Annotated in this window: 104 protein-coding genes and 2 pseudogenes (2 of these 106 running past the window's edge); 61 read left to right on the top strand and 45 right to left on the bottom strand. The window is 65.2% G+C overall.

The genetic code is table 11. From position 1 onward, the window contains the following. Nucleotides 1-218: the end of an RluA family pseudouridine synthase gene (locus LLJ08_RS16900; RefSeq protein WP_228207530.1), read on the top strand. Its footprint begins 667 nt before the window's first position; the window shows 218 of its 885 coding nt (coding positions 668-885); the start codon falls outside the window, past its left edge; its stop codon occupies nt 216-218. A 66-nt stretch (nt 219-284) separates the two neighbouring features. Further along, a complete protein-coding gene (locus LLJ08_RS16895) occupies nt 285-1058 on the top strand; it encodes a DNA-formamidopyrimidine glycosylase family protein (RefSeq protein ID WP_228207529.1) in 774 nt (257 codons plus the stop codon). A gap of 124 nt (nt 1059-1182) precedes the next feature. On the opposite strand, the pseudogene LLJ08_RS16890 reads toward LLJ08_RS16895, so the two are convergent. The 4 genes and pseudogenes from LLJ08_RS16890 to LLJ08_RS16875 form a co-directional block, all read right to left on the bottom strand. Continuing rightward, nucleotides 1183-2078 (bottom strand): annotated as a pseudogene (locus tag LLJ08_RS16890) (ribose-phosphate diphosphokinase). Nucleotides 2079-2213: 135 nt separating this feature from the next. After that, complete coding sequence (locus LLJ08_RS16885) at nt 2214-2984, bottom strand: 3-hydroxybutyrate dehydrogenase (protein ID WP_228207527.1); 771 nt, start codon at nt 2982-2984, stop codon at nt 2214-2216. A gap of 109 nt (nt 2985-3093) precedes the next feature. Further along, on the bottom strand, nt 3094-4485 hold the full coding sequence (locus LLJ08_RS16880; RefSeq protein ID WP_228207526.1) for a GntP family permease: 1392 nt from the start codon (nt 4483-4485) through the stop codon (nt 3094-3096). 271 nt (nt 4486-4756) lie between these two features. Then, entirely contained in the window at nt 4757-6097 is a 1341-nt protein-coding gene (locus LLJ08_RS16875) for a short-chain fatty acid transporter (RefSeq protein ID WP_228207525.1), read from the bottom strand. Between the two features lie 106 nt (nt 6098-6203). On the opposite strand from LLJ08_RS16875, the gene LLJ08_RS16870 reads away from it, so the two are divergent. After that, entirely contained in the window at nt 6204-6620 is a 417-nt protein-coding gene (locus LLJ08_RS16870) for a DUF192 domain-containing protein (protein WP_228207524.1), read from the top strand. A gap of 81 nt (nt 6621-6701) precedes the next feature. Here the strand turns inward: LLJ08_RS16870 and LLJ08_RS16865 are convergent, their stop codons facing one another. Next, on the bottom strand, nt 6702-7172 hold the full coding sequence (locus tag LLJ08_RS16865; RefSeq protein ID WP_003281718.1) for an Lrp/AsnC family transcriptional regulator: 471 nt from the start codon (nt 7170-7172) through the stop codon (nt 6702-6704). A 241-nt stretch (nt 7173-7413) separates the two neighbouring features. Between LLJ08_RS16865 and LLJ08_RS16860 the strand changes: the two genes are divergently transcribed. From LLJ08_RS16860 to LLJ08_RS16815, 10 genes are all read left to right on the top strand, one after another. Then, nucleotides 7414-10884, top strand: coding sequence for an indolepyruvate ferredoxin oxidoreductase family protein (locus LLJ08_RS16860; protein WP_228207523.1), 3471 nt, complete (start codon nt 7414-7416; stop codon nt 10882-10884). Between the two features lie 149 nt (nt 10885-11033). Continuing rightward, a complete protein-coding gene (locus tag LLJ08_RS16855) occupies nt 11034-12128 on the top strand; it encodes a Glu/Leu/Phe/Val dehydrogenase dimerization domain-containing protein (RefSeq protein ID WP_228207522.1) in 1095 nt (364 codons plus the stop codon). A 128-nt stretch (nt 12129-12256) separates the two neighbouring features. Next, a complete protein-coding gene (locus LLJ08_RS16850) occupies nt 12257-13666 on the top strand; it encodes a sodium-dependent transporter (protein ID WP_013981771.1) in 1410 nt (469 codons plus the stop codon). A 409-nt stretch (nt 13667-14075) separates the two neighbouring features. Further along, complete coding sequence (gene hppD, locus LLJ08_RS16845; RefSeq protein ID WP_228207521.1) at nt 14076-15161, top strand: 4-hydroxyphenylpyruvate dioxygenase; 1086 nt, start codon at nt 14076-14078, stop codon at nt 15159-15161. Nucleotides 15162-15326: 165 nt separating this feature from the next. Next, complete coding sequence (locus tag LLJ08_RS16840) at nt 15327-16466, top strand: homogentisate 1,2-dioxygenase (RefSeq protein WP_200629277.1); 1140 nt, start codon at nt 15327-15329, stop codon at nt 16464-16466. Further along, complete coding sequence (locus LLJ08_RS16835; RefSeq protein WP_228207520.1) at nt 16466-17449, top strand: fumarylacetoacetate hydrolase family protein; 984 nt, start codon at nt 16466-16468, stop codon at nt 17447-17449. Before LLJ08_RS16840 ends, LLJ08_RS16835 begins: the two co-directional genes overlap by 1 nt. After that, nucleotides 17439-18098 carry a maleylacetoacetate isomerase gene (maiA, locus tag LLJ08_RS16830; RefSeq protein ID WP_042924629.1) on the top strand — a complete coding sequence of 220 codons (660 nt, stop codon included), beginning with the start codon at nt 17439-17441 and terminating at the stop codon, nt 18096-18098. The genes LLJ08_RS16835 and maiA overlap by 11 nt, the downstream gene beginning before the upstream one ends. Before the next feature lie 81 nt (nt 18099-18179). Further along, nucleotides 18180-19640, top strand: coding sequence for a sodium-dependent transporter (locus tag LLJ08_RS16825; RefSeq protein ID WP_228207519.1), 1461 nt, complete (start codon nt 18180-18182; stop codon nt 19638-19640). A 194-nt stretch (nt 19641-19834) separates the two neighbouring features. Then, nucleotides 19835-21724 carry a methyl-accepting chemotaxis protein gene (locus tag LLJ08_RS16820; RefSeq protein WP_228207518.1) on the top strand — a complete coding sequence of 630 codons (1890 nt, stop codon included), beginning with the start codon at nt 19835-19837 and terminating at the stop codon, nt 21722-21724. A 122-nt stretch (nt 21725-21846) separates the two neighbouring features. After that, nucleotides 21847-22527: a type 1 glutamine amidotransferase domain-containing protein gene (locus LLJ08_RS16815; RefSeq protein WP_044314891.1), complete on the top strand. Its 681-nt coding sequence runs from the start codon at nt 21847-21849 to the stop codon at nt 22525-22527. A 3-nt stretch (nt 22528-22530) separates the two neighbouring features. Here LLJ08_RS16815 and rimA read toward each other — a convergent pair whose 3' ends face one another. Both rimA and LLJ08_RS16805 read right to left on the bottom strand, forming a co-directional pair. Then, a complete protein-coding gene (gene rimA / locus LLJ08_RS16810) occupies nt 22531-23343 on the bottom strand; it encodes a S6 modification regulatory phosphodiesterase RimA (RefSeq protein WP_228207517.1) in 813 nt (270 codons plus the stop codon). Nucleotides 23344-23464: 121 nt separating this feature from the next. Beyond that, on the bottom strand, nt 23465-25138 hold the full coding sequence (locus LLJ08_RS16805; protein WP_228207516.1) for a cation:proton antiporter: 1674 nt from the start codon (nt 25136-25138) through the stop codon (nt 23465-23467). 209 nt (nt 25139-25347) lie between these two features. Between LLJ08_RS16805 and LLJ08_RS16800 the strand changes: the two genes are divergently transcribed. Further along, on the top strand, nt 25348-26673 hold the full coding sequence (locus LLJ08_RS16800; protein ID WP_228207515.1) for an RNA helicase RhlE1: 1326 nt from the start codon (nt 25348-25350) through the stop codon (nt 26671-26673). A gap of 50 nt (nt 26674-26723) precedes the next feature. Here LLJ08_RS16800 and LLJ08_RS16795 read toward each other — a convergent pair. Together LLJ08_RS16795 and LLJ08_RS16790 are read right to left on the bottom strand one after the other, a co-directional pair. Then, nucleotides 26724-27316: pseudogene (locus LLJ08_RS16795) on the bottom strand (LysE family translocator). A gap of 109 nt (nt 27317-27425) precedes the next feature. Then, complete coding sequence (locus LLJ08_RS16790; protein ID WP_042924611.1) at nt 27426-28265, bottom strand: AraC family transcriptional regulator; 840 nt, start codon at nt 28263-28265, stop codon at nt 27426-27428. 205 nt (nt 28266-28470) lie between these two features. Between LLJ08_RS16790 and adhP the strand changes: the two genes are divergently transcribed. Next, nucleotides 28471-29493 (top strand): alcohol dehydrogenase AdhP, encoded by a 1023-nt coding sequence (gene adhP / locus LLJ08_RS16785; protein WP_228207514.1) that lies wholly within the window; start codon nt 28471-28473, stop codon nt 29491-29493. Between the two features lie 45 nt (nt 29494-29538). Here the strand turns inward: adhP and LLJ08_RS16780 are convergent, their stop codons facing one another. Both LLJ08_RS16780 and LLJ08_RS16775 read right to left on the bottom strand, forming a co-directional pair. Further along, a complete protein-coding gene (locus LLJ08_RS16780; RefSeq protein ID WP_228207513.1) occupies nt 29539-30792 on the bottom strand; it encodes a TIGR03862 family flavoprotein in 1254 nt (417 codons plus the stop codon). Between the two features lie 53 nt (nt 30793-30845). Continuing rightward, nucleotides 30846-31766 carry a histone deacetylase family protein gene (locus LLJ08_RS16775; RefSeq protein ID WP_228207512.1) on the bottom strand — a complete coding sequence of 307 codons (921 nt, stop codon included), beginning with the start codon at nt 31764-31766 and terminating at the stop codon, nt 30846-30848. Between the two features lie 70 nt (nt 31767-31836). Here LLJ08_RS16775 and LLJ08_RS16770 point away from each other — a divergent pair, with 70 nt between their 5' ends. From LLJ08_RS16770 to LLJ08_RS16760, 3 genes are all read left to right on the top strand, one after another. Next, nucleotides 31837-32391, top strand: coding sequence for a GNAT family N-acetyltransferase (locus LLJ08_RS16770; protein ID WP_041014941.1), 555 nt, complete (start codon nt 31837-31839; stop codon nt 32389-32391). Between the two features lie 76 nt (nt 32392-32467). After that, nucleotides 32468-33337, top strand: a complete 870-nt coding sequence (gene tesB, locus LLJ08_RS16765) for an acyl-CoA thioesterase II (protein WP_041014940.1) — start codon at nt 32468-32470, stop codon at nt 33335-33337. Continuing rightward, the gene (locus LLJ08_RS16760; protein ID WP_221102768.1) at nt 33334-33936 is read left to right on the top strand and encodes an HAD family hydrolase; all 603 of its coding nucleotides are present in this window, start codon (nt 33334-33336) and stop codon (nt 33934-33936) included. Before tesB ends, LLJ08_RS16760 begins: the two co-directional genes overlap by 4 nt. Nucleotides 33937-34146: 210 nt before the next feature. Here LLJ08_RS16760 and ypfJ read toward each other — a convergent pair whose 3' ends face one another. Both ypfJ and LLJ08_RS16750 read right to left on the bottom strand, forming a co-directional pair. Continuing rightward, entirely contained in the window at nt 34147-35004 is an 858-nt protein-coding gene (gene ypfJ / locus LLJ08_RS16755; RefSeq protein ID WP_221102769.1) for a KPN_02809 family neutral zinc metallopeptidase, read from the bottom strand. A 130-nt stretch (nt 35005-35134) separates the two neighbouring features. Further along, complete coding sequence (locus LLJ08_RS16750) at nt 35135-35572, bottom strand: DUF411 domain-containing protein (RefSeq protein ID WP_041014937.1); 438 nt, start codon at nt 35570-35572, stop codon at nt 35135-35137. A 191-nt stretch (nt 35573-35763) separates the two neighbouring features. Here LLJ08_RS16750 and LLJ08_RS16745 point away from each other — a divergent pair, with 191 nt between their 5' ends. Further along, on the top strand, nt 35764-36339 hold the full coding sequence (locus LLJ08_RS16745) for a DUF4345 domain-containing protein (protein ID WP_228207511.1): 576 nt from the start codon (nt 35764-35766) through the stop codon (nt 36337-36339). Here the strand turns inward: LLJ08_RS16745 and LLJ08_RS16740 are convergent, their stop codons facing one another. The 4 genes from LLJ08_RS16740 to LLJ08_RS16725 all read right to left on the bottom strand — a co-directional run bounded on the left by LLJ08_RS16740 (nt 36340) and on the right by LLJ08_RS16725 (nt 40580). Continuing rightward, nucleotides 36340-37035 carry a Crp/Fnr family transcriptional regulator gene (locus LLJ08_RS16740; RefSeq protein ID WP_014821519.1) on the bottom strand — a complete coding sequence of 232 codons (696 nt, stop codon included), beginning with the start codon at nt 37033-37035 and terminating at the stop codon, nt 36340-36342. It abuts the gene before it with no gap. Nucleotides 37036-37117: 82 nt separating this feature from the next. Beyond that, the gene (locus tag LLJ08_RS16735) at nt 37118-37903 is read right to left on the bottom strand and encodes a type IV pili methyl-accepting chemotaxis transducer N-terminal domain-containing protein (RefSeq protein ID WP_221102772.1); all 786 of its coding nucleotides are present in this window, start codon (nt 37901-37903) and stop codon (nt 37118-37120) included. Between the two features lie 171 nt (nt 37904-38074). Then, complete coding sequence (gene narL, locus LLJ08_RS16730; RefSeq protein WP_230697639.1) at nt 38075-38683, bottom strand: two-component system response regulator NarL; 609 nt, start codon at nt 38681-38683, stop codon at nt 38075-38077. Then, complete coding sequence (locus tag LLJ08_RS16725) at nt 38661-40580, bottom strand: ATP-binding protein (protein ID WP_238537134.1); 1920 nt, start codon at nt 40578-40580, stop codon at nt 38661-38663. The genes narL and LLJ08_RS16725 overlap by 23 nt, the downstream gene beginning before the upstream one ends. Before the next feature lie 324 nt (nt 40581-40904). Between LLJ08_RS16725 and LLJ08_RS16720 the strand changes: the two genes are divergently transcribed. The 11 genes from LLJ08_RS16720 to LLJ08_RS16670 all read left to right on the top strand — a co-directional run bounded on the left by LLJ08_RS16720 (nt 40905) and on the right by LLJ08_RS16670 (nt 55593). After that, nucleotides 40905-42506 (top strand): MFS transporter, encoded by a 1602-nt coding sequence (locus tag LLJ08_RS16720; protein ID WP_041014933.1) that lies wholly within the window; start codon nt 40905-40907, stop codon nt 42504-42506. Between the two features lie 15 nt (nt 42507-42521). Then, nucleotides 42522-42980: a universal stress protein gene (locus LLJ08_RS16715; protein WP_011912084.1), complete on the top strand. Its 459-nt coding sequence runs from the start codon at nt 42522-42524 to the stop codon at nt 42978-42980. 14 nt (nt 42981-42994) lie between these two features. After that, nucleotides 42995-44482, top strand: coding sequence for an MFS transporter (locus LLJ08_RS16710; RefSeq protein ID WP_102832080.1), 1488 nt, complete (start codon nt 42995-42997; stop codon nt 44480-44482). A gap of 105 nt (nt 44483-44587) precedes the next feature. Continuing rightward, entirely contained in the window at nt 44588-48343 is a 3756-nt protein-coding gene (locus LLJ08_RS16705) for a nitrate reductase subunit alpha (RefSeq protein ID WP_228207509.1), read from the top strand. Nucleotides 48344-48353: 10 nt separating this feature from the next. After that, nucleotides 48354-49892 carry a nitrate reductase subunit beta gene (narH, locus tag LLJ08_RS16700; protein WP_015278195.1) on the top strand — a complete coding sequence of 513 codons (1539 nt, stop codon included), beginning with the start codon at nt 48354-48356 and terminating at the stop codon, nt 49890-49892. Nucleotides 49893-49895: 3 nt separating this feature from the next. Next, nucleotides 49896-50651, top strand: coding sequence for a nitrate reductase molybdenum cofactor assembly chaperone (gene narJ, locus LLJ08_RS16695; RefSeq protein ID WP_041014930.1), 756 nt, complete (start codon nt 49896-49898; stop codon nt 50649-50651). Further along, nucleotides 50644-51435: a respiratory nitrate reductase subunit gamma gene (narI, locus tag LLJ08_RS16690; RefSeq protein ID WP_003281657.1), complete on the top strand. Its 792-nt coding sequence runs from the start codon at nt 50644-50646 to the stop codon at nt 51433-51435. The genes narJ and narI overlap by 8 nt, the downstream gene beginning before the upstream one ends. A gap of 81 nt (nt 51436-51516) precedes the next feature. After that, nucleotides 51517-52476 carry a peptidylprolyl isomerase gene (locus LLJ08_RS16685; protein WP_228207508.1) on the top strand — a complete coding sequence of 320 codons (960 nt, stop codon included), beginning with the start codon at nt 51517-51519 and terminating at the stop codon, nt 52474-52476. Between the two features lie 108 nt (nt 52477-52584). After that, nucleotides 52585-53574 (top strand): GTP 3',8-cyclase MoaA, encoded by a 990-nt coding sequence (moaA, locus tag LLJ08_RS16680; protein WP_041015009.1) that lies wholly within the window; start codon nt 52585-52587, stop codon nt 53572-53574. A gap of 244 nt (nt 53575-53818) precedes the next feature. Further along, nucleotides 53819-54364 (top strand): molybdenum cofactor biosynthesis protein B, encoded by a 546-nt coding sequence (gene moaB, locus LLJ08_RS16675; RefSeq protein ID WP_003281653.1) that lies wholly within the window; start codon nt 53819-53821, stop codon nt 54362-54364. Next, complete coding sequence (locus LLJ08_RS16670; RefSeq protein ID WP_228207507.1) at nt 54361-55593, top strand: molybdopterin molybdotransferase MoeA; 1233 nt, start codon at nt 54361-54363, stop codon at nt 55591-55593. The genes moaB and LLJ08_RS16670 overlap by 4 nt, the downstream gene beginning before the upstream one ends. A gap of 55 nt (nt 55594-55648) precedes the next feature. Here the strand turns inward: LLJ08_RS16670 and LLJ08_RS16665 are convergent, their stop codons facing one another. The 8 genes from LLJ08_RS16665 to LLJ08_RS16630 all read right to left on the bottom strand — a co-directional run bounded on the left by LLJ08_RS16665 (nt 55649) and on the right by LLJ08_RS16630 (nt 62734). Continuing rightward, nucleotides 55649-56200: a cytochrome b gene (locus LLJ08_RS16665; protein ID WP_125898057.1), complete on the bottom strand. Its 552-nt coding sequence runs from the start codon at nt 56198-56200 to the stop codon at nt 55649-55651. 121 nt (nt 56201-56321) lie between these two features. After that, nucleotides 56322-57743, bottom strand: a complete 1422-nt coding sequence (locus tag LLJ08_RS16660) for an ATP-binding protein (protein ID WP_014821504.1) — start codon at nt 57741-57743, stop codon at nt 56322-56324. Beyond that, nucleotides 57737-58396 carry a response regulator gene (locus tag LLJ08_RS16655; protein WP_014821503.1) on the bottom strand — a complete coding sequence of 220 codons (660 nt, stop codon included), beginning with the start codon at nt 58394-58396 and terminating at the stop codon, nt 57737-57739. The genes LLJ08_RS16660 and LLJ08_RS16655 overlap by 7 nt, the downstream gene beginning before the upstream one ends. Nucleotides 58397-58458: 62 nt before the next feature. Next, entirely contained in the window at nt 58459-59109 is a 651-nt protein-coding gene (locus LLJ08_RS16650; RefSeq protein WP_228207506.1) for a tetratricopeptide repeat protein, read from the bottom strand. Next, on the bottom strand, nt 59106-59942 hold the full coding sequence (locus LLJ08_RS16645; RefSeq protein ID WP_228207505.1) for an SDR family oxidoreductase: 837 nt from the start codon (nt 59940-59942) through the stop codon (nt 59106-59108). The genes LLJ08_RS16650 and LLJ08_RS16645 overlap by 4 nt, the downstream gene beginning before the upstream one ends. Beyond that, complete coding sequence (locus LLJ08_RS16640; RefSeq protein ID WP_228207504.1) at nt 59929-60600, bottom strand: iron-containing redox enzyme family protein; 672 nt, start codon at nt 60598-60600, stop codon at nt 59929-59931. Before LLJ08_RS16640 ends, LLJ08_RS16645 begins: the two co-directional genes overlap by 14 nt. A 15-nt stretch (nt 60601-60615) precedes the next feature. Beyond that, nucleotides 60616-62061, bottom strand: a complete 1446-nt coding sequence (locus tag LLJ08_RS16635) for an AMP-binding protein (RefSeq protein ID WP_228207503.1) — start codon at nt 62059-62061, stop codon at nt 60616-60618. After that, entirely contained in the window at nt 62045-62734 is a 690-nt protein-coding gene (locus LLJ08_RS16630; RefSeq protein ID WP_044314928.1) for a thermostable hemolysin, read from the bottom strand. The genes LLJ08_RS16635 and LLJ08_RS16630 overlap by 17 nt, the downstream gene beginning before the upstream one ends. 192 nt (nt 62735-62926) lie before the next feature. On the opposite strand from LLJ08_RS16630, the gene LLJ08_RS16625 reads away from it, so the two are divergent. From LLJ08_RS16625 to LLJ08_RS16600, 6 genes are all read left to right on the top strand, one after another. Then, on the top strand, nt 62927-63610 hold the full coding sequence (locus tag LLJ08_RS16625) for a response regulator transcription factor (protein WP_003302056.1): 684 nt from the start codon (nt 62927-62929) through the stop codon (nt 63608-63610). Continuing rightward, nucleotides 63600-64877, top strand: coding sequence for a sensor histidine kinase (locus LLJ08_RS16620; protein WP_042927757.1), 1278 nt, complete (start codon nt 63600-63602; stop codon nt 64875-64877). The genes LLJ08_RS16625 and LLJ08_RS16620 overlap by 11 nt, the downstream gene beginning before the upstream one ends. A gap of 81 nt (nt 64878-64958) precedes the next feature. Then, nucleotides 64959-65636, top strand: a complete 678-nt coding sequence (locus tag LLJ08_RS16615; protein WP_104097943.1) for a class I SAM-dependent methyltransferase — start codon at nt 64959-64961, stop codon at nt 65634-65636. Nucleotides 65637-65638: 2 nt separating this feature from the next. Next, nucleotides 65639-66358 (top strand): lipopolysaccharide kinase InaA family protein, encoded by a 720-nt coding sequence (locus tag LLJ08_RS16610; protein WP_228207502.1) that lies wholly within the window; start codon nt 65639-65641, stop codon nt 66356-66358. A gap of 13 nt (nt 66359-66371) precedes the next feature. Further along, on the top strand, nt 66372-66776 hold the full coding sequence (locus LLJ08_RS16605; RefSeq protein ID WP_228208954.1) for a diacylglycerol kinase: 405 nt from the start codon (nt 66372-66374) through the stop codon (nt 66774-66776). 11 nt (nt 66777-66787) lie between these two features. Next, nucleotides 66788-68953, top strand: a complete 2166-nt coding sequence (locus tag LLJ08_RS16600; RefSeq protein ID WP_228207501.1) for an LTA synthase family protein — start codon at nt 66788-66790, stop codon at nt 68951-68953. Between the two features lie 63 nt (nt 68954-69016). Here LLJ08_RS16600 and LLJ08_RS16595 read toward each other — a convergent pair whose 3' ends face one another. Genes LLJ08_RS16595 through LLJ08_RS16585 form a run of 3 tightly spaced genes read right to left on the bottom strand, consistent with a single transcriptional unit; the run spans nt 69017 to nt 70444 of the window. Next, on the bottom strand, nt 69017-69478 hold the full coding sequence (locus LLJ08_RS16595; protein ID WP_031298365.1) for a periplasmic heavy metal sensor: 462 nt from the start codon (nt 69476-69478) through the stop codon (nt 69017-69019). 30 nt (nt 69479-69508) lie between these two features. Next, a complete protein-coding gene (locus LLJ08_RS16590) occupies nt 69509-70030 on the bottom strand; it encodes a diheme cytochrome c (protein WP_228207500.1) in 522 nt (173 codons plus the stop codon). A 9-nt stretch (nt 70031-70039) separates the two neighbouring features. Continuing rightward, nucleotides 70040-70444, bottom strand: a complete 405-nt coding sequence (locus LLJ08_RS16585; protein ID WP_228207499.1) for a DUF1924 domain-containing protein — start codon at nt 70442-70444, stop codon at nt 70040-70042. 140 nt (nt 70445-70584) lie between these two features. On the opposite strand from LLJ08_RS16585, the gene LLJ08_RS16580 reads away from it, so the two are divergent. Beyond that, nucleotides 70585-72162, top strand: a complete 1578-nt coding sequence (locus LLJ08_RS16580; protein WP_228207498.1) for a 2Fe-2S iron-sulfur cluster-binding protein — start codon at nt 70585-70587, stop codon at nt 72160-72162. A 170-nt stretch (nt 72163-72332) separates the two neighbouring features. Here LLJ08_RS16580 and LLJ08_RS16575 read toward each other — a convergent pair whose 3' ends face one another. The 3 genes from LLJ08_RS16575 to LLJ08_RS16565 form a co-directional block, all read right to left on the bottom strand. Continuing rightward, complete coding sequence (locus LLJ08_RS16575; protein ID WP_228207497.1) at nt 72333-73727, bottom strand: MBL fold metallo-hydrolase; 1395 nt, start codon at nt 73725-73727, stop codon at nt 72333-72335. Between the two features lie 72 nt (nt 73728-73799). Further along, complete coding sequence (trmA, locus tag LLJ08_RS16570; RefSeq protein WP_228207496.1) at nt 73800-74888, bottom strand: tRNA (uridine(54)-C5)-methyltransferase TrmA; 1089 nt, start codon at nt 74886-74888, stop codon at nt 73800-73802. Nucleotides 74889-75010: 122 nt separating this feature from the next. Beyond that, nucleotides 75011-76306, bottom strand: a complete 1296-nt coding sequence (locus tag LLJ08_RS16565; protein WP_104097936.1) for an NCS2 family permease — start codon at nt 76304-76306, stop codon at nt 75011-75013. A 131-nt stretch (nt 76307-76437) separates the two neighbouring features. Here LLJ08_RS16565 and LLJ08_RS16560 point away from each other — a divergent pair, with 131 nt between their 5' ends. The 6 genes from LLJ08_RS16560 (at nt 76438) to LLJ08_RS16535 (ending at nt 82530) form a co-directional block, all read left to right on the top strand. Continuing rightward, nucleotides 76438-77004 carry a DJ-1 family glyoxalase III gene (locus LLJ08_RS16560; RefSeq protein WP_228207495.1) on the top strand — a complete coding sequence of 189 codons (567 nt, stop codon included), beginning with the start codon at nt 76438-76440 and terminating at the stop codon, nt 77002-77004. A gap of 72 nt (nt 77005-77076) precedes the next feature. Then, entirely contained in the window at nt 77077-78054 is a 978-nt protein-coding gene (locus LLJ08_RS16555) for an XdhC family protein (RefSeq protein ID WP_228207494.1), read from the top strand. After that, entirely contained in the window at nt 78047-78637 is a 591-nt protein-coding gene (locus LLJ08_RS16550) for a nucleotidyltransferase family protein (protein WP_090519357.1), read from the top strand. Before LLJ08_RS16555 ends, LLJ08_RS16550 begins: the two co-directional genes overlap by 8 nt. Nucleotides 78638-78836: 199 nt before the next feature. Further along, nucleotides 78837-79349, top strand: a complete 513-nt coding sequence (locus LLJ08_RS16545) for a (2Fe-2S)-binding protein (protein ID WP_090519354.1) — start codon at nt 78837-78839, stop codon at nt 79347-79349. Next, nucleotides 79346-80332, top strand: a complete 987-nt coding sequence (locus LLJ08_RS16540; protein WP_125898069.1) for an FAD binding domain-containing protein — start codon at nt 79346-79348, stop codon at nt 80330-80332. The genes LLJ08_RS16545 and LLJ08_RS16540 overlap by 4 nt, the downstream gene beginning before the upstream one ends. Next, complete coding sequence (locus tag LLJ08_RS16535) at nt 80329-82530, top strand: xanthine dehydrogenase family protein molybdopterin-binding subunit (protein WP_228207493.1); 2202 nt, start codon at nt 80329-80331, stop codon at nt 82528-82530. Before LLJ08_RS16540 ends, LLJ08_RS16535 begins: the two co-directional genes overlap by 4 nt. 122 nt (nt 82531-82652) lie before the next feature. Here LLJ08_RS16535 and LLJ08_RS16530 read toward each other — a convergent pair whose 3' ends face one another. Genes LLJ08_RS16530 through LLJ08_RS16520 form a run of 3 tightly spaced genes read right to left on the bottom strand, consistent with a single transcriptional unit; the run spans nt 82653 to nt 84603 of the window. Continuing rightward, nucleotides 82653-83045, bottom strand: coding sequence for a carboxymuconolactone decarboxylase family protein (locus tag LLJ08_RS16530; RefSeq protein ID WP_042927734.1), 393 nt, complete (start codon nt 83043-83045; stop codon nt 82653-82655). Nucleotides 83046-83101: 56 nt separating this feature from the next. Beyond that, on the bottom strand, nt 83102-83479 hold the full coding sequence (locus tag LLJ08_RS16525) for a MerR family transcriptional regulator (protein WP_101274473.1): 378 nt from the start codon (nt 83477-83479) through the stop codon (nt 83102-83104). Then, on the bottom strand, nt 83476-84603 hold the full coding sequence (locus tag LLJ08_RS16520) for a methyltransferase (RefSeq protein ID WP_228207492.1): 1128 nt from the start codon (nt 84601-84603) through the stop codon (nt 83476-83478). The genes LLJ08_RS16525 and LLJ08_RS16520 overlap by 4 nt, the downstream gene beginning before the upstream one ends. 97 nt (nt 84604-84700) lie before the next feature. Here LLJ08_RS16520 and LLJ08_RS16515 point away from each other — a divergent pair, with 97 nt between their 5' ends. Beyond that, complete coding sequence (locus LLJ08_RS16515; RefSeq protein WP_228207491.1) at nt 84701-85477, top strand: ferredoxin--NADP reductase; 777 nt, start codon at nt 84701-84703, stop codon at nt 85475-85477. Between the two features lie 103 nt (nt 85478-85580). Here LLJ08_RS16515 and gdhA read toward each other — a convergent pair whose 3' ends face one another. The 6 genes from gdhA to ettA form a co-directional block, all read right to left on the bottom strand. Continuing rightward, the gene (gene gdhA, locus LLJ08_RS16510) at nt 85581-86918 is read right to left on the bottom strand and encodes an NADP-specific glutamate dehydrogenase (RefSeq protein WP_104097929.1); all 1338 of its coding nucleotides are present in this window, start codon (nt 86916-86918) and stop codon (nt 85581-85583) included. A gap of 275 nt (nt 86919-87193) precedes the next feature. Continuing rightward, the gene (siaD, locus tag LLJ08_RS16505; protein WP_014821466.1) at nt 87194-87979 is read right to left on the bottom strand and encodes a biofilm regulation diguanylate cyclase SiaD; all 786 of its coding nucleotides are present in this window, start codon (nt 87977-87979) and stop codon (nt 87194-87196) included. Nucleotides 87980-87991: 12 nt separating this feature from the next. Beyond that, nucleotides 87992-88369 (bottom strand): biofilm regulation phosphoprotein SiaC, encoded by a 378-nt coding sequence (gene siaC / locus LLJ08_RS16500; protein WP_090519344.1) that lies wholly within the window; start codon nt 88367-88369, stop codon nt 87992-87994. A 17-nt stretch (nt 88370-88386) separates the two neighbouring features. Then, nucleotides 88387-88929, bottom strand: a complete 543-nt coding sequence (gene siaB / locus LLJ08_RS16495; RefSeq protein WP_041014898.1) for a biofilm regulation protein kinase SiaB — start codon at nt 88927-88929, stop codon at nt 88387-88389. Between the two features lie 15 nt (nt 88930-88944). After that, entirely contained in the window at nt 88945-90936 is a 1992-nt protein-coding gene (gene siaA, locus LLJ08_RS16490; RefSeq protein WP_228207490.1) for a biofilm regulation protein phosphatase SiaA, read from the bottom strand. A gap of 161 nt (nt 90937-91097) precedes the next feature. Then, nucleotides 91098-92765, bottom strand: coding sequence for an energy-dependent translational throttle protein EttA (gene ettA / locus LLJ08_RS16485; protein WP_228207489.1), 1668 nt, complete (start codon nt 92763-92765; stop codon nt 91098-91100). A gap of 253 nt (nt 92766-93018) precedes the next feature. Between ettA and glyA the strand changes: the two genes are divergently transcribed. From glyA to LLJ08_RS16470, 3 genes are all read left to right on the top strand, one after another. Continuing rightward, a complete protein-coding gene (gene glyA, locus LLJ08_RS16480) occupies nt 93019-94272 on the top strand; it encodes a serine hydroxymethyltransferase (RefSeq protein ID WP_228207488.1) in 1254 nt (417 codons plus the stop codon). 134 nt (nt 94273-94406) lie between these two features. Next, the gene (locus LLJ08_RS16475) at nt 94407-94868 is read left to right on the top strand and encodes a methyltransferase family protein (RefSeq protein ID WP_042927725.1); all 462 of its coding nucleotides are present in this window, start codon (nt 94407-94409) and stop codon (nt 94866-94868) included. 57 nt (nt 94869-94925) lie between these two features. Further along, on the top strand, nt 94926-95294 hold the full coding sequence (locus LLJ08_RS16470; RefSeq protein ID WP_041014893.1) for a PilZ domain-containing protein: 369 nt from the start codon (nt 94926-94928) through the stop codon (nt 95292-95294). A 3-nt stretch (nt 95295-95297) separates the two neighbouring features. Here LLJ08_RS16470 and radA read toward each other — a convergent pair whose 3' ends face one another. Beyond that, nucleotides 95298-96659 (bottom strand): DNA repair protein RadA, encoded by a 1362-nt coding sequence (gene radA, locus LLJ08_RS16465; protein WP_041014892.1) that lies wholly within the window; start codon nt 96657-96659, stop codon nt 95298-95300. Nucleotides 96660-96775: 116 nt separating this feature from the next. Here radA and LLJ08_RS16460 point away from each other — a divergent pair, with 116 nt between their 5' ends. Further along, on the top strand, nt 96776-97210 hold the full coding sequence (locus tag LLJ08_RS16460; protein ID WP_125898648.1) for a CopD family protein: 435 nt from the start codon (nt 96776-96778) through the stop codon (nt 97208-97210). A gap of 57 nt (nt 97211-97267) precedes the next feature. Here LLJ08_RS16460 and LLJ08_RS16455 read toward each other — a convergent pair whose 3' ends face one another. Further along, a complete protein-coding gene (locus LLJ08_RS16455) occupies nt 97268-97537 on the bottom strand; it encodes an HP1242/YdcH family protein (RefSeq protein ID WP_003281602.1) in 270 nt (89 codons plus the stop codon). Nucleotides 97538-97760: 223 nt separating this feature from the next. Here LLJ08_RS16455 and mscL point away from each other — a divergent pair, with 223 nt between their 5' ends. Continuing rightward, on the top strand, nt 97761-98171 hold the full coding sequence (mscL, locus tag LLJ08_RS16450) for a large-conductance mechanosensitive channel protein MscL (RefSeq protein ID WP_038657142.1): 411 nt from the start codon (nt 97761-97763) through the stop codon (nt 98169-98171). A 45-nt stretch (nt 98172-98216) separates the two neighbouring features. Here mscL and LLJ08_RS16445 read toward each other — a convergent pair whose 3' ends face one another. Continuing rightward, on the bottom strand, nt 98217-99245 hold the full coding sequence (locus LLJ08_RS16445; RefSeq protein WP_038657144.1) for a cytochrome-c peroxidase: 1029 nt from the start codon (nt 99243-99245) through the stop codon (nt 98217-98219). 276 nt (nt 99246-99521) lie between these two features. On the opposite strand from LLJ08_RS16445, the gene LLJ08_RS16440 reads away from it, so the two are divergent. The 7 genes from LLJ08_RS16440 (at nt 99522) to LLJ08_RS16410 (ending at nt 105968) form a co-directional block, all read left to right on the top strand. After that, nucleotides 99522-101960, top strand: coding sequence for a Lon protease family protein (locus LLJ08_RS16440; protein ID WP_101274467.1), 2439 nt, complete (start codon nt 99522-99524; stop codon nt 101958-101960). Between the two features lie 176 nt (nt 101961-102136). After that, entirely contained in the window at nt 102137-102472 is a 336-nt protein-coding gene (locus LLJ08_RS16435) for a PA4575 family protein (RefSeq protein WP_014821453.1), read from the top strand. A gap of 165 nt (nt 102473-102637) precedes the next feature. Continuing rightward, nucleotides 102638-103126, top strand: a complete 489-nt coding sequence (locus tag LLJ08_RS16430) for a TIGR00645 family protein (RefSeq protein ID WP_003302125.1) — start codon at nt 102638-102640, stop codon at nt 103124-103126. 90 nt (nt 103127-103216) lie between these two features. Next, nucleotides 103217-103522, top strand: a complete 306-nt coding sequence (locus LLJ08_RS16425; protein WP_042927717.1) for a DUF6482 family protein — start codon at nt 103217-103219, stop codon at nt 103520-103522. Nucleotides 103523-103580: 58 nt separating this feature from the next. Continuing rightward, complete coding sequence (locus LLJ08_RS16420) at nt 103581-105116, top strand: cryptochrome/photolyase family protein (RefSeq protein WP_228207487.1); 1536 nt, start codon at nt 103581-103583, stop codon at nt 105114-105116. Continuing rightward, nucleotides 105113-105253, top strand: a complete 141-nt coding sequence (locus tag LLJ08_RS16415; protein WP_228207486.1) for a DUF2256 domain-containing protein — start codon at nt 105113-105115, stop codon at nt 105251-105253. Before LLJ08_RS16420 ends, LLJ08_RS16415 begins: the two co-directional genes overlap by 4 nt. Before the next feature lie 97 nt (nt 105254-105350). After that, nucleotides 105351-105968 (top strand): BamJ family beta-barrel-assembly machinery protein, encoded by a 618-nt coding sequence (locus tag LLJ08_RS16410; RefSeq protein WP_014821449.1) that lies wholly within the window; start codon nt 105351-105353, stop codon nt 105966-105968. Nucleotides 105969-106086: 118 nt separating this feature from the next. Here LLJ08_RS16410 and LLJ08_RS16405 read toward each other — a convergent pair whose 3' ends face one another. Both LLJ08_RS16405 and LLJ08_RS16400 read right to left on the bottom strand, forming a co-directional pair. Continuing rightward, entirely contained in the window at nt 106087-106314 is a 228-nt protein-coding gene (locus LLJ08_RS16405; RefSeq protein ID WP_003302130.1) for a PA4570 family protein, read from the bottom strand. A gap of 149 nt (nt 106315-106463) precedes the next feature. Beyond that, nucleotides 106464-107432 (bottom strand): polyprenyl synthetase family protein, encoded by a 969-nt coding sequence (locus tag LLJ08_RS16400; protein WP_041014886.1) that lies wholly within the window; start codon nt 107430-107432, stop codon nt 106464-106466. 242 nt (nt 107433-107674) lie between these two features. Between LLJ08_RS16400 and rplU the strand changes: the two genes are divergently transcribed. The 5 genes from rplU to LLJ08_RS16375 form a co-directional block, all read left to right on the top strand. After that, nucleotides 107675-107986, top strand: coding sequence for a 50S ribosomal protein L21 (rplU, locus tag LLJ08_RS16395; RefSeq protein WP_003302133.1), 312 nt, complete (start codon nt 107675-107677; stop codon nt 107984-107986). A gap of 35 nt (nt 107987-108021) precedes the next feature. Next, nucleotides 108022-108279, top strand: a complete 258-nt coding sequence (rpmA, locus tag LLJ08_RS16390) for a 50S ribosomal protein L27 (protein ID WP_003281574.1) — start codon at nt 108022-108024, stop codon at nt 108277-108279. Nucleotides 108280-108448: 169 nt separating this feature from the next. Beyond that, the gene (gene cgtA, locus LLJ08_RS16385) at nt 108449-109666 is read left to right on the top strand and encodes an Obg family GTPase CgtA (RefSeq protein WP_228207485.1); all 1218 of its coding nucleotides are present in this window, start codon (nt 108449-108451) and stop codon (nt 109664-109666) included. 105 nt (nt 109667-109771) lie between these two features. Next, nucleotides 109772-110890 (top strand): glutamate 5-kinase, encoded by a 1119-nt coding sequence (proB, locus tag LLJ08_RS16380; RefSeq protein WP_228207484.1) that lies wholly within the window; start codon nt 109772-109774, stop codon nt 110888-110890. A 7-nt stretch (nt 110891-110897) separates the two neighbouring features. Further along, on the top strand, nt 110898-111106 hold the 5' end (the start) of the coding sequence (locus LLJ08_RS16375) for a CreA family protein (protein ID WP_003302151.1). Its footprint extends 256 nt past the window's final position; only the first 209 of its 465 coding nucleotides appear in the window; its start codon is at nt 110898-110900; its stop codon lies beyond the right edge, outside the window.

Here is a 111106-nt window from a genome sequence, read left to right as displayed (position 1 = left end):
CCATCAGCGGCAAAAAGCACCAGCTGCGCCTGCACATGGCCACGCTCGGCGCCGGTATCTGCAATGACCCGTTCTATCCCGAGTTGCTCGAGCGCAGCGAGCGTGAGGCCGACGACTACGCGCGGCCACTGAAGTTGCTGGCGCGTGGATTGCGCTTTAGCGATCCGCTGAGCGGAGCGCTGCGCGAATTCGAGAGTACGCTGCAACTGGACTGGTAACGGCGGGCGCACCTTCGCGGCATTGGCGAGTCTCAAATCCAAGACAGCCCAGCCCCTGGTGCAGCCATGCCCGAAGGTCCTTCCATCGTCATCCTGCGTGAAGAAGTCGCGGCATTCGCCGGGCGCACCATCGAACGTGCCGAGGGCAGCGCCAAGATCGACATGTCCCGGCTGGCCGGTCAGGGGGTGCGTGGCTTCCATAGCTGGGGCAAGCATTTCCTGATCGAGCTGGAGGACGTCTCCGTCCGCATCCACCTGCTGCTGTTCGGTAGCTATCGCATCAATGAGCGCAAGGACGCCGTAGCACGGTTGAGCCTGGGCTTTGCCAACGGTGAGCTGAACTTCTATGCCTGCTCGGTGCAGTTGATCGAAGGGCCGCTGGATGCGACGTACGACTGGAGCATGGACCTGATGAGCGACGCCTGGAGCCCGCGCACGACGCTCAAACGTCTGCGTGAACGTCCGCGGCTACTGGCCTGTGATGCGCTGCTCGACCAGACGCTGTTCGCCGGCTCCGGCAACATCATCAAGAACGAGGTCCTTTACCGCATTCGCGTGCATCCGCTGTCGCTGATCGGCGAGCTGCCGGCGACCAAGCTGCGTGAGCTGGTGCGTGAGGCGCGTACCTACAGCTTCGAGTTTCTCGAGTGGAAGCGGGCCGGTGTGCTCAAGGCGCACTGGCTGGCCCACGGCAAGACGACCTGCGAACGCTGCCATATTCCGCTGGTGAAGGTGAAAGAGCTGGGGCGCAGCCAGCGCCGGGCATTCTTCTGCGAGCGTTGTCAGAAGCGCTATGGCGACTCAGCGCAGGTTGCGGCCGACGAGCCGAGCGGTGGATGAGGGGTAGGGTGGACAGCGGTAACGCCTTGTCCACGCGCCTGATCCACCGCCGCCGAGGTGGTTCGCCGGGTCCCGGTGGAAAAGCTGCGCGTTTTTCACCCTACGGCGGCCGTTGATTATCGTCTCAATGCAGCAGCGGCCTGAGCGCCTCAGCCAATTGCGGCGCCATGCTTACCGCATTGCTTTCATGGGCGATGCAGTCGGTGCTCCAGACCTGACCGACCCCGGCGGCGCGGATCACCGCCAGGCATCGTCGGCGAACAGCGCGTGGGTCACGGCGACATCTACCGAGGCGGCGCCAGCGGCCAGCAGTTTCTCCGCGGCGTTGGCGAGGGTGCGACCGGAACTGGCGACGTCATCGAGCAGCACCACATGGCGCCTGGAAAACTCCAGCGCCGGCAGTGCGATGTCGACCTGGCGATCGCCGTGGCGCACCTTGTTGCACACGCCGTGTTCGAAGCCATGTTCGACGGCGGCGGCTTCGATCCACTGCAGCGCCTCGGCATCCGGGCCGATCAGCAGGGCATCGGGATGCCGCTCGGCGATCAGCCGTGCCAGCGCCGGTGCCGCGCACAGTGTCACGGCATCTTCCAGCGGCACGGCTTCCTGCAGGGTAGCGACGCGGTGCAGGTGCGGATCGACGGTGATCAGCCCGTCGAACTGGCTGGCCAGCAGCTGGCCGAGCACCCGCTGGCTGACCACTTCACCGGGATTGAAGGCGATGTCCTGACGCATGTAGGCCAGATAAGGCGTGACCAGGATCAGTCGCCTGGCGCCCAGTCGGCGCGCCTCGCCGGCGATCAGCAGCAGCTCGACCAGCTTCTCGTTGGGATGGTCGAGGCCGCGGTAGATCACCAGCTGCTCGGCGATGGCCTCGCCTTCGCCCAGAGGCAGACGCAGGCGCAGTTCGTCATCGGGAAAACGGTGGCGCTCGACTGCCGCAGCGGCCAGCCCAGAGGCTTCGGCCAGTCGCAGGGCGGCGGCGCGCTCGTCATCGAAATACAGCAGCTGGCTTTGCATCGGCACTCCCGAAACGGTTTTTGGCTGTCCGGCGCTGCCGACCTGATCCTCCGGCGATGTCGGCGCGGCAGTCTGCCTGAATGGGATACAGACAGCCTGCGATGCGCAGCCGTTCGCCGGGGTGGCCAGTCGTCGTCAGCGCGCTGCCCAGCCGCCGTCCATGTTCCACGCGGCGCCGCGTACCTGATCGCCGGCCTCACTGCAGAGGAACAGCGCCATCGCACCCAGTTGCGCGGGGGTGACGAAGTCCAGCGAGGGCTGCTTTTCGGCGAGGAGGTCGTGGCGGGCTTGCTGTTCATCGCCGCTCTCCCGCGCGCGCTCGTCGATCTGCTGCTGTACCAGTGGGGTCAGCACCCAGCCGGGGCAGATGGCGTTGCAGGTGATCGGCGTGGTGGCGGTTTCCAGCGCAACGACCTTGGTCAGCCCGACCAACCCGTGCTTGGCGGCGACGTAGGCCGCCTTCTGCTCCGAACCAACCAGCCCGTGCACCGAGGCGATATTGATGATCCGCCCCCAGCCGCGCTGGCGCATGCCGGGCAGCGCCAGGCGTGTGGTGTGGAATGCCGAGGACAGGTTGATGGCGATGATGGCGTCCCAGCGTTCCACCGGGAACTCCTCCACCGGCGCCACGTGCTGGATGCCGGCATTGTTGACCAGGATGTCGACGCCGCCGAAGTCGCGCTCGGCGTAGGCGAACAGCTCGACGATCTGTGCCGGATCAGCCACGTCCGCACCGTGGTGGCCGACCTTGTGGCCATGGCGGCCGACTTCGGCCAGCGCCGCCGAGGCATCGCCGAAGCCGTTGAGAATCAGGTTGGCGCCAGCTTCGGCCAGCTTCAGCGCGATGCCGAGGCCGATGCCGCTGGTGGAGCCGGTGACCAGTGCGGTCTTGCCTGTGAGGTTCATGGTTTCTCCCGCTTGGCGGCGACCGCGCTGGGCGGCGCCTCGTTTTTCTTGTTGTCGGAAGGCAATCGCAGATGTCGTGATGCTCGCCGAAATCGGCGAAACGCCGCGATCAGACGATGCCGGTAGCGTAGTACACGCCGATCACGAAGAAGGCTGCGGCCGTGGCGATCAGGGTGATGGCAAAGATGTCCTTGTAGGATTCGCGATGGGTCAGCCCGGTGACCGCCAGCAGGGTGATCACCGCGCCGTTGTGCGGCAGGGTGTCGAGCCCGCCGGAGGCCATCGAGGCGACCCGGTGCAGCACTTCCAGCGGAATCTGCGCGGCGTTGGCGGCGGCGACGAAGCTGTCGGCCATCGCGGCCAGGGCGATGCTCATGCCGCCGGAGGCCGAGCCGGTGATGCCGGCCAGCAGGTTGACGGTGATCGCTTCGTTGATCAGCGGATTGGGGATCGCCGAGAGCGCATCGGCCACCACGATGAAGCCCGGCAGTGAGGCGATCACCGCGCCGAAGCCGAATTCCGACGCGGTGTTCATCGCCGCCAGCAGCGAGCCGCCAACCGCCGTGCGGCTGCCCTCGGCGAGCTTGCCGCGCAGGGTGCCGTAGCTGGTCGCCAGTACCAGGGCGATGCCCAGCAGCAGCGCGGCTTCCACCGCCCAGATCGCCGTGAGCTTGCCGACCTCGGTGACCAGCGGTGCGCTCATGCCGGGCAGCTGCAGGCTGTGGCTGGTGCCGTAGAACTCGGGAATCCAGCGGGTGAACAGGAGGTTGGCGACCAGCACCAGAATCAGCGGCGACAGCGCCAGCCAGGGGTTGGGCAGGGCGATGTTGGCGGGCGTTTCCGGCTCGTTGCGCAGGTTGGTGCCGTAGCCTTCGCCGGCGGCAATGGCCTTGCCGAGCTGCCACTTGAGATAGAGCATGCCCAGGCCGAACACGAATATCGTGCCGATCAGGCCTAGCCAGGGCGCGGCCCAGGTGGTGGTGTTGAAGAAGGTGGTGGGGATGATGTTCTGGATCTGCGGCGTGCCGGGAATGGCAGTCATTGTGAAGGTGAATGCGCCGAGGGCGATGGTCGCCGGGATCAGGCGCTTGGGCATGTTGCTCTGGCGGAACATCTCTGCGGCGAACGGGTACACCGCGAACACCACGACGAACAGCGACACGCCGCCGTAGGTCAGCAGTGCGCAGACCAGCACGATCACCAGCATCGCCTGGCTGGTGCCCAACAGGCGGATCGCTGCGGCGACGATGGAGCGCGAGAAGCCGGACATCTCGATCAGCTTGCCGAACACCGCACCGAGCAGGAACACCGGGAAGTACAGCTTGATAAAGCCGACCATCTTCTCCATGAAGATGCCGGTGAAGGCCGGCGCCACGGCGGATGGGTCGGTGAGCAGCACCGCACCCATGGCGGCGATGGGAGCAAACAGAATGACGCTGTAGCCGCGGTAGGCGGCGAGCATCAGCAGAGCCAATGCAGCAAGGGCGATGACGACGCTCATCGGGGACGATCTCCTGGCCCCGTGCGGCACGACCGAACGCTGCCGAGGGCATTCGGGGACTCGCTGCTGCACGGCAGGCGCATTGTTTTTCTTGTTTCGGCTGCGGACAGGCCGCACGGTGATTTAGCGAGTTCCGTGCCAGATACGCAACTCGCTGATTTGCATGGTCTTTATCTTGAGTGTCCAGATCATTGGACGGCGCTTGTGTCTTGCATGCTGGACAGTGCGGTCCAGTATTCCGGACAGCGTCGCCGTCCGGAATGCTCCGGCCTCAGGTCAGGAAATAGAGCCCGCCAGCGATCACCACGCCGGAGAACACCAGGCAGAGCAGGCAGTAGCCCATGATGTCGCGGGCACCGAGCCCGGCGATGCCCAGTAGCGGCAGGGCCCAGAACGGCTGGATCATGTTGGTCCAGGCATCGCCCCAGGCAATGGCCATGGCCGTGACTTCCGGTGCCACGCCGAGCGCGGCGCCGGCCGGCAGCATGATCGGCCCCTGCACTGCCCACTGGCCGCCACCGGAGGGCACGAAGACGTTGACCAGCCCGGCACTGAGAAAGGCCAGCACCGGGAAGCTCTCGGTAGTCGACCAGGTTACGAAGGTGTCGGTGACCTGCCGGCCGAGCGATACGCCGGTCGCATTGGCGCCGACCATCATCCCCATGATCCCGGCGTAGAAAGGGAACTGCACGACGATGCCGGCGATGCCGCGAATGCTCTCCTCGATGGCGCGCATGTAGCGCTCCGGCGTGCCATGCATCAGCAGGCCGGTGAAGAGAAAAATCGAGATCACGATGTTCAGGCTCAACGCCAGGCCGTTCTCGCTGAAGTGCCGGTAGAAGAACAGCACCGCCAGCGCGACCATGATCAGGCCGAGGGTGCGGCTGTCGTCCAGGCGCTGGGTAGCGGTCTCCCGCGGGATGTCGCTTGGCTGGGGTTCCTCCAGCAGCGCCGGGTCGACCACTTTCGGCGTCTTCGGCTGCATGGCCCAGTTCAGCAGCGGCAGGCCGACCACCAGCACGGCGATGATGATCAGGTTGTAGGAGGCGAACAGCGTCTGGCCGACGCCGATGGCCTCGGTCAGTGCGCCACCGGTCATCTTTTCCAGATCGGCGCCGCCGCTGGCCAGCGACAGCGGAATCGAGCCGGAAAAGCCGCCGTGCCAGATCAGGAAGCCGGAGTAGGCCGAAGCCACCAGCAGCGGGTAGTCGACGCCGCGCACCTGACGCGCCAGCGCGCGGGCGAAGACCGCGCCGATGACCAGGCCGAAACCCCAGTTGATCCAGGAACCGGCCAACGCGACGAGCGTGACCAGCACGATGGCCTGGCCCGGGGACTGCGGGATGCGGGCCATGCGGTCGAGCAGTCGGTTGATCGCCGGCGCCCGTGCCAAGGCATGGCCGGTGACCAGGATCAGCGACATCTGCATGGTGAAGGCCAGCAGGTTCCAGAAGCCGTTGCCCCAGTGCTGGGCCATGGCCGTCAGGCCCTGACCGGTGCTGAGCATGGCGGCGATCAGCACGATCAGCGTGAGCAGGATGGCGAAGACGAAGGGCGAGGGGAGGAAGCGTTGCACCAGGTAGACGCTGGCGGCGGTTATTCTGTTGAGCACGGTGGGGTTCTCCCTTGTTGTCGTTATGTCGCCGCGCAGGTGCGGCGCTTCGCTTATGAGTGCGGCGGCGGCCGGCTGTTCCCGCTGCGCTAGAGGAGGTTGGTCGATGCCTGTTGCGCTTTTGCTGTCACTGCTGGTGCTTGCAGGCACCGTCCAGGCGGATGAGCCGCTGCGGCTGCGCCTGGATGGACATGAACTGCACGCCGAATACGCGCAAACCGTCGCCCAGCGCGAGCGCGGGCTGATGGGGCGCAGTGAACTCGCCGCCGACAGCGGCATGCTGTTTCGTTTCGACGAAGTGCGCCGCCACTGCCTGTGGATGAAGGACACACCGCTGCCCTTGTCGGCGGCGTTCTTCGATGAGGACGGGCTTCTGGTCGATGTGATCGATCTGGAGCCGTTCAATACCCAGATTCGTTGTTCGCAGCGCCCGGCACGTTTTGCCCTGGAGATGAATCAGGGCTGGTTCGCCGAGCGGGAGATCGGACGGGACGCGCGGCTGGAAGGGATACCGGAGGAGTAGGAGTGCAAGCGGTGCGTCGGTGCGTAGGGTGGATAACGGCTTCGCCTTGTCCACCGCCCGCCGCGAACCCGGTCTGAAGGCTCAATCCAGCGGCAACTCCGTGGTCCGCTTCACCTCGCTCATGGCGATATGCGAGTGCGCCTCCTGCACGTGGGGGCGCTGCAGGAGTTGGTCACGCAGGAAGCGTTCGTAACTGTCGATATCGCGCGCCACCACCTTGAGCAGGTAATCCGACTCGCCGGCCATGGTGTGGCACTCCAATACCTCGGGGTAACCCACCACCGCCCGCTCGAACTCGTCGAGGTTGCTGCGCCCGTGGGCCGAGAGCTTGATGTTGACGAACACCGTCATGTTCAGCCCGAGTTTCTTCGGGTTGAGCAGGGCGACCTTGCGCTCTATCAGCCCCTCTTCCTGCATGCGGTGGATGCGTCGCCAGCAGGGCGATTGCGACAGTTCGACCTTCTCGGCGATTTCCGCTGCGGAGAGGTCGGCGTTGTGTTGCAGAAGCAGGAGGATCTTGCGATCGATGCTGCTTAGGGGCGAAGTCTGCATGGTCGTGCCTGTTTTCTTGTTGTTAGCGAATGGGTCATGCACAGAAGCGCTGTTCTACCGCAAAAGTAGAAAGAAAATCTCTCTTCGTCACGGCCAGACTGTTAATCGACACGCGACGGTGGGGTGATCCCCTGCCGATTGCCGGCGTGGAGAAACAACCGTGCGGTTTCTCCATGACTGCGTCAGGCGGGTAGCGAACAACGCCACCCTGACTCCGATAACAACAAATTAGGAGCGCCCCATGTCTCTGGCCGAGATCCGTCTGGACGACAAGTACCGGCTTGCAACCGGTCATCTTTACCTCACCGGCACCCAGGCGCTGACCCGCTTGCCGATGCTGCAGCATCAGCGTGATCAGGCCCGTGGTTTGAATACCGGTGGCTTCATCTCCGGCTATCGCGGCTCGCCATTGGGCGGACTGGACAAGAGCCTCTGGGAAGCCCGCGACTACCTCAAGCAACACGCCATCCACTTCCAGCCGGGCGTCAACGAAGAGCTAGCCGCCACCGCGGTGTGGGGCAGCCAGCAGACCAACCTGTTCCCCGGCGCCAAGTACGACGGCGTGTTCGCCATGTGGTACGGCAAGGGCCCGGGCGTCGACCGCGCCGGCGACGTGTTCAAGCACGGCAATGCGGCAGGTGTTGCACCCAACGGCGGCGTGCTGCTGCTGGCGGGTGACGACCATGGCTGCAAGTCCTCGACGCTGCCGCACCAGAGCGAGCATGCCTTCATCGCCGCCTCGATTCCGGTGCTGAATCCGGCCAACGTTCAGGAAATCCTCGACTACGGCATCATTGGCTGGGAACTGTCGCGCTACTCCGGCTGCTGGGTGGCGCTGAAGACCATCGCCGAGAACGTCGACTCCTCCGCCGTGGTGGAAGTCGATCCGCTACGCATGCAGACGCGCATACCGGAAGACTTCGAGCTGCCCGAGGACGGCGTGCACATTCGCTGGCCGGACCCGCCGCTGGCTCAGGAAAAGCGCCTCAATCTGTACAAGATCTACGCCGCACGCGCCTTCGCCCGGGCCAACAACCTGAACCGGGTGATGCTCGATTCGCCGAATCCGCGCATGGGCATCATCACCACCGGCAAGTCCTATCTCGACGTGCGCCAGGCGCTGGACGACCTTGGCCTGGACGAAGCGCTGTGCGCCTCGGTCGGCCTGCGCGTGCTCAAGGTCGGCATGAGCTGGCCGCTGGAGCCGGTCTCGGTGCACGAGTTCGCCCAGGGGCTGGACGAGATTCTGGTGGTCGAGGAAAAGCGCAGCATCATCGAGGACCAGCTCACCGGGCAACTCTACAACTGGCCGGTCAGCAAGCGTCCGCGGGTGGTCGGCGAATTCGACGAGCACGGCAATTCGCTGCTGCCGAATCTCTCCGAGCTGACCCCGGCGATGATCGCGCGGGTGATCGCCAAGCGCCTCGCGCCGATCTACACCAGCGACAGCATCCAGGCCCGGCTGGCCTTCCTTGCCGCCAAGGAGAAGGCCCTGGCCGCGCGCAGCTACGACACCGTGCGCACCCCGCACTACTGCTCCGGTTGCCCGCACAACAGTTCGACCAAGGTGCCGGAGGGCAGTCGCGCCTCGGCCGGTATCGGCTGTCACTACATGGTGCAGTGGATGGACCGGCGCACCGAGACCTTTACCCAGATGGGCGGCGAGGGCGTCAACTGGATCGGCCAGGCGCCGTTCACCGACACCCCGCACATGTTCCAGAACCTCGGCGACGGCACCTATTTCCACTCCGGCAGCCTGGCCGTGCGTGCGGCCGTCGCGGCCGGTGTGAACGTGACCTACAAGATTCTCTACAACGATGCCGTGGCCATGACCGGCGGCCAGCCCATCGACGGCGAGCTGCGCGTCGACCAGCTCAGCCGGCAGATCTTCCACGAGGGCGTCAAGCGCATCGCCCTGGTCAGCGACGAGCCGGACAAGTACCCGACCCGCGATAGCTTCGCGCCGATCACCAGCTTCCACCACCGCCGCGAACTGGATGCGGTGCAGCGCGAGCTGCGCGAATTCAAGGGTGTCTCGGTAATCATCTACGACCAGACCTGCGCCACTGAGAAGCGTCGTCGGCGCAAGCGCGGCAAGCTGGAAGACCCGGCCAAGCGCGCCTTCATCAACCCGGCGGTGTGCGAGGGTTGCGGCGACTGCGGTGAGAAGTCCAACTGCCTGGCGGTGCTGCCACTGGAAACCGAACTGGGGCGCAAGCGCGAGATCGATCAGAACGCCTGCAACAAGGACTTTTCCTGCGTCGAGGGCTTCTGCCCGAGCTTCGTCACCGTGCATGGCGGCGGGTTGCGTAAGCCCGAAGCCGTAGCTGGCGGTATCGAGGCGGCGACATTGCCCGAGCCTCAGCACCCAACGCTGGATCGCCCATGGAACGTGCTGATTCCGGGTGTCGGCGGCAGCGGTGTGACTACCCTTGGCGCGCTGCTCGGCATGGCCGCGCATCTGGAAGGCAAGGGCTGCACGGTGCTCGACCAGGCCGGCCTGGCGCAGAAGTTCGGCCCGGTGACCACCCACGTGCGCATCGCCGCGAAGCAGAGCGACATCTACGCGGTGCGCATCGCCGCTGGTGAGGCCGATCTGCTGCTCGGCTGCGACCTGATTGTCGCGGCGGGCGACGAGTCACTGACCCGCCTCAACGAGCAGATCAGCAACGCCGTGGTGAACAGCCACGAATCGGCCACCGCCGAGTTCACCCGCAACCCCGATGCCCAGGTGCCCGGCGCGGCCATGCGGCAGGCCATCAGCGCGGCGGTCGGTGCCGACAAGACCCACTTCGTCGACGCCACCCGCCTGGCCACGCGACTGCTCGGCGATAGCATCGCCACCAACCTGTTCCTGCTCGGCTTCGCCTATCAGCAGGGGCTGCTGCCGATCAGCGCCGAGGCCATCGAGAAGGCCATCGAACTCAATGGCGTTGCCGCCAAGCTGAATCTGCAGGCCTTCCGCTGGGGCCGTCGTGCCGTGCTCGAACGCGAAACGGTGGAGCAGCTGGCACGTCCGGCTGAAATAGCGGAGCCGATCTGTAAAACCCTGGAAGAGATCGTCGAGTGGCGCGTGGATTTCCTTACCCGCTACCAGAACGCCGGGCTGGCGCGCCGCTATCGCCAGCTGGTCGAGCGTGTGCGCGAGGCCGATAGCGCGGACGATCTGGCGCTGTCCAAGGCCGTCGCCCGCTACTACTTCAAGCTCCTCGCCTACAAGGACGAGTACGAGGTAGCGCGGCTGTACAGCGAGCCGGAATTCCGCCAGCAGCTCGAAGCGCAGTTCGAGGGCGACTACAAGCTGCAGTTTCACCTCGCCCCAGCCTGGCTGGCCAAGCGTGACCCCGTCACCGGTGAACCGCGCAAGCGCGAGCTGGGGCCGTGGGTGCTGAACCTGTTTGGCGTGCTGGCCAAGTTCCGCTTCCTGCGCGGTACGCCGCTCGATCCGTTCGGCTATGGCCACGACCGCCGCGTCGAGCGCCAGCTGATCAGCGAGTACGAGAAAACCGTGGACGAGCTGCTGGCCCAGCTCAAGCCGACCAACTACCGCACCGCCGTGGCCATCGCCGCGCTACCGGAACAGATCCGCGGCTACGGCCCGGTGAAGGAGCGCTCCATTGCCAAGGCCCGCCAGCAAGAGAAGTTGCTCCGCGAGCAGCTGGCCAAGGGCGACGAGGTGCAGAGCGTGCGGCTGTTCCAGCCTGCGGCCTAGCGCGATGGCCGCGAAGTTACTGGCGCAGGAGTAACGCCTGACAGCCAGTTTTTCGCGGCCCGGATCGCCCGAATAGCGGTGGCCCCGGTACCAGACAAGTAGCCCTGCCCGCGGCAGGGAACCAGACCAACAAGAACGAGGTAACCCAAATGTCCGTCTTCGCTCACCCCGACTTCGATCGCCACGAACAGGTGGTCTTCTGCCATGACCAGGCGTCGGGTCTGAAAGCCATTATCGCCATCCACGACACGCGCCTCGGTCCGGCGCTGGGTGGCTGCCGGATGTTCCCCTATGCCAATGACGACGACGCCCTGCGCGATGTGCTGCGGCTGTCGCGCGGGATGACCCTGAAATCTTCGCTGGCCGGGCTCAAGCTCGGCGGCGGCAAGGCGGTGATCATCGGCGACCCGCACACCGGCAAGAGCCAGGCGCTGCTGCATGCGATGGGCGACTTCGTCGACAGCCTCGGTGGGCGCTATATCACCGCTGCGGACTCGGGCACCGGCGATGCCGAGATGCAGGCCTTTGCCCAGCGCACCCGCCATGTGGTGGGCGCCACGCCGCGCACCACGCTGAATGGCAGCATCGCCAGCGGCGACCCCTCGCCATCCACCGCTTACGGGGTGTTCGTCGGCCTCAAGGAAGCCGTGCGTCAGCGCCTTGGTCGCGATGACCTGGCCGGGCTGAAGGTGGCGATCCAGGGCGTCGGCCATGTCGGTCTGGGCCTGGCGCGGCACCTCAAAGCTGCCGGCGCCGAGCTGTGGGTGGCAGACATCTTCGATGCCAACGTCAAGCAGGCAATGGAGGAAGTGGGCGCCAACGTGGTGCGCCCGCAGGACATCTGCGGTCTCGATGTAGATGTCTTCGCGCCCTGCGCCATGGGCGGCATCCTCAACGAGCAGACCCTGGAAGTGCTGCGCGCCCCGGTGATCGCCGGCGCGGCGAACAACCAGCTGGCAACCGCCGAGATCGGCATCGAACTGCAGCGGCGCAACCAGCTCTACGCGCCGGACTACGCGATCAACGCCGGGGGCATCATCGACGTCTACTACCAGCGCACCGGCGGCAGCGCCGCGCAGATCGACGCCCATGTGAAAGCCATCGGCGACACGCTGGGCGAGATCTTCACCCGCTCCGCTGCCAGCGGTGAACCGACTTCGGTGATCGCCGATCGCCTGGCGTTGGAGCGGCTGCACGCCGGTGGCGTGCCGCAAACCGAAGCGTTCAAGCGCCAGGCTTCATGAGTGATCCCGGCCGGGCGCCTGAGTGCGCCGGCCTTCGCTGAGCGGGGCGGCGGGCGCTGATCGCCAGCGCCGTACCCGCTCCGTTCGTTCGCACCATCCCTGACAAAAACAACAAGCAGGAATCCGCAATGACCGATAAAACCAGCCTCGCGGCCGGCACTTTCGCCGGCGCGCGCGCACGCATCCAGGACAACGCCAGCCGAGGCCTGTGGTCCTCCCGCTGGGTGTTCTTCCTCGCCGCCACCGGCTCCGCTGTGGGCCTGGGCAATATCTGGAAATTCCCCTACGTGACCGGGCAGAACGGCGGCGGCGCCTTCGTGCTGGTCTATCTCGCCTGCATCCTGTTGATCGGCATTCCGCTGCTGATGGCCGAGGTGATGATCGGCCGCCGTGGTCGGGCGAACCCTGATGGCGCCGTGGCGCGGCTGGCGCGCGAGGCCGGGGCCAGTTCGCGCTGGCGGGTGGTGGGCTGGCTCGGAGGGCTGACCGGCTTTCTCATCCTGAGTTTCTATCTGGTGGTGGCCGGCTGGGCGCTGGCCTATGTGCCGGCGACCTTCAGCGGCGGCTTCACCGGGGTCAGCGGGGAGGCCAGTGGTGCGCTGTTCGGCGCGCTGCTGGCGGACCCGCTGCGCCTGGTGGTCTGTGCCACGCTGGTGCTGGCGGCGACCATGCTGATCGTCGGCTTCGGCGTGCGCGGCGGGCTGGAGCGATCGCTGCGCTTTCTGATGCCCGGGCTGTTCGTGCTGATGCTGGTGCTGGTGGTCTACGCCGCCATCGAAGGCGAGTTCGCCCAGGCGCTGCAGTTTCTTTTCGTGCCGGACTTTTCCGCGCTGACCGCGCAGAGCGTGCTGGTCGCCCTCGGCCATGCCTTCTTCACCCTGAGCCTGGGCTGCGGCGCGATGATGGTTTACGGCTCCTATCTGCCGGAAGGCACCTCGATCGCCAAGACCTCGATTCTGGTGGCGCTGGCCGATACCGCGGTGGCGCTGCTGGCCGGCCTGGCGATCTTCCCGCTGGTGTTTGGCAACGCGCTGGAACCGGGGGCCGGACCGGGGCTGATCTTCGTCACCCTGCCGATCGCCTTCGGCCAGATGCCGCTGGGGCAGGTCGTGGGCGGGCTGTTCTTCGTGATGCTGGTGATTGCCGCGCTGACGTCGGCCATTTCGCTCTCCGAGCCGAGCATCGCCTGGCTCACCGAGCGCTTCCGTATCAGCCGGACCAAGGCCGTGCTGGGCAGCGGCCTGGTGCTCTGGCTGCTGAGCCTGGGCAGCGTGTTCTCGTTCAACCACTGGGCGGACTACCAGCTGTTCGGCAAGACCTTCTTCGACACCCTGGACTACCTGACCACCAATTGGCTGATGCCGCTGGGCGGGCTGGGCACGGTGCTGTTCACCGGCTGGGTGCTGCAGCGCCACGTGGTCAGCGAGGCCATCGGCATTCGCAACGCCGGGCTGTTCCAGGCCTGGTGGAAGCTGCTGCGCTACGGCACGCCGGTGGCTATCGTGCTGGTATTCCTCAACCTGCTCGGGCTGATCTAGCGCGACCGCGGTCGTCCGTGCAGAACGCGCCGGTGGGCTGAAGCCCATCCCGCAAGCATGCTGCGGGCTTCTCAGGAAGCCCTTTTGGTGGGCTCAGGTCCATCCATCGAGGCCGACGCCGGCCTTGGTGGGTGGGCTTCAGCCCACCTTTTTTATGCGCGACGCCATTGCGCCAGACGACATGTGCGGCAGCTTGTCGCACCAGGCTGTCAGCTTTTCGTTACGCCTGGCAAGCCGCCGGGCCAGGCTTTTCAGCGAAAAACGCACTGTAAGGAAAACCTGACAGCGGGGATGGCGCCAGCCGCTTTCCGTGCCCGTAAACAGCATTGTTCGCCGCCCTGGCCTGGGGTGTGATGGGGCCAGCCAAGCCGTGCAACGGCAGTCCTCACAACAATAATCAGGAGGCGATATGAACGCCGTGAACAAGATCGAACAGCACAACCCCATCGGCACCGACGGCTTCGAGTTCGTCGAATTCACCGCGCCGAATGCCGAGGGCATCGAGCAGCTGCGCACGCTGTTCACCCAGATGGGCTTTACCGAAACCGCCAAGCACCGCTCCAAGGAGGTCTGGCTGTTCCAGCAGCACGACATCAACATCGTGCTCAACGGCAACCCCACCGGGCATGTGCGCGAGTTCGGCGAGAAGCACGGCCCGAGCGCCTGCGCCATGGCCTTCCGGGTGAAGAATGCCGCGCAGGCCGCTGCCTACGTCGAATCCCAGGGCGCCAAGCTGGTCGGCAGCCACGCCAACTTCGGCGAGCTGAACATCCCCTGCGTCGAAGGCATCGGCGGCTCGCTGCTGTATCTCGTCGACCGCTACGGCGACAAGAGCATCTACGACGTCGACTTCGAGTACATCGAAGGGCGCACGCCGAACGACAATGCCGTCGGCCTGATGTGTATCGATCACCTGACCCACAACGTGCGTCGCGGGCAGATGGACGTCTGGTCCGGTTTCTACGAGCGCATCGCCAATTTCCGCGAGATTCGCTACTTCGACATCGAAGGCAAGCTGACCGGTCTGTTCTCCCGCGCCATGACCGCGCCCTGCGGCAAGATCCGCATCCCGATCAACGAGTCGGCCGACGACAAGTCGCAGATCGAGGAATTCATCCGCGAATACCACGGCGAGGGCATCCAGCACATCGCACTGTCCACCGACGACATCTACGAGACCGTGCGCCGCCTGCGGGCCAATGGTGTGGACTTCATGACCACGCCGGACACCTACTACGAGAAGGTCGATACCCGCGTCGCCGGCCACGGCGAGCCGCTCGACCAGCTGCGCGAGCTGAACCTGCTGATCGACGGCGCGCCGGGCGATGACGGCATCCTTCTGCAGATCTTCACCAACACGGTGATCGGCCCGATCTTCTTCGAGATCATCCAGCGCAAGGGCAACCAGGGCTTCGGCGAAGGCAACTTCAAGGCGCTGTTCGAATCCATCGAGGAAGACCAGGTGCGCCGCGGCGTGATCAAGGCGGACGAGTAAGTTCGGGGCCGAGGTGGTTTGCGTAGGGTGGATGTCGCGCAGCACATCCACGCGTTTCGGTCGGCCTGACACGGACGCGTGGAAGATGCTTCGCAGTCTTCCACCCTACGCACCGGCATCCACTGCGCCGCCATTCAGATCACGCGGTATCACGAGGAGAGGCACATGAGCCGCAAATGGATCAGTTTCCCCATCCGCGAGGGTGAGAGTTCGCGTCAGGCGCACTGCGATTTTCCGCAGGGCACCTACGAGCGCGAAATGGGCCGGGAAGGCTTCTTCGGCCCGGCTTCGCACCTGCATCACAAGCATCCGCCGACCGGCTGGATCGACTGGGAAGGCCCGCTGCGCCCGCACGCCTTCAACTTCAATCACATCCCCAGCGAAGGCGACTGCCCGCTGCAGGCGCCGCTGGCGCTGCACAACGCCGACGTCAAGTTGCGCCTGTGGAAGACCAACGGCGCCATGCGCCATCTGGTGCGCAACGGTGATGGTGACGAACTGCTGTTCATCCACGAGGGCGCCGGGCATCTGTACTGCGATTTCGGCCACCTGGAATTCCGCGACGGCGACTACCTGATGATCCCGCGCGGCACCGCCTGGCGCATCGAGGCGACGCAGCCGGTGTTCATGCTGTTGATCGAGAACACCGACGGCGCCTACCAGCTGCCGGAAAAAGGCCTGGTCGGCCCGCACGCGATCTTCGACGCCGCGGTGCTCGACCATCCGCGCCTGGACGACGCCTTCCGCGCGCAGCAAGACGAGAACCCCTGGCAGATCCGCATCAAGCGGCGAGAGCAGATCACCACCGTGACCTACCCGTACAACCCGCTGGACGTGGTCGGCTGGCACGGCGACAACACCGTGGTACGGCTCAACTGGCGCGACATCCGCCCGCTGATGAGCCATCGCTACCACCTGCCGCCGTCGGCGCACACCACCTTCGTCGCCAACGGTTTCGTGGTCTGCACCTTCACGCCGCGGCCGGTGGAATCCGATCCGGGCGCGCTGAAGGTGCCGTTCTTCCATAACAACGATGACTATGACGAAGTGCTGTTCTACCACCGCGGCAACTTCTTCAGCCGCGACAACATCGAGCAGGGCATGGTGACCTTCCACCCCTGCGGCTTCCCCCACGGGCCGCACCCGAAGGCGCTGAAGAAGGCCAGCACCGACCCGGCGACCTTTGCCGACGAGGTGGCGGTGATGATCGACACCCGCCGCGCGCTGGAAGTCGGCGAGGCCGCCGCAGCCGTCGATGTCCCCGAATACGTCAACTCCTGGCGTGCGCCGGGCAAGGAATCCTGATGAAACTCGCAACCCTCAACCAGGGCCGCGACGGCGTGCTCGTCGTCGTCTCCCGTGATCTCGCCCAGGCGGTGAAAGTGCCGCAGATCGCCGCCACGCTGCAGGCCGCGCTGGATGACTGGCACTACTGCAAGCCGAAGCTGGAAGCGGTCTACCAGCGCCTCAACGACGGGCTGGAGGAAGGCGCATTCGCCTTCGACCAGACCGCCTGCCACAGCCCGCTGCCGCGCGCCTATCACTGGGCCGACGGCAGCGCCTACGTCAATCACGTCGAGCTGGTGCGCAAGGCGCGTGGCGCCGAGATGCCGGAATCCTTCTGGCATGATCCGCTGATGTACCAGGGCGGCGCCGATGCCTTCATTCCGCCGCACAGCCCGATCCGGCTAGCCGACGAGGCCTGGGGCATCGATCTGGAAGGCGAGCTGGCGGTGATCACCAGCGACGTGCCGATGGGTGCGACGCCGGCCGAGGCGGCGTCGCACATCCAGCTGCTGATGCTGGTCAACGACGTCTCGCTGCGCAACCTGATTCCCGGCGAGCTGGCCAAGGGCTTCGGCTTCTACCAGAGCAAGCCGTCGTCGAGCTTCTCGCCGGTGGCGGTGACCCCGGACGAGCTGGGCGAAACCTGGCGCGACGGCAAGGTGCATCGGCCTTTGGTTTCGCACATCAACGGCGAGCTGTTCGGCCAGCCGGATGCCGGCACCGACATGACCTTCAACTTCCCGACCCTGGTCGCCCACGCCGCGCGCACCCGCCCACTGGGCGCCGGCACCATCATCGGCTCGGGCACCGTGTCGAACTACGACCGCAGCGCCGGCTCGTCCTGCCTGGCCGAGAAGCGCATGCTCGAGGTGGTCGAGCACGGCGAGGCGAAGACGCCATTCCTCAAGTTCGGCGATCGGGTGCGCATCGAGATGTTCGACGCCGCCGGGCAGAGCATCTTTGGTGCTATCGATCAGCAGGTCGAGCGCTATGAGCACTGAGCTGACGCTCTACGGTTACTGGCGCTCCAGTGCCGCCTACCGGGTGCGCATCGCGCTGAACCTCAAGGGGCTGGCCTACCGGCAGGTGCCGGTGCATCTGGTCAAGGATGGCGGCCAGCAGCGTGCGGCCGATTACCGCGCCCTCAACCCGCAGCAGCTGGTGCCGTTGCTGGTTGACGAAGCCAACGGTGGGGCGCGCATCAGCCAGTCGCTGGCGATTCTGGAATACCTCGAAGAAGTGTTCCCGGTGCCGGCGCTGCTGCCGGACGATCCGGTTCGCCGCGCCCAGGTGCGCGCACTGGCCATGCACATCGCCTGCGAGATCCATCCGCTGAACAACCTGCGTGTGTTGCAGTACCTCTCCGCCGAACTGGGTGTCGACGACGAGGCCAAGAACGCGTGGTATCAGCACTGGGTCGGTCAGGGGCTCGCCGCCGTGGAAGCGGGCCTGGAATGTTTCGATGGCAGGCTTTCCCTGAACGATCGGCCAGGTTATCTGGAGGCATGCCTGGTGCCGCAGGTATACAATGCGCGCCGTTTTGCCTGTGACCTCGCGGCGTATCCACGCATTCTCGAGATCGTTGCACGCTGCGAGACGCTTCCGGCCTTCCAGCAGGCCGCGCCGGAGGTGCAGCCCGACGCTCAATGAACGACTGAATCCGCCTTGCACGCCGCCGCGCCCTGCGCGACGGTCCCGATCCCGTCACAGATAACAACAAACAGGTGACGTATGACTCGTGAAAAACCGAAGAACCTCTGGCTGTCGCGCTGGGGTTTCATCCTCGCGGCAACCGGCTCCGCCGTGGGCCTGGGCAACATCTGGAAATTTCCCTACATCACCGGCGAGTTCGGCGGTGGTGCCTTCGTACTGATGTACCTGCTGTGCATCCTCGCCATCGGCGTACCGGTGATGATGTGCGAGATCGCCATCGGTCGCCGCGGCCGTGGCAGCCCGATCGACGCCATCGGCCGGGTGGTCCGCGAGAACAACGGCAATCCGCTGTGGAAGGCGGTGGGCGGCATGGCCATGACCGCCGGCTTCCTGATCCTCTGCTTCTATGTGGTGGTCGCCGGCTGGGCCTTCGCCTACACGGTGAAGATGCTCGACGGCTCGCTGGCGGCGACCAGCGTCGAGGCATTGGGTGGCGTGTTCGAGGCGCACAACTCCAACCCTTGGCAGCTCGGCGGCTGGAGCCTGCTGGTGGCATTGCTGACGCTGTGGATCGTCGCCAAGGGCGTGCAGAAGGGCATCGAGAACGCCGTGCGCTGGATGATGCCGGGGCTGGCCGTGCTGCTGCTGATCCTCGTGGGTTACGCGGTCACCAGCGGCGGCTTCGATCAGGGCTTCGCCTTCCTGTTCAGCTTCGACACCTCGAAGATCACCGGCGAAGCGCTGCTGGCGGCGCTTGGCCACGCGTTCTTCACCCTCAGCCTGGCTTCCGGTGCGATCCTCACCTACGGCTCGTACATTCCGGATGACCAGTCCATCGCCCGCACCACCTTCATGGTCGCCATCGCCGACACCTGCGTCGCGCTGCTGGCGGGCCTGGCGATCTTCCCGATCATCTTCGCCAACGGCATGGACCCGACTGCCGGCCCGGGCCTGATCTTCATGAGCCTGCCACTGGCCTTCCAGCAGATGCCGTTCGGCACCGCCTTCGGCGTGCTGTTCTTCGCCATGGTGTCGATCGCCGCGCTGACCTCGGCGATCTCCATGATCGAGGCCTCCGTCGCCTACCTCAACGAGAAGCACGGCATCTCGCGGATCAAGGCGGCAATGGGTTCCGGCGTGGTGCTGCTGGTGATCAGCCTGCTGGCGATGCTCTCGTTCAACCTGATGTCGGGCTGGACGCCGATGGGCAAGAACTTCTTCGACTGGCTGGATTACCTGACCTCGCGCTGGATGATGCCGCTGGGCGGGATCTTCACCGTGCTGCTGGCCGGCTACGCGCTGCGCAGCGAGATCATGCGCGACGAGCTGAACCTGCCGCCGCTGGGCTACGCGCTGTGGCTGTTCATGGTGCGCTATGTCTGTCCGGTGCTGATCCTCATGGTCTTCCTGCATGCCCTTGGCTGGCTGGGCTTCGACCCGTTGCAGCGCTGGTACTGGATCGCCGGAGCGATCGGTGCGCTGGCGGTGCTTGGCGAGATGTTGCGTCCGCGGGTGATGCCGGCGCTGGCCGGTCGCTGATACCGCGTCAAGGCCGCGCGTGGCGCTCTGCTGGAGCGCCACGCAGGCCACTGGTCGGAAAGACGATCCCCCGCTTGATCGTCGTCATCTGACCGTAAAGTTCCGCTGGACGAGGCCGACAATTCAGGGTGACAGCCAGGGAGGCGCACGGGACAAGGATGCTCGCCTGCCCGAACCGTTCCGGACTCGCTGCCATGACCAACAGCCTCAAATTCAGCCACAAGATCCTGCTGGCCGCCTCCCTGGTGGTGATCGCGACCTTCGCGCTTTTCACCCTCTACAACGACTACCTGCAGCGCAACGCCATTCGCGCCAATCTCGAGAGCTACCTCGACGAGATGGGTGAGGTGACCGCGCACAACATCCAGAACTGGCTATCCGGCCGGCTGGTCCTGCTGGAAAGTCTGGCGCAGACGGTCGCCCGTGACAGCGCCAGCGAGCAGGTGGAGGCGCTGGTCAAGCAGCCCGCGCTGAGCTCGACTTTCGCTTTCAGCTACCTGGGCCGCGCCGATGGCGAGTTCATCGTGCATCCGCGCTTCGAACTGCCCGCCGGCTACGACCCGCGCCAGCGTCCCTGGTACAAGGATGCCGTGGCCGCCGGCCGCACCACGCTGACCGAGCCCTACCAGGACGCCGCCACCAACGAGCTGATCATCACCGCGGCAACCCCGGCGCAGGGCGGCGGTCAGGCGCTCGGCGTGGTCGGTGGTGACCTCAGCCTCAAGGTGCTGGTGCAGATCATCAACGCGCTGGACTTCAACGGCATGGGCTATGCCTTCCTGGCCAGTGGTGACGGCAAGATCCTGGTGCATCCGGACAGCTCCAAGGTGATGAAGTCGCTGGGTGAACTCTTCCCCGGTCATGCGCCGTCGCTCGACGCCAACTATGCCGAAGTCGATCTCGACGGCCAGACCCGCATCCTCAGCTTCAGCCGGGTCCAGGGCCTGCCTTCGGTGACCTGGTACGTCGGCATCTCGCTGGACAAGGACGCGGCCTACGCCAGCCTCGCCAGTTTCCGCACCACCGCGCTGGTCGCCACGGTTGCCGCCGTGGCGTTCATCCTGCTGCTGCTGGGCATGCTGATCCGTGTACTGATGCGTCCGCTCACCGACATGGGCCGCGCCATGGCCAACATCGCCGAGGGCGAGGGCGACCTGACCCGGCGCCTCGCCGTGCAGTCCAGGGATGAGTTCGGTCAGCTGGCGACCGCCTTCAACCGCTTCGTCGAGCGTATCCATGAATCGATCCGCGAGGTGTCCTCGGCCACGCTACAGGTCAACGAAGTGGCGCAACGCGTGCTCGGCGCTTCGAACGCATCGATGGCCAACTCCGACGAGCAGGCCAGTCGCACCAACAGCGTGGCGGCGGCGATCAACGAACTTGGCGCCGCCGCCCAGGAGATCGCCCGCAACGCGGCAGATGCCTCGCAGCACGCCAGTGGCGCGCGGCATCAGGCCGAAGACGGTCGCCAGGTGGTGGAGCAGAACATCGCCGCGATGCGCGAGCTGTCGGCGAAGATCAGCGCGTCCTGCGGGCAGATCGAGGCCCTCAATGCCAAGACCGTGGACATCGGCCAGATTCTCGAGGTGATCAAGGGCATTTCCGAGCAGACCAACCTGCTCGCGCTGAACGCCGCCATCGAGGCGGCGCGGGCCGGCGAGGCGGGGCGCGGCTTTGCCGTGGTCGCCGACGAGGTGCGCAACCTGGCGCATCGCACCCAGAGCTCGGCGCAGGAAATCCAGCAGATGATCGAGCAGCTGCAGGTCGGTGCCGGCGCTTCGGTGCAGACCATGACCGAAAGCCAGCGGCAGAGTGAATCCAGCGTCTCCATCGCCGACCGCGCCGGCGAGCGCCTCGGCGAGGTGACCCAGCGCATCGGGGAGATCGACGGCATGAACCAGTCGGTGGCCACCGCCACCGAGGAGCAGACCGCGGTGATCGAGTCGCTGAACATGGACATCACCGAGATCAACACGCTGAACCAGCAAGGCGTGCAGAACCTGCAGTCGACCCTGCGCGCCTGCGGCGATCTGGATCAGCAGGCGCGCCGCCTGAAGCAGCTGGTGGATAGCTTTCGGATCTGACCGGAACGGTGATTCTTGAGGGCGCTTCGGCGCCCTTTTTCATGGATGTGATTTGGCCGCGGAGCAATGTGCCCGCGGCGGCAGTCTCAACTGTTCACGTCGCGCTTCAACAAGGAGGCTCCATGAAAATTCTTATCGTGCTCACGTCCCACGACCAGCTGGGTGACACCGGCAAAAAGACCGGCTTCTGGCTGGAGGAATTCGCCGCGCCGTACTACGTCTTCATGGATGCCGGGGCGCAGGTGGTGCTCGCGTCGCCCGAGGGTGGCGAACCGCCGCTCGACCCGAAGAGCGACGAGCCTGACGCCCAGACCGAAGCTACCGAGCGCTTCAACGGCGATGGCGAGGCGCAGACGTTGCTGGCCAACACCTATCGTCTGGATCAGGTTTCCGCCGAGGACTTCGATGCGGTGTTCTACCCGGGCGGCCACGGCCCGTTGTGGGATCTGGTGGATAACCCGTCTTCCATCGCCCTGATCGAATCCTTCGTCAAGGCCGACAAGCCGGTGGCCGCGGTCTGCCATGCACCGGCGGCACTGACCGAGGTGCGCGGCAAGGATGGCGAGTATCTGGTCAAGGGCAAGCGCGTCACCGGCTTCACCAATGGCGAGGAAGCGGGTGTGGAGCTGACCGATGTAGTGCCGTTCCTGCTCGAGGACCGCCTGCGCGAGCGTGGCGGCCAGTACAGCAAGGGCGCGGACTGGGCGCCTTACGTGCAGGTCGACGGGCTGCTGGTGACCGGGCAGAACCCGGCCTCATCGGAAGCGGCGGCAGAGGAACTGCTCAAGCTGTTGCGCGGCTGATACTCACTGCGGCCAGGCGAGCTGTTCCGCCTGGCCACAGGCCTCGAACAGCGGCCGGCTGAACAGGTAGCCCTGCATCAGATGAATGCCCAGATCGAACAGGGCGCTGCATTCGTCGGCGGTTTCCACGCCTTCGCCGATCACCTTGATACCCAACTCCTCACACATCCCCACCGTCGCCCGGACGATGGCCTGACGCGTGCGGCTCTGGTCGATGCTGCGGATCAGGTCCATGTCCAGCTTGATGATGTCCGGCTGGAAATCGGCCAGCAGATTGAGTCCGGCAAAGCCCGCACCGAAGTCATCGATGGCGGTGAGAAAACCGATGCGCTGGTATTCGCGGAACACTTCGGTCAGCCACTTGCCGTCGTTGATGCGCTCGCCTTCGACGGTCTCGAAGATGATTTGCTCGATGGGAAAATCGTGGGCGCGGGCGGCTTCCAGCGTCGAGCGGATGCACAGCTCGGGACGATAGATCGCGTTGGGCATGAAATTGATCGACAGCTTGCTTTGCATGCCCAGCCTGGACGCGGTCTTAATCGCCTTGACCCGGCCGGCTTGATCGAAACGGAAGCGATTCTGCTCGGTGACTTGCGACAGCACAGTGGGTGCCGGCTCGCCGCCGATGCCGCGCACCAGCGCCTCATGGGCGAAGATCTGCCGGCTGCGCAGATCGACGATCGGCTGAAAGGCGTAACTGAAGCTGAAGCCCAGACGCTCGCCACTGGCGCAGCTGGGGCAGGCGCCGTGCTCGGCGGCGCCGTGGCACGGATAGGCATCTGGGGCAGGGATGCTGCTGGTGTTGCTCGAACTCATGGGCGCACTCGATTGGGGCCGGTGGATAGCAGGTTAACGGCTGCGCCGGCGGTGGCTGAAGTCCGCCGGTCAGACAGAGCCCGGATGGCGCCGCGTGTGGGGTTCTTCAACGCCTTGCCGCTTAGTCGGTCGGCGGCCTGGGCGTTGATCCCAGCTCGTCGATCAGGCTGCGCGCGGCGAAGTCCGCCGCATCGGTGAAGGGGTTCAGTACGCGGGCGACGCCGGCTGCGTCCAGCGCCTTGCCATGCTGGTCGTCGCGCACCACGCCGGCGATCTTGCCCTGAAACCCTGCATGTTTGAGCGCATGCAGAAAGGCGCGATTGGCCTCCCACTGCGGAAAGCTGGTGACCACCCATTCGGCATGCTGCAGCGGCAGCGATTCGAGAAAGCTCGGGTCCTCGCCATCGCCGAAGCGCACCGGCAGCTTGCTGCGGCGCAGCGTGCGCACTGCCTCGGGGTCGAAGTCCACACCGAGCACCGGCAGTCGTGCGGCGGCCAGCTGCTGCAGCAGGCGTGAGCCATAGCGGCCCAGGCCGAAGATGATGATGCGCGGATGGCCCTGCGGCCTGCCCTGGGCTTCCACTTCCAGTTCGCGGTAGGGACGCTTGCGTTCGAACAGGCCGAGCCAGGGCGCCAGCCGCTCGTAGAGCGGTTGCGAGAACAGGATCATGTAGGTCGAGAGCATGATCGTCACCAAACCGACCAGCGTGGTGAGACCCAGCGCCTCCGGCCCGATATGGCCGAGGGTGATGCCCATGGCGACGAAGACGATGGAGAACTCGCTGATCTGCGCCACGGTCAGCCCGGCGAGAAAGCCGGTGCGCTTGCGATAACCCATGTAGCCCATGATCGCCATGACGATCAGCGGATTGCCGATCAGCACGAACAACGCCAGCACGATGGCCGGCAGGATCTCGTTGCCGAGCGTGGAGAAATCCAGCCGGCCACCGAGGTCGATGAAGAAGAACAGCAGCATGAAGTCGCGGATGCCGGTCAGGCGCGCGTTCATCGCTTCACGATAGGCCGTCGAGGCCAGCGAAAAGCCGGCGACGAAGGCTCCGGCCTCCTTGCTGAAACCGATGTAGTCGCCCAGCGCGGCGAGCCCGGTGCCCCAGGCAATGGCGAAGATCAGCAGCAGTTCCTGCGAGCGCGCCATGCGGCTGACCAGCGGCGGCAGCACGTAGCGCATCAGCACGTACATCAGGATGGCCGCGCCTGCCAGACGCAGCAGCAGCGAGCCCGAGACCTCGGCCCAGCCGGCATCGCCCGCGCCGCGCAGGGCGCTCATGGTCATCATCGCCAGCACCACGGCGAGGTCCTGGACGATCAGGAAGCCGACGGCGATGCGTCCGTGCAGCGAGTCCAGCTCGTGTTTGTCCGAGAGCAGCTTGACGATGATGATGGTGCTGGAAAAGGTCAGCGCCACGGCGATGTAGATCGCCTCCATGGTGCTCTTGCCCATCAGCAGCGTGAGCGCGAAGCCGAAGACGATGGTGAAGGTCAGCTGCCCGAGCCCCGTGGCCAGCGCCACCGGCCCGATATTGCGGATATGCGCGAGGTCCAGCTTGAGCCCGACCACGAACAGCAGCACGGCGACGCCGATCTCGGCCAGCAGATGGATCTGTTCGGCGGCGTTGACCGGGCCGAACACCGCCGGGCCAAGCAGAATGCCGACCACGATGTAGGAAATCAGCAGCGGCTGGCGCAGGCTCACGGCAATCGCCCCGACCACCGCGGAAACGATCAGCAGCAGGGCGAATTCGGCGAAGGGGCCGTGGGCGAGTAGCGCTTCCATCAGGGTCTCCGTGCGGTTGATGTGACGGCGCCGCGGCGCTGTGCCTATCCTGCGGCAGGCGTTGGCCAGCTACCAGCGCGGCAGCGTATGAAACTGTGACAGCAAGGCATCGCCTGGCCCGCCTGCAATCGGCTGGTGAGCCGATGTGCCCGGCCTGCTGCTAGAATCCGCCCTTTTTCATCCCGCCGAAACGGCGCTGCGAGCCTGCCATGACCTTCGCCTCCCTGGGCCTGATCGATCCGCTGCTGCGGACCCTGGAAACCCTCGACTACCGCAAGCCGACGCCGGTGCAGATCGAAGCCATTCCCGCCGTGCTCAAGGGCCGCGACCTGATGGCGGCGGCGCAGACCGGTACCGGCAAGACCGCCGGTTTCGCCCTGCCATTGCTGCAGCGCCTGACCATGGAAGGCGCCAAGGTGGCGAGCAATTCGGTGCGCGCGCTGGTGCTGGTGCCGACCCGCGAGCTGGCCGAGCAGGTCCATGAGAGTTTTCGTGTCTACGGGCAGAACCTGCCGCTGCGCACCTACGCGGTGTACGGCGGTGTCAGCATCAACCCGCAGATGATGGCGCTGCGCAAGGGCATCGACGTGCTGGTGGCGACGCCCGGTCGCCTGCTCGACCTCTACCGGCAGAACGCCGTGGGCTTCAATCAGCTGCAGGCGCTGGTGCTCGACGAGGCCGATCGCATGCTCGACCTCGGTTTCGCCGACGAGCTGGACCAACTGTTCGCCGCACTGCCGAAGAAGCGCCAGACCCTGCTGTTCTCCGCGACCTTCTCCGAGCCGATCCGGCAAATGGCCCGCGAGCTGCTGCGCGACCCGCTATCGGTCGAGGTCAGCCCACGCAACGCCGCGGCGAAGACGGTCAAGCAGTGGCTGGTGCCAGTGGACAAGAAGCGCAAGTCCGAGCTGTTCCTGCATCTGCTGGCGGACAAGCGCTGGGGCCAGGTGCTGGTGTTCGTCAAGACGCGCAAGGGTGTCGATCAGCTGGTGGACGAGCTGCAGGCTGCGGGCATTTCCAGCGATGCGATCCACGGCGACAAACCACAGGCCTCGCGGCTGCGTGCGCTGGAGCGCTTCAAGGCGGGCGAAGTGCAGGTGCTGGTGGCGACCGATGTCGCCGCGCGCGGGCTGGACATCCATGATCTGCCGCAGGTGGTCAACTTCGACCTGCCGATCGTCGCCGAAGACTACGTACACCGCATCGGCCGCACCGGTCGCGCCGGCGCCACGGGCGAGGCGGTATCGCTGGTCAGCGCCGATGAAGTCGATCAGCTTGCGGCCATCGAGACCCTGATCAACCAGGTGCTGCCGCGCCACGACGAATTGGGCTTCGTGCCGGACCATCGTGTGCCGACCACCACGCTGGGCGGGCAGATCATCAAGAAGCCGAAGAAACCGAAAAAGCCCAAGGACGGCGGCGGCAAGGGCAAGATTCATCTCGGCAACTGGTTCGACGAGAGCGAAAAGCCCAACGCCAGGCCGATTCGCAAGGTGCCGAGCCTAGGCGGCGGCAAGCCGGCGAAGAAGCGCTGATCGCAGCGCAGGGTGGAAAACGGGGAAGCCGTTTCCACCGATAATGCAGGTCACAGACTCAGCAGTGCCGACACCACCAAGAGCAGTGCCATGGCGTAGTTGAACCGGCGCATATGCGCTGCCGAGTGCAGCAGCTTCGCCGCCCCGACACCAAGCAGTGCCCAGGCTGCCAGGCAGGGCAAGGCGATCAGAAAGAACAGCAGGGCGTGAATGGCGTAACGCCCCGCGTCGGCAGCGCCGCCGCTGAACACGCCAACCACCGCCAGCGCCATCATCCACACCTTCGGATTGACCAGTTGCAGGCCGGCGGCGCCCAGCGCGCCGAGCCGGCGCGGCGCGGCGCGGCGTCGGCCTCGACCGGCCCGGCCGGGCTGCGGGCGATCTGCCAGGCCAGGTAGAGCAGCCAGGCCAGACCGAGCCAGCTCATGAGCTGCTGCAACTGCGGATGATGCAGCAACCATTCGCCGGCACCCAGGCCCACCAGCAGTACGATCGATGCCGCAGCCGAGCAGGCGCCGAAAATGATTGGCATGGCTGCGCCCAGGCCGAAGCGCCAGCTGTTGCTCAGTACCAGAATGTTGGTTGGCCCCGGCGTGATCGAGGCGACGAAGGCGAACAGCACGAAAGGCAGCAGCTGGCTCATGACGGCTGCTCCATGAAGAGCGTGGCGAATGATTCGGGGGTGGCGGCGAGGCGAGGCATGCTGGTCGGCTCCGAGGGTGGCGGATGCCCGAATGCTCGCGCCTGTCGGCTCAGCGGTCTGGAAGATTCGAGCAGCGTCTGCGGTAGTGCGCCGGTGTCAGCCCGTAGGCGCGGCGGAACCAGCGGCCCATGTGGCTCTGGTCGGCGAAACCGAGGCTCATCGCCACCAGCGCCGGTGGCTGGCCGGCTGCGAGCAGGCGACGGGCCTTGGCCAGGCGCAGCTGGACCAGATAGGCATGCGGCGCCAGGCCGAAAGCCGCCTTGAACGCCCGCGACAGCCTGAAGCGATCGACACCGGTGGCCCGCGCCAGATCGTCCAGCCCCAGATCCTGGTCCATATGTGCATGCAGATAGTCCCGTGCCCGCAGCGCCACGGTCGGCAGGCGCGGGTCGGCAGCCAGCCGCGGTCGCCATGCCAGGTGCCGCGCCAGCTTGCCCAGCAGCGCGTCCAGCGCGGCCTGGCGAACGATGCGCAGGTCCTGGCTTTGCAAGGCCTGGAAGGCGTCGGCAATCACAGTCACCAGCGCCGGCTCGCTTTCCAGCGTCTTGGCGAACGCCGGCTGGCACTGGTTGGGCGCATCCTCGAACAGCGCGCGCAGTTCGCGCTCGATCCAGTGCGGGTCGAGGTAGAGCATCGAATAGGTGAAGCCACCGGGTGTCGGCGCGTGGCCGTCGTGCAGCTCGCCGGGTTCGAGCAGAAACACCTGCCCTGGTGTGCTGCTGTGCAGCGTCCGGCGGCAGTGAAACTGCTGAACGCCCTGTTCGGTGAAGCCGATCAGGTAGCTGTCATGGAAGTGCGGGTCGTAGGCATGACCTTCGAAGTGCGCACGGATCGTCTCGATACCGGTCTCGGCATCCTTCTTCAGATCGATCCAGTCAGCTGTACCCATGACGGCTCCGTGAAACGCAAGGCGGCGATGCTGCGCGACACAGTGTCGCCCCGCGAGCGTGGCCGGTCTGGAACATTCGTGCAACGCTGCGGGCTGGCGGCTGCACCGCGGATGTCGGCGTCATCACGCGGCCACTGATTCGAGTCTAGGCTTGATCCGGTCCATGTTGTGCAGACTCGAATGTCCCGACTCAAGGAGCAAGTCCATGACCCAGACCATGAAAGCGGCAGTGGTACACGCCTTCGGCGAGCCGCTGCGCCTCGAGGAAGTCAAGGTGCCGATGCCCGGCCCCGGCCAGATCCTGGTGAAGATCGCCGCCTCCGGCGTCTGCCACACCGACCTGCATGCGGCCGAGGGCGACTGGCCGGTGAAACCGTCCCTGCCGTTCATTCCCGGCCATGAAGGCGTTGGCCACGTCGCGGCGGTGGGTGCCGGCGTGACGCGGGTGAAGGAGGGCGACCGGGTCGGCGTGCCCTGGCTGTACACCGCCTGCGGCTGCTGCGAGCACTGCCTGACCGGCTGGGAAACCCTCTGCGAAGGCCAGCAGAACACCGGCTACTCGGTCAACGGTGCCTATGCCGAGTACGTGCTGGCGGACCCGAATTACGTGGGCATCCTGCCGAAGAACGTCGAGTTCGACGAGATCGCGCCAATCCTCTGTGCCGGGGTCACCGTCTACAAGGGCCTCAAGGTCACCGAAGCGCGGCCCGGCCAGTGGGTGGCGATCTCCGGTATTGGCGGCCTGGGCCACGTCGCGGTGCAGTACGCCAAGGCGATGGGCCTGCACGTGGTGGCGGTGGATGTGGATGACGCCAAGCTGGAACTGGCCAAGCGCCTGGGCGCCGACCTGACCGTCAATGCGCGCACGGAGAACCCCGTGGAAGTGGTGCAGCGCGATATCGGTGGCGCTCACGGCGTGCTGGTGACGGCGGTGTCCAACAGCGCCTTCGGTCAGGCCATCGGCATGGCCCGGCGGCGCGGTACCGTGGCGCTGGTCGGTCTGCCGCCGGGAGATTTCCCGACGCCGATCTTCGATGTGGTGCTCAAGGCGATCAGCATCACCGGCTCCATTGTCGGTACACGTGCCGACCTGCAGGAGGCGCTGGACTTCGCTGGCGAGGGGCTGGTCAAGGCGACCATCCATACCGACAAGCTCGACAACATCAACCATATACTCGACGACATGCGTGCCGGGCGCATCGAGGGCCGTATCGTGATGAAGATGTAGAACGCTGGGTGCGGCCGGCTCATCCGGCCGCTGCTCACCCGTCGATCAAGCCTGTGCGATTGTGGGCCGTTCGGTCCGCAGCCAGCGCAGCATTCCCTCGGCCGCCGCCCGGCCACTGGCAAAGCAGGCGGTCAGCAGATAACCGCCGGTCGCTGCCTCCCAGTCGAGCATCTCCCCGGCGCAGAACACACCGGGCAGCTGTCGCAGCATCAGGCTGGCATCCAGCGCTTCGAACGGCACGCCCCCGGCGCTGCTGATCGCTTCGTCCAGTGGGCGCGGGCGGACCAGGCGGATGGGCAGTGCCTTGATCGCCGTGGCCAGGGTCTGCGGGTCCTGGAAGGTCGCGGCATCGGTCAGCTCGCGCAGCAGCGCCGCCTTGACTCCATCGAGCTTCAGCTGGCGGTGCAGGTGCTTGGCCATCGACTGCGCGCCCCGTGGTCTGGCCAGGGCGCTGGCGACCTGCGCCAGGGTGCGATCCGGCAGCAGGTCGAGCAGCACGGTGGCGGCGCCGTCACGGTTGATGGTCTCGCGGATCGGTGCCGCCAGCGCGTAGACCAGGCTGCCCTCGATGCCGGTCGCGGTAAGTACGAACTCGCCCTTGCGCGGCGCGGTGTCGGGAAGGGCGAGGCTGACCGTCTTCAGCGGCGCGCCGGCGAACTTGTCCCGCAGGTGCTCGCTCCAGGCTTGCACCTCGAAGCCGCAGTTGGCCGGCTGCAACGGTGCGATGGCAATGCCGCGAGCTGTGAGCAGCGGCACCCAGGCGCCATCCGAGCCTAGTCGCGCCCAGCTGCCGCCGCCGAGGGCGAGCAGGGTGGCGTCGGTCTCGATCAGGCTTTCGCCGTCCGCCCCGGCGATGCGCAGCACACCCTGTGCGTCCCAGCCCAGCCAGCGCTGGCGGGTATGAATGCGCACGCCACTCTCGCGCAGGCGCCTGAGCCAGGCGCGCAGCAATGGCGCGGCTTTCATGTCGGTGGGAAATACCCGGCCGGAACTGCCGACGAAGGTGTCGATGCCCAGCCCGTGAATCCAGTCACGCAGCGCGCTCGGAGTAAAGGCGTCCAGCAACGGGCGCAGCTGCTCTGAGCGCGCGCCGTAGCGGCTGACGAAGGTGGAGTAGTGCTCGGCATGGGTGATGTTCATGCCACCGACCCCGGCCAGCAGGAATTTGCGGCCGACCGAGGGCATGGCGTCGTACAGATCGACGCTGATGCCCGCCTGGCCGAGTACTTCGGCGGCCATCAGGCCGGCAGGGCCGCCGCCGATGATGGCGACACGAGAGGAGGAGGCGGGCGGGGTCATGGCAGAAGCCTGAAGAACATCACGGGGCGGGCATTGTAGCCGCTGACGGATGCTCAGCCGAGTCCGTGGCGCTGCCAGGCGGCTGCCGCGCTGACATGCAAGGTGGCGTGGCGCCGCGCGAGCAGGGCGCGGTCCTTGTCGTAGCCGCCGCCGATCAGGCCGACCACCGGGATGTCGCGGCCCAGGCAGTGGTCGAGCACGGCGCTGTCGCGGGCGGCGAGCCCGGCGTCGGTCAGCGAGAGCAGGCCCAGGGCGTCGTCGCGATGAACATCCACGCCGGCGTCATAGAGCACCAGATCAGGCTGATAGATCGGTAGCAGGTAGTTCAGGGTGTCATGAACCACCTTGAGGTAGGCCTCATCGCCCATGCCGGGTGGCAGCGGGATGTCCCAGTCGCTATGGGCCTTGCGAGTGGGGAAGTTCTTTTCGCAGTGCAGCGAGACGGTCACCGCGTCCGCCACGTTCTCCAGGATGCGCGCGGTGCCGTCGCCCTGATGCACGTCGCAATCGAAGATCAGCACGCGGCCGACGCGTCCGCTTTCCAGCAGGTAGAGCGCGATTACCGCCAGGTCGTTGAAGATGCAGAAGCCGGACGCATGGTCGTGATGAGCATGGTGGGTGCCGCCGGCCAGGTGGCAGGCCAGGCCATGCTGCAACGCCTGTTCGGCGGCCAGCAGCGAACCGCCTACCGCCCGCACGGTGCGCTGCGCCAGCTCCGGGCTCCAGGGCAGGCCGAGGCGGCGCAGCTCGTCGCGACCCATCGCGCCGCTGCAGTAGCGCTCGACGTAGTTGCGCTCGTGCGCCAGCGCCAGAATGTCATGGCTGCACAGCTCGGGGCGCAATAGCGCTGCGTCTGTGGTCAAACCCAGGGCGACCAGATGGTCGCGCAGCAGACGAAACTTCTCCATGGGAAACCGATGGCCCGGCGGCAATGGCGGGCTGTAATCGTCGTGAAATACCAGGGGAAGCGACATGAACCACGCTTGTTCGATGGATGTGCGCCGCAGTATGCAGGCTGGCCGTCGGAGCGCTCAAGGAGCAGGGATGGTTGAACGACTCGCACTCGAAAGCACGCGCCTACGGCTGCGCAACTGGCATGACGAAGACCTCGATCCGTTGGTGCGGCTCTGTGCCGACCCGGAGGTGATGCGCTACAACCCGGCGCGGTGGTCCCGGGATGACTGCGCCGCGCTGATGGTGCGCAGCAGGCTGCATCTGCTGCGCAATGGTTTCGGCCTGTGGGCGCTGGAGCGCAAGGACAACGGCGCCTTCATCGGCTATTGCGGGCTGGTCTGGTCCGCCTTGCCGCTGCCGAACGCGGTCGCCGAGCTGCGCTGGGCGGTGGCTTGCGAGCACTGGGGGCAGGGTCTGGTTCGCGAGGCCGCGCAGACGGCGTTGAAATGCGCATTCGGCGCGCTGGGGCTGGACGAGGTCGTGGCCTGTGTCTCGCAGATCAACGAACCGGGCAGGCAACTGCTGGAAGGGCTCGGCATGCGCCCGGAACCGGCCACCACGTTCGGTCATCCGGACGTTTCGCCCGAGCACCCGCTGCACACCCAGGTGCTCTACCGGCTGCGGCGGGACGATTGGCGACAATGAGCACTGTTGCTGGAGCGTTGCCGGCGAAATCCGTAACATGGCGCGCCCGTACGAGCCCCCTATCAAGGAAGCCGAAATGACCCAGATACTCGACGCCCTGGTCAACCTGCTGACCCTGGAACGCATCGAGGAGAACCTGTTCCGTGGTGCGAGCCAGGACCTCGGCTTTCCCCAGCTGTTCGGCGGCCAGGTGCTCGGCCAGGTCATCTCCGCCGCGAGCCAGACGGTGACGCCGGAGCGCCATGTGCATTCGCTGCACGGCTATTTCCTGCGCCCCGGCGACTCGCACCAGCCCGTGGTCTATGACGTCGATCGCGTACGCGACGGCGGCAGCTTCACCACGCGGCGGGTCAGTGCGATCCAGAAGGGCCAGACCATCTTCACCGGCATCGCCTCGTTCCAGGCCGAGGAAACGGGCTACGAGCATCAGTTGCCGATGCCGGACGTGGTCGGGCCGGACGATCTGCCCAACGAGTGGGAGCTGCTGCACAAGCTGTCGCCGATGGTGCCCGAGCGGGTGATGGAAAAGCTGCGCCGTCCCAAGCCCATCGAGATCCGCCCGGTCACCCTGGTCGATCCTGCCAACCCGCAGCCCATCGAACCGGTCCGCCACCTGTGGTTCCGTGCCGACGGCGCGCTGCCCGACAGCCCGGCGCTGCACAAGTACCTGCTGGCCTACGCCTCGGACTTCAGCTTTATCGGCACCGCGCTGCAGCCGCACGGCGTCAGCTCGTGGAGCAAGTTCATCCAGCTGGCCAGCCTCGACCATGCCATCTGGTTCCATCGTGAGGTGAAGCTGGACGACTGGCTGCTGTACTCCATCGACAGCCCCTGGGCCGGCAATGCGCGCGGTTTTGCCCGTGGCAGCATCTTCAACCGCCAGGGCCAACTGGTCGCGTCCGTGGCGCAGGAAGGGCTGATCCGCGTGCGCGAGGACTGGATGTGAAGATCGCCGAGGTCCGTCACTGGGTGTTCGACATGGACGGCACCCTGACGATCGCCGTGCACGATTTCGCCGCGATCCGCCGCGCGCTGGAGATTCCCGAGGAGGACGACATCCTCCATCACCTGGCGGCGCTACCTGCCGAGGAGGCCGCCGCCAAGCACGCCTGGCTGCTGGAGCACGAGCGCGAGCTGGCCTGCGCGGCGCGCCCGGCAGAAGGCGCTCGCGAGCTGCTGCATGCTCTGCGCGAGCGCGGCTGCCGGCTCGGAGTGCTCACTCGCAATGCCCAGGAACTGGCCAGGGTGACTCTGGACGCAGTCGGCATGGGGGACTGTTTCCTGCCCGAGGATATCCTCGGTCGCGACGAAGCGCCGCCCAAGCCGCATCCGGGCGGGCTGCTGCATCTGGCGGAGCGTTGGGGCGTGGCGCCGTCGTCGATGCTGATGGTCGGCGACTACCGCTTCGACCTGGAGTGCGCCCGGGCCGCGGGCGCGCGTGGCGTACTGGTCAACGTGCCGCACAACGAATGGCCGGAACTGGCCGATCTCTATGCCCCGGATTGCCGGGTTCTGCACGGGCTGCTGTCTTCGGGCGAGGTCTGAGCGCGGCGCGACGGGGAACGGGGCGCACACCTATTCACAGCCATTCGCGGGCTAGGCCGCTGCCGCATTCGGGCCGTGCACGAGTTAGGTCGTGCACAAGCCCGTCGCCAACCCTGTTCTCCCGCCGCCTGCAGCAGGTCGTGTGCATCCGGTCAGAACCCGCATGACCACGTAGAAGCGCCTTGCTGGCGAGGCTCCAGTGGCCGTCTATTACAGCCGCGTCGCCTTGAAGGTGTCGCAGCGCGCCGGATCGCCATGCTCGAAGCCATCACGGAACCAGCGCACCCGTTGCGCCGAAGTGCCGTGAGTGAAGGCATCGGGCACCACACGGCCCTGGCTGCGCTTCTGCAGGTTGTCGTCGCCGATGGCATTGGCGGCGTTCAGCGCCTCTTCCAGGTCGCCTTCTTCCAGCCAGTCGTGGCGTTGCTGCGCGTGATAGGCCCAGACTCCGGCGAAGCAATCGGCCTGCAGCTCCTGGCGGACCAGCAGGCCGTTGTCGCCTTCCATCTTCGCGCCGCGCTGACGGGCGCTCTGCATCTGCTGGGAAACGCCGAGCAGGGTCTGCACGTGATGGCCGACCTCATGGGCGATCACATAGGCCTGGGCGAAGTCGCCGGCGGCGGAGAAGCGCCGGGCCATCTCGTCGAAGAACTGCAGATCGAGATAGACCTGCTGATCGCCGGGGCAGTAGAACGGGCCCACCGCCGAGCTGGCGAAGCCGCAGGCCGAGTTCACGCCGCCGCGAAACAGCACCAGGGTCGGATCGCGGTACTCGGCGCCGGCTTGCTGAAACAGCGCACGCCAGGTGTCTTCGGTGTCGCCGAGAATCGCCCGGACGAATTCGGTCTGTGGGTCATCGCCGGCCGGCGGCTGGCTCTGCTGGGAGACGGCAGGTCCGCTCTGGTTGGCCAGCTGGCCGAGGATCTGCAGCGGGTCCTGGCCGGAGAGCAGGCCGATGATCACCACGATGGCGATGCCGCCCAGGCCCAGTCCACCGCCAAGGCGCATGCCGCTGCGGCCTCTGGCGTCCACTACGTTGTCGCTGCGTCGGGCTCGTTTCCAGCGCATGGGGGTGTCCTTCTGAACGGTTGACGGGTTGAGGGCGCAACACCGAAGCGGCGCCTGCCTCCCGTTAAGACCCGCACGGCGCGAAAAAGCTGCAGCGCGGACCGCACTGCATTCGCAGCGGCGCGATGGTTCAGTCGCCGGGGTATTCGGAGAGCACGCGTTCCTCGCCCGTCTTGCTGACGCCGATCACCTTGAAGGCGTCCTTGCGCTCGCCCATCTCCATGCCCGGCGAGCCGATCGGCATGCCGGGTACGGCCGCGCCAATCAGGTCCGGTTGCGCACGCAACTTGAGGATGTCGGCGGCAGGAACGTGGCCTTCGACGAACTTGCCGTCGATCACCGCGGTGTGACAGGAACCGAGGCGGTGCGGGATGCCGTGTTCCATCTTTACCGAGGTCATGTCGTTGACCACGTGATCGCTCACGGAAAAGCCGTTGTCCTCCAGGTGATCGATCCACGCTTCGCAACAGCCGCAGTTGGGGTCGCGATAGACGTCGATGGCGATGGGCTCGGCGGCCTGGGCGAACCCGGCGAGCAGGACGGGAAGCAGCAACAGAAGACGGCGCATGGGGACCTCCTACGAGCGAGAGGCCCAGAATACGCCGGGTTGCGCCCATACCCAAGGTGCGGCGAGCGGGCAATTGTCACCTGCCGACGTCGCGCCGGAGAGATGGCCGAAGTGCCGGGCGCAGAACAAACCGGCCGCCTGACAGTCCCATGCCAATCGGAATAGCGAGTCGCACATCAGGAGAGTTTTCGATGCGTTTTGCCCGTTTCGTTCTGCTCGCGCAGGCGCTGGTGATGGCCAGCCTGAGCCTGGCCTACTGGTTTCGCCCCTACGAGATGGCCAATCTGAACGGCATGCTGCTGATGGAGGGCGCCTCGGTCAGCCACATGCGGGTCTACTACGGTGGCCTGCAACTGGGGTTGGCACTGTTTCTGATCTGGGCCGCGCGTGCCCCCGAGCGCGCGCGGCCGGCCTTGATGATGCTGATGATCACCATGACCGCGCTGGTGCTCGGGCGCCTGGTGTCGCTGTGGCTGGATGGCGGTGAGCTGGTCGGTTTCGATCTGGCATCGCTGTTCTATCGTGTGCTGGCCGCCGCCCTTGCCGCCGCTGCCTGGCATCTTGTCCGCGAGCGCCCGGAGCCTGAGCCGGAGCGCCTCGAGCCGGCCACGCGGAGACTGGTCAGCGAGCCGCCGAAACCCTTCAAGCTTGGCGATGGTCCGCCGCCGGTCGAGCCGGCACCGGTCGAGCCGGCACCGGTCGAGCCGGCACCGGTTGAAGTCGCCCCGCAGCCGTTCCGTCGTGGTGACCCCGACGCCCAGGGTTGATCAGGCGGCTGCTTCGAGGTAGGCCGAGAGGCTGCGCTGGTCGAGGATCTCGATGCGCCGCCGCTGCACGGCGATCAGCCCCGCATCGGTCAGGCGATGCAGGATGCGCGACAGGGTTTCCGGCTGGATGCCCAGTTGCGAGGCGATCAGGCGCTTGGGCAGGTCGAGGTCGATCACACCGCTGCGTGCCGCCTGCAGTTCCTGGAACAGGTAGCGCACCACGCGCTGGCAGACGTTGGACGAGGTCAGGCTGTCGATCTGGTGCAGACGCTGGTTGAGCCTGTCGCTGAGGCTGCTGAGCAGCTGCATGCACAGCTGTGGCTGGGTCTCGAGCAGACGCAGGTAGTGGGCGTTCTGCACGTTGAGCACCAGGCTTTCCTTGAGGGTGGTGGCGCTCAGCGGATGTTCGGGCTGCTTGTTGAAGAGCAGCGCCTCGGCAAAGGCCTCGCCCGGCCGGACTACCTCGATGACCTTCTCCTGACCATCGCAGGTGACCCTGTGCAGCTTGACCTGGCCGTTGATCAGCACGTGAAAGTGCTCGGCGGCGTCGCCTTGATGGAACAGCGTGCAGCCGGCCGGCAGGCGCTTGACCGTGGTATGCGCCGCGAGGTTCTGCAGAGCCGTCTCGGCCAGCCCATTGAACAGATGATGACGGCGCATCGTATTGAGCACTGCAGAGCCGGTCAGCATGGCCATCCCCCTTCCTTTCGATGAACGGCATGCTAGGTCGCGCCGTGCGGGCAGGCCATACCTCTTTCTGGGCAGGGTAGGTAGTCGATCAGCGGGTGCTGCCGGCCAGTCGCTCGTAGTCCAGCGTCAGTTGTTCGATCTTGCGCAGCAGCGAATCGCTGGTGGTGACGATTACCGTCGGGACGAAACGGGCGTCGTCGGCGAGGCTGAAACCGGCACGGGCGAAACGCCATTGCGCGCCGATCTGATCGAGCTGGCGGTTGATCTGCTCGGTGTTCTGCGGCGCCTTGTTCAGCTCGTCCAGGCCGCGCTCGAACTCCGCGACTGCCGCGTCGAAATCGCCGCGCAGGCGCTGTTCCGGCAGCTTCCAGGTCATCGCCAGATAGAGCATGGCGATGCGCTGGCTGAGCATGCGCTGGCGCCCGCTGCGGTTGACCAGGCGAGCCGCCTGACTGCCGCTGTGGCGCTCGATCTCCTGCACCAGCGCTTCGCTCTGGCCGAGGAAGCGCTCGGCCAGGCGCAGCAGCTCGGCGGACTGTTCGCGATCCGGTTGGGTCAGGGCCAGCTGGCGATACTGATGCCAGGTCTGCGTGGCGTCTTCCAGCGCCTTGCGGATGGCATCGTTGGCGGCGTACTCGTCGAGCAGCTGGGCGTTCTCCTCGACGCTGGCAATGCTGCTGTCGAGCTGGCTGGCGGCAAGATCGACGCGGGTATCGGTGCCGATCATCAGGTAACTCTTGGCGATGCGCTGGCCGAGCATGCGCTGCATGCCGGCGCGGTTGACCGCCTCGGCGTCGCTGATGGCGGCCTGGCAGGGCAGGCTGGCGGCCAGCAGGCCGAGCAGCAGGGAAGTGGGCAGCAGAATCTTGAACATGGGGCGCTCCTTACGTCCGGATGGGCGCGATGCTGACCACACGGTCAGGTCGGTTGGGGACGAGAAGATAGAGCGCTTCGCGGTGATGGCATTGATGATCGTCAAGAGGGCGGCAGCCGCTTCGCGAGTTGAGCGATCACGCACAAAACCGCTGCCGGGCGACGGTACCGGTCAGCCCTTCGCTTCGTTCTCCAGCACCCAGACGGCTGCCTCGACCCGGGAACGCAGGCCCAGCTTGTGCAGCAGGTTTTTCACGTGGACCTTCACGGTGCCTTCGGTGATGCCGAGCTTGCGCGCGATCATCTTGTTGCTCTGGCCCTTGGCGATCAGCCGCAGGACTTCCTTCTCGCGCTTGGTCAGGCTGGAAAACTGCACCTGGCCGGTGGGCTTGGGACGCACCCGGATGGCCTCGGCGAGCACTTGGGTCAGCTCGGGGCTGAGAGCCATGCGGCCGGTGGCGGCGATGCGGATCTGCTCGATCAGCTGTTCGGCGTCCATGTCCTTGAGCAGGTAGCCATCGGCGCCGTTGCGCAGGGCTTCGAGGACATGACTCTGCTCGTCGGAGACGGTGAACATGATGATCCGCGCATCGATGTCCGCGTCGCGCATGCGCCGGGTGGTCTCCAGGCCGTCAATACCCGGCATGTTCAGGTCCATGAGGATCAGATCGGGCTCGATCTCCTGAGCCAGGCGAATGGCGTCTTCACCGTTGCCTGCCTCGCCGACCATCTCCAGGTCGTCTTCCAGTTCCAGTAGGTCACGCAGGCCCCGACGCATCATGGGATGGTCGTCGACCAGCAGGATTCGTGTGGTTGTCCCTTCGTTCATGCGTGACAGGCTCCTGTATTAGGGGAATGTGGCGATAGGCAGGCGGAAAGCGCAGGTGGACCAGGGTGCCGCCGCCGGGACGCAGGCCGATGCTGATGCTGCCGTTCAGGCTGCTGGCGCGCTCCTGCAGGATGATCAGGCCGTAATGGCCGGCGCGCTGCTCTTCGGGGCGGATGCCGATGCCGTCGTCCTCGATCCTGACGTGGATGGTGCCATTGCTGTCCTGGGTCAGGCTCAGCCAGCAGCGGTCGGCCTCGGCGTGCTTGACCACGTTGCTCAGCGCCTCGCGAATGATCTGCAGGCAATGCACTTCCTCGTTGGGCGTCAGCGGACAGTGGTCGAGGCGGTAGTCGCTCAGAATCTGCAGGCCGGAGTTGGCACCGAATTCCTCGATGGTCGCCTGCACCGCCGGTCGCAGCCCGGGTTCGTTGACCTTGATGCGGAAGGTCGTCAGCAGCTCGCGCAACTGGCGGTAGGCCGCGTTCAGGCCCTGGTCGATCTGCTGCACGCTGTCGTCCAGCTGCGCCTGGCTGCTTTCCTTCTGCATCAGGCGCTTGAGACGGGCCAGCTGCAGCTTCTGTGCGGACAAGGCCTGGGCCAGCGAATCGTGCAGTTCGCGGGCTATCACCGCGCGCTCTTCCATCAGTGCCAGACGTGCCTGCTTCTGGCCCAGCTGCGCGAGGCTCAGCGAGGCGGCGAAGAGGTCGGCCAGGGTGGTCAGCAGCAGGGTCTGCCAGGAGGCCAGCGTTTCGCCAGCCGGATAGGCGACGCGCAGCGAGCCGAGGTCGTCCTGGCCGGAGCGCAACTCGAAGGTCATCAATTCCTCGCCGCTGGGCAGTCGGCCAGTCTGGTTGACCGGACAGGTGCCGCACTGCGGCAGCTTGCAGTAGTCGGGCGGCTGCAGGTCGCGGGAGGTCATGGCGGTGTGGCTGCCGGCAGCAGCCGAGCGGTTCAAGCACAGCGTGATGGGGCCGGTGCCGAGGATCTGCTGCACCTTGTTCAGCAGCGAGCCCATCATCTGACTGGGATCATCGGGTTGGCTGTAGAGCATCCGCGCGCTGTTGAACAGCAGTTGCAAGGTGGCGTTGCTGCGGGTCAGTGCGGCGGTCTTGTCATCGACCTTCTGCTCCATTTCCGCATAGAGGCTGGCCAACTCCTGGCTCATCTGGTTGAGCGTGCGGGCCAGCAGGCTCAGCTCGGTGTCGCCGGGAATCTGCACCTGGCCGCTGAAGTCGCCCTTGCCGATGTCGCGGGCCATCTTGGTCAGGCTGCGCAGCGGGGTGGCCAGGTTGTTGTGCAGGCCGTAGATCAGCACGAAGGCGATCAACACGATGACGAACAGCGTCCCGGCCTGTAGCGCGCGGATCACGCCGAGCTTGCCTTCGGATGCCTCCTGCAAGGTCCGCACGAAGACATTTAACTCGCTGACGAACTCCGGGGCTTCCTGGCGATATTCCTCCAGCCGCGGCGGCTGTGCGTCCAGCAGTGGGCGCATGCGTTGCTGCCAATGGCGCAGCACGCCGGCATGCAGCGCGGGCAGCTCGGTTGCGCCGTGGCGGTGCAGGGCCGAGCGCAGGGAGGCGGAAAGAAGGGTGCGTTCGAGCGTGACGATGCGTTCTTCGAGCAGGGCCTGCGAGCCCTGCTCGGCGGTGAACGCCAGGCGATAGGCCTGCATGCGCAGGCTGCCGGCCTGGTTGATTGCCTCGGCGTCACCTTCCAGGGCATCGGCCAGATACAGGCTCGCCAGCATGCTGATCAGCGAAAAACCGATGATGACCACGAACGCCACCAGGGTGTTGAACACGATCGAGTGGCGGGTGGAGAGCTGCTCGCTTTCGGTTGGGGGCATGGGCTGATCGTCGCTTTGGCGGTGGTTCATTCTGCGCTCTGTCATCGGCTCTGGCCATGGTGCGGGAAGTACTCCCAATGCATTTGGACCCTTGCGATGCACATGAAGGGAGATCGGCGAAGTAAAATAACTCATTGATATTATTGAATTTATTTCAATGAATACGGAGTACTCCGTTAGAGGTAGGAACGAGGTGTAAAGCAAATTGCCACTGGCCGTGTATTGACCTCGGTCAAATTCGGATCGATCCGCCCCGCTTAGCGTGCGAGCCATTCCTGATCCCGCTGCGTATGCCAGCGGGGCCCTGCGCCAAGAGGATCGACCATGAGCAATATCGAAAAGTGGGACGTGGAGGACCAGATATTCTGGGACACCACTGGCAAGCGGGTCGCCAATCGCAATCTGTGGATCTCCATCCCGAGTCTGCTGATGGGCTTCGCCATCTGGCTGATGTGGGGCATCGTTACGGTGCAGATGCTCAACCTGGGCTTTCCGTTCGCGCCCGCCGAGCTGTTCACCCTGACCGCCATCGCCGGCCTCACCGGTGCCACCCTGCGCATTCCGGCGTCGTTCATGATCCGCATCGCCGGCGGGCGCAACACCATCTTCCTGACCACCGCGCTGCTGATGATCCCTGCAGCCGGGGCCGGCTTCGCGCTGCAGAGCCAGGACACACCGCTGTGGGTGTTCCAGTTGCTGGCTTTCCTCTCCGGCATCGGCGGCGGCAACTTCGCCTGCTCGATGAGCAACATCAGCACCTTCTTCCCGAAGAACCAGCAAGGGCTGGCGCTGGGCCTGAACGCGGGCCTGGGCAACTTCGGCGTGACCACCATGCAGATTCTGATTCCGCTGGTGATGACCGCCGGCGTGTTCGGTGCAGCGGCTGGCGCGCCGATGGAGCTGATCAAGGACAGCGGCACGCTGATCGGCAAGATCGCTGCCGGCACCGATACCTGGATCCAGAACGCCGGCTGGGTCTGGCTGCTGTTCCTGGTGCCGCTGGCCTTCGCCGGCTGGTTCGGCATGAACAACCTGCTGGTGATCTCACCAACTCCGGGCTACCCGCTGAACGCCTTCGGCAAGATCCTCGGCCTCTACGCCGTGGCCTTCGTCGCCGCCGCGGTCGGTCTGTACCTCTACCTGCCCGCGCCGACCGGCCTCGGTGTGCTGAACATGTGGGGCGTGATGTTGCTGACCATCGGCGCGACGCTCGGCATGCTGCGCCTGCTACCAGGCAGCATCAGCCCGAACATCAAGCGCCAGTTCGCGATCTTCCGCGATAAGCACACCTGGTCGATGAGCATCCTCTACATCCTGACCTTCGGCTCGTTCATCGGCTTCTCCATGGCGCTGCCGCTGTCGATCACGGTGATCTTCGGCTTCATGAACGAGGTTGGTGCCGACGGTGTGGTGACCCGCGTCGCCAACCCCAATGCACCGAGCGCGCTGACCTACGCCTGGATCGGCCCGTTCATCGGCGCCCTGATCCGTCCGCTGGGCGGCTGGATCTCCGACAAGGTAGGCGGCTCCATCGTCACCCAGGTGATCTCGGTGGTCATGGTCATCGCCTCGGTCGCTGCCGGCTACGTGATGCACCAGGCCTACAGCTCGGCCCAGCCCGAAGAGTTCTTCTTCCTCTTCCTGGTGCTGTTCCTGGTGCTGTTCGCCGCCAGCGGCATCGGCAACGGATCGACCTTCCGCACCATCGGCGTCATCTACGACCGCGAGAAGGCCGGCCCGGTACTCGGCTGGACCTCCGCTGTCGCCGCCTACGGCTCCTTCGTCGCCCCGATCGTGATCGGCGAGCAGGTCAAGGCCGGCACCCCGGAAGTGGCGATGTACGGCTTCGCGGTGTTCTACGCGCTGTGCCTGATCCTCAACTGGTGGTTCTACCTGCGCCCCAACGCCTACGTGAAGAACCCCTGAGTCCGGAGAGCCGCCATGAACATCATGATTGCCTACGACAACTCGCGTAACGCCAGGAAAGCCCTGGACGCCACCCTCGAGATGTTCGGTCCGCTGAAGCCGCTGATCATGCTGATCGGCGTGGTGGAAGAGACCCGCGACACCAGCGATTCGGCGGTCGAGCTGTACGAGCGCGAGCGTCGCGAATTCCAGGCCTTCCTGCAGGAGGCGGCGGCCAAGGTCAGCGCCTTCGGACTGGACGTCGACGTGATCCTCGCCGAAGGCGACGCCCGCAAGATGATTCTCAAGGCCGCCGAGCACAAGAAGCCCGACCTGCTGGTCATCGCGCGGCATTCCAACGAACCGGACGGCGGCTTCATCTCCCGCTCGCTGAATCTGCTGGTCGACGAGCTCGACTACATGACCTTCGGCAGCGTCAGCGCCTTCCTGGCCCGCCGGGCGCCTTGCCCGGTACTGATTCAAGCCTGCCCCTGAGTGAGGAGCTCAACATGAGAGTTTCTACGCTGTTCGAATGGAAGCGCCCCGAGATCCGGGCCCTGCATCTGACCTGGATCGCCTTCTATATCTGCTTCTTCGTCTGGTTCGGCATGGCGCCGCTGGCCTCGAGCATGCTGAAAAGCGTGAACTGGCTGACGCCCGAGGATCTCAAGCTGTTCGCCATCGCCAACGTGGCACTGACCATCCCGGCGCGCATCCTGGTCGGTATGGCGCTCGACCACTGGGGCCCGCGCCGGGTGTTTTCGGTGCTGCTGGTGGTGATGGCTGCGCCCGCGCTGTTCTTCGCCTTTGGTGACAGCCGCGTCCAGCTGCTGGTGTCGCGGCTGATCCTCAGCTCCATCGGCGCCAGCTTCGTGGTCGGCATCCACATGACCGCCATGTGGTTCAAACCCAAGGACATCGGTTTCGCCGAAGGCTTTTACGCTGGTTGGGGCAACTTCGGTTCCGCGGCTGCCGCCATGAGCCTGCCGGCCATCGCCATCCATGCCTTCGGTGGCCCGGAAGGCTGGCGCTGGGCGATCGCCAGCTCGGCGATCATCATGGCCATCTACGGCGTCTACTACTGGTTCGCGCTCACCGACGGCCCGGCCGGCACCATTCACCGCAAGCCGCACAAGGCCAGCGCGCTGGAGGTCAGCACCTGGGCCGACATGATCAAGCTGATCATCTGGACCATTCCCATGGTCGGCGTGCTCGGCATCCTGGTCTGGCGCATCGAGAAGCTGGGTTATCTCGGTTCCACCGGCGCGCTGATCAGCTATGCGGTGATCGCGCTGGTGGTGATCTTCCAGGTGGTGCAGATCCTGCGGGTCAACGTGCCGATCCTGAAGAAGGGCGTGCCGGAAGACGACAAGTATCCCTTCAACACCGTGGCCGCGCTGAACTCCACCTACTTCGCCAACTTCGGTGCGGAGCTGGCGGTGGTATCAATGCTGCCGATGTTCTTCGAGCTGACCTGGGGCCTGACCCCGACCACGGCGGGCATCATCGCCGCCTCCTTCGCCTTCGTGAACCTGGTGGCGCGGCCCATGGGCGGGCTGGTCTCCGACCGCTTCGGCAACCGCCGCTTCGTCATGCTCGCCTACATGCTCGGCATCGCCGTCGGCTTCTTCCTGATGGGGCTGATGAACGCGTCCTGGCCGCTGATCGTCGCCGTCGCCATCACCGTGGCCTGCTCGATGTTCGTCCAGGGTGCCGAGGGCGCGACCTTCGGGATCATCCCCTCGATCAAGCGCCGGGTTACCGGGCAGATATCCGGCATGGCCGGGGCCTACGGCAACGTCGGCGCCGTCTGCTACCTGACCCTCTACACCTTCGTGACCCCCTCGCAGTTCTTCATGGTGATTGCCGCCGGTGCGTTCGTCAGCTTCGGGCTCTGCCTGCTCTGGCTGAAGGAGCCCGAGGGGGCGTTCTCCGACGAGTACTACGTATCCAGCGTCGATCGCGAGTTGGAGGCCCGCCAGAAGCTCGCGTCCTGACGTTGCACCGAACGAATGCGCCAGCCACCTCGGCTGGCGCAAGCCGAGATTGATAAGCCGACCGGTCGGGCCAGTGGTTCGCAACCGGAGTGAGGAGAGAAACCAATGAGCCACTTGCTCGATCAACTGCGCTTCTTCAACAGGAAGCAAGGCGAATTCGCCGATGGTCATGGCGAAACCCGCATCGAATCCCGCGACTGGGAGAACGTCTACCGCTCGCGCTGGCAGTACGACAAGATCGTGCGTTCCACCCACGGGGTGAACTGCACCGGTTCGTGCTCCTGGAAGATCTACGTGAAGAACGGCCTGATCACCTGGGAAACCCAGCAGACCGACTACCCGCGTACCCGCAACGACCTGCCCAACCACGAGCCGCGCGGCTGCCCGCGTGGCGCCAGCTACAGCTGGTACATCTACAGCGCCAACCGCCTGAAGTACCCCAAGGTGCGCAAGCCGCTGCTGAAACTGTGGCGTGAAGCGCGGCGCAACATGAGCCCGGTGGACGCCTGGGCCAGCATCGTCGAGGACAAGGCCAAGGCCGAGTCCTACAAGAGCAAGCGCGGCATGGGCGGCTTCATCCGTTCCAGCTGGGAAGAAGTCAACGAGATCATCGCCGCCGCCAACGTCTACACCGTCAAGCAGTACGGTCCGGACCGCGTGGTCGGCTTCTCGCCGATCCCGGCCATGTCGATGGTTTCCTACGCGGCCGGTAGCCGCTACCTGTCGCTGATCGGTGGCGTGTGCCTGAGCTTCTACGACTGGTACTGCGACCTGCCGCCGGCCTCGCCACAGGTGTGGGGCGAGCAGACCGACGTGCCGGAATCGGCCGACTGGTACAACTCCAACTACATCATCGCCTGGGGCTCCAACGTCCCGCAGACCCGTACCCCGGACGCGCACTTCTTCACCGAGGTCCGCTACAAGGGCACCAAGACCGTCGCCATCACCCCGGACTACGCCGAAGTCGCCAAGCTCACCGACCTCTGGCTCAACCCCAAGCAGGGCACCGACGCCGCGCTGGCCCAGGCCTTCGCCCACGTCATCTTCAAGGAATTCCACCTCGAAAAGCCGAGCGCCTACTTCCGCGACTACGCCAAGCGCTACACCGACCTGCCGGTGCTGGTGCGCCTGAACGAGAAGGACGGCATCTACACCGCCGACCGCTTCCTGCGCGCGTCCGATCTGGCCGACAACCTCGGCCAGGAAAACAACCCCGAGTGGAAGACCATCGCTGTCGACGGCAGCACCGGCGAGCTGGTTTCGCCGCTGGGTTCGATCGGTTACCGCTGGGGCGAGAAGGGCAAGTGGAACATCGAAGCCCGCGAAGGCAAGGACGGCCGTGACGTCGACCTGAGCCTGACCCAGATCGATGGCGGCGAAACTGCCGAAGTTGCCTTCCCGTACTTCGGCGGCATCCTCCACGAGCACTTCCAGCACGCCGAAGGCGAGAGCATCCAGCTGCGCCGCGTGCCGGTACGCAGCATCACCCTGGCCGATGGCAGCACCACCAAGGTCGCCACCGTGTTCGACCTGATGGCCGCCAACCTCGGTATCGACCGTGGTCTGGGTGGCGCCAACGTCGCTTCCAGCTACGACGACGCCAGCGTGCCCGGCACCCCGGCCTGGCAGGAAGTCATCACCGGCGTGTCCCGCGAGAAGGCGATCCAGATCGCCCGTGAATTCGCCGACAACGCCGACAAGACCCATGGCCGCTCCATGATCATCGTCGGTGCGGCGATGAACCACTGGTACCACATGGACATGAACTACCGCGGCCTGATCAACATGCTGATGTTGTGCGGTTGCGTAGGGCAGACCGGTGGCGGCTGGGCGCACTACGTGGGTCAGGAAAAACTGCGTCCGCAGTGCGGCTGGCTGCCACTGGCCTTCGGCCTCGACTGGCACCGTCCGCCACGCCAGATGAACGGCACCAGCTTCTTCTACAACCACAGCTCGCAGTGGCGCCACGAGAAGATGAGCATTCACGAAGTGCTCTCGCCGCTGGCCGACAAGTCGCAGTTCCCCGAGCACATGCTCGACTACAACATCCGCGCCGAACGCGCCGGCTGGCTGCCGAGCGCGCCGCAGCTCAACCGCAACCCGCTGCAGATCTGCCGTGAAGCCGAAGCCGCCGGTATTTCGCCGGTCGACTACGTCACCCAGTCGCTCAAGAACGGCTCGCTGAAGTTCGCCTGTGAGCAGCCGGACAACCCGGATAACTTCCCGCGCAACATGTTCATCTGGCGCTCCAACCTGCTGGGCAGCTCGGGCAAGGGCCACGAGTACATGCTCAAGTACCTGCTGGGCACCAAGAACGGCGTGATGAACGAGGACCTCGGCAAGCGCGACGGCTTCAAGCCGCTCGAGGCCGAATGGCAGGACGACGGCGCGATCGGCAAGCTCGACCTGGTCACCACCCTCGACTTCCGCATGTCCTCGACCTGCGTGTACTCCGACATCGTTCTGCCGACCGCGACCTGGTACGAGAAGGACGACATGAACACCTCGGACATGCACCCCTTCATTCACCCGTTGTCGGCAGCCATCGACCCGGCCTGGGAAGCGCGTTCGGACTGGGAAATCTACAAGGGCATCGCCAAGTCTTTCTCGAAGATGGCCGAAGGTCATCTGGGCGTGGAGAAGGATCTGGTCACCGTGCCGCTGCTGCACGACAGCCCCGGCGAACTGGCCCAGCCGTTCGGCGGCACCGACTGGAAAACCGCTGGCGTCGATCCGCAGCCGGGCAAGAACTGCCCGAACATGACCGTGGTCGAGCGCGACTATCCGGCGACCTACAAGAAGTTCAGCTCCCTCGGCCCGCTGCTCGACAAGCTCGGCAACGGCGGCAAGGGCATCAACTGGAACACCCAGGATGAAGTCGATTTCCTCGGCGAGCTGAACTACAAGGTCCGCGACGAGGGCGTCAGCCAAGGGCGTCCGCAGATCGAGTCGGCCATCGACGCGGCCGAGGTCATCCTCAGCCTGGCGCCGGAAACCAATGGTCACGTTGCCGTGAAGGCCTGGGCCGCGTTGTCGGAATTCACCGGCCGCGACCACAGCCACCTGGCGCTGCCGAAGGAGCACGAGGCGATTCGCTTCCGTGACATCCAGGCGCAGCCGCGCAAGATCATCTCCAGCCCGACCTGGTCAGGCCTGGAAGACGAGCATGTGTCGTACAACGCCGGCTACACCAACGTCCACGAGTTCATCCCGTGGCGCACCATCACCGGCCGCCAGCAGTTCTTCCAGGATCACCCCTGGATGCAGGCCTTCGGTGAGCAGCTGATGAGCTACCGGCCGCCGATCAACACCCGCACCATCGATTACGTGAAGGGCAAGAAGAGCAACGGCAATACCGAGATCGTCCTCAACTGGATCACCCCGCACCAGAAGTGGGGTATCCACAGCACCTACTCGGACAACCTGATCATGCTCACCCTGAGCCGTGGCGGCCCGATTGTGTGGATGTCCGAAGTCGATGCCAAGAAGGCCGGCATCGAGGACAACGACTGGATCGAGTGCTTCAACGCCAACGGCGCCCTGACTGCCCGTGCGGTGGTCAGCCAGCGCGTGATGGAAGGCATGGTGATGATGTACCACGCCCAGGAACGCATCGTGAACGTGCCCGGCAGCGAGACCACCAAGACCCGCGGCGGCCACCACAACTCGGTGACCCGCGTGGTGCTCAAGCCCACCCACATGATCGGCGGCTACGCCCAGCAGGCGTACGGCTTCAACTACTACGGCACCGTGGGTTGCAACCGCGACGAGTTCGTCGTGGTACGCAAGATGGCCAAGGTCGACTGGCTCGACGGCCCGAACGGCAATGACCTGCCGCAACCCCTGCCGCAAGACATCTGAGGAATAGGCCATGAAGATTCGTTCACAAGTTGGCATGGTCCTGAACCTGGACAAGTGCATCGGCTGCCACACCTGCTCGATCACCTGCAAGAACGTCTGGACCAGCCGCGAAGGCATGGAATACGCCTGGTTCAACAACGTCGAAACCAAGCCTGGCATCGGCTACCCGAAAGAGTGGGAGAACCAGGACAAGTGGAAGGGCGGCTGGGTGCGCAATGGCGACGGCACCATCAACCCGCGCATCGGTGGCAAGTTCCGCGTGCTGGCGAACATCTTCGCCAACCCGGACCTGCCAACCATCGATGACTACTACGAGCCGTTCGACTTCGACTACCAGAATCTGCACACCGCGCCGATCTCCGATCACCAGCCGGTTGCACGTCCGCGCTCGCTGATCTCCGGTCAGCGCATGGAGAAGATCGAGTGGGGCCCGAACTGGGAAGAAATTCTCGGTACCGAGTTCGCCAAGCGTCGCAAGGACAAGAACTTCGACAAGATCCAGGCGGACATCTACGGGCAGTACGAAAACACCTTCATGATGTACCTGCCGCGCCTGTGCGAGCACTGCCTGAACCCGACCTGCGCCGCGTCCTGCCCGAGCGGTGCGATCTACAAGCGCGAGGAGGACGGCATCGTCCTCATCGACCAGGAGAAGTGCCGCGGCTGGCGCATGTGCATCAGCGGCTGCCCGTACAAGAAGATCTACTTCAACTGGAAGAGCGGCAAATCCGAGAAGTGCATCTTCTGCTTCCCGCGCATCGAGGCCGGCATGCCGACCGTCTGCGCCGAGACCTGCGTGGGCCGCATCCGCTACCTCGGCGTGCTGCTGTACGACGCCGACCGCATCCATGAAGTGGCCAGCACCGTCAACGAGCAGGACCTGTACGCCAAGCAGCTCGAGATCTTCCTCGATCCGTTCGATCCGAAGGTCATCGAGCAGGCGCTCAACGACGGCGTACCGATGTCGGTGATCGAAGCCGCGCAGAAGTCGCCGGTCTACAAGATGGCGGTGGACTGGAAGCTGGCGCTGCCGCTGCACCCGGAATACCGCACGCTGCCGATGGTGTGGTACGTGCCGCCGCTGTCGCCGATCCAGAACGCCGCCAGCGCCGGACACGTCAGCATGGACGGCGTACTGCCGGACGTCGACAGCCTGCGCATCCCGCTGCGTTACCTGGCCAACTTGCTCACTGCAGGCGACGAGGAGCCGGTCAAGCTGGCGCTCAAGCGCATGCTCGCCATGCGTGCCTACAAGCGTGCCGAGCAGGTCGATGGAGTGCAGGACCTCAAGGTGCTGGAGAGCGTGGGTCTGTCGGTGGCCCAGGTGGAGGACATGTACCGCTACCTGGCCATTGCCAACTACGAAGACCGCTACGTGATCCCGACCGCGCACCGCGAAGAGGCCATGAGCGACGCCTTCGCCGAGCGTTCCGGTTGCGGCTTCAGCTTCGGCAGCGGCTGCTCGGGCGCCTCGGACACCAACATGTTTGGCGCGAAGAAGGCCAACCGCCGCGACATCATCAAGACCGTCCAGCTGTGGGAGGACTGAGCCATGCGCATCCTTAAAGTGATATCCCTGCTGCTGGACTACCCCGACCAGCACCTGCGCGACGGCCATGCCGAACTGGCCCAGGCCATCGGCGCGGCCCGCGAGATCAGCCCGGAGCAGCGCATCGCGCTGCGCCGCCTGCTCGACGAGCTGACCGAAGACGACCTGATGGACGTGCAGGAGCGTTACACCGACCTGTTCGACCGCGGTCGTTCACTGTCGCTGCTCCTGTTCGAACACGTGCATGGCGAGTCCCGCGACCGCGGCCAGGCCATGGTCGACCTGATGGCGCAGTACACCGAGGCCGGTTTCGACATCGGTGTACGCGAGCTGCCGGACTACATCCCGCTGTACCTCGAATACCTCGCCACCCGCGACGACCTCGAGGCCCGCGAGGGGCTGGCCGACGTGTCGCACCTGCTGGCCCTGCTGGCGGCGCGTCTGCAGGAACGCGAAAGCCCGCATGCCGCGTGCTTCCGTGCGCTGCTGCAGATCGCCGGCGAGCCGGTGCAGGAAACCCTGGCCGGCCTGCAGGAGCAGGTCGCCGCCGAGGAACGCGACGACTCGCTGGAAGCGCTGGACAAGATCTGGGAGGAGGAACAGGTCAACTTCCTCCAGGCCGAGCAGCAGGATCGCTGCCCATCCATGCCGAGCGGCCCGGGCAAGGCTCGCGAGGAAAGCCCGGTGCCGCTGCACTGGACCGATTTCAAGCATGACGGGCAGGCCGCCGCGCTCGCCCAGGAGGTGCGCAATGTCTAACTTCAATTTCCTGCTGTTCGGGGTCTACCCCTACATCGCGCTGGCCATCTGCCTGATCGGCAGCTGGGCGCGCTTCGACCTGTCGCAGTACAGCTGGAAGGCCGGTTCCAGCCAGATGCTGTCGAACAACCGCATGCGCCTGGCGAGCAACCTGTTCCACGTCGGCATCATCTTCATCCTGGCCGGTCACTTCGTCGGCCTGCTGATGCCCGAGGCGCTGTACCACTCGTTCATCACCAGCGGCCAGAAGCAGATCGTGGCGATGGTGTCCGGCGGCTTCTTCGGCATCCTCTGCCTGATCGGCCTGGTGATGCTGATCCATCGTCGTCTGACCGACGCTCGTGTGCGTGCCACGTCCAACACCAGCGATATCATGATCCTCTTCGTGCTGCTGGCGCAGCTGGTGCTGGGGCTGCTGACCATCGTCGCCTCCACTGGCCACCTGGACGGCTCGGTGATGGTGTTGCTGGGCACCTGGGCGCAGAGCCTGGTCACCCTGCAGCCGGTCAAGGCCGCAGGCGCCATCGAGTCGGTCAGCGTGATCTACAAGCTGCACGTGTTCCTCGGTATGACCCTGTTCGTGCTGTTCCCCTTCACCCGCCTGGTGCACATCGTCAGTGCGCCGGTGTGGTACCTGGGCCGGCGCTACCAGATCGTCCGCCAGAAGGGCGTCAAGCCAAGCGTGCCGCGCCCGCAGCGTCCACGCACCTACGAAGCCCCGGCACGCGAAACCGCCGTGCCGACCGCTGTGCCTGCCACGGCAAAGAGCAAGACCCCGGTATGACCCTCGCCGGCTGACGCCCCGTGCGTCAGCCGTCCTGGCCGATCGGATCGAAGGTTCAAGCGTCTTATCGAGGTAATCATCATGGGTTGTGGATGCGGTGGTAGCACAGGTGGAAGCGGCGGCTGCGGTGGCGGCGCGCGTCCGGAAATCGAAGTGCCGGTAGATGCCCCTCTGTTCGAGGAGCTGCCGCACGAGGAAGACAGCGACCCGGCTGCCGAGCAAGCGTCCGGTGAACCGCTGCTGATTGCCAGCAGCGAACAGGAATGGCCACGGGTGCGGGTCAATGGGGTGGCGATTGCCTCTCAGGCCATCGCTCAGGAATTGCAGTACCACCCGGCGGAAAGCCGCGAAGAGGCCGTCTACCTGGCGACCCAGGCGCTGGTGTTGCGCGAGCTGCTGCAGCAGCGCATCGGTGAACTGGGGCTGGTGGTGCGTGCCGAGGCTGGCGAAAGCGAGGAAGAGGCGGCCACCCGCACGCTGATCGAGCAGGAAGTGCCGCTACCGCTGGCCGACGAGGCTGCCTGCCAGCAGTACTACAGCGGCAATCAGCAGCGCTTCTTCAGCGCGCCGTTGCTGGCCGCGCGGCACATTCTGCTGGCCTGCCCGGCGGATGATGCCGAGGCGCGCAGCCTGGCTCGCGAACAGGCGCTGCAGTTGATCGGCCAACTGCAGGCCGCCCCGCAACGCTTCGCCGAGCTGGCGCTGCAGCATTCGGCCTGCCCGTCGAAAGCACAGGGCGGTGCGCTGGGCCAGATCAGCAAGGGCCAGACGGTGCCGGAGTTCGAGCGCCAGCTGTTCCGTCTGCCGGTAGGCCTGTGCCAGCAACCGCTGGAGAGCCGCTACGGCTACCATCTGGTGTTCGTCGACCAGCGCATCGAAGGCGAGCAGCTGCCCTACGAGGTGGTCGCCGGTTCGATTCGTGCCGAGCTCAACCAGCGTGTCTGGCAGATTGGCGTCAGCCAGTACCTGCAGAACCTGGTGGGTGCGGCGAACATCGAAGGCATCCTCATGCAGGGCGCCGAAACGCCACTGATGCAATAACGGCGGCTTGGCTCTACGTCGCGTGGATGACGCTTCACCCATCCACCGAGCAGGGCCATGGTGGATGACAAACGTCATCCACCCTACGAGGCTTCAGAGGTGTTATCGATGACTCAATTACGCGATGCCCACAACCGCCAGATCGACTACCTGCGCATGTCGGTGACCGACCGTTGCGACTTCCGCTGCGTCTACTGCATGGCCGAGGACATGACCTTCCTGCCGCGCCAGCAGGTGCTCGGTCTGGAGGAGTTGGAGCGCATCGCGCGCATCTTCGTCGGCCTGGGGGTGAAGAAGATTCGCCTCACCGGTGGCGAGCCGCTGGTACGCCAGGGCATCGTCGGTCTCTGCGAGCGCATCGCGGCCTTGCCCGGCCTGCGCGAACTGGTGATGACCACCAATGGCTCGCAGCTGGTCAAGCTTGCAGCACCGCTGGCGCGCGCCGGGGTCAAGCGGCTGAACATCAGCCTGGATAGCCTGGATGCCGCCAAATTCCACGCCATCACCCGCACCGGTCAGCTGCAGCAGGTGCTCGACGGCATCGACGCGGCGCGCGATGCCGGCTTCGAGCGGATCAAGCTCAATGCCGTGGTAATGAAGGGCCGCAACGCCGAGGAAGTCGCCGACCTGGTGGACTTCGCCATCGCCGGTGGGCTGGACCTGAGCTTCATCGAGGAAATGCCGCTGGGCGACGTCGGTCGTTCGCGCGGCGAGAGTTTCTGCTCCAGTGACGAGGTCAAGGCGCTGATCGCTGAGCGCCATGCGCTGATCGATTCGGCCGAGCAGAGTGGCGGCCCGGCGCGTTACGTGCGCCTGCCTGAGCATCCGCAGACGCGCATTGGCTTCATCTCACCGCATTCCCACAACTTTTGCGCCACCTGCAACCGCGTGCGGCTGACGGTGGAAGGGCGCCTGCTGCTGTGCCTCGGCCACGAGAACTCCATCGACCTGCGTGCGTTGCTGCGCCGCCATCCGACCAGCGACCAGCCGGTGATCGACGCTATTCACGCCGCGCTGCAGCGCAAACCGCTGCGCCATGAATTCTCCAGCAGCGGCGAGGTCCAGGTGTTGCGCTTCATGAATGCCAGTGGCGGTTGAGGCGGGCACTGGTATGGGCTACGAGTCAACCGCCTAATTCGCTACCATCGACCGGCATCGCCGGTTTGACCCACGTGCCCAGCTGCCGCAGCCGGGCCTTGTCGCAGAGCCAGGTCGCACAATCGCCTGCAGCGTTGTCAGACCTCATGGCACCCACGCCGCGCGGACATACCTCCAATGGGGAATGGGTTCGCGCACGGCACGGGTGCAGCCTGCGCACACATCTTCAAGGGAGTTTCGAGCCATGGCTCACCTGTCCAACAGCGAATTCCAGCCCCTGAGCATTGCGGTGCTCACGGTGAGCGATACCCGCAACATCGATTCCGATACCTCCGGCCAGGCGCTGATCGACGGCCTGCAGAGCGCCGGCCACACCCTGGCCGAGCGGGCCATCGTCAAAGACGACGTCTGGCAGATCCGCGCCCGCGTCTGCAGCTGGATCGCCAGCGAAAACGTGCAGGTGGTGCTGATCACCGGGGGTACCGGTTTCACCGCCCGCGACAACACTCCGCAGGCGGTGCAGCCGCTGCTGGACAAAGATGTCGACGGCTTCGGCGAGCTGTTCCGCTACGTTTCACTGGGCGAGATCGGCACCTCCACCGTGCAGTCCCGCGCGCTGGCCGGCATGAGCAACGGCACGCTGGTCTGCTGTCTGCCCGGTTCGACCAATGCGTGCCGCACCGCCTGGAACAAGATCCTCGTCGAGCAGCTGGACAGCCGTACCAAGCCGTGCAATTTCGTGCCGCACCTCAAGGCTAGCGCGGTCGAATACTGCGGGCCCCGCTCATGAGCGCCTGTGGCTGCGACACCAGTGGCCTGAAGCCGGTCGATGAGGCCATTGCCGAACTGCTGGCGCGGGTGCCGGCGCTGCCGCCGGTCGAACATGTGGCGTTGCCCGATGCCCTTGGTCGGGTGCTGGCGGAATCGCTCGACGCGCCCTTCCCGGTGCCGGCCTGGGACAACAGCGCGATGGACGGCTACGCGCTGTGTGCCGCCGATCTGCCGGCCGAAGGTGGCTGGCTACTGCTGGCCGGGCGCATCGCTGCCGGTGATGCTGCCGACCAGCAACTGCCTGCCGGTCATGCCGTGCGCATCTTCACCGGCGCGCCGCTGCCGCCGGGCGCCGACACCGTGGTGGCGCAGGAGGATTGCCAGATCGAGGCCGATCGCGTGCATTTCCCCGGTGTCGCCCAGGGCGCCCATGTGCGTCGTCAGGGCGAGGAACTACAGGCTGGCGCCCCCGTGCTGCAGGCCGGCAAGCGCCTGCGCCCGCAGGAGATCGGCCTGCTGGCGAGCTTCGGCGTTGCCCGCGTGGCGGTCTATCGGCGCCTGCGCATCGGTTTGCTCTCCAGCGGCAACGAACTGCGCGAACCCGGCGAGCCACTGGCACCGGGGCAGATCTACAACTCCAACCGCTACTGCCTGCTCAGCGTGCTGCGCAGCCTCGGAATGGAGGTGCACGACTACGAAATTCTCGTCGACGAACTGGCCGCCAGCCGTGACGCCCTGGCGCTGGCCGCCTCCGAATGGGACATGCTGATCACCTCCGGTGGCGTCTCGGTCGGCGAGGAAGATCACCTCAAGCAGGCCATTCGCGAGCTGGGCGAGCTGCACATGTGGCGCCTGGCGATCCAACCGGGCAAGCCGCTGGCCTTTGGCGAGGTCAATGGCAAACCGTGGATCGGCCTGCCCGGCAATCCGGCTGCGGCGCTGATCACCTCGCTGGTGGTGGCGCGGCCGTTCCTGCTCAGTGCCCAGGGTTGCACCGAGGTGCTGCCCAAGCCGCTGCGCTTGACCGCCGGCTTCGCCTGGCGCAAGCCGAACAACCGTCGCCAGTACCTGCGCGCGCGGCTGGAACAGGTCGATGGCGAGATGCGCGTGTGCCTGCATCCGCGTCAGGGCTCAGCGATGCTGACCTCGGCGAGCTGGGCCGAAGGCCTGGCCATCGTCGAACGCAACCGCACGCTGGAAGAGGGTGAAAGCGTCGAATACCTGCCGTTCAGCGAACTGCTCGGCTGACCCATGAAAACGCCCGGTCGATGGTGAGTCGACCGGGCGTTGTCGTGTTTGCGCGTCAGGCCTGGTGGCGCTGCGGCAGCATGCGCAACAGGGTGCCGTCGCGGCGCACGTATTGGTGGAACAAGGCCGCCGCCGCGTGCAGGCCGATCAGCCAGTAGCCGGCTACCGCCAGCGTTTCATGCAGCTCCTTGAACTCGCCGGCCAGCTCCTTGTTGGCGCCGATCAGCGCCGGCAGCTCAAGGCCGAAGAAGGGAATCGGCTTGTCCGCCGCGCTCAGGGTCAGCCAGCCGAGCAGCGGCAGGCCAATCATCAGGCCGTACAGCGCCAGGTGCATCAGCTTGGCCAGCGCACGTTCCCAGCCGGCCCCGGCGACCGCTTTGGGTGCGGGATGCAGCCAGCGTGCAACCAAGCGCAGCCAGACCAGTGCAAACACCGTCAGGCCGAGCATGAAATGCCAGTGCTTGAGCAGTTCGCGCGGTTCACTGCCCTTGGCGAAATTGCCCTTGAGTTCGATGGTCGCGTAGACCGCTGCGATCAACAGCAGCATCAGCCAGTGCAGGGTGATGCTCAGGCGACCGTAGCGTGCCAGAGGGTTCGATGCAGTCATTTCACACACTCCGAGTAGGGGAATGTCGGCAGTCTAGGGCGCCAGCCTTAAGCGAACCTTAGCGAATGCCCGTTGCGCCTGCGGCGGGCGGTCGCGGCAGCTCGCCGCTGGTCGGTCTGGGCTAGTGGTGTGGCTGGCGGGGCAGGTGCACGGCGACCTGCAGCCCGCCGAGCGGTGAGTCCGCCAGTTCGATGGTCGCGCCGTGCAGTTCGGCGATGCGCGCGACGATGGCTAGGCCGAGCCCCGCGCCCTGGCCGTCGCCCTGGCGGTAGAAGCGCTCGAACAGTTTGTCGCGCTGCGCTGCCGGCACGCCCGGACCGCTGTCATCCACGCGCAGGCTGACGCCGTTTTCCATGGTCTGGAGGCTGACCTGAATCTGCCCGCCATCGGGCGTGTACTGCAGGGCATTACCGACCAGATTCTGCAGCAGCGTGGCGAGCGCGGCGGCATCGCCGGGAAGCCGGTGATCGGCCACGTCGTCAGCTTCCAGCGTCAGTTCCTGATCGCGCGCCAGGGCCAGCGGCGTCAGCTCGGCGAGGCATTCGCGGCACAGCGGCAGCAGGTCCAGCTGCTGTGGATGCCGCGGCTGCGCATTGGGTTCCAGGCGAGCGAGCGTGAGCAGCTGGGTGACCACGCGGGTGGTGCGATCGACGCCGGTCAGCAGCTGCTGCAGCGCTGCTTCACGGTCCTCCGGTTGCTCGGCCTGTTGCGCGTTCTGCGCATGGATGCGCAGTACGGCCAGCGGGGTGCGCAGCTCGTGGGCGGCGTCGGCGATGAAGCGTTTTTCCCGCTCGACCAGTTGATTGACCTGCTGCAGCAGGCGATTCAGCGAGGCGGCCACCGGCTCCAGCTCCTGCGGCAGCGGCGCCAGCAGCAGCGGCGCGAGGTTGTCCGGGGCGCGAGTCTTCAGAAGCTGCGCCATGTGCGCCAGCGGCCGCAGACCCCAGCCCACCGCCAGCCAGATCAGCAGCGCCAGCAGCGGCAGGCCGATGAGGTCGGGCAGCAGGCTGCGCCGGGCGATCTTGCCGACCAGCTCGCCGCGCACGTCGCCGCGCTCGCTGAGCAGAATCCACAGATCGTCCTCGCGGTCGTGCAGCAGGAACAGCCGCCAGGCATGGCCGTCGAGCTGCACGTCGTGATAGCCGCCGCTCAGATGGCTGAAGGGTGAGGCGGAGTCGGCGCCGGCCAGCCGCTGCAAGGCGCCGTGCGGCGCGCCGGCTGACTGCAACAGGCTGCTGCCATCCGTGGCGTAGACCTGAAAGCCCAGCTTGGTTTCGTAGTCGTGCCCCGGCACGCCCTGATCGCGCCGCGCATTCACCGCGGCGTCCAGCGCCTGCTGCAGCGCATTGCGGGCCTGCGGATTCATGTCGCGCATCACCAGCCCCTGCACCAGTCGAGCACTGTGCGCCAGCTGGGCGTCGAACAGTTCCTCGATCTCGTGGCGGGCGTCGCGATAACTGCGCCAGGAGATCAGGCTCAGCGACAGCAGCAGGATGCCGAGCACCAGCACCAGGGTGCGGTTGCGGATAGAGCGCCTCAGCATTTGTCCACCAGATAGCCGACCCCACGCACGGTGCGGATCAGTTCGGGGAAGAATTTCTTGCGCAGGTGATGGATATGCACCTCCAGCGCGTTGCTCTCGACTTCCTCGTCCCAGCCGTAGAGCACCTGCTGCAGCCGATCGCGGGTCAGCACGCGGCCGGGCTGGGCGATCAGCTCGTGCAGCAGGACGAACTCCTTGCGCGGCAGGTTGATCGGGGTGCCCTGGTAGCTGACCTGCTGATTGACCGGGTCGAGCAGGATGCCGCGGTACTCCAGTACCGGCTCAGGGCGATTGAAGCTGCGCCGGAGCAGAGCGCGCAGGCGGGCCTTGAGTTCGGCGACGTCGAACGGCTTGACCAGGTAGTCGTCGGCGCCGGCATCCAGCCCGGCGATGCGGTCGCTGGTGGCATCGCGCGCGGTGAGTACCAGCACCGGGATCGGGTTGGCGCTGGCGCGCAGGCGCTTGAGCACTTCCAGACCGTCCATACGCGGCAGACCGAGGTCGAGGATGGCCAGCTCGAAGCTCTCGTGGCTCAGCGCATGCAGCGCGCTGGCGCCGTCCTGCAGCCAGTCCACCGTGTAGCCCTCGGGCTTGAGTGCGGTGCGGATGCCCTCGCCGAGGGCGCGATCGTCTTCCACCAGCAGAATGCGCATGTCGTTCCTGTCGTCCTGAAGGGTTCGCGGCATTGCTGTGCATTCAACGCCGCCGCACCCGGTTATTCCAGCTTTTCCTTGACCTGCGCGAGCAGCGCGCGGGCTTCGTCGCGGCGACCGGCATCGGCGACTTCACGACCCGCGCGGTCGGGCGCGGCGAGGGCCTTTTCCAGCGCCGCGCGCGCTTCCCCGTAGCGTTTCTGACGCAGCAGGAAATCACCGTAGAAGTAGTTCGGGTCGATGCCGTTCGGGTTCAGCGCCAGCGCCTGCTTGAACAGCGCCTCGGCCTTGTCCTCGTCACCGAAACCGATCGGCCAGCCGGGCACCTGGTAGTAGAGGCTGGCGAGGCTGGTGTAGGCCGAGCCATCCAGCGCCTGCGGATCAAGTTCGATGGCTTTTTCCAGTTCGGCTTTAGCTTGCTTGACCAAACCCAGCGCGCCGAGCCCGCCCTTGGCGCCGGCCCAGGTGCTGAGCACAATGCCGTGCCAGATGTGCAGTTCGGCGGCCTGCGGTTCGCCGACCACCGCGCTTTCGGCTTCCGAAGCGAGCCGGGCGAAGGCCGCTTCGCGCTGTGCGGCGGGCAGCTGGTAGTTGATCTCCGCCCAGCGGGTCTGGATCTGCTGCAGCGACGATTCGCCGGCCGGGCTGAGGGCGAAGGAGGGTTGGCTGGCCAGGGCCAGCATCAGGGCGCAGAGGCCGAGCAGACGCATCATGGGTGTTCTCCGGTTGAGTTGGGCTGGGGTGTGGGTGGTTGCGGCTGTTCGGCGCCGGCGAAGCGCTTGATCACCGGCAACTGTTTGCGTAAGGCCTGGTCGACCAGCCGCGGCAGCAGCCCGTTGAGGCGCACGAAGAGTTTTTCGGGCCAGCCGAGGTAGAGCTCCTCTCGCTCGGCGGCGATGGCGCGGACGATCTGCCGTGCGACTTCTTGCGGATCGTCCATCTCCACCTGCAGCTCGTTGTTCATCGCCACCACATCGTCGCTGTTCATGGTCGTACGGGTGGCGCGCGGGGCGATGTAGAGCACCTTGACGTGACTGTCGGCCAGCTCGCGGCGCAGCGCCTCGGAAAAACCGCGCAGGGCGAACTTGCTCGCGCAGTAGGCGGCGAAACCCGGGTAGCCGATGGAGCCGAAGGTTGAACCGAGATTGACCAGCAGCGCCTGCGGTTGCTGGCGCAGCAGCGGCAGCAGCAGGTGGGTCAGCTGCAGTGTGGCGGTGACGTTGACGCCGATCAGGCGGGCGATGGCATCCTCGTCCTGCTGTTCGAGCAGGCTGAACTGGTTGATCCCGGCGGCATTGATCACGCAGTTGAGGCCGCCGAAACGCCGCGCGGCATCGAGCACCGTATGCCGGCCGCTGCGCTGGGTGAGGTCGGCGCAGACCAGGCTGACCTGCCCCGGATAGCGGCGCGTCAGCGCTTCCAGGGCAAGACTGTCGCGTCCCACCAGCAACAGCCGTGCGCCGTTCGCGCAGAGCCGCTCGACCAGCACCTGGCCGATGCCGCCGCTGGCGCCGGTCAGCAGGATTCGCGCGTCACGCAGTTGCATGGTCGTGCTCCGGCGCGCTCAGGCTGCGGAAGATGTCGCCGTAGAGGCGGTAGACGACGCGCGCGGTGTGCACCACGGCGGCCTTGTCGGCATCGTTTTCGAGGCGGTTCATCAGCTTCTTGAAGAACTCGATGTGCTCCAGGTCCAGGCTGCCATGCGAGGTCAGGTAGCTGAACGCCTTGGCCGGCAGCTCGAGCTTGTCCTGCAGCACGCCGGCTGCCTGGGTCGCCAAGGCGATGCTGGTGCCTTCCAGCACGTTGACCATGCCGAAGAAGCTCGCCGGATTGTGCCGCGCGATGCGGTCGTAGACGTAGGCGACCATCAGCTCGGTGGGCAGTGCCGGCTGGCCGTGGCGCACCGCCTCGGCATCGCCGCCACAGGCGCGGATGTCGTTGAGGATCCATTCCTGATGGCCGATTTCTTCCTCGATGTATTCGGCGATCGCCTCGCGCAGCCACTCCAGGCGCTCCGGCAGGCGTGCGCCGCAGGCCATCAACAGCGGCACGGTGTGCTTGACGTGGTGGTAGGCCTGAGTCAGGAAGGCGATGTACTGCGCGCGGGTCGCGGTGCCGGCGAGCGCGGCGTGGATGATCGGCGCGCCAAGCAGGTATTCGCGCTCGGCATTGGTCTGGTGTTGCAGCTGGTCGAAGAAATCCATGATGAACCTCGAAAGTCAGGACGGAAGGGCGTTGATCGCCGATTGGTAATGGTTGAAGAGGGCGTCGCGACGCAGCCGGCCGTTGGCGGTGACCAGGCCGTTGCTGGCGGTGAAGGGCTCGGCGGCGCGCAGCCAGTGGTGCACGCGGGCGTAGTCCGGCAAGCCGGCGTTGACCCGCTCGACTGCCGCCCGCAGCTCGGCGTCGCTACAATCGCCGCGTCTGGGCACCAGCACGGCGGCGTTCTGTGCCAGTGCCTCGCCATGCAGCCAGGCCTGGGCGATGGGGGCCTGCTGCACCAGCTCCGCCTCGACCCATTCCGGGTTGACGTTGCGCCCGTAGGCGGTGACGAACTGGTGCTTCTTGCGCCCGTGCAGGACCAGGAAACCGTCCTCGAAATGGCCGAGATCGCCAGTCGCCAACCACTCGCCAGCGAGCGCCGGCTCACCGAGGTAGCCGAGCATGTGCGGGCCGCGCACCAGTACCTCGCCATCGGCGGCCAAGCGCAGCTCGACGTGCGCCAGCACCCGGCCGACCGTGCCGATGCGCCGCGCCTCGGGTGTGTTCAGGCAGACCACCGAGGCGCATTCGGACAGGCCGTAGCCCTCGAACACCGGTAGTCCGAGCCGCTCGGCGCGCTCCAGCAGCTGCGACGCGACGCGGCCGCCACCGACCGCGACGAAGCGCAGCGACGCTGGCAATGGCACGCCCTGTTCGGCGGCGCTGACCAGCGCCAGCAACAGCTGCGGCAGCAGGATCAGGCTGTGCGGCTGGCTCGCCTGCAGCGTGGCCAGCAAACGTTGCAGCTCGAAGCCCGCCGCGCCGCTGAAGCCGATCTCCGCCAGCGGCCGCAGCTCGACCCGTGCACCGGCCAGCAGCGGCGCATAGAGCCCGGCGATGTTCTCCAGCAGGGTCGCCAGCGGCAGCACGCAGAGATGCTGGCGCACATCACACGGCAGGCTGGCCTGCCGCAGGCTCTCGGCCACCGCCAGCTGCGCCTCGGCATCCAGGCAGACGCCCTTGGGCTGGCCGGTAGTGCCGGAGGTGTAGGTGATCTTCAGCGTGCCGGCCGGTACCGGCGCTGCGGCATCCGGCTGGCGCTGCAGCAGGCCATTGGCGGTCTGCTGGAAGCCGCAGCGCTCGCTGAGCGGGCTGGCGGTGCCGATCAGGCAGTCGATGCCGGCGTGCTGCAGCACGTGCTCCTGCTGCGCCGCGGAAAAGAATCCCGGCAGCGGCACGCAGACCAGCCCGGCGCGCAGCAGGGCCAGGTCCCACAGCGCCCACTCCAGACCGTTATCCAGCGCCAGGGCGACGCGCTGCACGCCGAGCCGTTGCAGATGGCTGGCGCGCGCGGCCACCTCATGGCGCAGTTCGGCGTAGCTCAGTTGGCGCGGCCCTTCGCTCAGCGCGATGCCGGCGTGCTGGTCGAGCGTCGTCCAGAAGCGTTCAGCTGCAGGCTGCATGGGGCGCCTCCGCGGTGTCGAACAGCGGCTGATAGCCGAGCCGCGCATAAAGGCCAAGCTGCAGCAGGCGCTGGTGGCCGGGCAGGATCTCGCCGGCCATCAGCTGCGGCCGGCAGGCGTAGTAGCTGCCCCAGTCGGCCAGCTCCTCGCCCATGCGCGCCGGATCGGCCAGACCCAGCGGCAGCGGGTCGAGCGCCAGGCGCTGGAAGCTGTTAAGCAGTGCCGGCGTGCCGGTGAACACCACCCAGCGAAAGCCCTGAGCGACCAGCAGATCGGTCAGCGCGACGATCAGCAGGCGCGCCGAGGCATTGCCAAAGGCGGCGAGGTTGCCGACCTCGACGATCTCCTCGCGCGGCACCGTACGCCCATGGCGCTGGCTCACGGCCTGCTCGATGGGCTCGTCCAGATAGCGTTCGAGAAACAGCGGCCGGCGCCGGGCGCTGCGCAGGCCGACCGCGCCATGCACCTCGCCATTGTCGCCATGCAGGCCGAGCAGGCAGGGCATGAAATGACGCACCTGCGCCTGATAGTGCTCGGCGAAACGCTGGCGGATGAAGTCTTCCAGCGCTGTGCGCCGCTCGCCTGCATCGGCCTGCGCCAGTTGCAGGCAGAGCGACGGCTCGCGGCCAATGCGTGCCAGTACATCGGTGTGATCGACCCAGGGCAGTTCCATCGGGGAACCTCGGTTAGAAGCCTGGGCCGGATTGTTGGGGCGCAAACTTAAGGCAGTCTTAAGCCGCACAGGGCTAAATGCGGGGCTGGCTAGGCGACGTTTTTTTCACATCGTCTCGGCTATGTTCTGCGCCGCGCGCAGGCGTAATAAGCAGCGTCTGCCGTTCCGAAACTTCTAGCGAGTACCCCAGCGATGCGCATCCTGGTCATCGAAGATAACCGTGACATTCTCGCCAACGTGCTGGACTACCTCGAGCTCAAGGGCTACGTGGTCGACTGCGCGCAGGATGGCCTCAGCGGTCTGCACCTGGCCGCCACCCAGGACTACGACCTGATCGTGCTGGACCTGATGCTGCCGGGCATCGACGGGCTGCAGGTGTGCAAGCGCCTGCGCGACGATGCCGGGCGCGATACGCCGATCATCATGCTCACCGCTCGCGATGCGCTGCCTGACCGCATCAAGGGGCTGCAGGCCGGTGCCGACGACTATCTGATCAAGCCCTTCGCGCTGTCCGAGCTGGTTGCCCGTATCGAGGCGATCCTGCGTCGCTGCCAGGGATCGCGGCGCCGGCAGCTGCAGGTGGCCGATCTCTGCTACGACCTGGACACCCTGGAAGCCAGTCGTGGTGGCCAGCCGATTCGCCTCAACCCTATCGGCCACAAGCTGCTGGCGATCCTCATGCAGCGCAGCCCGGCGGTGGTGCGCCGCGAAGCGCTGGAAGATGCCGTCTGGGGTGATCACGTGCCGGACAGCGATGCGTTGCGCAGCCATATCCACCAGTTGCGCCAGGTGCTCGACAAGCCGTTCGCCAAGCCATTGCTGCATACCGTGCACGGCCTTGGCTTCCGCCTGGCGGAGGACTGCGATGCTCGCTAAGCAGCCGCTGGCGCGGCGGATCGTCATCGCCTTCACGCTGATGACGCTGGTGGTGAGCGGTGCGTTCGCCCTCGGCATCGTCGGCGTCGTGCACTTCATCGAAGAGCAGCTGGTCACCGAGGAGCTGAGTCGCGACCTGGACATCGTGCTTAACGAGGACCTGCCAAAGGGACGGACACCGCAGCTGGATACCAGCACCCACTTCTTCGCCTCGCATCTGCCCGAGCACCCGATGCCAAAAGCGTTTGCCGGGCTCGGCGAGGGGTTCACCGAGCTGGTTCGCGGTGACGATGCCTACTACGTCTATGTGCGTAATGTCGGCGCTGACCGCTACGTGCTGGTGCAGGAGCAGCACGAGTTCGAGGCCCGTGAGGATGCGCTGTTCAACGTCGTGCTGGCCGGCTTTCTGCTCAGCGTGCTCGGCGCCTGGGCGCTGGGGCGGCTGATGGCCAACCGAGTGTTGGCACCGGTCAGCCGCCTGGCCAACCAGGTGCGCCACCGCGACCAGCTGCATCCGCTGGCGCCGCCGCTGGCCCTGCAGTATCCCGACGACGAGGTCGGCCATCTGGCGGCGGCGTTCGACAGCACCCTCGGCCAGCTGCGCCAGACCCTGGAGCGCGAGCGGCTGTTCACCGCCGATGTCAGCCACGAACTGCGCACCCCGTTGATGGTGGTGCTCGGCGCCTGCGAGCTGCTCGAGCAGCAGGCCGAGCTGTCGCCAGCCGCGCAGCGACCGCTGGCGCGCATCCAGCGCGCCGCGCGGGAAATGCACGAGCTGGTGGAAACCTTCCTGATGCTGGCGCGGGCGCGTCCGCAACAGACGTCCTTGGCCGGCGACGCCAGCTTGCGGAGCGTGGCGACCGAGCAGAGCGAGCGCTGGGCACCGTTGCTGGCGGAGAAGGGCCTGGCCTTCGAGCTGCTGGAGGAGGGCGAGGACCGCGGCGTCTACAACCACACCCTGCTCGGCACTGTGATGTCCAACCTGCTGCGCAACGCACTGCATTACACCGACCGCGGCACGGTGCGGCTGATCCTCGACGAAGGTGGCTTTCGCGTCGAGGACAGCGGCGTGGGCATTCCCCTGGCGGAGCAGGAGCGCATGTTCCAGCCGTTCGTGCGGGGTGCCGAGGGGCGCGGCGAAGGGCTGGGGCTGGGGTTGTCGCTGGTCAAGCGGATCTGCGCGCACCAGGGCTGGCAGGTAGGTGTGGTGCCGCGGCAACCGCAGGGCAGCTGCTTTCAGGTGCGCTTTCATGACGGCGCTGTTTGACGTTTTTTTCACATCCCGTTGACGGGCCCTTGATGTCTGCCTGGTTAGTTTGGCGTTCCGTTTCCAACCGGAATGCCCGCCATGACCACATCGAGCCCTATCGAACTGGAGTTCTCGCGCAAGTACGATCGCCAGCACGCCTACGAATACCTGCACAAGCATCAGGACGGCCTGGCCCGGCGGCTGTCGCACTGGCGTGACGAGCAGATGGCGCGCCGCGCGCTGAAGATCGCCGGCGATCCTGATCTGGTGCTGGACCTGCCGTGCGGCGCCGGGCGCTTCTGGCCGCTGCTGGCCGAGCACCCAAGCCGGATGATCTTTGCCGCCGACAACTCGGCCGACATGCTGGCGATCGCCGAAGGCTCGCAGTCGCGGGAAATCCTTTATCGGGTCGAGAGCTTCCAGACCTCTGCCTTCGCCATCGACATGGGTGATAACGCGGTAGACAACATCTTCTGCATGCGCCTACTGCACCACATCGCCGACCCGGCGCACCGGCTGGCGATGCTGCGTGAGTTCCACCGCGTCACCCGTGACACGCTGATCGTCTCGCTGTGGGTCGATGGCAACTACAAGGCCTGGAAGCGCAAGCGCCTGGAGCGTCGCCGGCCGGCAAAGGACAACCAGAACCGCTTCGTCGTCGCGCGCTCGGTGATCGAGAAGGAATTCGCCGAGGCCGGCTTCGACATCCTCGACCGTAATGACTTTCTCCCGGGCTACGCCATGTGGCGGGTCTACGTGCTGCGCAAGCGGGGCTGAACATGAGCCGACCACTCGTACTGCCGGCCCGCGAAGCGCGTACCAGCACCTTCCCGCGCTGGTGGAACACCCAGGGCGAATGGGTCGAGGAACCCAACCAGCGCCGCGCCGGCGAAAGCGGTGTGCAACGGATAAGGCTGCGCGATCCGCAGCAGCCGCTGCTGTACTGCAAACGGCAGATTGGCCACCTGTATCGCTCGCTGCTGCATCCGTTCGGCCGGCCCACGGTGCTGCGCGAACTGCAGGCGCTGCAAGCATTCGGCCGACTCGGCGTGCGGGTGCCGGAACTGGTCTACTGCGGCACGCGGCAGCAGGCCGGGCAGTGGCAGGCGCTGCTGGTGACGGCGGAGCTGGAAGGCTTCGTCAGCCTGGAGGACTGGTATCAACAGGCCCTGAGCGAGCGCTTCGGTCCGGCGGTACAGGAACGCATGCTGACAGCGGTCGGGATCACCCTCGCGCGCATCCACCAGGCGCGCTGGCAGCACGGCTGCTGCTATCCCAAGCACATCTTCCTCAAGGTTCACGGCGAAGGTGACGCGGCCAGCGTCGAGGTCGCCCTGCTCGATCTGGAAAAGAGCCGTCGCCGGCTACGTCGTAGCGCCGCGGCACGGCATGACCTGCGCCAACTCAAGCGTCATCGCCAGAGCATGCCGGAGCACGACTGGCAACGCCTGCTGACTGCCCACGGCACGTTCAGCCAGATGCGCTGCGATGTCATCTAAGTCGGCCCGCGTGATGAGCGATGACGCGGCAAGCGTTGACGTGCCGGTTGGTGGTGCGGTCATGAAAGGGCGCAGCGGGCTGGCGCGCATCTGGTATGCCGCCGGCTACTCCGCCGCCGGCCTCAAGGCCGCCTGTCGGTGCGAGGCAGCGTTTCGCCAGTTGGTGCTGCTGAACCTGCTGCTGATTCCGCTGGCCTTCCTGCTCGACGTCAGCCGCGTCGAGCGCGCCGTGCTGATTGCCGTGGTGTTTCTCGGCCTGATCGTCGAACTGCTCAACTCGGCCATCGAGGCGACGGTCGACCGCATCTCTTTCGAACAGCATCCGCTCGCCAAACAGGCCAAGGACATGGGCAGCGCCGCGCAATTGTTGGCGCTGTGCCTGATCGGTCTGGTCTGGGCGGTGATCCTCATCCCCTGAAGGACGTACCCATGCTTTCCTCTTTGCGACGCTCTGCTCGAGAGCGCCCGGCGTCCGGCTTCAATGGCCTGGCCGCGCACCTGCGCTTCACGTTCGCCAGTGCGCTGGCCCTGCTGGCGCTGTTTGCGCTGCTGCGGCTGGGCTTGCTGCTGTTCAACCGCGAGCTGATCGGCAGTACACCGCTGGCCAGCTTCGTCGAGGCGTTCGGCAACGGCCTGCGCTTCGACCTGCGGCTGACGGTGTACATCCTGCTGCCACTGCTGCTCGGCGTGCTGAGCATGCGAGTGATGGCCGCCCGGGGCCTGCTGCGGCTTTGGTTGAGTGTGTGTGCCAGCCTGACGATCCTGCTCGGGCTGATCGAGCTGAACTTCTATCGCGAGTTCCATCAGCGCCTCAACAGTCTGGTGTTCCAGTATCTGCAGGAAGATCCGGCCACCGTGCTGAGCATGCTCTGGCATGGTTTCCCGGTACTGCAGCTGCTGGCGAGCTGGGGCGTGGCGAGCGCGGCGATGTACGTCCTGTTCGGCTGGCTGGAGCGGCTGACCCGTGGCGCGCCGACTGTGTGCGAGACCGGTGCGAGCCGCCGTGGCTCGGCCTGGTATACCCGTGCGGCGGTATTCGGCGTGCTGATACTGGTCTGCGTGGTGGCTGCCCGCGGCACGCTGCGCCAGGGACCGCCACTGCGTTGGGGCGATGCCTTTACCACCGAGTCGATGTTCGCCAATCACCTCGGCCTGAACGCGACACTGTCGCTGTATGACGCGGCGAAGAACCGCTTTTCCAGCCACCGCGACAACAGCTGGAAGGCGACGCTGCCGGCCGAGCAGGCGCAGGCGATCACCCGCGAGCTGCTACTGACCGGCAACGATCAACTGGTGGATGCCGAGCTGGCGCCGGTACGCCGTGATTTCCAGCCGCCGGTGGACGGCCAGCTGCCGGTGCGCAACGTGGTGGTGATCCTGATGGAAAGCTTCGCCGGACGCTTCGTCGGCGCGCTGGGCAGCGGGGAAGGCATCACGCCGAATTTTGACCGCCTGGCCGGCGAGGGGCTGCTGTTCGAGCGCTTCTTCGCCAACGGCACCCACACCCACCAGGGCATGTTCGCCAGCATGGCCTGCTTCCCCAACCTGCCGGGCTTCGAGTACCTGATGCAGACGCCGGAGGGTGGCAACCGCTTCTCCGGCCTGCCGCAACTGCTCAGCGCGCGGGCGTTCAACGACCTCTACGTCTACAACGGTGATTTCGCCTGGGACAACCAGTCCGGATTTTTCAGCAATCAGGGCATGACGCGCTTCATCGGCCGCGGCGACTACGTCGACCCGGTGGTGGCCGATCCGACCTGGGGCGTTTCCGATCAGGACATGTTCGCCCGCGCTGCCGAGGAGCTAGCGCAGCTTGACCGCAGCAAACCGTTCTATGCGCTGTTGCAGACGCTGTCCAATCACACGCCCTATGCGCTGCCGGAGCAGTTGCCGATTGCCGCCGTCGAGGGGCATGGCGCGCTGGATCAGCACCTGACCGCGATGCGCTATTCGGACTGGGCGCTGGGCCGGTTCTTCGATCAGGTGCGTGACGAGCCCTGGTTCAAGCAGACGCTGTTCGTGGTAGTCGGTGATCACGGCTTCGGGGTGCCGGAGGAGGTGACCGAGATGGACCTGTTCCGCTTCAACGTACCGCTGCTGCTGATCGCGCCGGGTATCAGCGAGCGCTTCGGCAGCCGCCGTGATGTAGTGGGTACCCAGGTCGACGTGGTGCCGACGATCATGGGCCGCCTCGGCGGTGAGGTTCGACACCAGTGCTGGGGTCGCGATCTGCTCAGCCTGGCGGCGGATGATCCGGGCTTCGGCATCATCAAACCCTCGGGCAGTGATCAGACGGTGGCGATGATTCGCGGTGACCGCGTGCTGGTACAGCCCAAGGAGCAAGCGGCGCGCCTGTATCGCTATCGCCTGGGGGCCAACCCGCAGGGCGAACGCCTCGCGCCGGATGCCGAGGCAGCGCAGTTGCAGCGCCAGCTCGAAGCCTACCTGCAGACCGCGACTGCCAGCCTGCTGGCCAACCGCAGCGGTGATCGCGAGCGCGAGGCCGCGCCGGGCGGCGTACCGCTGGCCAGTGCGGTCGCGCCGGCAGAGCCGTCCAAGACGCCGAGCCAGGTGCGTAAGGCGAGCGAAGGCTGAGATTCAGCGCATCGGTGGCGAACGCCGCGGCCGAGAGGTTCGCGGCGTTCGGCTGTATGACGGCTACTGATCGTGCAGCGAGGCCAATTCGGTGGACGCGTTCTGGCGGGCGAGGAAGCTCACCAGCTTCTGCCGCTGACGGGCGTCGAGCAGCTCGCGTTCGTTCAGCAGCTGCTCGATCTGCAACTGTTGGCGAGCGTCGCGCAGTTCACCGAGCTTTGCCTGCTCGCTGGCGATCTGCGCGGGGTCGACTCGCTCGCCGAGCAGCGCCTGTAGCAACTTGCTGCGCTGGGCATCGAGGTCACTGTCGAGGGCACGCAGCCGGGCCAGGTAGGGCGCCTGGCCGTCATGCCAGCGCCCGAGCTGGTTGGCGCTAAGCTCCAGCTGGTGCGACAGTTCGGTTGGTGCGCCGGACGGCATGGGCAGCCCGTCGGTTTGCAGTTTCTGCCAGGCGAGCGCGCCCAGCACGCCACAGTTGACCAGTAGCGACAGCGCCAGGGCTCCGCGCAGAGTGGAAGTCGTCATCATGAATTACCTCAGTGGGAAAACGGCCGCTTAGCGCGGAATCTTCACGCGATCTTCATCGAAGTCGCCGCTCTCGGCGTCGCGGTGGCAGGCCACGCAGTTGGCGCGGCCGCCCACCGATTCACGCTTGAACTTGGCTTCGCTGACCTCGTCATGCTTGCGCTCGAACCAGCGGGTCTGGCTGATGCGTGGCGGCTCGCCGGCGGTCGGCGACGGCTCGACCGGCAACCTGTTGCCCGCCGAGACGCGGAGCAGGAATTCGAGGATCTCGCGCTCCTGGTCGGGATCGAGCGTGGCGTTGCTGCCGTAGTGCTCATCGAGCGTCTGCATCTGCTGGCGCCAGGCCTTGGCCGGCAGCAGGCCCGGCGGGTAGAGCATGTGGCAGGCGGCGCATTCTTCGTTCCACACCAGCGGTGCGTCGCTCGGCACAGCCAGGCGCTTGGGGCGCTTGTAGCCCTGGCGATCATGGTCGTCGTCATCGGCAAGGCTGAAGCCGGTCAGCGCCAAGGCGGAGGTCAGCCCGGCGACGGCAACGATGGATGCGATCTTCATGGCGCGCTCCTATTGGATGCTGTCGATCCAGCTGATGAAGTCGCCTTTTTCCTGCGCCGTGCATTCGCGGGCGAAGACGTCGTCGCAGTTGCGGCGGAACCACTTCTCGACCTTCTTCAGGTCGGTGAAGCGCTCGGGATTGGCGGTTGGCGCCAGCGGATCGACCTTGCGATGGGCGGGTGTCCTGCCGGGTTGGCGCGGGTCGCTGGTGTGACAGGTGGTGCAGCTCATGCTCTTGCCGTTGCGCTGCTCCTCGGCGAAGTACAGCGCCTTGCCGTGCTCGGCGGAAAAGCCGGTGAAGTTCGCGTCCTGCTGGCGGGCCTGAGCGGCGTAGCTGGCCAGCAGCGGGTGTTCGGTTTCGGCCAGCGCCGGCAGGCTCAGGCAGCAGGCGAGGGCGATCCAGTAAGCGTTCATGGTGCGGTCTCCAGGACGGATGAGCGCAGCCTAGGCGCGCAGCCTTACGCCAAACTGAACATGGCCGCATGATGGCATTCAGCTTGGCTTCAGCCGCGGGGCATACAAGGGAGGCATTCCGTCCATCGAGGATTGCCATCGTGGCTGCCTTCAACCGCTTTCGCTTGTTCCACTGGCTGCTGGCCGGTTTCTTCCTCGCGGTGTACCTGACTGGCGACGACGCCGAGTCGCTGCACATCTGGCTGGGTTATGGTCTTGTGGCGTTGCTGGTGTGGCGGCTGCTGATCGAGCCGCTGCGCCTGCGGGGTTTTCCGAGGCTGCTGCCGCCGCAGGGACAGCGCCGCAAGCCGGGCCTGTCGGCAATCGGCAAGTGGCTGACGGTGGGTGCGCTGGGCAGTTTTGCCGTCGCCAGCCTGGTCGGGCTGGGCATGGTCGATAATGGCGACGTGCTGGCCACGCTGCCGGGCGTCGGGCCGGGCGTGTTCGGCGCCGCCAGCGACGTCGACTTTATTGGCTGGATGGGCGACGCCGAAGAGGTGCACGAGTTCTTCGCCAACCTGGGGCTGTGGCTGATCGGCCTGCATATCGGCTACGTGCTGCTGTTCCGCCGCAAGGCGGCATGGCCGATGCTGCGTGGACTGCCCAGGTCGGGGCCGGCTTCGTTTTCGGCTCTGGCACCGGCTTCGGTAGCGACTTCCCCCGCATCTTCATCGACCCCTGTCGCCGGTGAATTCACTCGCCTGCGTATCGCCTCGCGTCAGGCCGAAACCGCCGACAGCTGCTCGTTCACCCTGCAGGTGCCTGCGGCTCGGCGCGCACGCTTTGCCGCGCGGCCGGGGCAGCTCCTCACGCTGAAGGTTCCCTGTGGCGAGGCAGCGCTGCTGCGCTGCTATTCGCTGTCGCAACGGCCGGATGGTGATGGCGCGTTGCGCATCACCATCAAGCGCGTGTCTGGCGGGCGTGCATCGAACTGGCTGCTGGATAACCTGCAGGCGGGCGACTGCATCGAGGCGCTGCCACCGGCCGGCGTGTTCGTGCCGCGCAGCCTGGACAGTGATTTGCTGCTGCTCGGTGCTGGTAGCGGCATCACGCCGTTGATGGCGATCCTGCAGGCGGCGCTGGTCGAGGGCTGCGGGCGAGTGTGTCTGTTCTACGCCAGCCGCGATGCCGCTTCGCTGATCTTTGCCGAAGAACTGGCTGAATGGTCCGTGCGTTACCCCGAGCGCCTGCAGCTGCGCATCTGGCTGGATGTGGAGCAGGGCGTGCCGAGCGGTCGGGCGATTGCCGCGAAGATCGCTGACTGGTCAGCCGCCGACGCCTTCATCTGCGGGCCGCAACCGTTCATGGATGCGGCCGGTGCCGCGCTTGGCGAGCTGGGTGTGGATGCTGCGCGCATTCACCTGGAGCGCTTTGATGCCGCAGCGCCAACGGCCGCAGCGGGTGGCCGTCGCAGTCGCCTGCGGGTCGCGCTCGACGGTCGCCGCCATGAGCTGGACGTGCCGCGCGGCGAGGTGTTGCTGGAGGCTATGGAGCACGCCGGTCTGCGGCCGCCGAGCGCCTGCCGCTCGGGCGTCTGCGCCGCGTGCAAGTGCCGGGTGTTGGAAGGCAGCGTAAGCATGCGCAGCAATCAGGTGTTGAGCGAGAGCGAAGTGCGTCAGGGCTGGGCATTGGCCTGTCAGGCCGAACCGCGCAGCGCCGAACTGCAGGTGGAGTACTGAGGTGGAAAAGGCCATTAGCTGTTTTCCACCTACGAGTCGCGTAAGGGAACGGGGCGTAGGGTGGATAACGGCGCAGCCTTATCCACCGACACGGCAGTGCCTGTGCACCTAGGGCGGGTGGGACAGACCATTGGCGGTTTTCCACCTTATGCAGATCGCGCCCGGCTGGTTCAGCGCTCCGCCACCGGCAGATCGTGCTTCTGCCAGGCGATCCATGAGCCGGGCACGTTCACCACGTGGCGAAAGCCCTGGCGCTTGAGGATGCTGGCGGCAATCGAGGCGCGGTAGCCGCTGCCGCAATAGGTCGCCACGGTCCTGTTCTTGTCCAGTTGCTCCAGTCCTTCGGGCAGATGGGCGACGAAGGCGTGGCGGGCGTCGGGTACGCGGCCTTGCTCGACCTCCTCGGGGGCGCGCACGTCGAGTACCTGGACCTCGGGATCGTCGCGGCGACGGTTCAGCTCATGCACCGTCCACTGGCCGACACTGGCCAGGGGCAGGCCGGCGTTCTGCCAGTCGGTCATGCCGTTGCGCAGATAGCCTTCCACCCGATCAAGACCGATCCGATACAGCTGCAGCGTGGCCTGGTGGATCTGCTCGCTGTCCTCGCCGATCAGGTAGATCGGTCGCTGATCGTCGAGCATCCAGCCGGCCCAGCTGACGAATTCGTTCTGCAGGGCGATGTTCAGCGCGCCGGGCACATGGCCGCCGCCGAAGGCGAGGATCGAGCGTAGGTCGACCAGTTGCACGGCGCTGTGGTCGGCGCTGCGCTCGGCGAACTCTTCCGGCGACAGCGGCGCCGGCAGTGACGGGCCGTGCATGCGTGCAGCCGGGCGCACGTTGAGCTTTTTCAGCCGTGCGTAGTGGCGCGGCGGCTCGGGCATGCCGCTGAGCAGCCAGTCGATGAATTCGGCCTCATTGCGCCGCTGGTTGAGCGCGGGGTTGAACAACAGCTCGTTGCCAAGCGTGGAGCGCCGGCGATCACCGATGGACTTGCCGCACGCCGAGCCGACACCGTGACAGGGGTAGATCTCGACGCGCTCACCGAGTGGCAGGTAGCGGGTGAACAGCGTGGCGTAGAGCTGGGCTGCCAGTTGCCGAGTGCTGTCCTCGCCGAGCAGGTCGGGGCGGCCGACGTCGAGGTTGAACAGGGTATCGCCGGTGAACAGGGCGAAGGGCTCATCGCCCTGTTGACCGTCGCGCAGCAGTAGCGAGATGTGCTCCGGCGTGTGGCCGGGCGAGTAGATGATTTCCAGGCTGACCTGGCCGAGCTCCAGCACCTCGCCATCGGCAGCCTGGCGCAGCTCGAAGGCGTAGTCCGGCGAGCAGCCACCGATGATCTCTGCGCCGCTGCGTTCGGCCAGCGCCTGGGCGCCGGAGACGAAGTCGGCATGGATGTGGGTTTCGATGGCGTAGGCGATCCGCAGGCCCTTCTCTCGGGCCAGGTCGAGGTAGACATCGACGTCGCGTCGCGGGTCGATCACTGCGGCGACCGCGGCCTTGCTGTCGCCCACCAGGTAGGAAATCTGCGCCAGGCCGTCGGTATAGATCGGCTCGAAGACCAGCATGGTTGCACCTCCGTAACGGCTGAATGGTTACGGATGTGGAACGTCGACGGGTGGCCGACGTTCACTCGGCGATCACTTGCGAACCAGCAGTACCCCGGACTCCATGTGGTGGGTGTAGGGGAACTGGTCGAACAGCGCACAGCGCTCGATGCGATGGGTGTCGGCGAGCTGGGCGATGTTCTGCGCCAGGGTTTCCGGGTTGCAGGAGATGTAGAGGATGCGCTCGAAGCGACGGGCCAGTTCGCAGGTGTCCGGGTCCATGCCGGCGCGCGGTGGGTCGACGAAGATGCTGCCGAAGTCGTAGCTCTTCAGGTCGATATGGGCCAGGCGGCGGAACGGGCGCACCTCGTTCAGCGCCTGGGTCAGCTCCTCGGCGGAAAGACGCACCAGCTCGATGTTGTCGATGCCGTTGTCGGCGATATTGGCCAGCGCGGCATTGACCGAGGTCTTGCTGATCTCGGTGGCCAGCACGCGGCGCACGCGGGTGGACAGCGGCAGGGTGAAGTTGCCGTTGCCGCAGTAGAGTTCGAGCAGGTCGTCATCACGCTCGCCGAGCACGTCGAAGGCCCAGTTCAGCATCTTCTGGCAGACCTCGCCGTTGGGCTGGGTAAAGGCGCCCTCGGGCTGGCGATAGCGGAAGGTTCGCCCGGCGACCACCAGCGCTTCTTCCACGTAATCGCGACCGATGACGATGCGCTTGCCCTTGGAGCGGCCGACCAGGCTGACGCCGAGGTTGGCGGCGAGCTGCTCGGCTTCGGCCTTCCAGGCCTCGTCCAGCGGGCGGTGGTAGGCGAGGGTGATCAGCGCATCGCCGGCCAGGGTGGTGAGGAATTCGACCTGGAACAGTTTGAAGCTGAGCACTTCCGACGCCTGCCAGGCAGCCTTCAGCTGCGGCATCAGCTCGTTGATGCGGCGACTGGCGATGGGGAAGTCGTCGATCAGAATGGCTTTGTGCTTGTCGCCCTGCTCGAACATCGCGTAGTGGCGCTGGCCCTCTTCGCGCCACAGGCGGAATTCGGTGCGCAGGCGGTAGTGCTCGCGGGGCGAGTCGAAGACTTCCGGTGCCGGTGCATCGAACGGCGCCAGCAGTTCCACCAGCCGGGCGGTTTTCTCGGCGAGCTGGGCGTCGTAGGTGGCGGGGTCGAATTGCGGAGCGCTCATGAAGACTCTTGGAAAGGTAGGTAAATCGTAGGGTGGATCGGGGCGCGCAGCTGGCGCTTCATCCATCCACCGTTACCGCACGGAAGGTGGATGAGAAAAGCGTCATCCACCCTACGCTGCGATCAGCCGGCGAACCAGCCCAGCTTGACCACGAACAGCGCCGAGAGAATCCACATCGCCGGGCTCAGCTCGCGCCAGCGGCCGGCCAGCAGCTTGATCGCGGTCCAGGCGATGAAGCCGAAGGCGATGCCGTTGGCGATGGAGAAAGTCAGCGGCATGGCCAGCGCGGCAACCACGACCGGCGCGGCGACGGTGAGGTCGTCCCAGTCGATGTTGGCCAGGCTGCTCATCATCAGTACGGCGACGAACAGCAACGCCGGGGCGGTGGCGTAGGCCGGCACGGCACCGGCCAGCGGGGCGAAGAACAGGCTGAGCAGGAACAGCAGGGCGACCACGCAGGCGGTCAGGCCGGTGCGGCCACCGGCAGCGGTACCAGCGGCGGATTCGATGTAGCTGGTGGTGGTCGAGGTGCCCAGCGCGGCGCCGGCCATGGTTGCGGTGCTGTCAGCCAGCAGGGCGCGGCCCAGGCGCGGCATCTTGCCGTCCTTGTCCAGCAGGTCGGCCTTCTGCGCCACGCCGATCAGGGTGCCGGAAGTGTCGAACAGGTCGACGAAGAGAAAGGCGAAGATCACGCTGATCAGGCCGATATCCAGCGCGCCCATGATGTCCAGCTGCATAAGGGTCGGCGCCAGCGACGGCGGCATCGAGACCACGCCGTTGAGCTGCGACAGGCCGAGCAGGATCGACAGGCCGGTGACCACCAGAATGCCGATCATCACCGCACCGGTGACCTGGCGATAGGCCAGCGCGGCGATCAGGAAAAAGCCCAGGCAGGCCAGCAGCGGGCCGCCGGCGCTGAGGTCACCGAGGCCGACCAGAGTGGCGGGGTTGTCGACGACGATGCCGGCGTTCTTCAGCGCGATGATCGCCAGGAACAGGCCGATGCCCGCGGCAATGCCGGCACGCAGGGCCAGCGGAATGCTGTGGATGATCCACTCGCGAATCTTGAAGATCGACAGGCCAAAGAAGATCACGCCCGAGAGGAACACCGCCCCGAGGGCGGTCTGCCAGGTGTAGCCCATGGTCAGCACGACGGTGTAGGTGAAGAAGGCGTTCAGACCCATGCCCGGCGCCAGTGCGATCGGGTAGTTGGCAACCAGGCCCATGATCGCCGAACCGATGGCTGCGGCCAGGCAGGTGGCGACAAACACCGCGCCGTGATCCATACCGGTTTCGGCGAGGATGCTCGGGTTGACGAAGAGGATGTAGGCCATCGTCAGGAAGGTGGTGATACCGGCCAGGACCTCGGTGCGCAGCGTGGTGTTGTGCGCCTTGAGTTGAAATAGCTTTTCCAGCATGGTCGATCCTCTATGTGCCGGTCAGTGTGAGGGCTGTCGCCTCTGGCGGGCGATTCGCGTGTCATCGCAAAAGCCGCGCATCTTACACCGGGCGGCAGCGCGGTTGAATTTCCATTGAGCAGGTGAAGGCCATGAGCAAACGAGTCCTGATTCCGATCGCCGACGGTTCCGAAGACCTGGAGGCCGTCACTCTGATCGACGTGCTGCGGCGTGCCGAGTTCGAGGTGCTGGTGGCCAGCGCCGAGGAACGGCGCATGCTGACCTGTGCGCGCGGCACGCGGATCACTGCCGACGCCATGTTGCTCGATGTGCTGGCGCAGGACTTCGACCTCATCGTGCTGCCCGGCGGCATGCCCGGCGCGAAAACCCTCGGCGAGCTGGAGCCGCTGGCCGAGCGTGTTCGCCAGCAGGCCCGTGCCGGGCTCGATTTCGCGGCGATCTGCGCCGCGCCGGCGGTGGCGCTGCATCCCTACGGCGTGCTCAAGGGCCGCCAGGTCACCTGCTATCCGGGCATGAGCGACAACCTCACCGGCACGCATTTCCTTGACCAGCCGGTGGTGGTGGACGGCAACTGCATCACCAGCCAGGGCCCGGCGACCGCCCTGGAATTCGCCCTGACCCTGGTGGAGCGTCTGGCCGGTCGCGTCAAGCGCCGCGAGGTGGCGGACGCCATGCTGCTGCCGGCAACGACGAACTAATTTCGCCTCGGATCGGTCACTCCTTGCATTGCCGGGAGTCCTGGCAGCAATGGGCTGAATCCGAGGAGATCAATGGACAGTGTCGATCTGGCGGTACTGCGACGGGCCCGCGACTGGTTGCGTGAGGGCTATCCCGTGGTGCTCTACACGGTGCTGGAAACCTGGGGCAGCGCGCCACGTCCGGTGGGTTCGCTGCTGGCGCTACGCGGCGACGGTCGCGTCGAGGGCTCGGTGTCCGGCGGCTGCGTCGAGGACGATCTGCTCGCGCGGGTCATGGCCGACGAACCACCGCAGGCTTGCCAACTGATCACCTACGGCGTGAGTAAGGAAGAATCCGCGCGTTTCGGTCTGCCCTGTGGTGGCACCCTGCGCCTGCTGCAGGAGCCATTGCGCGATGCCGGCTGGATCGACGAGCTGCTGCGGCGTTGCGTCGGGCATGAACGGCTGCTGCGCTGCGTGGATATCGCCAGTGGCAACGTAAGTCTGCAAGCCGCCGGCCGCCACGCGGCGCTGCAGTTCGATGGGCATACCCTGCGCGCACCATTCGGCCCGGCCTGGCGCCTGCTGATGATCGGCGCCGGGCAGCTGTCGCGTTATGTCGCCGACCTGGCCCACGGCCTCGGTTTCGAAGTACTGATCTGTGACCCGCGCGAAGGTTATGCCCACGACTGGGATGCGGCGACGGTGCGCTTCGTCCCCGGCATGCCGGACGATGCCGTGCTGGCCATCGAACCGGATGCGCACACCGCCATCGTCGCGCTGACCCACGATCCACGACTGGACGACATGGCACTGCTTACCGCGCTGCAGTCCGAAGCCTTTTACGTCGGCGCTCTGGGCTCGCGGGCCAACAGCGAAAAGCGCAAGGCGCGCCTGCTGTCGCTGGGCCTCGGCGAGCGCCAGGTGCAGCGGTTGCACGGCCCCATCGGCTTGCCCATCGGCAGCCGTACACCGGCGGAAATCGCGCTGTCCTTGATGGCCGAAGTGGTTGCGCTGAAAAACGGCGCTCTGGTCAGCCAGGCGTTGCCGGAACAACAGCGCTGTGCCTGAACCGGGCGTCTGCGCCATCGTTCTCGCCGCGGGGCAGGGCAGCCGTTATCGCGCGGCCTGTGGGGCGGACAAGCTGCTGGCGGCCAGCCTGGCTGCTGCGTCTTCGCCGCCGGTGCTGGCGGCCACGCTGGCCAACCTTCGTGGTGTCGCCGAACCGCTGCTGGTGGTGACCCGTGCAGACAATCTGCCTCTGCGCGACTGGCTGAGCGCCAACGCTGCCGACTGCGAGGTGCTTGCGCTGGAATCCCGCGGGCTCGGCCACAGCCTTGCGCAGGCCGTGGCCCAGGCGCCGGCAGGACGTGGCTGGCTGGTGGCGCTGGCCGATATGCCCTATGTGCAGCCGCGGACCCTGCGCGAGATCGCGGCGGCAATCCGCGAAGACAACCTGGTTGTGCCGACCTATGACGGCCGCCCCGGCCATCCGCGCGGCATCGGCAGCGCCCATCGCGATGCGCTGCTGCAGCTGGATGGTGATCGCGGTGCCCAGGTGCTTTTCGCGGCGCACCCGGTACTGGAGCTCGCCCTGAACGATCCCGGTGTACTGCAGGACATCGACCATCCCGATGATCGCCGGCAGGCCTGAACGCCAATCGCCGTGGCGGTTACCGGAAACCGGCACGAATCAATTGGCCGGTCCGCGCAGCGCCACGCCGTTCGCGGCGAGATGACCCTCAGCCAGCGGCAGCCACTCGACCGGCAGGGCTGAACGATTTTCGCGGCACGCCAGTCGTACCCCAAGACGCACGGACAGCGCATACCAACGCCCAAACCGTGAGGCCGCCATGAGCGAAAATTCTTCAGCCGCAGGCCAGACCTGCACCATCAGCCTGGAGCTGAACGGCGAACGCCGTGAGCTCCAGGTGCAACCCTGGACCACCTTGCTCGACCTGCTGCGCGACCAGCTCGGCCTGACCGGCACCAAGAAAGGCTGCGATCACGGCCAGTGCGGTGCCTGCACGGTGCTGCTCGACGGCCGGCGTATCAACAGCTGCCTGACCCTGGCGGTGATGCACGACGGCGCCAGCCTGACCACCATCGAAGGCCTGGCCAGCGATGCGACGCTGCATCCGCTGCAGGCTGCGTTCGTCAAGCACGATGCCTTCCAGTGCGGCTACTGCACGCCGGGGCAGATCTGCTCGGCGGCCGGGCTAGTAGCGGAGAACCGTGCCAGCAGCCGCGATGAGATTCGCGAACACATGAGCGGCAACCTCTGCCGCTGCGGCGCCTATCCCAACATCCTCGCCGCCATCGAGGACGCACTGCCGACGCTGCGCGGCCAGGAGGGTGCGCAATGACGCCGTTCAGCTATCAGCGCCCCGAACGTATCGACCAGGCCATCGCCCTGCACGGGCCGCAGAGCCGCTACATCGCCGGCGGCACCAACCTGCTCGACCTGATGAAAGAGAATGTGCTGCAACCCGGCCAGCTCATCGACATCAACGGCCTGCCGCTGCGCGAGATCGAGCAGACCGCCGAGGGCGGCCTGCGCATCGGTGCGCTGGTGAGCAACGCCGACCTGGCCTGGCACCCGCAGATCGAACAGCGCTACCCGCTGCTGAGCAAGGCGATTCTCGCCGGGGCTTCGCCGCAGCTGCGCAATATGGCCAGCACCGGCGGCAACCTGCTGCAACGCACCCGTTGCTACTACTTCTACGACACCGCCACGCCCTGCAACAAACGTGAGCCCGGCTCCGGTTGCAGCGCGCGTGACGGACGCAATCGCATACACGCGGTTCTCGGTGCCAGCGAACACTGCGTCGCCGTGCATCCGTCGGACATGTGCGTGGCGCTGGCGGCGCTGGATGCCCGGGTGCATGTGGAGGGGCCGCACGGCAAGCGACGCCTGGAACTGGTGGACTTCCACCGGCTGCCCGGCGACCAGCCGCAGCAGGACAACGTACTCGTCGAGGGCGAGCTGATCACCGCCATCGAGCTGCCGGTGGAAGGTTTTGCCAGCCACTGCGCCTATCTCAAGGTGCGTGACCGCGCCTCCTACGCCTTCGCTCTGGTGTCCGTTGCGGCGGCGCTGGAGATGGATGGCGACGTCATCCGCCGCGGGCGTATCGCGCTCGGTGGCGTGGCGCACAAACCCTGGCGCCTGGAAGAAGCCGAAGAACTGCTCAGCGGCAAGCGTGCCGAACCAGATTGCTTCGCCGCCGCGGCTGATTGCCTGCTGCAAGGCGCGCAGCCACTCGCCGACAACGCTTTCAAGATCGACCTGGCTCGGCGCGCCATCGTGCGTGCACTGACCGAAGCCGCCGGAGGAACCGTCCGATGAACAGCGCCAACTCTCCACTGGGCAAGCCGCTGGACCGTGTCGACGGTCCGCTCAAGGTCACCGGCAAGTCGTGTTACGCCGCTGAGGCCGAGGTGCCGGGGCTGCTGTATGGCGCCGTGGTGTCGAGCAGCATCGCCCGCGGCCGGATCACGCGTATCGATGCCGTCGCCGCCGAGGCACTGTCCGGCGTGCGACTGGTGCTGACCCACCAGAACCGCCCGCCGGTGGCCAGCTACGACGAGCCTTACGAGGACGACGATGCCGCCGACGGCTCGCCGTTCCGCCCGCTGTACAACGACCGCGTGCTCTACAGCGGCCAGCCACTGGCGTTGGTCGTCGCCGAGACCCAGGCGCTGGCGCGGCATGCGGCGAGCCTCGTGCGCGTCGAGTACGAGGTCGAAGCGCATCAGACCGATCTGCAAGCGGCGCGCGAGCAGGCCCATGAAGCACCTGCCGAGCTGCCGGAGCCGCGCGGCGATTTCGACTCGGCGTTCGCTGCGGCGGCAAAACGCGTCGATTGCGAATACGGCACCCCGGTCGAGCACCACAACCCGATGGAGCCGCATGCCTCCATCGTCCAGTACCAGCCAGGCGGCGAGCTGCTGATCCATGACAAGACCCAGGGCGTGCAGAACTGCCAGCGCTATCTGGAACAGGTGTTCGACATGAAGGGCAAGATTCGCGTGCTCGCGCCCTTCGTCGGCGGCGCCTTCGGCTCTGGCCTGCGGCCGCAGTACCAGCTGCCGCTGGCGGTGATGGCCGCACTCAAGCTCAAGGCCTCGGTGCGCGTCGAACTGACCCGCCAGCAGATGTTTACCTTCGGCTATCGCCCGCGCACCTTTCAGCAGCTGAAGCTCGCGGCAGATGGCGAAGGACGGCTGCGGGCCATCGAGCACAAGGCCATCGGCCAGACCTCGCGCTTCGAGGACTTCACCGAGCACGAGGTGGAGTGGTCCGGCATGCTCTACGCCTGCGACAACGTGCGCCTCGGCTACCGCCTGGCGCCACTGGACGTCTATACCCCGCTGGACATGCGCGCCCCGGGCGCGACCATCGGTGTCTATGCGCTTGAGTGCGCGATGGACGAGCTGGCCCATGAAGTCGGTATCGATCCGCTGGAGCTGCGCCTGCGCAACTACACCGACATCAACGGTAACGAGGGCAAGCGCTATTCCAGCAAGGAGCTGCGTGCCTGCTACCAGCAGGGTGCGGAGCGCTTCGGCTGGTCGCGGCGTCCGGCGCAGCCGCGCAGCCTGCGCGACGGTCATCAGCTGATCGGAATGGGCATGGCCACTGGCGTCTGGGAGGCGATGCAGATGCCGGCCTCCGCTCGCGCCTGCCTCGATGCCGACGGCCGGCTGCTGGTGACCAGCGCCACCGCCGATATCGGCACCGGCACCTACACCGCGATGACGCAGATCGCCGCTGATGCCATGGGCCTGTCGATGGCCGAGGTGGAGTTCCGCCTCGGCGATTCCAGCCTGCCGCAGGCGCCGCTGGAAGGCGGCTCGGCCACCGTGTCTTCGGTCGGTAGTGCGGTGCAACGCGCCTGTGCGGGGCTGCGGCAGAAGCTGCTGGACGCCGTGCAGCAGTCGCCGGCATCGCCCTTTACCGGGGCGAATCTGGAAACTGTGGAATTTGTCGATGGTCAGCTGCGGCTGAAAACCGGCGAGCATGCCGTGCCGCTGCGCGACATCGTCCAGGTCAGCGGCGCATTGGAGGCCGAAGCCAGCGTCAAGCCGGATGAGAAGCGCGACGCCTGGGCGACGGGAACCCATTCGGCGGTGTTCGTCGAGGTGCGCGTCGACGAGGACCTCGGCACCATCAAGGTCAGCCGTGTGGTCAGCGCGATTGCCGCGGGCCGCATCGTCAACCCGAAGACCGCCGGCAACCAGATCGTCGGCGGCGTGGTCTGGGGCATCGGCCAGGCGCTGCACGAGGAGACGCTGATCGATCACAGGCTCGGCCGCTACATGAACCACAACCTTGCCGAGTACCACATCCCGGTGAACGCGGATATTCCCGAGATCGACGTGATCTTCGTCGAGGAACACGACGAGATCGTCAACGACCTTGGGTCCAAAGGCGTGGGCGAGATCGGCATTGTCGGCGTGGCGGCGGCGGTGGCCAATGCGATCTACAACGCGACGGGCAAGCGCGTGCGGGATCTGCCGATCACCCTGGACAAGGTGCTGTAACGCGCCTTCGACGGCGGCTGCGATGTCCGTACGGTTGGTGGGCTAGCCCACCAACCGCCACTGCGCCAGGGCACAGAACCTGTTGTCGGCCGGCTTAGCCACGTGGTGTGCTGGTTTGCCGATCACGCATCCGGCAAAAGGCCCCGTTCGGCAAACACCGCCTTGACCGTGTGCATGCCGTTGAGCGCGGCCGGGAAACCGGCGTAAACCGCCATCTGAATCACCACCTCGACGATCTGTTCCGGCGTGCAGCCGACGTTCAGCGCGCCGTGAACGTGCACGGCCAGCTGCGGTTGGCAGTGGCCGAGTGCGGTGAGCGCCGCCACGGTCGCCAGCTCACGCTGGGCCAGGTCGAGGCCGGGGCGCTGGTAGATGTCGCCGAAGGGAAATTCGATCACGTAGCGCGCCAGGTCCGGCGCAATGGCTTGCAGGCTGTCGATGACCTTGCGCCCGGCCTCGCCGTCGATCTCGTCGAGCTTGGCCAGGCCTTCGGTGTAGCGGGCTGATACAGACATGGAGCGTTCCTCTCAATAGGTCAGAGGAAAGCCTGCGGGTTGGAGTCGACTCCAGGTCAAGCGGAAGTTTGCTGCCGATACAGCGCGATCTTCGCCTGCAATGCGTCGAGATGTTCATGGTCGCGCAGCAGACGTGCCTGCAAGGTGGCGGCATGGGTTTCGAGCAGCGCCTGACGTGCCGCAAGGGTTGCGTCGCCACATTCGCGCAGATCGGCGTAGCGGATGATGTCGTCCAGCGCCATTCCGGTGTCTTTCAGGCGCAGGATGAAGCCGATCCACTCCAGGTCGCGCGGGCCATAGACGCGAAAGCCGCTGGCATCCCGAGCGACATGCCGCAGCAGGCCGATCTTTTCGTAATAGCGCAGCGTATCGGCGGACAGGCCGCAGCGCGCGGCGAACTGCCGGATGCTGAGGCGGACCGGTGCCTCGCTCATGCCTTGATCGATCGCAGAATGACGAACTTCGGCGTGGCGGCGACCTGCTCGGCATTGCCGAACAGGCGCTTGAGCTTGAGGTGATAGCCAAGGTGGCGATTGCCGACGATCCACAGCTCGCCGCCCTTGGCCAGCGCCGCCTTGGCCTGGGTGAACATGCGCCAGGCGAGGAAGTCGCCGACCACCTGCTGCTGGTGGAACGGCGGATTGCACAGCACCAGGTCCAGCGAGGCCGGCAGTTGCTCGGCCAGGCCGTCGCCGGCGCGAATCTCGACCGGGCGCTGACCGTGGATTGCCTGCCAGTTCTCCCGTGCCGACTGCACAGCCATGTAGCTCTCGTCCACCAGTGTCAGTTGCGCCTGCGGGTTGCCCAGCGCGTAGACGATGCCGAGCACGCCGTTGCCGCAGCCAAGATCGGCGACGCGCAGCGCACCGAGTGCCTGCGGCAGGTGTGGCAGAAAGGCGCGGGTGCCGATGTCCAGCCCTTCGCGACAGAACAGGTTGGCGTGGTTGAGCAGCTCGAGTTTTGGCAGTTCGAGCTGGTAGCGGGTCGGGTAGGGCGACCGCGGCGCCGGTTTCGCGCTCGGCGTTGCGCTGAGCAGACGTGCCTTCTTCACCGCCAGTGAGGCCTTCACCGGGCCAATGTACTGCTCCAGCAGATCACCGGCGGCGCGCGGCAGATGCTTGATCATCGCCGCAGCGATCACCTGCGCGCCGGGCGCCAGCTGGCCGTGCAGGCGGATCAGCTGTTCTTCCAGCAGGGCAAGGGTTTTCGGTACGCGAATCAGCACCCGGTCGAACGGGCCCTGGGCGACCTCGCTGGCAGGTACGAAGCGCACGCGCTCGGCTGGCAGCTCGTTACGTGCCAGGTTCTTTTGCAATGCCAGGTGGCCGAGGTGCGAGTCGCCGCTGCTGGTGACCGCGACGTGTGCGGCCAGCGAGCAAGCCAGGGCGCCGAAGCTGTCATTGAGGATCAGCACTCGCGTGGCCGCTGGCAAACCCTGCTCATGCAGCTGGGCCAGCAGGTATTCGTCGGCGGCATCGAAGGCCTGCAGCGGCTCGTTGGGCTGCTCCGGCTGGCGGATCAGATCGAGGCTTGCATAGGGGGTATCGAGAATAGGCATGAGAACTGGCGGTGTTTGTCGGCTGCGTAAAGGAGTATCAAGGACCCATGCGGGCGCTGCGTGCAGTGGGCCCGAAGATGCTCGGAGGGAGCGAAGTATGACCGCCAGCGAAGAGAAGTTCACCCGCCAGCGCCTGCTAGAGGTGCAGACGCTGACGCCCAACCTGTTCACTCTGCGTACCAGCCGCGATCCCGGTTTTCGCTTCACCGCCGGGCAATTCGCCCGCCTCGGTGTGCGCAAGCCAAGCGGCTGCATCGTCTGGCGCGCCTATTCCATGGTCTCGGCGCCGCACGACGAGTTTCTCGATTTCTTCTCCATCGTGGTGCCGAACGGCGAATTCACCAGCGAGCTGAGCCGGTTGGCAGTCGGCGACGAGCTGCTGGTGGACAAGCAGGCCTTCGGCTTTCTCACCCTCGATCGCTTTCCCGACGGCCGCGACCTCTGGCTGCTGGCAACTGGCACCGGGATCGCGCCGTTCCTTTCGATCCTGCAGGACTTCGAGGCCTGGCAGCGCTTCGAGCGCATCATTCTGGTCTACAGCGTGCGCGAGGCGCGTGAGCTGGCCTATCAGCAGCTGATCGCCGAACTGCCGCAACGCGACTACCTGGATGGTCTGGGCTCGAAGCTGCTGTACCTGCCGGTGGTAACGCGCGAACAGATACCCGGTGCGCTGCACGGTCGCATCACCACGCTGATAGAGAACGGCGAACTGGAGCGCGCCGCCGATCTGCAGCTGACGCCCGAGCATTCGCGGATCATGCTCTGCGGCAACCCGCAGATGATCGAGGACACCCGAGCGGTGCTGAAAGCGCGTGATCTGAACCTGGCGATGACGCGCAGGCCCGGCCAGGTGGCGGTGGAGAACTACTGGTAGGCGATTGCCGCGCGGAGTCTCGCGCAACAAAACAAAAGCCCCCGCCGGACGATCCGACGGGGGCTTTGTCTTTCAGGCTGAGGCTTGGCGGCGGGCGCAGCCGTTACACGACGCCCTGGGCCAGCATGGCATCGGCAACCTTGACGAAGCCGGCGATGTTGGCGCCCTTCACGTAGTTGATTCGACCGTTTTCCTCGCCGTGGGCGACGCAGGCGTGGTGGATCGACTGCATGATGCCGTGCAGCTTGGTGTCCACCTCACCGGCGGTCCAGTGCAGGCGCATGGCGTTCTGGCTCATCTCCAGTCCGCTACAGGCCACACCACCGGCGTTGGATGCCTTGCCCGGTGCGTAGAGGATGCCGGCCTCGAGGAACAGGTCGACGGCTTCCAGGGTCGACGGCATGTTCGCGCCTTCGGCCACGCAGATGCAGCCGTTCTTCAGCAGCGCGCGGGCGTCTTCGCCATCCAGTTCGTTCTGCGTGGCGCAGGGCAGGGCGATATCGCACGGCAGGTTCCACGGGCGCTGATCGGCCAGGTAGGTGACGCCGAAGTGCGTGCCCATCTCCTCGAGGCGACCGCGACGGACGTTCTTCAGGTCCATCAGGTATGTCCACTGCTCGGCGGTCATGCCGTCCGCGAAGTGCAGGGTGCCGCCCGAGTCGGACAGCGAGACGACCCGGCCACCCAGTTCCATGACTTTCTGCGCCGCGTACTGCGCGACGTTACCGGAACCGGAGATCGCCACGCGCTTGCCGTCGAAGCTGCTGTGGCTGCTCTTGAGCATTTCCTCGGCGAAGTACACGCAGCCGTAGCCGGTGGCTTCCGGGCGGATCAGGCTGCCGCCATAGGCCAGGCCCTTGCCGGTCAGGACGGAGGTGAACTGGTTGGACAGGCGCTTGTACTGGCCGAAGAGGAAGCCGATCTCGCGGCCGCCGACGCCGATGTCACCGGCCGGAACGTCGAGGTCTGCGCCGATATGGCGGTACAGCTCGGTCATGAACGACTGGCAGAAGCGCATCACTTCGTTGTCGCTCTTGCCCTTGGGGTTGAAGTCCGAGCCACCCTTGCCGCCGCCCATGGGCAGCGAAGTCAGGGAGTTCTTGAAGACCTGTTCGAAGGCGAGGAACTTGAGGACGCCGATGTTCACCGACGGATGGAAGCGCAGACCACCTTTGTATGGGCCGATGGCGCTGTTCATCTGGATGCGGAAGCCGCGATTGACCTGCACACGGCCCTGATCGTCGACCCAGGGTACGCGGAAGATGATCGAGCGCTCCGGCTCGACCATGCGTTCGATGATGCCGGCCTGCATGTAATGCGGATGGGCTTCGAGGAAGGGCCAGAGGCTGCGAACCACTTCTTCCACCGCCTGGTGGAACTCGGGTTGGTGGGGGTCGCGTTGCTTCAACCGCGCGAGAAAGGCATCAACGGTTTCGATCATCAGGTAGGCCCTCGGCGACCGCGTGTCGGCAGTCATTAATAATTTTGGCCGGCGACTGTAGCAAACCTGATTTGCACCGCGGAAGTGCGACATGGGTCTGGCATGCCGCGAAATGGTGCGTTAGAAGGGCTGTGGTGCTGAAGGTTTCGGCTCCGTGCGTGGCGTCTGGCTTCTATGTTTCCCGATGCTTCAGACTTTAAGAGGCGGAGGCGTTGCTCCATTTGCACTGAAATGGAGCGATGAATGCGTCATTCTTGTGCTTGTTCGGGTGATGGCTAGTCGGCCAGCTCACAGCGGTTGCGACCACTGCGCTTGGCTCTCAGCAGCGCGATGTCGGCGCGGTTGATGGTGCTCGAGTAGGTTTCGTCGGCGCGCAGCTCGGCGATACCCATGCTGGCGGTGACCCCGAGCAGGTCATCGTTCACCCGCACGCCGAGCGCGGCAATGCTGTCGCCAAGGCGGCGCATCACCGTGCAGGCCATCTCGGCGCTGCTTTCCGGCATCAGGATGAGGAATTCCTCGCCGCCCCAGCGACCACAGAGGTCGTGTTCGCGAATCTCCGATTCCATTACGCGCACCACTTCGATCAGCACGCGGTCGCCGACTTCGTGGCCATACTCGTCGTTGATGACCTTGAAGCGGTCGATGTCCAGCATGACCAGGGCCAGCGGGCGACCGTAGCGTTTGGCGCGCTCGCTTTCCTCGCGCAGGCGCTCGGTGAGCAGACGGCGGTTGGCGATGCCTGTCAGGGTGTCCAAGGTCGAGGCCTCGCGCAGCGAGGCATTCAGGTCCTGCATCATCATCTGGTAGCGGTCGGAGATGCGCGCGACCTTTTCCAGCTGGCGCAACTGCTTGTCGAAGCGCGCCGAAAGGCTCAGTTCGCGCTCGCGGGCGATGCTCTGGTAGCCGTCCGATACGCGGGCGATGCGTTCGATTCGGCCAAGCAGGTCATGGTGCGCTCCCCACAGCTGGCTCAGGGCTTCCTTCAGCGGGTGCCCCTCGAACTGCGGATCGGCGAGGAGATTGATGACCTCTTGCTCTAGCGGCGATGGCCCACGCATATCGACCTTCTGTCAGTCGTGACTCTGGATGGAAAAGGGGAAGGTGCAGTCTTCCTTGAACTCTTCGGCCAACTCCACGACGCGCTCGTTGCGGATGTCGTAGTACCAGTTGACCGCGACCTGCCGGCCTTCCTGATAGGCGGCTTCGAGCAGGTCGAAGATGTCCATCATCGCCTTGATGCTGCTGGTGTTCAGGTACAGCAGGCGCAGCTCGAGGCTGAGCGGATGTGCGGCTTCGCCGAGGAAGCGCTCGATCCATTCGTAGACCTGGTGGAACAGCTCGTAGGAATTTTCCGGGTACGAGTCGCCCTGCATCGAGACGATGCCTTTTTCCCAGTCGGACTGGATGGCGGGAGTGGACTGGCTGCCGGGGATTGAAAAATCGTTCATGGGGATGCTCTTGAGTTTCAGATGACGGCGCTCAGGCTGATGAAGGAAAGCTCGTCGGAGACCGGCTGCAACGAAGCCTTGAGCGGCTCGCTGGACTTGCGGGCAATATCGATCAGGCCGAGTCCGGCGCCGGTTGCCACGTGTTCGTCACGCGGCTTACGCAATTGTTCCTTGTACAGGGCCTTGAGGCCGGCCTTGTCCTTTTTTGCCAGTTCCGCGACGGCGGCAAGCAGTTGCTGGCCGTCGGCGGTTTCGATCAGGTTGCCGGCCGAAACCACGTAGCGGCCCTGGTCATCGCGTGCGACCACGACTGTGGCGCCGGCCTGCTGATCGGACCAGTTCTTTTCGCGGGTGTAGTGGCGAATGTTCTGCGTCATCTCGATGTACACGGCGAACACGTCCATGGCCGAGGACGGGTGCGCCTGCTCTTCGCTCATGTAGTTGCGCAGGGCATTGCCGATCTCTTCGATCAGGCTGCGGGAGATGGGGCCGTTGAAGCACAGCATGATCTGTTGCTGGTTGTAGCATTCGCGCATCGCGAACATGTCAATGGGGGCCATGGCCAACTCCCTGTCTCAATCGAAGCGGAAACATAACATCGTGATGTCATCGCGCTGCGGGAATTCACCCTGATAGCGCGCCAGTGCGAGGCTGAAGGCTTCGCCCTGTTCGGCCAGGGGAAGCCGTGCATGCTCGCGGATCATGCTGGCGAAGCGGCTGTTGCCAAAGCCGAACCCGTCGTCGCCGCCGGCCTGGTCGAGGAAGCCGTCGGTGGTCATGTAGAAGGTCCGCCCCGGTTGCAGGTCGACGCTGGTGTTGCGGTAGTCGCCGATGCGTTTATCGCCGATGGCGCGCCGCGCTGCCTTGATCTCGTGCACCTCTTCGCCATCACAGTAGTACAACGCAATCTTCGCGCCGGAATAATGCACCTTGCGCTGGCGCAAATCGACATAGGCGAGGCCGATATCCATGTTGGTCGCCAGGGCATGGGAGTCCTGCTCTTCGCGCAGCATGTTGCGCACGATCGCATCGGTACGCGCGAGCGCGGCGGCGGGGTCGTCCAGGCCGGTCGTGCCGAGCGCCTGATCGATGGCAGCGTGGGCCAGCATCGTCATCAACGCGCCGGGCACGCCGTGTCCGGCACAGTCGACGATTCCGAACAGGCAGCCATGCTCGTCGGCGCGATACACATAGAAGTCGCCGCCGACGACATCACGTGGCCGCCAGAGCACCGCATGACGATCGCCCATGGCGGTGACCAGCTGCCGGTTGGGCAGGATCGAGCGCTGAATAAGGCTGGCGTAGTCGATCGAGTCGTCGATCTTCTTGTGCGCGGCGGCCATTTCCAGGTTGGCCTGTTCCAGGTCGCGGGTGCGCTCACGCACACGATTCTCCAGCTCGCTGGTGTGGCTGCGAACCTGCTGCGCCATGGCACCGAAGGCTGCGCTGAGTTCGCCGATCTCGTCCTGCCGGTGCAGGGGCAGGGGGGCATCGTACTGTCCCGCCGCCAGGGCCTGGGCGCTGCGTCTCAGCTGGCGCAGCGGTTTGAGCACACGCTTCTCGACCAGCCAGGCACCACCACCGATCAGCAGCAGGAACAGCACCAGAAACAGGGCGATGGCTGGCAACAGCGGACGCACCTCGACGACCTGTGCGGTGCCCAGGTCCACGGCGCTGGCGACGAACCACTGCAGCTCGGGAATCCAGCTCAGCGCCAGCAAGCGGGGCGCGCCATCCAGGGTGACGCGCAACGTCGCCACCGTGCCGGGGTTCTCGCGGCTTTCCGCCATGGCCTGACGCACTGCCGACGCCGCGCCGAGGTCGTCGAGCTGGCCGAGGATGCTCGTCGACAAGGAGCGTCCACGCGCGGTTTCGGCGTTGAGCGTGACCAGATTCTGATTCGGATGAACGAGGATGGAGCCGTAGGCATCGAGCACCATCGACTCGACGCCGACCTTGCTGGCCTCGATAAAGTCATCCAGAAATGCCTGCAGGCTGATGCCGGAACCGACCAGGCCCAGGCGTCGATCGCCGTCACGTACCTGTACGTTGAACCACACCTTGAGCTCACCGGTGACCACCGAGCGGTCGACGTTGATGGCGTAGGGTGTGTCGGCCTGCAGTGTCTGGAAGAACCACTCGTCGCGAGGGCCGTCCGGGGCCATCACATAGCGTGGTGCATCGCTGGGTGACTGGTCGGGTCCGTTCGAGTAGTAGCCGTTGCTATTCGCCGAGGCGGCGAAGTAGGCGTGGTCGCCGAAGGCCTGCTGGTAGCCGGCCGCTTCCTGGAAAAAGATCTTGCGCTTGGCCGGATCCTGCTCGTCGTTCAACCAGGCCAGCGTCAGTTGCGAAGCCGCCAGCCGTTGAGCCAGTGCCAGTTCGCGTGAAACCGGTGCGAACAGGCGTTCGCGGTTGAGTTGGACCACATTGCGCGCATAGGCCTCGCCGAAGCGACTCTGCACGCCGAGCAACGCCTCTCGGCCAATGAAACCGGCAAAGACGAAAGCAAGCAGGCAACTGAGCAACAATGCCAGCAGTGATTTGCCGCGCAGTCCAAGTGCCGCCATGCGAATTGTCCTTTGTCGGTCGCGGGGGTCGGCATGGTGCGATTGCCGCGCCTGCCGGAGGGATCAGTAATTCACGTAGGCGGCATTGTGCCACTATTTGTGGGTGCTTTCTCTAGACACGACAACGGAGCCTGTCCGGCTCCGTTGTCGTTATCTACCGCTTACTGCGCCAGCTTCTTGTACCTGACGCGGTGTGGCTGGGAGGCTGCGTCACCGAGGCGCTTCTTGCGATCGGCTTCATACTCGGTGTAGTTGCCTTCGAAGAACACGACACCGCCATCGTCCTCGTAGGAGAGGATGTGGGTGGCGACGCGGTCGAGGAACCAGCGATCGTGGGAGATCACGATGGCCGAGCCGGGGAAGTCCAGCAGTGCCTCTTCCAGCGAGCGCAGGGTTTCCACGTCGAGGTCGTTGGACGGTTCGTCGAGCAGCAGCACGTTGGCGCCCTGCTTGAGGGTCAGCGCCAGGTGCAGACGACCGCGCTCACCGCCGGAGAGATCCTTGACGAACTTCTGCTGGTCGGCGCCCTTGAAGTTGAAGCGGCCAACGTAACCGCGCGATGGCACCTCGTAGTTGCCGATGCGAATCTGGTCCAAGCCATCGGAGACCGCTTCCCATACGGTCTTGCCACCGTCCAGGTCGTCGCGGCTCTGGTCCACGCAGGCCAACTGCACGGTATCGCCGATTTCGATGCTGCCGGAATCCGGGGTTTCCTTGCCCATCAGCATGCGGAACAGGGTCGACTTACCGGCACCGTTGCCACCGATCACGCCAACGATGGCGCCTTTCGGCACGCTGAAGGAGAGGTCGTCGATCAGTACGCGGTCGCCATAGCCCTTGGTGACGTTCTTGAATTCGATGACCTTGTCGCCCAGGCGCGGGCCGGCCGGGATGTAGATCTCGTTGGTCTCTGCGCGTTTCTGGAATTCCTGCGACTGCATTTCCTCGAAGCGCTGCAGGCGAGCCTTGGATTTGGACTGGCGGGCCTTGGCGCCTTTACGTACCCATTCCAGTTCTTCCTTCATGGCCTTTTCATGGGCCGACTGCTGCTTGGATTCCTGCGCCAGACGCGCCGATTTGGCTTCCAGCCAGCCGGAATAGTTGCCTTCGTACGGGATGCCCGCGCCGCGGTCGAGTTCGAGGATCCAGCCGGCGACGTTGTCGAGGAAGTAACGATCGTGGGTGATCGCCACCACGGTACCGGGGAAGTCATGGAGGAAGCGCTCCAGCCAGGCCACCGAGTCGGCGTCCAGGTGGTTGGTCGGTTCGTCCAGCAGCAGCATGTCCGGGGCCGACAGCAGCAGGCGGCAGAGGGCGACGCGGCGCTTCTCGCCGCCGGACAGATGCGCGACCTTGGCGTCCCAGGCCGGCAGGCGCAGGGCATCGGCGGCGACTTCCAGCTGGCGCTCCAGGTTATGGCCGTCGGATGCCTGCAGGATCGCTTCGAGCTTGGCTTGCTCGGCAGCCAGCGCATCGAAGTCGGCGTCCGGCTCGGCGTAGGCGGCGTAGACGGCATCCAGGCGGGCCTGGGCGTCCTTGATCACACCAACCGCCTCCTCGACGACTTCGCGCACGGTCTTTTCCGGATCGAGCTGCGGTTCCTGCGGCAGATAGCCGACATTGATGCCCGGCATGGCGCGGGCCTCGCCGTCGAACTCGGTGTCGACGCCGGCCATGATGCGCAGCAGGGTGGATTTACCGGCGCCGTTCAGGCCGAGCACGCCAATCTTGGCGCCGGGGAAGAACGACAGGGATATGTTCTTGAGGATCTCACGCTTCGGCGGAACGACCTTGCTCAGCCGGTGCATGGTGTAGACGTATTGAGCCATGGAAACGAATGCCCGTGACAGTGGTGAATGATGCCTGACCCAGGCCGTGGGGGGCCGAAAATGGGGTGGCATGGAAAGGGCGCAAAGCTACCCGAATGCACCGGTCAGGGCAAACCGCGACAGTGCGCCGTCGCGGCTGCGGAAGCGGCGGCTGTTCATCTTGTGCATGACTATCGCTCATACCCGCAACCGGTCGGATGAGGTAGAATCCGCGCCTCTCTTTTATACCGCCAGCTGATCTCAGAGGACTGCCATGTTCAGCCGTGATTTGACCCTCGCCCGTTTCGACGCCGATCTCTTCGCTGCCATGGAGCAGGAAGCCAAGCGTCAGGAAGACCACATCGAGCTGATCGCCTCGGAGAACTACACCAGCCCGGCGGTGATGGAAGCCCAGGGTTCGGTGCTCACCAACAAGTACGCCGAAGGCTATCCGGGCAAGCGCTACTACGGCGGTTGCGAGTACGTCGACGTGGTCGAGCAGCTGGCCATCGACCGCGCCAAGGAACTGTTCGGCGCCGACTACGCCAACGTCCAGCCGCATGCTGGCTCTCAAGCCAACAGCGCCGTCTACCTCGCCCTTTTGCAGGCCGGTGACACCATCCTCGGCATGAGCCTGGCCCACGGCGGCCACCTCACCCACGGCGCCAGCGTTTCCTCCTCCGGCAAGCTGTACAACGCCGTGCAGTACGGCATCAACGACCAGGGCCTGATCGACTATGACGAAGTCGAGCGTCTGGCCGTCGAGCACAAGCCGAAAATGATCGTCGCAGGTTTCTCCGCGTACTCGCAGATCCTGGACTTCGCCCGTTTTCGCGAAATCGCTGACAAGGTCGGTGCCTACCTGTTCGTCGACATGGCTCACGTGGCCGGTCTGGTTGCCGCAGGCGTTTACCCGAACCCGGTTCCGTTCGCTGACGTCGTCACCACCACCACTCACAAGACCTTGCGCGGCCCGCGTGGCGGCCTGATCCTGGCGCGTGCCAACGCCGAGATCGAGAAGAAGCTCAACTCTGCCGTGTTCCCCGGTGCCCAGGGTGGCCCGCTGGAGCACGTCATCGCCGCCAAGGCTGTGTGCTTCAAGGAAGCGCTGCAGCCTGAGTTCAAGGCCTATCAGCAGCAGGTGGTGAAAAACGCTCAGGCCATGGCCGACGTGTTCATCCAGCGCGGCTTCGACGTGGTGTCCGGTGGCACCAAGAACCACCTGTTCCTGCTCAGCCTGATCAAGCAGGACATCACCGGTAAGGACGCTGACGCTGCCCTGGGCAACGCGCACATCACCGTGAACAAGAACAGCGTACCGAACGACCCGCGTTCCCCGTTCGTCACCTCCGGTCTGCGCATCGGCACCCCGGCTGTCACCACTCGCGGCTTCGGCGAGACCGAGTGCCGCGACCTGGCTGGCTGGATCTGCGACATCCTCGACAACATGGGCGACGAGTCGGTGATCGAAGCGGTTCGTGGCAAGGTCGAAGCGGTCTGCGCCAAGTTCCCGGTATACGGCAACTAAAACGTTACATCGCTGCATCGAAAGCCCGCGAAAGCGGGCTTTTTGCTGTCTGGCGGTTGTCGCGACACATCTTCCTGATCCCCGGCGATGCGGCGCGCTAGACTGCCGTGTCCTGTTCCTCCGGAGTCCGACTCATGTTCAAGCGCGCCACGGGTGTAATCCTGCCGCCACCGGTCATCTATCTGCTGTTTCTCGCGGCAGCCTGGCTGCTGGAGTCGGTGTTGCCGATCGCCTTGCCGCGCAATCTCTGGACTCACTACCTGGGCTGGGGGCTGATCGACGCGGGCGTGTTGCTGATGCTCTGGGCCGGCTTGCTGATGCTCTGGCGCAGGACCACGGTCAATCCCTATGGCAAGCCCGCGAAGCTGCTGGAAGAGGGGCCGTTCGGTTTCTCGCGCAACCCGATCTATCTGGCCGACAGCCTGATCTACTGTGGCATCGCGCTGCTCTGGGGCACGCTGTGGCCCTGGCTGTTGCTGCCCGCCCTGATCTTCACCATGCAGCGCGCCGTGATCGTGCATGAGGAGCGCTTGCTGACCCAGCTGTTTGGCGACGACTATCTGGCGTACTGTGGACGGGTGCGCCGCTGGTTGTAACGGCGATGTCGAGAGTTGTTGTCCTATAGTGAATTCAGACACCGCGGAGTGATGTTCATGACTGATTCCCCCAGTGATCGCCGGCGCTTCCAGCGTATCGAGTTCGATGCCGCCACTGAGTTGGTGCAGGGTGACCGGCGCTGGCCGGTCGAGCTGCATGACCTGTCCCTGAAAGGCCTGCTGGTTCGCCGCCCTGAAGGCTGGGATGCCGATGCTGAACAGCCGTTCGAGGCGCGGGTGCGCCTGGCCGATGATGCCGAGGTGCGCATGGAAGTGGCGATGACCCATGAAGAGGGCGATCTGATCGGCTTCGTCTGCCAGCATATCGATCTCGACTCGATCGCCCACCTGCGGCGCCTGGTCGAACTCAACCTCGGCGACGAGGCACTGCTGGAACGCGAGCTGGCCGCACTCGGCGGCCAGTAACGATCACTCGAACAGCGCGTCGAGCGCCTGCTCCAGGCGTGTCACGGCGATGATCTGCAAACCGGCGGGGGCCTCCTTCGGCGCATTGCCCTTGGGCACGATGGCGCGCTTGAAGCCGTGCTTGGCGGCCTCCTTCAGACGCTCCTGACCACTTGGCACCGGGCGGATCTCGCCCGACAGGCCCACTTCACCGAATACCAGCAGATCGGTATCCAGCGGCCGGTTGCGCAGGCTGGAGATCACCGCGGCCATCAGCGCCAGATCCGCCGCGGTTTCCAGCACCTTCACGCCGCCGACCACGTTGATAAACACGTCCTGATCGTAGGTGGGGATGCTGCCATGCCGATGCAGCACGGCCAGCAGCATGGCCAGGCGGTTCTGGTCGAGGCCCAGGGTGACGCGGCGCGGGTTGGCCAGGTGGCTGGTATCGACCAGCGCCTGCACCTCCACCAGCATCGGCCTGGTGCCTTCCCAGGTAGCCATCACCACGCTGCCCGGCACCGCTTCCTGGGCGCGGGTGAGGAAGATCGCCGACGGGTTGGTGACTTCCTTCAGGCCCTTGTCGGTCATGCCGAACACACCGAGCTCGTTGACCGCGCCGAAGCGGTTCTTCACTGCGCGCAAGAGGCGCAGGCGACCGTCGGACTCGCCCTCGAAATACAGCACCGTATCGACCATGTGTTCGAGCACGCGCGGCCCGGCGAGGGCGCCTTCCTTGGTCACGTGGCCGACGAGGAAGATCGCCGTGCCGCTCTGCTTGGCGAAGCGGACCAGCAGCGCCGCGCTCTCGCGCACTTGAGCCACACCGCCCGGCGCGGACTGCAGCTGCTCGGTGAAGATGGTCTGGATCGAGTCGATCACCATCACCTTGGGCTTTTCCAGCCGCGCGGTGGCGATGATCGATTCGATGCAGGTCTCGGTCATCACCTTGAGCCGGTCCTGCGGCAGGTCCAGACGACGCGCACGCATGGCCACTTGCTGCTGGGATTCTTCACCGGTGACGTAGAGCGCCGGGTACTGCTGGGCGATGGCGCAGAGGGTCTGCAGCAGGATCGTCGACTTGCCGATGCCCGGATCACCGCCGATCAGCACCACCGAGCCGTCCACCAGCCCCCCTCCGAGTACGCGATCCAGCTCGCCGGAAGCGGTTGAGAATCGCGGTACTTCCTCGACGCTGACCTCGGCGAGCGTCCTGATGTTGGCCTGCTCCCCGGCCCAGCCTGCACGGCCGGAGGGCGGTGCCGCACCCTCGATGATAGTTTCCACCAGCGTATTCCAGGCACCACAGTCACCGCATTGGCCGGCCCATTTCGGGAAGGTCGAGCCGCATTCGGTGCAGCCATACATGCGCTTGGCCTTGGCCATGGGAAACTCCGGGTCTGGTAGGTGGTGTCGCATGATAACGGCTGACTTGATCGCCATCAGCCACAAGCGGCGAGGCAGCGGCCAGACTGTAAACAAATCGAACAGGAGTGAGCGCCATGCGACATCTGTTGTTTCTGCATCTGCTGGGCGCCAGTGTCTGGGTTGGCGGGCATCTGGTACTGCTGTTCAGTGTGCTGCCGGGTGCCCTGCGTCGCCGCGATGTGCAACCGGTACGCCAGTTCGAACAACTCTACGAGCGCGTCGGGATACCTGCGCTGCTGGTGCAGATCGTCAGCGGGCTCTGGCTGGCCAGCCTCTGGCTGCCCCATGGGCAATGGTTCGATTCGTCGCCCATGGCGAATCTGGTGCAAGCCAAGCTGGTACTGCTCGGATTTACCGCGCTGCTCGGCGCGCATGCGCGGCTGGCACTGATTCCCAAGCTGGATGCGCAGCGCCTGCCGCAACTGGGGCTGCACATCGTGCTGATCACCCTGACTGCGGTTGCCTTCGTCTGGGTCGGCTCCGGGTTCCGCTTCGGTGGTTTGTTCTAGCGGGCCAGACAGCAAGAAGCCCGCGCATGGCGGGCTTCTCTTCACGGGTAGGCGCTATCAGCCGCAGCAACCGCCGCAGCAGCTGCCCGAGGCGCGCTTGATGTCGCGGGCGATGTCGTCCTTCATCGCCACGCGCTCCTGCTTGAGGGCATTGAGCGCGCTGTCGTCTAGGGTTTCGACACCGTCTTCGACGCGGCAGATGCGCTTGTCCAGCGCTTCGTATTCGTCCGCCTTGCGGGCGAAGGCCGGATCTTCCTGACGCAGTTTCTGCAACTGCTCGCGTTTCTCAGGGAAATCCTTGATCAGTGGGTGATGTTCGACGTGCATGGAAACCGCTCCGGTTTGTCAGGAAGGCGTCCACCTTAGTCTCCCTCCTCCGAGAACCGGTTGACGGCGATCAAGCGAACCTCATTCGCAATAACCGGTCGATGAAAGGCGTTCTGGCGTGGCCTGCGCCGGCAAGCCCGGCTATGCTCTACCACGGCGTTCACCGCCATGTCCGCGGGGGCATGGCGGGCGGCCCGGTCATCCACTAAAGGAAAATCTGCGTATGAGTCTGATCAACGAATTCAAGGCGTTTGCCGTGCGGGGAAATGTCGTCGACATGGCCGTGGGTATCGTCATCGGCGCTGCGTTCGGCAAGATCGTGTCGTCGTTCGTCGACGGGGTGATCATGCCGCCGCTGGGGCTGCTGATCGGCGGGGTGGACTTCTCGGATCTGGCGATAGTGCTCAAGGACGCCGTCGGCGAGGCGCCAGCGGTGGTGCTGCGGTACGGTGCATTCATTCAGACCGTGGTGGATTTCGTGATCATCGCCTTCGCCATCTTCATGGCGATCAAGGCGATCAACCATCTCAAGCGCAAGGAAGCCGAGGCGCCATCTGCGCCGCCTGCGCCCTCGAAGGAAGAGTTGTTGCTGACCGAGATACGCGACCTGCTCAAGGAGCAAAGGGGAAGCTGAAACGGGGCCGTTACCCGGCGGCTGGCGCCGGGTAACGGGGAGCGATCACTCGGGCTTCGGAGTGTTCGCGGTGCTGGCGGGAAGTACCGGATAGGCGACTTGCGGCTGCTCGCCGGTCACGCTGTGCAGGAACGCGGTAATCGCGCTGACTTCGTCCTTGTCCAGTTTACGGCCCAGTTGGCTGTCACCCATGATGGCAACGGCCTGTTCGAGCTCCCAGACCTCACCGCTGTGGAAGTACGGCGGGGTCAGCGCGACATTGCGCAGCGGCGCGGCACGGAAGACGTACTCGTCGCTGGCGGTATTGGTCACCGCGAAGCGACCCTTGTCGCCGGTCGGCAGCACTTCGGCTCCGGGCTTCTTGATCACGCCGAAGGGGAAGTAACCTTGGCCACCAAGGTTGACGCCGTTGTGGCAGGAAGAGCAGCCGGCGTCCATGAACAGGGCGAGCCCCTGTTTCTGCTTGTCGTCCAGCGCCCCGTCCTCACCCTTGAGGAAGCGGTCGAACGGCGAGTTCGGCGTGGTCAGGCTGACTTCGAAGGCTTCCAGGGCGTAGGCCATGTTGTCGAAACTGACCGGCTCCTTGTCGTTGGGGAAGGCCTTCTTGAACTCGGCGGCGTACTCCGGAATGCTCTGCAGCGTCGAGACGACACGCTCGGGCGTACTGTTCATTTCCACGCTTGCCTGGACCGGGCCCTTGGCCTGTTCCTGCAGATCCTTGGCGCGTCCGTCCCAGAACTGCGCGGCGTTGAATACGGCGTTCAGCACGGTGGGCGAGTTGCGCGGGCCCTTCTGCCAGCCGTGACCGATCGAGGTTGGCACGTTGTCGCTGCCCCCGATGCTCAGGTTGTGGCAGGTGTTGCAGCTGATGACGTGACTGCTGGACAGGCGCGGGTCGAACCAGAGTTTGTGACCGAGCATTGCCTGATCTTCGCTGACCTTCTGGCCGCGGACCTCGGTGACCTTGTCGGGAATCGGTTTGAACATCGCGTTGGCGCGCTCACGCAGCTCATCAGCGTTCGCTGCGCTGGTCATTAGTAGGCTGCTAAGCAATAGCGGAATAGAAGGGCGCATCACGGAAGCTCCTTTTGTGTTGGCTGGCTCTAGGAGGCGCCTTTTCGTCAAGCGACCGCTTGACCTGCATCAAGGCGGTCGGGCGTAGTGGGCGCGACGAAATGTTTCTGCTTGTGTCGATTCGCAGCCGGCTCGCGATTTCCATCCATGTGGCTCGGCTATGCAGCGTCGTTGCGAGGCTGGGTTAGCCGGGTATCAGCCTTGCGGCGCGACCGGCGCAGCGCCAGAATGACGGCATCAATCGTGGCCAACGAGCCACCCCAGCAAGGATTCCCGATGCCTGAAACTGTCGCTGCCGGCTTGCGCCTGGCACCCGATGCGCTGACCCGTCCCTTCGAGCCCAGCCAATTCAACTTCAACGACACCTCTGAACTGGAGCCGTTTCTCGGTGTGCTCGGCCAGGAGCGCGCGGTCGAGGCGCTGCAGTTCGGCGTGGCCATGCCGCGTCCGGGATACAACGTCTACGTGATGGGAGAGCCGGGCACCGGACGCTTCTCGTTCGTACGGCGCTACCTCAAGGCCGAAGGCAAGCGTCTGGATACTCCGTCGGACTGGGTTTACGTGAACAACTTCGACGAGCCTCGCGAGCCGCGTGTGCTGGAGTTGCCTCACGGCGGCGCAACGGCGTTCATCGCCGATATCAATCAGTTGATCGACAACCTGCTGGCGACCTTTCCGGCGGTATTCGAGCATCCGAGTTTCCAGCAGAAGAAGAGCGCCATCGACCGCGGCTTCAATCAGCGCTACGACAAGGCGCTGGATGTGATCGAGAAGCTCGCCCTGGAAAAGGAGATCGCTCTCTATCGCGACAGCACAAACATCGCCTTCACGCCCATGAAGGAAGGCAAGGCGTTGGACGAAACCGAGTTCGCCCAACTGCCCGAAGCCGAGCGCGAGCGTTATCACGAAGACATTTCCGCGCTGGAAGTGCGTCTGAACGAGGAGCTCGCCAGCCTGCCGCAGTGGAAGCGTGAGTCGACCAACCAGCTGCGCCAGCTCAATGACGAGACCATCAGCCAGGCACTGCAGCCGCTGCTGGCACCGTTGTCGGAGAAGTATGCGGAGAACGCCGGTATCGAAGCGTACCTGCAGGCCGTGCAGGTCAATCTGCTGAAGACTGTGGTCGAGCAGCTGGTGGACGAAAACCGTCCGGAAGCGCAGAACCGTGTATTGCTGGAAGAGCAATACAGTCCGAGCCTGGTGGTCGGTCACCCGGTCGATGGTGGCGCGCCGGTGGTGTTCGAGCCGCACCCGACCTATGACAATCTGTTCGGTCGCATCGAGTACAACACCGACCAGGGGGCGCTCTATACCAGCTATCGGCAATTGCGCCCCGGTGCGCTGCACCGCGCCAACGGCGGCTTCCTGATGCTGGAGGCGGAGAAGCTGCTCAGCGAGCCATTTGTCTGGGAAGCGCTCAAGCGCGCCCTGCAATCGCGCAAGCTGAAGATGGAATCGCCACTCGCCGAGCTCGGCCGCCTGGCCACCGTGACGCTGACGCCGCAGGTGATCCCGCTGAACGTCAAGGTGATCATCATCGGCTCGCGCCAGCTCTATTACACGCTGCAGGACCTGGATCCGGACTTCCAGGAAATGTTCCGCGTGCTGGTAGACTTCGACGAGGACATCCCGCTGGCCGAGGACAGCCTCGAACAGTTCGCCCAGCTGATGAAGACCCGCACCTCCGAAGAGGGCATGGCGCCGCTCACTGCCGCGGCCGTTGCGCGTCTGGCGACCTATAGCGCGCGCCTGGCTGAACATCAGGGGCGGCTGTCGGCGCGTATCGGCGATCTGTTCCAGCTGGTCAGCGAAGCCGATTTCATTCGCCAGCTGGCCAAGGACGAAGTGACGGACGTCGGCCATATCGAGCGTGCACTGAAAGCCAAGGCCACGCGCACCGGTCGCGTCTCGGCGAGGATTCTCGAAGACATTCTGGCCGGAGTGATTCTGATCGACAGCGAAGGTGCGGCGATCGGCAAGTGCAACGGGCTGACCGTGCTGGAAGTCGGCGACTCGGCATTCGGCATGCCGGCGCGTATCTCTGCCACCGTCTATCCCGGCGGTTCAGGAATCGTCGACATCGAGCGCGAGGTCAATCTCGGTCAACCGATTCACTCCAAGGGCGTGATGATCCTCACCGGCTACCTCGGCAGCCGCTACGCCCAGGAGTTTCCGCTGGAAATCTCGGCAAGCATCGCGCTCGAGCAGTCCTACGGCTACGTCGACGGCGACAGTGCCTCGCTGGGCGAGTGCTGCGCGCTGATCTCGGCGCTCTCACGCACGCCGCTCAAGCAATGTTTCGCCATCACCGGCTCGATCAACCAGTTCGGCGAAGTGCAGGCGGTCGGCGGGGTCAACGAGAAGATCGAGGGCTTTTTCCGCCTGTGCGAGGCACGCGGGCTGACCGGCGAGCAGGGGGTGATCATTCCCTTCGCCAATGTCACCACGCTGATGCTCGACGAACGCGTGCTGGAGGCCGTACGCCAGCAGCAGTTCCACGTCTATGCTGTCAGGCAGGTGGACGAAGCGTTGTCGCTGCTGGTCGGTGAAGATGTGGGTGCAACCAACGAGCAGGGCCATTTCCCCAAGGGCAGCGTGAACGCCCGGGTGGTCGAGCGGTTGCGCGACATTGCCGAGATCGAGCTTGAGGAAGAAGGCAAGAGCGAGCCGGCACAAGCGGAGCAAGGAAGGTCCGAGTCCGAGGGGAGCAAGTAACGCTCGCCATTGTGCGGTTTTTGAACGGAACGATAGCGCGCGCGGCGGGTCTGCAGTGGATGGAGGGCATCCACCCTCCATCCACAGGATTATCCACAGCTTCAGGGGATAAACAGGCTCTCGCGCTACATCCGCACAGGATGTTCCCGCGTCGGCCCGACGCGAGGACTGCCGTCATGCCACACAATCTTTGTCTGAACCGCCAGTGCCTGGGCCTGGTTACCCGAATCGAATGCGTCATACGCCCGCTTGCCGGCGGCAATGGGCTGTGGACATTGCTCTGTGCGGCTGGACTGGCAGACGGGCAGCCCACGGCAATCAAGGTCCAGGGCCCATTCCACGGGCCTGCGATGGCCGAATCGGTGCTGGCGGCGATTGCCGACAACCTGATGGGGCAGGGCTACTGCGAATCCGATGACCCGTCCATCTGGCAGTTGCACATGCAGGCTGAGCTGCGTCGAGTGAACGCCAACCAGGCGCGCTTTCTCGGTGGCTGGGAGTCGCGCCCCTAAGCGTGCCTCATTGCAAACGTTCGCGTTTCTGGCTGGCTGCAGCGGCGCCTCACCGGAGCCGATGAATTTCTTATCCACATGCGCCGAACGCACCTTGGCCTGCCTTGGTGCGCTCGGCGCGGCTGCGTATACTCGCGCCTTCCTCATTTTCTGCTGTGAGACCTCATGGAGCGCATCCTCGAAAATGCCATGTACGCCGCCCGGTGGCTGCTGGCGCCCATCTATTTCGGTCTGGCGTTCGCGCTGCTGGCGCTGGCGATCAAGTTCTTTCAGGAAATCTTCCATATCCTCCCGGCGATTCTCGCGCTCAGTGAGGCCGAGCTGATTCTCAAGCTCCTGTCGCTGATCGACATGGCGCTGGTTGGCGGGCTGCTGGTGATGGTGATGATCTCCGGCTACGAGAACTTCGTTTCTCAGCTCGATATCGAGGAAGGCAAGGAAAAGCTCGACTGGCTCGGCAAGATGGATTCCGGATCGCTGAAGATGAAGGTCGCTGCCTCCATCGTCGCAATCTCGTCGATTCACCTGCTACGCATGTTCATGGATGCCCAGCAGCTCGATAGCGAAAAGCTGATGTGGTACGTGATCATCCACCTGACCTTCGTGGTCTCGGCGTTCGCCATGGGCTATCTCGACAAGCTCACCAAGCACTGAGCGTCCCTCCGCAGGTGCTAAACCTGAAAAGCTGTACAGAATTGGTTTTTTGTTAAATATTCTGTACTGCTTTTCAAATGGGCAAGCGCCATGAACCTTCAGAATCTCACCACTCATGCCCACGCTGGGCGTATCGACGCTCTCGAGCTGATTTCGCTCGAGGGCGGCATCTATCTTCTCGACATCTACCTGCAGGGTCAGCGCCATAGTCTGATCGACGCGCGCGGCGATGTGTGGCATCTGCGGTCCGTCGAGCACGCTCGTGATCTGTTACGCGAGCTACCGGAGCTGCCCTTTCATCTGGTGCAGCAATCACCGTACGACGAGATGTGCGGTCTTGCCGAGGGCGTCCGCGAGCCGTTGCGCGTGCCGGTCGGCATGCGGTCCCAGTGGTGACGGCCGGCGGCAGGCGCGTTGGTAGCGCCCTGTTCGGTAAGCATCAAGAGAACTGGTCGTGAGCGTTGCCGCACTGCGCCTGGTGCTCGGCGACCAGTTGAGCTTCGAACTCTCCGCCCTGGATGGGCTCGATCCGACGCGTGACCGGGTGCTGCTCGCTGAGGTCGCTGAAGAAGCCGGACACGTCCCGCATCACCCGCAGAAGATCATCTTTCTGTTCAGCGCCATGCGGCACTTCGCTGAGGCGTTGCGCAAACGCGGAATCACGGTGGATTACGTGACACTCGACGATCCTGCCAACAGCGGTTCGCTGGCCGGGGAGCTGGCGCGCTTCGCCGCATGGTATCGACCTGACGAAATCCATGTCACCGAGGCCGGTGACTGGCGGGTCGAACAGGCGCTCAAGAGCAGTGGGCTTTCGATCACCTGGCATGCCGACCGCCGCTTCCTCTGCTCGCGGACCGGGTTCGCCAGTTGGGCCAGTGGCAAGCGACAGCTGCGCATGGAGTTCTTCTATCGCGAGATGCGTCGCCAAACGGGCCTTCTGCTGAATCCGGATGGTACACCGGAGGGCGGTGTATGGAATCTCGATACGGACAACCGCAAGCCGCTGCCACGCGGATTGCACGGCCCGATCACCTTGCGCTTCGCCGCTGACGAAACCACGCGCGCTGTGCAGGCGTTGGTGAGCGAGCATTTCGCGCATCACTACGGCCGTCTGGACGGCTTCGATTACCCCGTCACCCACGCCGAGGCCGAACAGCTCTGGCTGCATTTTCTCGATTTCGGCTTGGCCGCTTTCGGTGACTACCAGGACGCCATGGCCAGCGGCGAACCGTTCCTATTCCATGCGCGCGTCGGCGCCGCGCTCAACGTCGGCCTGCTTGACCTGCGCCGCCTGTGTGATGACGTGGATGCGGCCTACCGGCAGGGGCGAGTCGGGCTGAACGCTGCCGAGGGCTTCATTCGCCAGTTGATTGGCTGGCGTGAGTATGTGCGCGGTATCTATTGGTTGCAGATGCCTGACTATGCGCAACGCAATGCCCTCGGTAATTCCAGGCCGCTGCCGGGGTTCTACTGGACCGGGCAGACGCGCATGAACTGCATGCGCCAGGTGATCGGGCAGACGCTGGAGCATGCTTACGCTCACCATATCCAGCGGCTGATGGTGACCGGTAATTTCGCGCTGCTCGCCGGCATTGCGCCGCCCGCGCTGTGCGATTGGTACCTGGCGGTCTATATGGATGCGTTCGACTGGGTGGAACTGCCCAACGTGCTGGGCATGGTGCTGCACGCCGACGGCGGCTACCTGGGCTCCAAGCCCTACTGTGCCAGCGGTCAGTACATCAAACGCATGTCCAACTATTGCCAGGATTGCTCTTACAAGGTGGGCGAGAGCACGACAGACGATGCCTGCCCGTTCAACGCGTTGTACTGGCACTTTCTCATGCGCCACCGCGAGCAGTTGCAGGGTAATCCGCGGATGAGCATGGTCTATCGCAACCTCGCGCGCATGGAGGGCAGCAAGCAGCAGGCGCTGTGGGAGCGTGGCGAGTCGCTGCTGGCGCGGCTGGATGCCGAGGACGTGCTGTGAGAAAGAAAGCGGACCTGCCATTCAAGTGCTGCGCCGCCTGCAACCTGCCGTTTGCCTGGCGAAAGAAGTGGTCGCGCTGCTGGGATGAGGTGCGTTATTGCTCCGAACGCTGTCGGCGCAATCGTAAAGGCAGGTGATGGAGGCACTGCCGGTGGCAATGCGGCGCGGGTGGCTGCGTCCGCTCGCTTCAGCTGTGCTAGGCTGGCCGACCTTTTTTTCCTCTCGGAGCCCGGCATGACCGACCTCAATCTATCCACTGACGAAACCCGTGTGAGCTACGGCATCGGCCGCCAGCTGGGCGACCAGCTGCGTGACAATCCCCCGCCGGGCGTCAGTCTCGATGCGGTGATCGCCGGTATTCGTGATGCGTTTGCCGGTGTTGCCAGCCAGGTCAGCCCGGAAGCGCTGAACGCCAGCTTCGCGGTGATCCGCGAGCGCATGCAGGCCGAGGCGCAGCAGAAAGCCGAAGCTGCCGCAGCAGAAGGTCGTGCCTTCCTTGTCGAGAATGCCAAGCGCGAAGGCGTTGTGGTGCTGGAGTCGGGTCTGCAATACGAAGTGCTGACGACCGGTGAGGGCGCCAAACCGTCCCGCGAGGACAGTGTGCGCACGCATTACCACGGCACGCTGATCGACGGCAGTGTGTTCGACAGCTCCTACCAGCGTGGCCAGCCTGCCGAGTTCCCGGTAGGCGGCGTGATCGCCGGCTGGACCGAAGCACTACAGCTGATGAATGCCGGCAGCAAGTGGCGCCTGTATGTACCGAGCGAGCTGGCCTATGGTGCTCAGGGCGTTGGCAGTATCCCGCCGCACAGCACGCTGGTATTCGACGTCGAACTGCTGGACGTGCTCTGAGTCCGGCTGCTGGGGCGTAGCGTCTGTGGTCGGCGACTAATCGGTTACCGACAAGCTGCTCGTGAGCCCTGACCGCTTTGCCCGTGTGCGGCTCTCGAATCTAGGTATTGCGTACTGGTCAGGGCCGCAGCGCGCGGGCATAGCTGAAGAGGAACAGGTTTCGAACCTGTTCCTTGAGCACGCAGGGTTCACTCGTGCTCAACTCCTGCACATCGAGATCACCTTGTTCTCGCAACTCTTCCAGTGCATCCCCTTCGAGTGAAACGCATACGGCGCCGGTATTCCGGTCGAGTATGCGCAGGTAGGGTTGCGGGCGATCCAGCCAGGCATCTATCAGATAAGTCATGCGGCACCTCCAATTCATTCTCGCAATGAGAATAATTGTTATTTGCAAATATGCAAGCGCAAATATTCCCCTTGATGAGGGTGGAGGTGAGGGATCAACGGTCGGGGTGAAGGCTGCGCTCGAAGCGCAGCGTCGACATTGCTGGGGTGTCAGTGGGTGCGCGCCACGGCGAAGCGGCAGAGCTCGACCAGGGCATCACGATACTGATTCGCGGGAATCACTTCGAGGCAGGCAACGGCGCGTTCGGCATAGTCGCGGGCAAGCTTGGCGGTGTAGTCCAGCGCACCTGATGCCTCGACAGCGGCGCGGATGCTTTCCAGGTCTTCGAGGCCGCCTTTCTGGATGGCTTTGCGCACCAGAGCGGCCTGTTCGGCGGTACCTTCGCGCATGGTGTAGATCAGCGGAAGGGTAGGCTTGCCTTCGGCGAGGTCGTCACCGACGTTCTTGCCGAGGGTTTCCGCGTCGCCCTGGTAATCGAGCAGATCGTCGACCAGCTGGAAGGCGATGCCGAGGTGATCGCCGAAGGTGCGCAGCGCTTCACGCTGTTCCTCGCTGGCGCCGGCCAGGGTGGCGGCGCTGTGGGTCGAGGCTTCGAAGAGCATCGCGGTCTTGCCGCGGATGACCTCCATGTAGATTTCTTCGGTGGTGCTGGCGTCGCGGACCTTCGACAGCTGCAGTACTTCGCCTTCGGCAATGACGCGCGTTGCCTGGGAGATGATGCGCATCACCGGCATGGAATCCAGTTCCACCATCATTTCGAACGAACGTGCATATAGAAAGTCGCCAACCAGTACGCTTGGCGCATTGCCCCACAGGGCGTTGGCGGTGGAGCGGCCGCGGCGCATGCCAGACATGTCGACCACATCGTCATGTAGCAGCGTGGAGGTGTGCAGGAACTCGATGATGGCAGCCAGCAAGCGTAATTGATCGCCTTGATGCCCGAGTGCACTGCCGCTAAGCAGTACCAGCAGAGGGCGCAGGCGCTTGCCGCCGGCCGAGGTGATGTAGTCCCCGATCTTTTCCACCAGAGGAACGCGCGAAGTCAGTTGCTTGCGGATGATGCCGTCGACAGCGGCAAAATCGTCCGCCACAACTTGATAGAAAGGCTGGGGTTGCATCGGGGACTCCTCGCAGATTGCGCGGCATGCTAGGGGGCGGGTCTGGCACTGTCAAGGCAACTCCAGTTGGCTATTGCGCGGGGTGTATCGCATGCGTACAATCGCGGACCCTGAACTTCCCCCTGGGCATTTCCCTGCCTTACGCAATTGCACGGGCGTCACCTTCCGGCCCCATGCAGCCATGCCAGCCACTAATCATTCTTTCAAAGCGCTGGGTGAGCAGGATCAACGGAGATACACAGATGTACGCAGTTATCGTAACCGGCGGCAAGCAATACAAGGTCGCCGAAGGCGAATACCTCAAGATTGAAAAACTCGAAGTTGCCACTGGCGAAGCTGTCACTTTTGACCGCGTTCTGCTGATCGGCAACGGCGATGATGTAAAGATCGGCGCTCCGGTGGTCGATGGTGCCAAGGTTACCGCTGAAGTGATCGCCCAGGGCCGTCACGACAAGGTCACCATCATCAAATTCCGCCGTCGTAAGCACCACATGAAGCGTCAGGGCCACCGTCAGTGGTTCACTGAGGTCAAAATCACCGGTATTCAGGGCTAATCGGGCCTGAATCCCCTTATAGGAGTATTGAACTCATGGCACACAAAAAAGCTGGCGGTTCTACCCGCAACGGTCGCGACTCAGAAGCCAAACGCCTTGGCGTGAAGATGTACGGCGGCCAGGCCATCAAGGCCGGCAACATCATCGTGCGTCAGCGCGGCACCCAGTTCCATGCCGGTTACGGCGTTGGCATGGGCAAGGATCACACCCTGTTCGCAAAAGTGGAAGGCGTGATCAAATTCGAAGTGAAGGGCGCTTTTGGCCGTCGCTACGTGAGCGTCGTCGCAGCCTAACTGCGTCGTTGCTGGAAAAGCCCTGTCATGCGACGGGGCTTTTTTGTTTCTGTATCCTGTGAGGCTCTTGCAAAGAACTGCTCGGTGCTCATTCAGTTTTCGCTGGGTTTTTTGCAAGACCCTTACGTTTCTTGTTTCCTAAGCCCGTCCTGCGACGGGAGGCGTTCCCATGAAATTCGTCGATGAAGTATCGATTTTTGTAAAGGCCGGCGACGGCGGCAACGGCATGATGAGCTTTCGTCGTGAGAAGTTCATCGAAAAGGGTGGCCCCAACGGCGGCGATGGCGGTGACGGCGGTTCGGTGTATCTGGAGGCCGACGAAAACCTCAACACGCTGGTGGACTACCGCTACACCCGTCGCTTCAATGCGCAGAACGGGCAGAAGGGCGGTAGTACCGACTGTACAGGCGCCAAGGGTGAGGATCTTGTCCTGCCGGTGCCGGTTGGTACCACCATCATCGATGCGGCTACCCAGGAGATCATGGGCGATCTCACCAAGCCGGGGCAGCGCCTGCTGGTGGCTCAAGGCGGCTGGCATGGGCTGGGCAATACGCGCTTCAAGTCCAGCACCAATCGCGCGCCGCGGCAAACCACGCCGGGCAAGCCGGGTGATGCTCGTGATCTCAAGCTCGAGCTGAAGGTGTTGGCGGATGTCGGTCTGCTGGGCTTGCCGAATGCCGGCAAGAGCACCTTCATTCGCTCGGTGTCGGCGGCCAAGCCCAAGGTCGCGGACTACCCGTTCACCACGCTGGTGCCGAACCTCGGTGTTGTCAGCGTTGGACGCTACAAGAGCTTCGTGATTGCCGACATTCCGGGGCTCATCGAGGGGGCGGCCGAGGGCGCGGGGCTGGGGATTCGCTTCCTCAAGCACTTGGCGCGTACTCGCCTGCTGCTGCACCTGGTGGATATGGCTCCGTTAGATGGTAGCGACCCGGCCGATGCGGCGGAGGTGATCCTGCATGAGCTGGAGAAGTTCAGCCCGGCGCTGACACAGCGTGATCGCTGGTTGGTGCTGAACAAGGCTGATCAGCTGCTGGAAGATGAGCGTGAGCAACGTGTCCGGCAGGTGGTCGAGCGTTTGGACTGGGAGGGTCCGGTATTCGTCATCTCCGCGCTGGAGAGCGAGGGTACCGAGGCGCTGAGTCAGGCGATCATGCGTTATCTGGATGAGCGCACTGTGCGCATCGCCGAAGAGCCTGATTACGCCGAGGCCCTGGCCGAGCTCGATCGCCAGATCGAGGATGAGGCGCGGGCCCGCTTGCAGGAGCTGGATGATCAGCGTGCGTTGCGCCGCGCTGGCGTCAAGGCGGCCGATGAGGTCGAAGACGACGACTTCGATGACGATGATGATGACGAGGGTGGTGCCGAGATCATCTACGTGCGCTAAGTCGAACCCCGGGCCGCTGCGCGGCCTGGTCAGGCGAGTGGTCGGTGGGCTGCCTCGTGCGCAGTCCGATCCGGAAGTGTTTTGGCCGTATAGAAGGCAGGAACGATGCGGGACAAGGTGAGCGGTGCGCGGCGCTGGGTGGTCAAGATCGGCAGTGCGCTGCTGACCGCCGACGGCCGCGGGCTCGATCAGGCTGCGATGGCGGTCTGGGTCGATCAGATGGTGGCCTTGCGCGAGGCAGGTGTGGAGCTCGTGCTGGTGTCGTCGGGTGCGGTTGCTGCGGGCATGAGTCGTCTTGGCTGGAGCTCTCGACCGAAGGCTGTGCATGAGTTGCAGGCGGCCGCCGCTGTCGGGCAGATGGGCTTGATTCGCGCCTGGGAATCCAGCTTCGCTCGCTGTGATCAGCAGACGGCGCAAATTCTCGTCACCCACGACGATCTCTCGGACCGCAAGCGGTATCTCAATGCGCGCAGCACGCTGCGTACGCTCATCGATCTCGGTGTGGTGCCGGTCATCAACGAGAACGACACGGTGGTCACTGACGAAATCCGCTTTGGCGACAACGACACGCTTGCTGCACTGGTCGCCAACCTGGTCGAGGCCGATCTGCTGGTCATCCTGACCGACCGGGACGGCATGTTCGACGCCGACCCGCGTTTCAATCCTCAAGCCAATCTCATCAGTGAGGCGCGCGCCGACGATCCTGCGTTGGATGCAGTGGCTGGCGGCACGGGAGGGGCGCTGGGGCGTGGCGGCATGCAGACCAAGCTTCGTGCGGCGCGCCTGGCAGCGCGCTCTGGTGCGCATACGGTGATCGTTGGTGGGCGCATCGAGCAGGTGCTGGCGCGGCTCAAGGCGGGTGATCGCCTGGGGACGCTGCTGGCGCCGGAGTGCAGTCGGCATGCGGCGCGCAAGCAATGGTTGGCTGGGCACCTGCAGACTCGTGGCACGCTGACGCTGGACGACGGTGCTGTGCACGCGCTGCGCCAGGGTAACCGCAGCCTGCTGCCGGTTGGGGTCAGGGCTGTGCAGGGGGCGTTTCGTCGTGGCGAGATGGTCGTCTGTGTCGGCCCGCAGGGTTCGGAGGTCGCGCGCGGTCTGGTGAACTACAGTGCAGCCGAGGCGCAGCGCATCCTTGGGCGGCCATCAGATGAAATTGAAAGGCTGCTCGGGTATGTCGACGAGCCGGAGCTTATCCATCGCGACAACATGATTCTGGTCTGAGGTGAGGATGCGTTTAGCCAATTTTTCGCTGGTTTTTGGGTTGCTCATCCCTTCGCTGGCGTTGGCCGAGCAGGTCGGTGAGGTGGATACGGTCTTCAAGTGGCTCGGGCCGAATCACAAGATCGTCGTGGAGGCGTTCGACGATCCCTTGGTCGATGGTGTGACCTGCTATCTGTCTCGCGCCAAGACCGGTGGAATCAAGGGTGGGCTGGGGCT

Origin of the sequence: Stutzerimonas chloritidismutans, from assembly GCF_020783375.1 — a bacterium.
In the GTDB taxonomy this organism is placed as follows: Bacteria; Pseudomonadota; Gammaproteobacteria; order Pseudomonadales; family Pseudomonadaceae; genus Stutzerimonas; species Stutzerimonas kunmingensis.
The sequence above is the reverse complement of the archived record's forward strand: the minus strand, read 5'-3'. Positions and strand labels throughout refer to the sequence as shown.

Excerpts from the sequence above, each read along its gene's own strand:
- cgtA (WP_228207485.1), top strand. The coding sequence starts at position 108,449 with ATGAAATTCGTCGATGAAGTATCGATTTTTGTAAAGGCCGGCGACGGC.
- LLJ08_RS16535 (WP_228207493.1), top strand. The coding sequence starts at position 80,329 with ATGAACAGCGCCAACTCTCCACTGGGCAAGCCGCTGGACCGTGTCGAC.
- LLJ08_RS16820 (WP_228207518.1), top strand. The coding sequence starts at position 19,835 with ATGACCAACAGCCTCAAATTCAGCCACAAGATCCTGCTGGCCGCCTCC.
- LLJ08_RS16540 (WP_125898069.1), top strand. The coding sequence starts at position 79,346 with ATGACGCCGTTCAGCTATCAGCGCCCCGAACGTATCGACCAGGCCATC.
- moaB (WP_003281653.1), top strand. The coding sequence starts at position 53,819 with ATGGCTCACCTGTCCAACAGCGAATTCCAGCCCCTGAGCATTGCGGTG.
- gdhA (WP_104097929.1), bottom strand. The coding sequence starts at position 86,918 with ATGATCGAAACCGTTGATGCCTTTCTCGCGCGGTTGAAGCAACGCGAC.
- rplU (WP_003302133.1), top strand. The coding sequence starts at position 107,675 with ATGTACGCAGTTATCGTAACCGGCGGCAAGCAATACAAGGTCGCCGAA.
- LLJ08_RS16645 (WP_228207505.1), bottom strand. The coding sequence starts at position 59,942 with ATGCAACTGCGTGACGCGCGAATCCTGCTGACCGGCGCCAGCGGCGGC.
- LLJ08_RS16725 (WP_238537134.1), bottom strand. The coding sequence starts at position 40,580 with ATGCCCCCAACCGAAAGCGAGCAGCTCTCCACCCGCCACTCGATCGTG.
- LLJ08_RS16640 (WP_228207504.1), bottom strand. The coding sequence starts at position 60,600 with ATGGATTTCTTCGACCAGCTGCAACACCAGACCAATGCCGAGCGCGAA.
- LLJ08_RS16405 (WP_003302130.1), bottom strand. The coding sequence starts at position 106,314 with ATGACTTATCTGATAGATGCCTGGCTGGATCGCCCGCAACCCTACCTG.
- LLJ08_RS16720 (WP_041014933.1), top strand. The coding sequence starts at position 40,905 with ATGAGCAATATCGAAAAGTGGGACGTGGAGGACCAGATATTCTGGGAC.
- LLJ08_RS16430 (WP_003302125.1), top strand. The coding sequence starts at position 102,638 with ATGGAGCGCATCCTCGAAAATGCCATGTACGCCGCCCGGTGGCTGCTG.
- proB (WP_228207484.1), top strand. The coding sequence starts at position 109,772 with ATGCGGGACAAGGTGAGCGGTGCGCGGCGCTGGGTGGTCAAGATCGGC.
- LLJ08_RS16705 (WP_228207509.1), top strand. The coding sequence starts at position 44,588 with ATGAGCCACTTGCTCGATCAACTGCGCTTCTTCAACAGGAAGCAAGGC.
- moaA (WP_041015009.1), top strand. The coding sequence starts at position 52,585 with ATGACTCAATTACGCGATGCCCACAACCGCCAGATCGACTACCTGCGC.
- LLJ08_RS16560 (WP_228207495.1), top strand. The coding sequence starts at position 76,438 with ATGAGCAAACGAGTCCTGATTCCGATCGCCGACGGTTCCGAAGACCTG.
- LLJ08_RS16840 (WP_200629277.1), top strand. The coding sequence starts at position 15,327 with ATGAGCCGCAAATGGATCAGTTTCCCCATCCGCGAGGGTGAGAGTTCG.
- LLJ08_RS16790 (WP_042924611.1), bottom strand. The coding sequence starts at position 28,265 with ATGGGTACAGCTGACTGGATCGATCTGAAGAAGGATGCCGAGACCGGT.
- LLJ08_RS16835 (WP_228207520.1), top strand. The coding sequence starts at position 16,466 with ATGAAACTCGCAACCCTCAACCAGGGCCGCGACGGCGTGCTCGTCGTC.
- siaD (WP_014821466.1), bottom strand. The coding sequence starts at position 87,979 with ATGCGTGGGCCATCGCCGCTAGAGCAAGAGGTCATCAATCTCCTCGCC.
- ypfJ (WP_221102769.1), bottom strand. The coding sequence starts at position 35,004 with ATGCGCTGGAAACGAGCCCGACGCAGCGACAACGTAGTGGACGCCAGA.
- LLJ08_RS16685 (WP_228207508.1), top strand. The coding sequence starts at position 51,517 with ATGGGTTGTGGATGCGGTGGTAGCACAGGTGGAAGCGGCGGCTGCGGT.
- hppD (WP_228207521.1), top strand. The coding sequence starts at position 14,076 with ATGAACGCCGTGAACAAGATCGAACAGCACAACCCCATCGGCACCGAC.
- LLJ08_RS16545 (WP_090519354.1), top strand. The coding sequence starts at position 78,837 with ATGAGCGAAAATTCTTCAGCCGCAGGCCAGACCTGCACCATCAGCCTG.
- LLJ08_RS16775 (WP_228207512.1), bottom strand. The coding sequence starts at position 31,766 with ATGTCGCTTCCCCTGGTATTTCACGACGATTACAGCCCGCCATTGCCG.
- maiA (WP_042924629.1), top strand. The coding sequence starts at position 17,439 with ATGAGCACTGAGCTGACGCTCTACGGTTACTGGCGCTCCAGTGCCGCC.
- LLJ08_RS16470 (WP_041014893.1), top strand. The coding sequence starts at position 94,926 with ATGACTGATTCCCCCAGTGATCGCCGGCGCTTCCAGCGTATCGAGTTC.
- narJ (WP_041014930.1), top strand. The coding sequence starts at position 49,896 with ATGCGCATCCTTAAAGTGATATCCCTGCTGCTGGACTACCCCGACCAG.
- tesB (WP_041014940.1), top strand. The coding sequence starts at position 32,468 with ATGACCCAGATACTCGACGCCCTGGTCAACCTGCTGACCCTGGAACGC.
- siaB (WP_041014898.1), bottom strand. The coding sequence starts at position 88,929 with ATGGCCCCCATTGACATGTTCGCGATGCGCGAATGCTACAACCAGCAA.
- LLJ08_RS16620 (WP_042927757.1), top strand. The coding sequence starts at position 63,600 with ATGCTCGCTAAGCAGCCGCTGGCGCGGCGGATCGTCATCGCCTTCACG.
- LLJ08_RS16530 (WP_042927734.1), bottom strand. The coding sequence starts at position 83,045 with ATGTCTGTATCAGCCCGCTACACCGAAGGCCTGGCCAAGCTCGACGAG.
- LLJ08_RS16400 (WP_041014886.1), bottom strand. The coding sequence starts at position 107,432 with ATGCAACCCCAGCCTTTCTATCAAGTTGTGGCGGACGATTTTGCCGCT.
- ettA (WP_228207489.1), bottom strand. The coding sequence starts at position 92,765 with ATGGCTCAATACGTCTACACCATGCACCGGCTGAGCAAGGTCGTTCCG.
- rimA (WP_228207517.1), bottom strand. The coding sequence starts at position 23,343 with ATGAGTTCGAGCAACACCAGCAGCATCCCTGCCCCAGATGCCTATCCG.
- LLJ08_RS16575 (WP_228207497.1), bottom strand. The coding sequence starts at position 73,727 with ATGCTGGTCTTCGAGCCGATCTATACCGACGGCCTGGCGCAGATTTCC.
- LLJ08_RS16715 (WP_011912084.1), top strand. The coding sequence starts at position 42,522 with ATGAACATCATGATTGCCTACGACAACTCGCGTAACGCCAGGAAAGCC.
- LLJ08_RS16475 (WP_042927725.1), top strand. The coding sequence starts at position 94,407 with ATGTTCAAGCGCGCCACGGGTGTAATCCTGCCGCCACCGGTCATCTAT.
- LLJ08_RS16665 (WP_125898057.1), bottom strand. The coding sequence starts at position 56,200 with ATGACTGCATCGAACCCTCTGGCACGCTACGGTCGCCTGAGCATCACC.
- mscL (WP_038657142.1), top strand. The coding sequence starts at position 97,761 with ATGAGTCTGATCAACGAATTCAAGGCGTTTGCCGTGCGGGGAAATGTC.
- LLJ08_RS16565 (WP_104097936.1), bottom strand. The coding sequence starts at position 76,306 with ATGCTGGAAAAGCTATTTCAACTCAAGGCGCACAACACCACGCTGCGC.
- LLJ08_RS16520 (WP_228207492.1), bottom strand. The coding sequence starts at position 84,603 with ATGCCTATTCTCGATACCCCCTATGCAAGCCTCGATCTGATCCGCCAG.
- narI (WP_003281657.1), top strand. The coding sequence starts at position 50,644 with ATGTCTAACTTCAATTTCCTGCTGTTCGGGGTCTACCCCTACATCGCG.
- LLJ08_RS16600 (WP_228207501.1), top strand. The coding sequence starts at position 66,788 with ATGCTTTCCTCTTTGCGACGCTCTGCTCGAGAGCGCCCGGCGTCCGGC.
- LLJ08_RS16625 (WP_003302056.1), top strand. The coding sequence starts at position 62,927 with ATGCGCATCCTGGTCATCGAAGATAACCGTGACATTCTCGCCAACGTG.
- LLJ08_RS16885 (WP_228207527.1), bottom strand. The coding sequence starts at position 2,984 with ATGAACCTCACAGGCAAGACCGCACTGGTCACCGGCTCCACCAGCGGC.
- LLJ08_RS16445 (WP_038657144.1), bottom strand. The coding sequence starts at position 99,245 with ATGCGCCCTTCTATTCCGCTATTGCTTAGCAGCCTACTAATGACCAGC.
- LLJ08_RS16740 (WP_014821519.1), bottom strand. The coding sequence starts at position 37,035 with ATGGCCATGCTGACCGGCTCTGCAGTGCTCAATACGATGCGCCGTCAT.
- LLJ08_RS16630 (WP_044314928.1), bottom strand. The coding sequence starts at position 62,734 with ATGGAACTGCCCTGGGTCGATCACACCGATGTACTGGCACGCATTGGC.
- LLJ08_RS16770 (WP_041014941.1), top strand. The coding sequence starts at position 31,837 with ATGGTTGAACGACTCGCACTCGAAAGCACGCGCCTACGGCTGCGCAAC.
- LLJ08_RS16805 (WP_228207516.1), bottom strand. The coding sequence starts at position 25,138 with ATGGAAGCGCTACTCGCCCACGGCCCCTTCGCCGAATTCGCCCTGCTG.
- LLJ08_RS16745 (WP_228207511.1), top strand. The coding sequence starts at position 35,764 with ATGCGTTTTGCCCGTTTCGTTCTGCTCGCGCAGGCGCTGGTGATGGCC.
- LLJ08_RS16410 (WP_014821449.1), top strand. The coding sequence starts at position 105,351 with ATGACCGACCTCAATCTATCCACTGACGAAACCCGTGTGAGCTACGGC.
- adhP (WP_228207514.1), top strand. The coding sequence starts at position 28,471 with ATGACCCAGACCATGAAAGCGGCAGTGGTACACGCCTTCGGCGAGCCG.
- LLJ08_RS16460 (WP_125898648.1), top strand. The coding sequence starts at position 96,776 with ATGCGACATCTGTTGTTTCTGCATCTGCTGGGCGCCAGTGTCTGGGTT.
- LLJ08_RS16850 (WP_013981771.1), top strand. The coding sequence starts at position 12,257 with ATGACCGATAAAACCAGCCTCGCGGCCGGCACTTTCGCCGGCGCGCGC.
- LLJ08_RS16455 (WP_003281602.1), bottom strand. The coding sequence starts at position 97,537 with ATGCACGTCGAACATCACCCACTGATCAAGGATTTCCCTGAGAAACGC.
- trmA (WP_228207496.1), bottom strand. The coding sequence starts at position 74,888 with ATGAGCGCTCCGCAATTCGACCCCGCCACCTACGACGCCCAGCTCGCC.
- LLJ08_RS16880 (WP_228207526.1), bottom strand. The coding sequence starts at position 4,485 with ATGAGCGTCGTCATCGCCCTTGCTGCATTGGCTCTGCTGATGCTCGCC.
- radA (WP_041014892.1), bottom strand. The coding sequence starts at position 96,659 with ATGGCCAAGGCCAAGCGCATGTATGGCTGCACCGAATGCGGCTCGACC.
- LLJ08_RS16895 (WP_228207529.1), top strand. The coding sequence starts at position 285 with ATGCCCGAAGGTCCTTCCATCGTCATCCTGCGTGAAGAAGTCGCGGCA.
- glyA (WP_228207488.1), top strand. The coding sequence starts at position 93,019 with ATGTTCAGCCGTGATTTGACCCTCGCCCGTTTCGACGCCGATCTCTTC.
- LLJ08_RS16710 (WP_102832080.1), top strand. The coding sequence starts at position 42,995 with ATGAGAGTTTCTACGCTGTTCGAATGGAAGCGCCCCGAGATCCGGGCC.
- LLJ08_RS16815 (WP_044314891.1), top strand. The coding sequence starts at position 21,847 with ATGAAAATTCTTATCGTGCTCACGTCCCACGACCAGCTGGGTGACACC.
- LLJ08_RS16435 (WP_014821453.1), top strand. The coding sequence starts at position 102,137 with ATGCCACACAATCTTTGTCTGAACCGCCAGTGCCTGGGCCTGGTTACC.
- narH (WP_015278195.1), top strand. The coding sequence starts at position 48,354 with ATGAAGATTCGTTCACAAGTTGGCATGGTCCTGAACCTGGACAAGTGC.
- siaA (WP_228207490.1), bottom strand. The coding sequence starts at position 90,936 with ATGGCGGCACTTGGACTGCGCGGCAAATCACTGCTGGCATTGTTGCTC.
- LLJ08_RS16660 (WP_014821504.1), bottom strand. The coding sequence starts at position 57,743 with ATGCTGAGGCGCTCTATCCGCAACCGCACCCTGGTGCTGGTGCTCGGC.
- LLJ08_RS16825 (WP_228207519.1), top strand. The coding sequence starts at position 18,180 with ATGACTCGTGAAAAACCGAAGAACCTCTGGCTGTCGCGCTGGGGTTTC.
- LLJ08_RS16870 (WP_228207524.1), top strand. The coding sequence starts at position 6,204 with ATGCCTGTTGCGCTTTTGCTGTCACTGCTGGTGCTTGCAGGCACCGTC.
- siaC (WP_090519344.1), bottom strand. The coding sequence starts at position 88,369 with ATGAACGATTTTTCAATCCCCGGCAGCCAGTCCACTCCCGCCATCCAG.
- LLJ08_RS16780 (WP_228207513.1), bottom strand. The coding sequence starts at position 30,792 with ATGACCCCGCCCGCCTCCTCCTCTCGTGTCGCCATCATCGGCGGCGGC.
- LLJ08_RS16670 (WP_228207507.1), top strand. The coding sequence starts at position 54,361 with ATGAGCGCCTGTGGCTGCGACACCAGTGGCCTGAAGCCGGTCGATGAG.
- rpmA (WP_003281574.1), top strand. The coding sequence starts at position 108,022 with ATGGCACACAAAAAAGCTGGCGGTTCTACCCGCAACGGTCGCGACTCA.
- LLJ08_RS16855 (WP_228207522.1), top strand. The coding sequence starts at position 11,034 with ATGTCCGTCTTCGCTCACCCCGACTTCGATCGCCACGAACAGGTGGTC.
- LLJ08_RS16635 (WP_228207503.1), bottom strand. The coding sequence starts at position 62,061 with ATGCAGCCTGCAGCTGAACGCTTCTGGACGACGCTCGACCAGCACGCC.
- LLJ08_RS16865 (WP_003281718.1), bottom strand. The coding sequence starts at position 7,172 with ATGCAGACTTCGCCCCTAAGCAGCATCGATCGCAAGATCCTCCTGCTT.
- LLJ08_RS16595 (WP_031298365.1), bottom strand. The coding sequence starts at position 69,478 with ATGACGACTTCCACTCTGCGCGGAGCCCTGGCGCTGTCGCTACTGGTC.
- LLJ08_RS16610 (WP_228207502.1), top strand. The coding sequence starts at position 65,639 with ATGAGCCGACCACTCGTACTGCCGGCCCGCGAAGCGCGTACCAGCACC.
- LLJ08_RS16860 (WP_228207523.1), top strand. The coding sequence starts at position 7,414 with ATGTCTCTGGCCGAGATCCGTCTGGACGACAAGTACCGGCTTGCAACC.
- LLJ08_RS16525 (WP_101274473.1), bottom strand. The coding sequence starts at position 83,479 with ATGAGCGAGGCACCGGTCCGCCTCAGCATCCGGCAGTTCGCCGCGCGC.
- LLJ08_RS16585 (WP_228207499.1), bottom strand. The coding sequence starts at position 70,444 with ATGAACGCTTACTGGATCGCCCTCGCCTGCTGCCTGAGCCTGCCGGCG.
- LLJ08_RS16650 (WP_228207506.1), bottom strand. The coding sequence starts at position 59,109 with ATGATGCGTCTGCTCGGCCTCTGCGCCCTGATGCTGGCCCTGGCCAGC.
- LLJ08_RS16605 (WP_228208954.1), top strand. The coding sequence starts at position 66,372 with ATGAGCGATGACGCGGCAAGCGTTGACGTGCCGGTTGGTGGTGCGGTC.
- LLJ08_RS16750 (WP_041014937.1), bottom strand. The coding sequence starts at position 35,572 with ATGCGCCGTCTTCTGTTGCTGCTTCCCGTCCTGCTCGCCGGGTTCGCC.
- LLJ08_RS16515 (WP_228207491.1), top strand. The coding sequence starts at position 84,701 with ATGACCGCCAGCGAAGAGAAGTTCACCCGCCAGCGCCTGCTAGAGGTG.
- LLJ08_RS16590 (WP_228207500.1), bottom strand. The coding sequence starts at position 70,030 with ATGAAGATCGCATCCATCGTTGCCGTCGCCGGGCTGACCTCCGCCTTG.
- LLJ08_RS16735 (WP_221102772.1), bottom strand. The coding sequence starts at position 37,903 with ATGTTCAAGATTCTGCTGCCCACTTCCCTGCTGCTCGGCCTGCTGGCC.
- LLJ08_RS16800 (WP_228207515.1), top strand. The coding sequence starts at position 25,348 with ATGACCTTCGCCTCCCTGGGCCTGATCGATCCGCTGCTGCGGACCCTG.
- LLJ08_RS16655 (WP_014821503.1), bottom strand. The coding sequence starts at position 58,396 with ATGCGCATTCTGCTGGTGGAAGACGATCGCGCCCTCGGCGAGGGCATC.
- LLJ08_RS16425 (WP_042927717.1), top strand. The coding sequence starts at position 103,217 with ATGAACCTTCAGAATCTCACCACTCATGCCCACGCTGGGCGTATCGAC.
- LLJ08_RS16555 (WP_228207494.1), top strand. The coding sequence starts at position 77,077 with ATGGACAGTGTCGATCTGGCGGTACTGCGACGGGCCCGCGACTGGTTG.
- LLJ08_RS16615 (WP_104097943.1), top strand. The coding sequence starts at position 64,959 with ATGACCACATCGAGCCCTATCGAACTGGAGTTCTCGCGCAAGTACGAT.
- narL (WP_230697639.1), bottom strand. The coding sequence starts at position 38,683 with ATGATGCGTCGGGGCCTGCGTGACCTACTGGAACTGGAAGACGACCTG.
- LLJ08_RS16440 (WP_101274467.1), top strand. The coding sequence starts at position 99,522 with ATGCCTGAAACTGTCGCTGCCGGCTTGCGCCTGGCACCCGATGCGCTG.